The organism is Agromyces italicus DSM 16388 (assembly GCF_000421545.1).
GTDB lineage: Bacteria > Actinomycetota > Actinomycetes > Actinomycetales > Microbacteriaceae > Agromyces > Agromyces italicus.
Genome location: NZ_ATXF01000005.1, coordinates 339,185 through 452,048, shown reverse-complemented (window position 1 = coordinate 452,048; position 112,864 = coordinate 339,185). Strand labels below are relative to the sequence as shown.

Annotated in this window: 110 protein-coding genes (1 of these 110 only partly in view); 65 read left to right on the top strand and 45 right to left on the bottom strand. The window is 70.9% G+C overall.

Annotated elements, in window-relative coordinates; all coding sequences use genetic code 11:
- Positions 1-252: 252 nt before the first annotated feature.
- The 4 genes from H516_RS0106455 to H516_RS0106440 all read right to left on the bottom strand — a co-directional run bounded on the left by H516_RS0106455 (position 253) and on the right by H516_RS0106440 (position 4,008).
- Positions 253-750 (bottom strand): nucleoside/nucleotide kinase family protein, encoded by a 498-nt coding sequence (locus tag H516_RS0106455; protein ID WP_022888903.1) that lies wholly within the window; start codon positions 748-750, stop codon positions 253-255.
- Between the two features lie 209 nt (positions 751-959).
- Entirely contained in the window at positions 960-1,793 is an 834-nt protein-coding gene (locus H516_RS18735; RefSeq protein WP_022888902.1) for an ABC transporter ATP-binding protein, read from the bottom strand.
- The gene (locus H516_RS0106445) at positions 1,790-2,884 is read right to left on the bottom strand and encodes a putative F420-0 ABC transporter permease subunit (RefSeq protein ID WP_022888901.1); all 1,095 of its coding nucleotides are present in this window, start codon (positions 2,882-2,884) and stop codon (positions 1,790-1,792) included. Before H516_RS0106445 ends, H516_RS18735 begins: the two co-directional genes overlap by 4 nt.
- 110 nt (positions 2,885-2,994) lie before the next feature.
- On the bottom strand, positions 2,995-4,008 hold the full coding sequence (locus tag H516_RS0106440; protein ID WP_022888900.1) for a putative F420-0 ABC transporter substrate-binding protein: 1,014 nt from the start codon (positions 4,006-4,008) through the stop codon (positions 2,995-2,997).
- Between the two features lie 282 nt (positions 4,009-4,290).
- Here H516_RS0106440 and H516_RS18730 point away from each other — a divergent pair, with 282 nt between their 5' ends.
- The 8 genes from H516_RS18730 (at position 4,291) to H516_RS0106400 (ending at position 11,409) form a co-directional block, all read left to right on the top strand.
- Positions 4,291-5,268: an alpha/beta hydrolase gene (locus H516_RS18730; protein ID WP_022888899.1), complete on the top strand. Its 978-nt coding sequence runs from the start codon at positions 4,291-4,293 to the stop codon at positions 5,266-5,268.
- Entirely contained in the window at positions 5,265-6,707 is a 1,443-nt protein-coding gene (locus H516_RS18725; protein ID WP_022888898.1) for a dihydroorotase, read from the top strand. Before H516_RS18730 ends, H516_RS18725 begins: the two co-directional genes overlap by 4 nt.
- Before the next feature lies 1 nt (position 6,708).
- Entirely contained in the window at positions 6,709-7,701 is a 993-nt protein-coding gene (locus H516_RS0106425) for an LLM class flavin-dependent oxidoreductase (RefSeq protein ID WP_022888897.1), read from the top strand.
- Positions 7,702-7,836: 135 nt separating this feature from the next.
- A complete protein-coding gene (locus H516_RS0106420) occupies positions 7,837-8,673 on the top strand; it encodes an ABC transporter ATP-binding protein (RefSeq protein ID WP_051138732.1) in 837 nt (278 codons plus the stop codon).
- Positions 8,670-9,506, top strand: a complete 837-nt coding sequence (locus H516_RS0106415) for an ABC transporter permease (RefSeq protein WP_022888895.1) — start codon at positions 8,670-8,672, stop codon at positions 9,504-9,506. The genes H516_RS0106420 and H516_RS0106415 overlap by 4 nt, the downstream gene beginning before the upstream one ends.
- Positions 9,503-10,342 (top strand): ABC transporter permease, encoded by an 840-nt coding sequence (locus tag H516_RS0106410; RefSeq protein WP_026378502.1) that lies wholly within the window; start codon positions 9,503-9,505, stop codon positions 10,340-10,342. Before H516_RS0106415 ends, H516_RS0106410 begins: the two co-directional genes overlap by 4 nt.
- Positions 10,343-10,573: 231 nt before the next feature.
- Positions 10,574-11,071, top strand: a complete 498-nt coding sequence (locus H516_RS0106405; protein ID WP_022888893.1) for a helix-turn-helix domain-containing protein — start codon at positions 10,574-10,576, stop codon at positions 11,069-11,071.
- Positions 11,072-11,163: 92 nt separating this feature from the next.
- Positions 11,164-11,409 carry a HepT-like ribonuclease domain-containing protein gene (locus H516_RS0106400; RefSeq protein WP_245561737.1) on the top strand — a complete coding sequence of 82 codons (246 nt, stop codon included), beginning with the start codon at positions 11,164-11,166 and terminating at the stop codon, positions 11,407-11,409.
- Between the two features lie 150 nt (positions 11,410-11,559).
- Here H516_RS0106400 and H516_RS0106395 read toward each other — a convergent pair whose 3' ends face one another.
- Positions 11,560-12,642, bottom strand: coding sequence for an ABC transporter substrate-binding protein (locus H516_RS0106395; protein WP_022888891.1), 1,083 nt, complete (start codon positions 12,640-12,642; stop codon positions 11,560-11,562).
- Positions 12,643-12,894: 252 nt separating this feature from the next.
- Between H516_RS0106395 and H516_RS21220 the strand changes: the two genes are divergently transcribed.
- The 5 genes from H516_RS21220 to H516_RS21215 are packed head-to-tail and all read left to right on the top strand — an operon-like array spanning position 12,895 to position 17,141.
- On the top strand, positions 12,895-13,914 hold the full coding sequence (locus tag H516_RS21220) for an alcohol dehydrogenase catalytic domain-containing protein (protein ID WP_022888890.1): 1,020 nt from the start codon (positions 12,895-12,897) through the stop codon (positions 13,912-13,914).
- Positions 13,904-15,082, top strand: a complete 1,179-nt coding sequence (locus H516_RS0106385) for a CaiB/BaiF CoA transferase family protein (RefSeq protein WP_022888889.1) — start codon at positions 13,904-13,906, stop codon at positions 15,080-15,082. Before H516_RS21220 ends, H516_RS0106385 begins: the two co-directional genes overlap by 11 nt.
- On the top strand, positions 15,079-15,942 hold the full coding sequence (locus H516_RS0106380; protein WP_022888888.1) for an amidohydrolase family protein: 864 nt from the start codon (positions 15,079-15,081) through the stop codon (positions 15,940-15,942). Before H516_RS0106385 ends, H516_RS0106380 begins: the two co-directional genes overlap by 4 nt.
- A 9-nt stretch (positions 15,943-15,951) precedes the next feature.
- Entirely contained in the window at positions 15,952-16,797 is an 846-nt protein-coding gene (locus H516_RS18715; RefSeq protein WP_022888887.1) for a DODA-type extradiol aromatic ring-opening family dioxygenase, read from the top strand.
- Positions 16,794-17,141, top strand: coding sequence for a hypothetical protein (locus H516_RS21215; protein WP_022888886.1), 348 nt, complete (start codon positions 16,794-16,796; stop codon positions 17,139-17,141). The genes H516_RS18715 and H516_RS21215 overlap by 4 nt, the downstream gene beginning before the upstream one ends.
- Positions 17,142-17,324: 183 nt before the next feature.
- Here H516_RS21215 and H516_RS0106365 read toward each other — a convergent pair whose 3' ends face one another.
- Complete coding sequence (locus H516_RS0106365) at positions 17,325-18,068, bottom strand: TetR/AcrR family transcriptional regulator (protein ID WP_022888885.1); 744 nt, start codon at positions 18,066-18,068, stop codon at positions 17,325-17,327.
- 88 nt (positions 18,069-18,156) lie between these two features.
- On the opposite strand from H516_RS0106365, the gene H516_RS20910 reads away from it, so the two are divergent.
- Positions 18,157-18,468: a VOC family protein gene (locus H516_RS20910; RefSeq protein ID WP_245561736.1), complete on the top strand. Its 312-nt coding sequence runs from the start codon at positions 18,157-18,159 to the stop codon at positions 18,466-18,468.
- A gap of 553 nt (positions 18,469-19,021) precedes the next feature.
- Here H516_RS20910 and cofD read toward each other — a convergent pair.
- Positions 19,022-20,035 carry a 2-phospho-L-lactate transferase gene (gene cofD / locus H516_RS0106355; RefSeq protein ID WP_026378499.1) on the bottom strand — a complete coding sequence of 338 codons (1,014 nt, stop codon included), beginning with the start codon at positions 20,033-20,035 and terminating at the stop codon, positions 19,022-19,024.
- Between the two features lie 48 nt (positions 20,036-20,083).
- On the bottom strand, positions 20,084-21,169 hold the full coding sequence (locus H516_RS0106350) for a DNA polymerase IV (RefSeq protein ID WP_022888883.1): 1,086 nt from the start codon (positions 21,167-21,169) through the stop codon (positions 20,084-20,086).
- Between the two features lie 79 nt (positions 21,170-21,248).
- On the opposite strand from H516_RS0106350, the gene H516_RS0106345 reads away from it, so the two are divergent.
- Positions 21,249-21,731 carry a hypothetical protein gene (locus H516_RS0106345; protein ID WP_157432166.1) on the top strand — a complete coding sequence of 161 codons (483 nt, stop codon included), beginning with the start codon at positions 21,249-21,251 and terminating at the stop codon, positions 21,729-21,731.
- A gap of 67 nt (positions 21,732-21,798) precedes the next feature.
- Here the strand turns inward: H516_RS0106345 and H516_RS0106340 are convergent, their stop codons facing one another.
- Positions 21,799-22,530 (bottom strand): NYN domain-containing protein, encoded by a 732-nt coding sequence (locus H516_RS0106340; protein WP_022888881.1) that lies wholly within the window; start codon positions 22,528-22,530, stop codon positions 21,799-21,801.
- Between the two features lie 51 nt (positions 22,531-22,581).
- On the opposite strand from H516_RS0106340, the gene H516_RS0106335 reads away from it, so the two are divergent.
- Positions 22,582-23,055 carry a hypothetical protein gene (locus tag H516_RS0106335; RefSeq protein WP_022888880.1) on the top strand — a complete coding sequence of 158 codons (474 nt, stop codon included), beginning with the start codon at positions 22,582-22,584 and terminating at the stop codon, positions 23,053-23,055.
- Between the two features lie 21 nt (positions 23,056-23,076).
- On the opposite strand, the gene H516_RS0106330 is transcribed toward H516_RS0106335, so the two are convergent.
- Positions 23,077-23,466, bottom strand: coding sequence for an MmcQ/YjbR family DNA-binding protein (locus H516_RS0106330; protein WP_022888879.1), 390 nt, complete (start codon positions 23,464-23,466; stop codon positions 23,077-23,079).
- A gap of 93 nt (positions 23,467-23,559) precedes the next feature.
- On the opposite strand from H516_RS0106330, the gene H516_RS0106325 reads away from it, so the two are divergent.
- Positions 23,560-24,027: a DUF2510 domain-containing protein gene (locus H516_RS0106325; RefSeq protein WP_022888878.1), complete on the top strand. Its 468-nt coding sequence runs from the start codon at positions 23,560-23,562 to the stop codon at positions 24,025-24,027.
- A gap of 12 nt (positions 24,028-24,039) precedes the next feature.
- On the opposite strand, the gene H516_RS0106320 is transcribed toward H516_RS0106325, so the two are convergent.
- Positions 24,040-25,446, bottom strand: a complete 1,407-nt coding sequence (locus H516_RS0106320; RefSeq protein WP_245561735.1) for an aminotransferase-like domain-containing protein — start codon at positions 25,444-25,446, stop codon at positions 24,040-24,042.
- A gap of 248 nt (positions 25,447-25,694) precedes the next feature.
- On the opposite strand from H516_RS0106320, the gene H516_RS0106315 reads away from it, so the two are divergent.
- The 7 genes from H516_RS0106315 to H516_RS0106285 all read left to right on the top strand — a co-directional run bounded on the left by H516_RS0106315 (position 25,695) and on the right by H516_RS0106285 (position 32,873).
- Entirely contained in the window at positions 25,695-26,543 is an 849-nt protein-coding gene (locus H516_RS0106315; protein WP_022888876.1) for a nitrilase-related carbon-nitrogen hydrolase, read from the top strand.
- 41 nt (positions 26,544-26,584) lie between these two features.
- On the top strand, positions 26,585-28,027 hold the full coding sequence (hydA, locus tag H516_RS0106310; protein ID WP_022888875.1) for a dihydropyrimidinase: 1,443 nt from the start codon (positions 26,585-26,587) through the stop codon (positions 28,025-28,027).
- Between the two features lie 120 nt (positions 28,028-28,147).
- Positions 28,148-29,179 carry a TIGR03842 family LLM class F420-dependent oxidoreductase gene (locus tag H516_RS0106305; RefSeq protein WP_022888874.1) on the top strand — a complete coding sequence of 344 codons (1,032 nt, stop codon included), beginning with the start codon at positions 28,148-28,150 and terminating at the stop codon, positions 29,177-29,179.
- Positions 29,180-29,289: 110 nt separating this feature from the next.
- Positions 29,290-30,615, top strand: a complete 1,326-nt coding sequence (locus tag H516_RS0106300; protein WP_022888873.1) for an aspartate aminotransferase family protein — start codon at positions 29,290-29,292, stop codon at positions 30,613-30,615.
- A gap of 25 nt (positions 30,616-30,640) precedes the next feature.
- Positions 30,641-32,134 (top strand): CoA-acylating methylmalonate-semialdehyde dehydrogenase, encoded by a 1,494-nt coding sequence (locus tag H516_RS0106295; RefSeq protein ID WP_022888872.1) that lies wholly within the window; start codon positions 30,641-30,643, stop codon positions 32,132-32,134.
- A 71-nt stretch (positions 32,135-32,205) separates the two neighbouring features.
- Positions 32,206-32,451: a hypothetical protein gene (locus H516_RS0106290; RefSeq protein WP_022888871.1), complete on the top strand. Its 246-nt coding sequence runs from the start codon at positions 32,206-32,208 to the stop codon at positions 32,449-32,451.
- Positions 32,448-32,873, top strand: coding sequence for a TA system VapC family ribonuclease toxin (locus tag H516_RS0106285; protein ID WP_022888870.1), 426 nt, complete (start codon positions 32,448-32,450; stop codon positions 32,871-32,873). Before H516_RS0106290 ends, H516_RS0106285 begins: the two co-directional genes overlap by 4 nt.
- 9 nt (positions 32,874-32,882) lie before the next feature.
- On the opposite strand, the gene H516_RS0106280 is transcribed toward H516_RS0106285, so the two are convergent.
- Entirely contained in the window at positions 32,883-33,656 is a 774-nt protein-coding gene (locus tag H516_RS0106280) for an enoyl-CoA hydratase/isomerase family protein (protein WP_022888869.1), read from the bottom strand.
- A 145-nt stretch (positions 33,657-33,801) separates the two neighbouring features.
- Complete coding sequence (locus H516_RS18700) at positions 33,802-34,641, bottom strand: helix-turn-helix transcriptional regulator (RefSeq protein ID WP_022888868.1); 840 nt, start codon at positions 34,639-34,641, stop codon at positions 33,802-33,804.
- Between the two features lie 69 nt (positions 34,642-34,710).
- Between H516_RS18700 and H516_RS0106270 the strand changes: the two genes are divergently transcribed.
- The gene (locus H516_RS0106270) at positions 34,711-35,322 is read left to right on the top strand and encodes a dihydrofolate reductase family protein (RefSeq protein ID WP_022888867.1); all 612 of its coding nucleotides are present in this window, start codon (positions 34,711-34,713) and stop codon (positions 35,320-35,322) included.
- On the opposite strand, the gene H516_RS0106265 is transcribed toward H516_RS0106270, so the two are convergent.
- Positions 35,319-36,236 (bottom strand): LysR family transcriptional regulator, encoded by a 918-nt coding sequence (locus tag H516_RS0106265; protein ID WP_022888866.1) that lies wholly within the window; start codon positions 36,234-36,236, stop codon positions 35,319-35,321. The genes H516_RS0106270 and H516_RS0106265 overlap by 4 nt on opposite strands.
- 140 nt (positions 36,237-36,376) lie before the next feature.
- On the opposite strand from H516_RS0106265, the gene H516_RS22825 reads away from it, so the two are divergent.
- The 9 genes from H516_RS22825 (at position 36,377) to H516_RS0106220 (ending at position 46,635) form a co-directional block, all read left to right on the top strand.
- On the top strand, positions 36,377-36,499 hold the full coding sequence (locus H516_RS22825; protein ID WP_022888865.1) for a hypothetical protein: 123 nt from the start codon (positions 36,377-36,379) through the stop codon (positions 36,497-36,499).
- 276 nt (positions 36,500-36,775) lie between these two features.
- Entirely contained in the window at positions 36,776-37,516 is a 741-nt protein-coding gene (locus tag H516_RS0106255) for a Type 1 glutamine amidotransferase-like domain-containing protein (RefSeq protein ID WP_026378496.1), read from the top strand.
- The gene (locus H516_RS0106250) at positions 37,513-38,871 is read left to right on the top strand and encodes an anaerobic C4-dicarboxylate transporter family protein (protein ID WP_022888863.1); all 1,359 of its coding nucleotides are present in this window, start codon (positions 37,513-37,515) and stop codon (positions 38,869-38,871) included. Before H516_RS0106255 ends, H516_RS0106250 begins: the two co-directional genes overlap by 4 nt.
- A gap of 13 nt (positions 38,872-38,884) precedes the next feature.
- On the top strand, positions 38,885-40,309 hold the full coding sequence (locus H516_RS18695; protein ID WP_022888862.1) for a threonine/serine exporter family protein: 1,425 nt from the start codon (positions 38,885-38,887) through the stop codon (positions 40,307-40,309).
- A 9-nt stretch (positions 40,310-40,318) separates the two neighbouring features.
- A complete protein-coding gene (pyrE, locus tag H516_RS0106240) occupies positions 40,319-40,879 on the top strand; it encodes an orotate phosphoribosyltransferase (RefSeq protein ID WP_022888861.1) in 561 nt (186 codons plus the stop codon).
- On the top strand, positions 40,879-43,998 hold the full coding sequence (locus tag H516_RS21210) for a septum formation family protein (RefSeq protein WP_026378495.1): 3,120 nt from the start codon (positions 40,879-40,881) through the stop codon (positions 43,996-43,998). Before pyrE ends, H516_RS21210 begins: the two co-directional genes overlap by 1 nt.
- 1 nt (position 43,999) lies before the next feature.
- Entirely contained in the window at positions 44,000-44,959 is a 960-nt protein-coding gene (locus tag H516_RS0106230; RefSeq protein WP_022888860.1) for a ribokinase, read from the top strand.
- A complete protein-coding gene (locus H516_RS0106225) occupies positions 44,956-45,888 on the top strand; it encodes a nucleoside hydrolase (protein WP_022888859.1) in 933 nt (310 codons plus the stop codon). Before H516_RS0106230 ends, H516_RS0106225 begins: the two co-directional genes overlap by 4 nt.
- A gap of 48 nt (positions 45,889-45,936) precedes the next feature.
- Positions 45,937-46,635: an NUDIX hydrolase gene (locus H516_RS0106220; protein WP_022888858.1), complete on the top strand. Its 699-nt coding sequence runs from the start codon at positions 45,937-45,939 to the stop codon at positions 46,633-46,635.
- A 113-nt stretch (positions 46,636-46,748) separates the two neighbouring features.
- On the opposite strand, the gene pdxR is transcribed toward H516_RS0106220, so the two are convergent.
- Positions 46,749-48,188: a MocR-like pyridoxine biosynthesis transcription factor PdxR gene (gene pdxR, locus H516_RS0106215; protein WP_022888857.1), complete on the bottom strand. Its 1,440-nt coding sequence runs from the start codon at positions 48,186-48,188 to the stop codon at positions 46,749-46,751.
- A gap of 110 nt (positions 48,189-48,298) precedes the next feature.
- Between pdxR and H516_RS0106210 the strand changes: the two genes are divergently transcribed.
- The gene (locus tag H516_RS0106210; protein ID WP_022888856.1) at positions 48,299-49,306 is read left to right on the top strand and encodes an aldo/keto reductase; all 1,008 of its coding nucleotides are present in this window, start codon (positions 48,299-48,301) and stop codon (positions 49,304-49,306) included.
- A 35-nt stretch (positions 49,307-49,341) separates the two neighbouring features.
- Here the strand turns inward: H516_RS0106210 and H516_RS0106205 are convergent, their stop codons facing one another.
- The 8 genes from H516_RS0106205 to H516_RS0106165 all read right to left on the bottom strand — a co-directional run bounded on the left by H516_RS0106205 (position 49,342) and on the right by H516_RS0106165 (position 57,443).
- Positions 49,342-49,806 (bottom strand): hypothetical protein, encoded by a 465-nt coding sequence (locus H516_RS0106205; protein WP_022888855.1) that lies wholly within the window; start codon positions 49,804-49,806, stop codon positions 49,342-49,344.
- 45 nt (positions 49,807-49,851) lie between these two features.
- Positions 49,852-50,646, bottom strand: coding sequence for an HAD-IIA family hydrolase (locus H516_RS0106200; RefSeq protein WP_022888854.1), 795 nt, complete (start codon positions 50,644-50,646; stop codon positions 49,852-49,854).
- A gap of 92 nt (positions 50,647-50,738) precedes the next feature.
- Positions 50,739-52,100, bottom strand: a complete 1,362-nt coding sequence (locus H516_RS18685; RefSeq protein ID WP_022888853.1) for a serine hydrolase domain-containing protein — start codon at positions 52,098-52,100, stop codon at positions 50,739-50,741.
- Positions 52,101-52,478: 378 nt separating this feature from the next.
- Positions 52,479-52,886, bottom strand: coding sequence for a RidA family protein (locus H516_RS0106190; protein ID WP_022888852.1), 408 nt, complete (start codon positions 52,884-52,886; stop codon positions 52,479-52,481).
- Between the two features lie 49 nt (positions 52,887-52,935).
- Positions 52,936-54,120, bottom strand: coding sequence for an ATP-binding protein (locus H516_RS0106185; protein WP_245561734.1), 1,185 nt, complete (start codon positions 54,118-54,120; stop codon positions 52,936-52,938).
- 502 nt (positions 54,121-54,622) lie between these two features.
- Complete coding sequence (locus H516_RS22515) at positions 54,623-55,108, bottom strand: glycosyltransferase (protein WP_245561756.1); 486 nt, start codon at positions 55,106-55,108, stop codon at positions 54,623-54,625.
- 67 nt (positions 55,109-55,175) lie between these two features.
- A complete protein-coding gene (locus H516_RS0106170; protein WP_022888848.1) occupies positions 55,176-55,877 on the bottom strand; it encodes a metal-dependent transcriptional regulator in 702 nt (233 codons plus the stop codon).
- A 132-nt stretch (positions 55,878-56,009) separates the two neighbouring features.
- Positions 56,010-57,443: an Nramp family divalent metal transporter gene (locus H516_RS0106165; protein WP_022888847.1), complete on the bottom strand. Its 1,434-nt coding sequence runs from the start codon at positions 57,441-57,443 to the stop codon at positions 56,010-56,012.
- Positions 57,444-57,478: 35 nt separating this feature from the next.
- On the opposite strand from H516_RS0106165, the gene H516_RS0106160 reads away from it, so the two are divergent.
- From H516_RS0106160 to H516_RS0106140, 5 genes are all read left to right on the top strand, one after another.
- Positions 57,479-58,183, top strand: a complete 705-nt coding sequence (locus H516_RS0106160; protein WP_022888846.1) for a TrmH family RNA methyltransferase — start codon at positions 57,479-57,481, stop codon at positions 58,181-58,183.
- A gap of 45 nt (positions 58,184-58,228) precedes the next feature.
- Positions 58,229-58,864 (top strand): MSMEG_1061 family FMN-dependent PPOX-type flavoprotein, encoded by a 636-nt coding sequence (locus H516_RS0106155; protein WP_026378492.1) that lies wholly within the window; start codon positions 58,229-58,231, stop codon positions 58,862-58,864.
- A 4-nt stretch (positions 58,865-58,868) separates the two neighbouring features.
- Positions 58,869-59,870, top strand: coding sequence for a magnesium and cobalt transport protein CorA (locus tag H516_RS0106150; RefSeq protein WP_022888844.1), 1,002 nt, complete (start codon positions 58,869-58,871; stop codon positions 59,868-59,870).
- 43 nt (positions 59,871-59,913) lie between these two features.
- On the top strand, positions 59,914-60,282 hold the full coding sequence (locus tag H516_RS0106145; protein ID WP_022888843.1) for a nuclear transport factor 2 family protein: 369 nt from the start codon (positions 59,914-59,916) through the stop codon (positions 60,280-60,282).
- Positions 60,283-60,431: 149 nt separating this feature from the next.
- Entirely contained in the window at positions 60,432-60,776 is a 345-nt protein-coding gene (locus H516_RS0106140; protein WP_022888842.1) for a hypothetical protein, read from the top strand.
- A 71-nt stretch (positions 60,777-60,847) separates the two neighbouring features.
- Here H516_RS0106140 and argG read toward each other — a convergent pair whose 3' ends face one another.
- On the bottom strand, positions 60,848-62,278 hold the full coding sequence (gene argG / locus H516_RS0106135) for an argininosuccinate synthase (protein ID WP_022888841.1): 1,431 nt from the start codon (positions 62,276-62,278) through the stop codon (positions 60,848-60,850).
- An 87-nt stretch (positions 62,279-62,365) separates the two neighbouring features.
- On the opposite strand from argG, the gene H516_RS18680 reads away from it, so the two are divergent.
- The 3 genes from H516_RS18680 to H516_RS0106120 all read left to right on the top strand — a co-directional run bounded on the left by H516_RS18680 (position 62,366) and on the right by H516_RS0106120 (position 73,785).
- Positions 62,366-62,911: a DUF3151 family protein gene (locus H516_RS18680; RefSeq protein WP_022888840.1), complete on the top strand. Its 546-nt coding sequence runs from the start codon at positions 62,366-62,368 to the stop codon at positions 62,909-62,911.
- Between the two features lies 1 nt (position 62,912).
- Positions 62,913-64,199: an adenylosuccinate synthase gene (locus tag H516_RS0106125; RefSeq protein ID WP_022888839.1), complete on the top strand. Its 1,287-nt coding sequence runs from the start codon at positions 62,913-62,915 to the stop codon at positions 64,197-64,199.
- Positions 64,200-64,326: 127 nt separating this feature from the next.
- Positions 64,327-73,785, top strand: coding sequence for a DUF5979 domain-containing protein (locus H516_RS0106120; protein WP_157432162.1), 9,459 nt, complete (start codon positions 64,327-64,329; stop codon positions 73,783-73,785).
- A 93-nt stretch (positions 73,786-73,878) separates the two neighbouring features.
- Here the strand turns inward: H516_RS0106120 and H516_RS0106115 are convergent, their stop codons facing one another.
- Positions 73,879-74,097, bottom strand: coding sequence for an antitoxin (locus H516_RS0106115; protein WP_022888837.1), 219 nt, complete (start codon positions 74,095-74,097; stop codon positions 73,879-73,881).
- Positions 74,098-74,219: 122 nt separating this feature from the next.
- Between H516_RS0106115 and H516_RS0106110 the strand changes: the two genes are divergently transcribed.
- Positions 74,220-74,855: a GNAT family N-acetyltransferase gene (locus H516_RS0106110; RefSeq protein WP_022888836.1), complete on the top strand. Its 636-nt coding sequence runs from the start codon at positions 74,220-74,222 to the stop codon at positions 74,853-74,855.
- Between the two features lie 112 nt (positions 74,856-74,967).
- Here the strand turns inward: H516_RS0106110 and H516_RS0106105 are convergent, their stop codons facing one another.
- From H516_RS0106105 to H516_RS0106080, 6 genes are all read right to left on the bottom strand, one after another.
- The gene (locus H516_RS0106105) at positions 74,968-75,708 is read right to left on the bottom strand and encodes a sulfite exporter TauE/SafE family protein (RefSeq protein ID WP_022888835.1); all 741 of its coding nucleotides are present in this window, start codon (positions 75,706-75,708) and stop codon (positions 74,968-74,970) included.
- Positions 75,709-75,749: 41 nt separating this feature from the next.
- On the bottom strand, positions 75,750-77,708 hold the full coding sequence (locus H516_RS0106100) for an MSCRAMM family protein (protein ID WP_022888834.1): 1,959 nt from the start codon (positions 77,706-77,708) through the stop codon (positions 75,750-75,752).
- A gap of 61 nt (positions 77,709-77,769) precedes the next feature.
- Positions 77,770-79,236 (bottom strand): sodium/solute symporter, encoded by a 1,467-nt coding sequence (locus tag H516_RS0106095; RefSeq protein ID WP_022888833.1) that lies wholly within the window; start codon positions 79,234-79,236, stop codon positions 77,770-77,772.
- Complete coding sequence (locus H516_RS0106090) at positions 79,233-79,610, bottom strand: DUF485 domain-containing protein (RefSeq protein WP_022888832.1); 378 nt, start codon at positions 79,608-79,610, stop codon at positions 79,233-79,235. The genes H516_RS0106095 and H516_RS0106090 overlap by 4 nt, the downstream gene beginning before the upstream one ends.
- Positions 79,607-80,353 carry a LytR/AlgR family response regulator transcription factor gene (locus H516_RS0106085; RefSeq protein WP_022888831.1) on the bottom strand — a complete coding sequence of 249 codons (747 nt, stop codon included), beginning with the start codon at positions 80,351-80,353 and terminating at the stop codon, positions 79,607-79,609. Before H516_RS0106085 ends, H516_RS0106090 begins: the two co-directional genes overlap by 4 nt.
- Entirely contained in the window at positions 80,350-81,540 is a 1,191-nt protein-coding gene (locus H516_RS0106080; protein ID WP_022888830.1) for a sensor histidine kinase, read from the bottom strand. Before H516_RS0106080 ends, H516_RS0106085 begins: the two co-directional genes overlap by 4 nt.
- Before the next feature lie 209 nt (positions 81,541-81,749).
- On the opposite strand from H516_RS0106080, the gene H516_RS0106075 reads away from it, so the two are divergent.
- The gene (locus H516_RS0106075) at positions 81,750-82,121 is read left to right on the top strand and encodes a DUF485 domain-containing protein (protein WP_022888829.1); all 372 of its coding nucleotides are present in this window, start codon (positions 81,750-81,752) and stop codon (positions 82,119-82,121) included.
- Positions 82,118-83,749, top strand: coding sequence for a solute symporter family protein (locus H516_RS0106070; RefSeq protein ID WP_022888828.1), 1,632 nt, complete (start codon positions 82,118-82,120; stop codon positions 83,747-83,749). The genes H516_RS0106075 and H516_RS0106070 overlap by 4 nt, the downstream gene beginning before the upstream one ends.
- Positions 83,750-83,909: 160 nt before the next feature.
- Here the strand turns inward: H516_RS0106070 and H516_RS0106065 are convergent, their stop codons facing one another.
- Complete coding sequence (locus tag H516_RS0106065; RefSeq protein ID WP_022888827.1) at positions 83,910-84,101, bottom strand: hypothetical protein; 192 nt, start codon at positions 84,099-84,101, stop codon at positions 83,910-83,912.
- Positions 84,102-84,202: 101 nt separating this feature from the next.
- On the opposite strand from H516_RS0106065, the gene H516_RS0106060 reads away from it, so the two are divergent.
- From H516_RS0106060 to erm, 18 genes are all read left to right on the top strand, one after another.
- Positions 84,203-85,435: a P-loop NTPase family protein gene (locus H516_RS0106060; RefSeq protein ID WP_022888826.1), complete on the top strand. Its 1,233-nt coding sequence runs from the start codon at positions 84,203-84,205 to the stop codon at positions 85,433-85,435.
- Between the two features lie 154 nt (positions 85,436-85,589).
- Positions 85,590-86,570 (top strand): EamA family transporter, encoded by a 981-nt coding sequence (locus H516_RS0106055; RefSeq protein WP_022888825.1) that lies wholly within the window; start codon positions 85,590-85,592, stop codon positions 86,568-86,570.
- An 86-nt stretch (positions 86,571-86,656) separates the two neighbouring features.
- Complete coding sequence (locus H516_RS0106050) at positions 86,657-87,025, top strand: GntR family transcriptional regulator (RefSeq protein ID WP_022888824.1); 369 nt, start codon at positions 86,657-86,659, stop codon at positions 87,023-87,025.
- The gene (locus tag H516_RS0106045; RefSeq protein WP_022888823.1) at positions 87,022-87,927 is read left to right on the top strand and encodes an ABC transporter ATP-binding protein; all 906 of its coding nucleotides are present in this window, start codon (positions 87,022-87,024) and stop codon (positions 87,925-87,927) included. Before H516_RS0106050 ends, H516_RS0106045 begins: the two co-directional genes overlap by 4 nt.
- On the top strand, positions 87,924-88,715 hold the full coding sequence (locus H516_RS0106040) for a hypothetical protein (RefSeq protein ID WP_022888822.1): 792 nt from the start codon (positions 87,924-87,926) through the stop codon (positions 88,713-88,715). Before H516_RS0106045 ends, H516_RS0106040 begins: the two co-directional genes overlap by 4 nt.
- A gap of 129 nt (positions 88,716-88,844) precedes the next feature.
- Entirely contained in the window at positions 88,845-89,561 is a 717-nt protein-coding gene (locus H516_RS18675; protein WP_022888821.1) for an ABC transporter ATP-binding protein, read from the top strand.
- Positions 89,558-90,874 carry an FtsX-like permease family protein gene (locus H516_RS0106030; RefSeq protein WP_022888820.1) on the top strand — a complete coding sequence of 439 codons (1,317 nt, stop codon included), beginning with the start codon at positions 89,558-89,560 and terminating at the stop codon, positions 90,872-90,874. The genes H516_RS18675 and H516_RS0106030 overlap by 4 nt, the downstream gene beginning before the upstream one ends.
- A 119-nt stretch (positions 90,875-90,993) precedes the next feature.
- Complete coding sequence (locus H516_RS0106025) at positions 90,994-91,329, top strand: chorismate mutase (protein ID WP_022888819.1); 336 nt, start codon at positions 90,994-90,996, stop codon at positions 91,327-91,329.
- Positions 91,326-92,285 (top strand): SDR family NAD(P)-dependent oxidoreductase, encoded by a 960-nt coding sequence (locus H516_RS0106020; protein ID WP_245561732.1) that lies wholly within the window; start codon positions 91,326-91,328, stop codon positions 92,283-92,285. The genes H516_RS0106025 and H516_RS0106020 overlap by 4 nt, the downstream gene beginning before the upstream one ends.
- Positions 92,282-92,476, top strand: coding sequence for a hypothetical protein (locus H516_RS22005; protein WP_157432161.1), 195 nt, complete (start codon positions 92,282-92,284; stop codon positions 92,474-92,476). Before H516_RS0106020 ends, H516_RS22005 begins: the two co-directional genes overlap by 4 nt.
- Before the next feature lie 206 nt (positions 92,477-92,682).
- On the top strand, positions 92,683-93,609 hold the full coding sequence (locus tag H516_RS0106010; protein WP_022888817.1) for a phosphate/phosphite/phosphonate ABC transporter substrate-binding protein: 927 nt from the start codon (positions 92,683-92,685) through the stop codon (positions 93,607-93,609).
- Between the two features lie 61 nt (positions 93,610-93,670).
- Complete coding sequence (phnC, locus tag H516_RS18670) at positions 93,671-94,570, top strand: phosphonate ABC transporter ATP-binding protein (protein WP_022888816.1); 900 nt, start codon at positions 93,671-93,673, stop codon at positions 94,568-94,570.
- A complete protein-coding gene (gene phnE, locus H516_RS0106000; RefSeq protein ID WP_022888815.1) occupies positions 94,570-96,354 on the top strand; it encodes a phosphonate ABC transporter, permease protein PhnE in 1,785 nt (594 codons plus the stop codon). The genes phnC and phnE overlap by 1 nt, the downstream gene beginning before the upstream one ends.
- Positions 96,330-97,526 carry a TIGR03364 family FAD-dependent oxidoreductase gene (locus H516_RS0105995; protein WP_022888814.1) on the top strand — a complete coding sequence of 399 codons (1,197 nt, stop codon included), beginning with the start codon at positions 96,330-96,332 and terminating at the stop codon, positions 97,524-97,526. Before phnE ends, H516_RS0105995 begins: the two co-directional genes overlap by 25 nt.
- Positions 97,523-98,317: a phosphonatase-like hydrolase gene (locus H516_RS0105990; protein WP_022888813.1), complete on the top strand. Its 795-nt coding sequence runs from the start codon at positions 97,523-97,525 to the stop codon at positions 98,315-98,317. Before H516_RS0105995 ends, H516_RS0105990 begins: the two co-directional genes overlap by 4 nt.
- 7 nt (positions 98,318-98,324) lie before the next feature.
- Entirely contained in the window at positions 98,325-99,485 is a 1,161-nt protein-coding gene (locus tag H516_RS0105985; RefSeq protein ID WP_022888812.1) for an alcohol dehydrogenase catalytic domain-containing protein, read from the top strand.
- A 97-nt stretch (positions 99,486-99,582) separates the two neighbouring features.
- Positions 99,583-100,122 (top strand): hypothetical protein, encoded by a 540-nt coding sequence (locus H516_RS0105980; RefSeq protein ID WP_022888811.1) that lies wholly within the window; start codon positions 99,583-99,585, stop codon positions 100,120-100,122.
- Between the two features lie 194 nt (positions 100,123-100,316).
- Positions 100,317-101,126, top strand: coding sequence for a 23S ribosomal RNA methyltransferase Erm (gene erm / locus H516_RS0105975; protein WP_022888810.1), 810 nt, complete (start codon positions 100,317-100,319; stop codon positions 101,124-101,126).
- 33 nt (positions 101,127-101,159) lie between these two features.
- Here erm and H516_RS0105970 read toward each other — a convergent pair whose 3' ends face one another.
- The 12 genes from H516_RS0105970 to H516_RS18655 all read right to left on the bottom strand — a co-directional run bounded on the left by H516_RS0105970 (position 101,160) and on the right by H516_RS18655 (position 111,016).
- The gene (locus H516_RS0105970; RefSeq protein WP_022888809.1) at positions 101,160-101,378 is read right to left on the bottom strand and encodes a hypothetical protein; all 219 of its coding nucleotides are present in this window, start codon (positions 101,376-101,378) and stop codon (positions 101,160-101,162) included.
- Positions 101,379-101,445: 67 nt separating this feature from the next.
- Positions 101,446-101,634: a hypothetical protein gene (locus tag H516_RS0105965; protein ID WP_022888808.1), complete on the bottom strand. Its 189-nt coding sequence runs from the start codon at positions 101,632-101,634 to the stop codon at positions 101,446-101,448.
- Between the two features lie 40 nt (positions 101,635-101,674).
- Positions 101,675-102,169: an NUDIX hydrolase gene (locus tag H516_RS0105960; RefSeq protein ID WP_022888807.1), complete on the bottom strand. Its 495-nt coding sequence runs from the start codon at positions 102,167-102,169 to the stop codon at positions 101,675-101,677.
- Positions 102,170-102,239: 70 nt separating this feature from the next.
- Positions 102,240-104,528 carry a phosphoribosylformylglycinamidine synthase subunit PurL gene (purL, locus tag H516_RS18665; RefSeq protein ID WP_022888806.1) on the bottom strand — a complete coding sequence of 763 codons (2,289 nt, stop codon included), beginning with the start codon at positions 104,526-104,528 and terminating at the stop codon, positions 102,240-102,242.
- Positions 104,529-104,719: 191 nt separating this feature from the next.
- Positions 104,720-104,953 carry a hypothetical protein gene (locus H516_RS0105950; protein WP_022888805.1) on the bottom strand — a complete coding sequence of 78 codons (234 nt, stop codon included), beginning with the start codon at positions 104,951-104,953 and terminating at the stop codon, positions 104,720-104,722.
- A gap of 232 nt (positions 104,954-105,185) precedes the next feature.
- Positions 105,186-105,920: an amino acid ABC transporter ATP-binding protein gene (locus H516_RS0105945; protein WP_022888804.1), complete on the bottom strand. Its 735-nt coding sequence runs from the start codon at positions 105,918-105,920 to the stop codon at positions 105,186-105,188.
- Complete coding sequence (locus H516_RS0105940; RefSeq protein ID WP_022888803.1) at positions 105,917-106,783, bottom strand: amino acid ABC transporter permease; 867 nt, start codon at positions 106,781-106,783, stop codon at positions 105,917-105,919. The genes H516_RS0105945 and H516_RS0105940 overlap by 4 nt, the downstream gene beginning before the upstream one ends.
- A gap of 13 nt (positions 106,784-106,796) precedes the next feature.
- Positions 106,797-106,928: a type 2 periplasmic-binding domain-containing protein gene (locus tag H516_RS22870; protein ID WP_342663197.1), complete on the bottom strand. Its 132-nt coding sequence runs from the start codon at positions 106,926-106,928 to the stop codon at positions 106,797-106,799.
- On the bottom strand, positions 106,904-107,641 hold the full coding sequence (locus tag H516_RS20905; RefSeq protein ID WP_342663196.1) for an ABC transporter substrate-binding protein: 738 nt from the start codon (positions 107,639-107,641) through the stop codon (positions 106,904-106,906). The genes H516_RS22870 and H516_RS20905 overlap by 25 nt, the downstream gene beginning before the upstream one ends.
- A 60-nt stretch (positions 107,642-107,701) precedes the next feature.
- Entirely contained in the window at positions 107,702-108,145 is a 444-nt protein-coding gene (locus H516_RS0105930; RefSeq protein ID WP_022888802.1) for a cupin domain-containing protein, read from the bottom strand.
- Positions 108,138-109,484, bottom strand: coding sequence for an amidohydrolase family protein (locus tag H516_RS0105925; protein WP_022888801.1), 1,347 nt, complete (start codon positions 109,482-109,484; stop codon positions 108,138-108,140). The genes H516_RS0105930 and H516_RS0105925 overlap by 8 nt, the downstream gene beginning before the upstream one ends.
- Positions 109,481-111,016 carry an adenosylhomocysteinase gene (locus tag H516_RS18655; RefSeq protein WP_022888800.1) on the bottom strand — a complete coding sequence of 512 codons (1,536 nt, stop codon included), beginning with the start codon at positions 111,014-111,016 and terminating at the stop codon, positions 109,481-109,483. Before H516_RS18655 ends, H516_RS0105925 begins: the two co-directional genes overlap by 4 nt.
- 166 nt (positions 111,017-111,182) lie before the next feature.
- Between H516_RS18655 and H516_RS0105915 the strand changes: the two genes are divergently transcribed.
- A complete protein-coding gene (locus tag H516_RS0105915; RefSeq protein ID WP_022888799.1) occupies positions 111,183-112,382 on the top strand; it encodes an MFS transporter in 1,200 nt (399 codons plus the stop codon).
- A gap of 150 nt (positions 112,383-112,532) precedes the next feature.
- Here H516_RS0105915 and H516_RS0105910 read toward each other — a convergent pair whose 3' ends face one another.
- On the bottom strand, positions 112,533-112,864 hold the final stretch of the coding sequence (locus H516_RS0105910; RefSeq protein WP_022888798.1) for a shikimate 5-dehydrogenase. Its footprint extends 487 nt past the window's final position; 332 of the gene's 819 nt are visible here — the last part of the coding sequence; its start codon lies off the right edge, out of view; it ends in the stop codon at positions 112,533-112,535.

Sequence of the window (112,864 nt, the reverse complement as noted above, 5' to 3'; positions counted from 1 at the left end):
AACCGCATCCCGCCGTTGCGCGAACTGCTGCCGTCGCTTCGCGAGGAGGCCGCCGAGATGCACCTCGCCGACCGCGAGGAGAGAGCATCGTCGCGCGCTCACGGGCGTTGTTCGAGGCGTCGACCGCGTTGCAGCGCGCGATCGACCTCGGCCCGGCCGGAGGCGCTTCGGCGTGAGGGCGGGTTCGGTCGGCTCAACGCCGAGGCGACACCGGCGGGTAGTCCGGACGTCGAGGACTCGGCGCAGCGCGGCTCAGTGCAGCCCCGGCCGGTTCACGCTCGGCGGGATCGCGCAGAAGTCGTAGTAGGAGCGCGTCGGCATCGCCGGGTCGGTCACATCGACGATGACGGATGCCCCGGAGTGGGGCAGTTCGTCGCCCGCGAGTGTCCACACCGAGAAGTGCCAGACACCGCGCACCGCGTCGTCGAGCAGGTGCTGCCCGTCGACGACGAGCACGGTGTCGGGGTCCTCTGCGCCGGGCAACTCGCCCGCCCGGAACGGCTCGACGAGCTCGGTGCGCAGAGTCGCCTCGTCGACCCCGCCGAGGCTGCGGCGCACGACGCTCGTGCCGGTCTCGTCGCGTTCGCCGCGCGCGGCGATCACCTCGGCGAGTTCGTCGGCGACCCGGGCGGATGCCACGGGGTCACCGCCGTCGACCGCCACGAGACGCCGCCCGCGGCGGGCGTTGTGCAGGAACTCGGCGGCGATCCACTCGATCGTCGGCAGCGGGCCGGTCTGGATCGGTGACATGCCCCGATGCTACGCCCGGGCGGGCGCGCGCGCTGCCCCGCCACAACTTCGGCGTTCGCCACGGTTACGGGGGCGAGGGGGTGGTTCGATCCGAGATCGTGGTGATCCCCGAGGGAGTGGCGGCGCAGGCGGGGCGGGGCGTGCGCTCGGGCTCGGCTCGTGGCTCGTGGCTCGTGGCTCGTGGCTCTGGCTCGGGCTCGGGCTCGGGCTCAGGCCCGGGTCTGGGCGACGGCGGCGCCAGCGGCGGCCGTCGGTGCGAGCGACGAGGCCGCCGGTGCCGCGACCGCGATGAGCGGCCGCCCCGTCAGCGGGTGCTCGATGACCTCGGCCCGTACGCCGTAGACCCGCTCGACGAGTTCGGCCGTGAGCACCTCCCGGGGGTCGCCCGCGGCGACCACGCGTCCGGCCGCGAGCACGATCACGTGGTCGGCGTACGCCGCCGCGTGCGAAAGGTCGTGCAGCGCGGCGACGACGGTGAGCCCGTCGCGGGCGAGCCCGGCGAGCAGCTCGAGCGCGGTCAGCTGGGCCGAGAGGTCGAGGTGGTTGGTGGGCTCGTCGACGAGCAGCAGCTCGGGCTCCTGGGCGAGGGCGCGGGCGAGGGTGACCCGCTGCCGCTCGCCGCCCGAGAGCGAGCCGATCGGGCGCGGCGCGAACTCGAGGGCGCCGACCGCGGCGAGCGAGCGTTCGGCGACGGCATGGTCGTGCTCACCGGCCGCGGCGAAGGCGCCGAGGTGCGGGGTGCGTCCGATGAGCACCGCGGCGAGCACGCCGAGCTGCGGGTCGACCTCGGCCTGCTGCTCGGCGAGGGCGACGAGCCGGGCGCGGTCGCGGCGCCGCATCCGGGCGATCGGGCGGCCATCGAGGTCGAGCTCGCCCGCATCGGCGTGTTCGATCGCGGCGACGAGGTGCAGGAGAGTCGACTTGCCTGCCCCGTTCGGGCCGACGAGCGCCGTGAGGGCGCCGTTCGGCATGGTCGCGTCGACGCCGTCGATGATCGTGCGTCCGGCGCGGTCGAACCGCACCCGCGAGAGATCGAGGCTCATGCAAGGCTCCTTCGGCGCAGCAGCAGCCAGGCGAACACCGGGCCGCCGATGAGGGCGGTGAGGATGCCGACGGGCAGCTCACGCGGATCGAACAGCGTGCGGGCGCCCGTGTCGGCCCAGACGAGGAAGATCGCGCCCGCGAGCGTCGACAGCGGCAGCAGCGCCCGGTGGCCGGGCCCCGTCACGAGCCGCACGGCGTGGGGCAGCACGAGCCCGACGAAGCCGATCGAGCCGCTCACCGAGACGAGAGCGCCGGTGAGCAGCGCGGTGCCGCCGAGCAGCAGCACCCGACTGCGGGCGACGTTCACGCCGAGCGCTGCGGCCCCCGACTCGCCGACCGCGAAGGCGTCGAGGGTGCGGGCGCTCGCGAGCAGCGGCATCCCGACGACCAGGAACGCGCCGCCCGCGATCGCGACCGACACCCAGTCGGTGCCCGACAGCGAGCCGAGCAGCCAGTTGAGGATCTCGCGGTAGCTGTCGTTCGTCGCACTCCAGAAGATGACGAGGCTCGTGATCGCGCCGAACACGCTCGACACGGCGATGCCGGCGAGCACGGTCGCCGTCGGCGAGAGGCGAGCGCCGGTCGTGCCGGCAGCGCCGCCCGCCCGGCCCGCACCGAGCGCGAGCCCGAGCGTCGCGAGCAGGGCGACGATCGCACCCGCGAAGGCGGCGAGCGGCAGCACGAGCGACCACCCCAGCACCAGCACGACGACCGCCCCGACCGAGGCGCCCGACGAGAGGCCGAGCAGGTACGGGTCGGCGAGCGGGTTTCGGGTGACCGCCTGCAGTACCGCGCCGCAGAGCGCGAGGCCCGCGCCGACCGCCGCGGCGGTGAGCACCCGCGGCATGCGCAGTTGCCAGACGATGCCGTCGCGGAGCGGCGAGAGGGTGGCCTCGCCGAACCCGAGATGCGCGGCGACGCTCGCGAGCACGTCGGCCGGTGAAAGGGCCGCAGGCCCGATCGTGACGGCGACGACGACCGAGACCACGAGCGCCGCCCCGAGCCCGACGCCCCACAGGAGCGTGCGTGCGCCCGCGCCCCGCGCCCCCGCGCCCCCGCGCCCATCCGTTCCGGGGGTGCTTTCCCGCAAGTTCGACGGGTTCGAGCCCTCCGAAGTTGCGGGAATCGACCCCCGAAACGCTCCGGGGTGAGGAGCGGGGCCGGCCGGACCGGGGGGTGGGGAGGTGCGGGGTGAGGTCATCACGGCTCCAGTGCGTCCAGTTGGGCGACGATCGAGGCGACGGCGTCGACGTTGCGCACTCCCGCCTCGGTCGAGGGGAAGTCGACGACCACGTAGCGCTCGCCCTGCACGGCGGGCAGGCCGGCGGTCGCGGGGTTCGAGGAGAGCGCCTCGATCTTCGCCTCGGCGGTGTTCCACGGGGCGTCGACGAGCACGATCACGTCGGGGTCCGCCTCGACGACGGCCTCCCACGACATCGCCGTCCAGGTGTCGTGCACGTCGGCGGCGACGTTGTCGAGCCCCGCGGCATCCATGATCATCTGCGGTGCGCCGATGCCGGCGCCGACGAACGGCTGGTCGCTGCCCGAGGAATACCAGAGCGCGGTGTACCCGGCCTCCGAAGGTCGGACCGCCTCGAGTGCCTCGCGCTGCGCGGCGACGAGCTCGGCGGCCCGCTCGGGCACGCCGAAGATCGCTCCGGCCTCGTCGAACTCGCGGAACACCTCGTCGAAGGTCAGCGGGTCGGGCATGTAGCCCTCGCCCTTGCAGGCGGCGGGGGCGACATAGCTCGCGACGCCGAGCGCGGCGAGGGCGTCGCGCTCGCCGGCGCCCTCGGCCGAGAGATTCGACTCCCAGCCGGCGTAGATCAGCTCGGGCTCGACGGCGAGCGTCGCCTCCTGCGAAGGCACCTTGTCGCTCAGCACCTCGAGCTCGGTTGCGGCGTCGGCGTACTCCGACGGCACGGGGCCGTCGCTGAACGCGGTGCCGACGATCTTCTCCTCGAGGCCGAGCGCGAGCATGAGTTCGAGGGTCGACGACTTGACCGTCACGACGCGCTCGGGGGCGGCCTCGAAGGTCACCTCGGTGCCGCAGTTGTCGATCGTGAGCGGGTACGCGGATGCCTCGGCGTCGGCGCCGGTCGCGGCGGAATCCGCGGCGGGGTCGGCGCCCGTGGGGCTCGCGCAGCCGGCGAGCAGCGCGGCAGCGCCGAGGGCGGCGACGGCGAGCAGGGGACGGGTGGCGTGAGTGCGCATGGGCAGAGTTCCTCCGGGAATGGGTGCAGGGTGCAACTCCGACGAGGTCGGCGACTCGCGGCCCAATCCCGGGCCACCACGACCGGGCAAATCGTGCCCGGTGGTCGTCGCCAGCATAACGCCGCAACGAGTTTCGAATCAATACTGGATTCTGGATCCAGAATGGGTGATGATGGCCTCGCGGGTCCGAATCGCGTCATGCGAATCGGGTCGGGGCGACGGTTCGCCCGCCGTCCCGGGCCCGCGCGCAACGCCGCGTCGAGATCCGGGAGGACCCGCAGAATGAAGCACACCGAGGTCGAGTTCCACAGCGAGGGCGACCGCATCGCCGCCATCTGGCGCACGCCCGACACCCCAGGCCCGTACCGCGCCGTCGTGCAGGGCCCCGGCTGGCTGGGCCTGAAGGACGCGAAGCTCTACGTCCGCTACCACGAGGCGCTCACCGCCGCCGGCTTCGGCGTGCTCGTCTTCGACTACCGCGGCTTCGGCGATTCGGGCGGCGACCGGGGCATCCTCTCGCCGAACCGGCAGCTTCAGGACCTCGTGAACGCCGTCACCTACCTGACCACCCGCGACGACGTCGTCGCCGACGCGATCGGCGTCTTCGGCACCGGCGGCACGGGCGGCGGCAACGCCGTGCTCCTCGCCGACGCCGATCCGCGCGTGAAGGCGGCCGTGAGCCAGGTGCCCGTCGCCTGCGGCACCGACTGGCTGCACCGCATGCGCCAGGAGCACGAGTGGCTCGCCTTCCTTGCGGGCCTCGAGGACGACCGGCGCCTCCGCGTCACCACCGGGGCCGGCCGGCTCGTGCACCCCCGCGAGGAGATCATGGTGCCGACCCCCGAGCGCCGCGCCACGAACATCAAGGCCGACGTCGACGACAGGATCCCGAGCGCCATCCCGCTCTCGTGCGCCGAGGAGATCCTCGCGTACCGGCCGATCGACGCCGCCGCCCGCCTGGAGACCCCGCTCCTCGTGATCGGCGTCGAGGGCGACGCGACCACCCCCACCGACCACGCAGAGCAGCTCTACGCCGCGGCGAAGGGGCCGAAGCAGCTCATCATGCAGCGGCACACCACCCACTACGCGGCCTACGACCGCTACTGGACCGAGACCACCCCGCTGATCGTCGACTGGCTCGACCGCTACGTGCGGCCGAGCGACGTCGAGGTCCGCACCACCCGCTCGCCCGGTCAGGGCGAGACCGCAGAACGCCTGGAGGCACCCATGGAAGCAACGCGTCTGGAGGCCGTGCGATGAGCATCGACCTCAGAATCTCGGGCGGCATCGTCGTCACCCCGAGCGGCCCGGTCGCGGCCGACCTGCTCGTCGGCGACGACGGGCGCATCGCCGGCCTCGTCGCGCCGGGCGTCGAGGTCGCAGCATCTCGTGAGCTCGACGCATCCGGCCGTCTCGTGCTGCCCGGCATGGTCGACGTGCACGTGCACACCCGCGAACCCGGCTACGAGCACAAGGACGACATCCTCACGACCTCGCAGCAGGCCGCCGCCGGCGGTGTCACCACGATGTTCGGCATGCCGAACCTCAACCCGCCGACCGTCGACGTGACGACCCTGCGCGACGTGTTCGACCGCTACACCGCGAGCTCGATCGTCGACTGGAACCACAACCCGGCGCCGACGAAGTTCGACGACATCGTGCCGATGGCCGAGATGGGCATCTGCGCCTACAAGATCTACATGGTCGTCGACACTGGTCGCACCTACCCGCACCCGGCCGGCACCGGCATCCACGACCACGGCCACCTGCTGCAGATCATGGACCGCATCGCCACCACCGGCAAGCGCTTCATCGTGCACCCGCACGACCAGGCCCTCATGGACTACATCGAGGGCGAGGTGCTCGCCCGCGGCGAGAACACGCCGCAGGGCTACGCCTCGGCGTACGCGGCCCGCGAGGGCGTCATCTGGGACACGGCGATCGACGTCGTGCTGCGGCTGGCCGAGGCATCCGGATGCCCCGTGCACATCGCGCACATCCAGACCCGCCGTTCGATCGAGGCGGTGCGCCGCGCGAAGGCCGCCGGCGTCGACGTGACCTGCGAGGTGAACCACTGGGCGCCGTTCCTCTCCACCTGGCACGACGTCGAGACGCTCGGCCCGTACGCACTGAGCTACTGGGTGCCCGACGACAACCGCGCCGCGATCTGGGAGGGCATGCGCGACGGCACCATCGACATCGCGAGCTCCGACCACGCGCCGCACACGCGCGAGGAGAAGGAGATCGGCTGGACCGAGATGTGGAGCGCCCACACCGGCACCCCCGGCATCCAGTACTACTACGAGCTCATGCTCGACGCCGTGAACCGCGGAGAGCTCACCCTCGAGCGCGCGGTCGACATGGTCGCCCGCATCCCCGCCGAGAAGTTCGGGCTCGCGGGCGTCAAGGGATCGCTCGAGATCGGCGCCGACGCCGACATCGTGATCGCCGACCCGGCGCACGAATGGACCATCACGAACGACGACGTGCTGTCGAAGATCGGCTGGACCCCGTACGACGGCCGCACCATCTCCGCCCGGATCGAACGCACCCTCGTGCGTGGCCGGGAGGTCTATGCCGACGGCGTCGTCGTCGGCAAGCCCGGCGACGGGAAGCTCGCGGCCGCTCGGGCCGATGAATCGGCGGCTGCGGCCGCAGGCGTCGCGCTCGCCGTCGGCGGCGCGCAGGAAGGAAACTGACATGAAGTTCGGACTGCTGCTGCCCCACTTCGGTGAAGAGGCGAGTCGCGAGAAGCTGCTCGAGGGCTCGAAGCTCGCCGAGGAGAAGGGCTTCGACTCGGTCTGGGTGCGCGACCACCTGGTGTTCGAGCCGCACGGCGAGATGGAGAAGCCGAACCGCACCTTCTACGACGCGCTCACGACGCTCACCGCGATCGGCGCCGTCACCGAGAAGCTCGAGCTCGGCACGGGCTCGCTCATCCCGTTCCGCCACCCGCTCGTGACGGCGCTCATGGCCGGCACGATCACGCAGCTCGTCGGCCCGCGCCTCATCCTCGGCTTCGGCGCCGGCACCTTCGACCACGAGTTCGAGGCCGTCGGCTGGGGCGACCTCAACCGCGTCGAGATGGTGCGCTCGAATGCCGAGATCCTGAAGCGCGTGTTCACCGAGAACGACGTGACCTACGACGACGGCATCTTCTCGTTCGAGAACGTCACGATCGAGCCGAAGCCCGTCGGCGGGCGAATCCCGTTCTGGTACTGCGGCGCGACGCCGGCCTCGGCCCGCCTCGCGGCCGAGTACGCCGACGGCTGGATGCCCGGCCGCATCTCGCTGCGCACGATGGACAAGCGCATCGCGACGATGCGAGACATGACGGATGCCTCGGGCCGCCCCATGCCGACGGTCGCCGTGATTCCGCCCACCTCAATCGAGGACACCCGCGAGGAGGCGCTGAAGCACGTGAACATCCCCGGCCTGCTCGCCTGGGCGAACAAGGCGCGCTTCACGGTCAAGCCCGAGTCGGGCAGCTTCCAGACCGTCGAGGATCTCGAGGGCCAGCTCATCGTGGGCGACCCCGAGCAGGCCGTCGAGGAGATCCGCAAGTTCGAGGCGACGGGCGTCGAGCACCTCGTGTTCGACTTCCGGTTCAAGTTCGACCGGTTCTTCGAGCAGATCGAGCTGCTCGGCACCGAGGTGCTGCCGAAGTTCCGCCAGGGCCGGGCCGCGGCGTAAGCGAAGCCCGGTGGTCGAGTAGCGATCGCAGCGACCGTCTCGAAACCCGATCCTCACACGGTACGGGTTTCGAGACGCTCCTCCGTCGCTCCTCACCCGCGAATGATCGACATGAACCTCAATGAGGAGGAGCGAATGACGACGACGACCGAACCACGCCACCACGAGGCATCCCCACCCGCGCCGTTGATCTCGGTGCGCGACCTCTCGGTGACGTACGACGTGGCCCGCACCGGCAAGCGCCTCATCGCGATCGAGGGCGTCGACCTCGACGTGCACGAGGGCGAGTTCGTGACGGTGCTCGGGCCGTCGGGCTGCGGCAAGACGACGTTCATGAACGTCGTCGCGGGCCTCGTGAAGCCGACGACGGGCACCGTGCTCGTCGACGGCTCGCCCGTCACCGGGCCCGGCCCCGATCGCGCCGTCGTGTTCCAGGACTACGCGCTGCTGCCGTGGCGCACCGTCTTCGACAACGTGAAGTTCGGCCTCGAGATGCAGAAGGCGCTGAAGGGCGAGGGCTGGCGCGACCGGGTGCAGGAGGCGATCGAGATGGTCGGCCTCGCCGGCTTCGAGTCGTCGTACCCGCGTGAGCTCTCGGGCGGCATGCAGCAGCGCGTCGGGCTCGCCCGCGCGTTCGTCGCCGAACCGCGCATCCTGCTCATGGACGAGCCGCTCGGCGCCGTCGACGCCCTCACCCGCGAGGTGATGCGTGACGAGATCGACAAGCTCATCCAGAAGACCGGCAAGACCGTGCTCTTCATCACGCACTCGATCGAGGAGGCGATCCTGCTCGGCGACCGCATCGTCGTGTTCAAGAGCCACCCCGGTGCGATCAAGGAGGTCATCGAGACCGGGCTCGAGCGGCCGCGCTCCGAGCGCAGCGTGCAGCACGACCCGCGGTTCCTCGAACTGCGCGACCACCTGTGGGAGGCGCTCCAGGGCGAGGCGACGGCTGCGGCGGTCTCGAAATGAGCACCTTCCTCGCGAGCGGGCCGAACCTCGGCCGCAGCGGTGGCGTGGGCGCATGGCTGGCGGGCCTCAGCCCGGCGGGCAAGGCGGGCGTGCTCGCGGTCGAGGTCGTCGTCATGCTCGTCGTCTGGCAGCTCGTGGTCGGCGTGTTCGGGTGGATCAACCCGGTGTTCCTGCCGCCGCCCACGGCGATCTGGCAGGGCTTCGTCGAGCTCGTCTCGAGCGGGGTGCTCTGGCCGAACCTGCTCATCTCGCTGCAGGCCTGGCTCATCGGCTTCGTCGTCGCCGCGGTCATCGCGATCCCGGTGGGGCTGCTCATGGGCACCTCGCTGCCGGTCGACCGCGTGGTCGGGCCGATCGCGTGGACGATCTACGCGACCCCGTCGATCGCCTACCAGCCGCTCGCGAAGGCGTGGTTCGGCTTCGGCATCGGGCCGGTGGTCTTCCTCGTCGCGATCAGCGCGCTGTTCCCGATCCTGCTCAACGTCGCGGCGGGCATGCGCACGACGAACCCGTCGATCATCCGCGCGGGGCGCGTGTACGGGGCGAGCCGCACCCAGCTGTACCGATCGGTGTACCTGCCGTCGACGGTGCCGTTCCTCTTCGCGGGCCTCCGCCAGGCGGTCGTGCTCGCGACGATCGGCATGGTCGTCGCCGAGCTCTCGGGCTCGGCGATCGGCATGGGCGCCCTCATCATCAAGTCGGTCAACACGTACCAGACCGACCAGGCCTTCGCCGCGATCGCGATCATCGTCGCGTGGAGCGTCGGCATGGCCCAGCTCGTGACCCTCGTCGAACGATGGGTCGCCCCGTGGACGAGGACGGGACGGCGATGAGCGTCACCAGCGCGACCGGAACCATGCGCATCGTGCGGCCCCGCCGGGTCGTGCGTCGCGACGAGGCGAAGTGGACCTGGCTCCTCATCGGCGTCATCGCCGTCATCCTGCTCGTGTGGGAGGCCGCGGTCAGCTGGCTGCATCTCGTGCCCGAGGCGTTCCTGCCGCCGCCCACGGCGGTCGCGGCATCCTTCGCGCAGCTGATGGTCGACCCCGAGTTCTGGTCGGCGTTCGCCTACAGCCTGAGCAATGTCGTGATCGGCCTCGTGCTCGCCGTCGTGGTGGGCGTGGTCGTCGGCCTCGCGGTCGGCTGGTCGCCGGTGCTGCGGTTCACCGTCGCGCCGTTCCTCTGGCTGCTGTACTCGACGCCGAAGGTCGCGCTCGCGCCGCTGTTCATCCTCGGCCTCGGGCTCGGCAGCGAGTCGAAGATCGCACTGGTCTTCCTGCTCGCCGTGTTCCCGATCATCCTCAACACGATGGAGGGCGCCGTCACGGTGAGCCCCTCGCTCGTGAACGCGGGCCGGGTCTACGGGGTCAACGGCCTCGCGCTCGGGTGGAAGGTCATCTTCCCGGCGACGCTGCCGTACAGCCTCTCGGGCATCCAGCGCGGCGCCGCCCTCGGCTTCACGGGCGAGGTGCTCGGCGAGTTCCTCGGCGGCACCGGCGGTCTCGGCCACCTGCTCGAGTATGCGGCGTACCAGTTCGAGATGGCCGAGGCGATCGCCATGGTCATCGTGATGGTCATCATCGCGAACCTCACGCTGCTGCTCATCTCGACACTGCGGCGCCGGCTCGCGCCCTGGTACGACGATCGCAAAATTGCGGGAGCGCCGTAGGCGTAGGCGCAGGCGCGACCAGACCGCCGGCCCCCGTCTCATGCGCGATGGCGGGGGCCGGCTCTGTGTGTTCTCCAGGCCGGGCTTCCCTCCACGGAGGGCGACCACATGACCACACGACCACGTGAAGCACGACCACATGACCACATGACCACACCCGCTCGCGGAGGGAACCCCGCCTGCGGGAAATAGTCGATACGCGATATTGACGTTCCGCGATAGACTGGTGGTATGGATGTCTCCGCCGCAGCACTTCTCCGCGAGGCGCGTGTGAGCGCGGCGCTGACCCAGCTGCAGCTCGCCGCTCGCGCGGGTGTCGCACAGAGTGTGGTGAGCGCGTACGAGAACGGGCGTCGCGAACCGTCGTTCGCGACCCTCCGCCGATTGATCGCCGCGACCGGCCACCGTCTCGATGCCGCGATCATCGCCGAGCCGGAGACGAGCATGATCGAGGCAGTACGCAGGGCCGCGCCTGAGCTCAAGTCGAAGCTCGGCGCCCTCGGCGCGACCGATCTGCGGCTCTTCGGCAGCGTCGCCCGGGGCGACGAGGGCGAAGAGAGTGATATCGACCTGCTCGTCGACCTCGCGCCAGGTGTCGGTCTGTTCGGCCTCCTTCGCATGCAGACCGCGGCCGAGGCGATTCTCGGTCGGTCCGTCGACGTGGTGCCGGCAGATTCACTGAAGCCCGACATCGCCGAGAAAGTGCTGAGCGAGGTCGTCCCACTGTGAGCCGAGCCGAGCGCGAGCGCCTCCTCGACATCGTGGCCGCCTGCTCGGCCATCTCATCGCATGTTGTCCGCGGTGATGCCGACGCTGACCTCGTGTTCGATGCGATCCGAATCCGCCTCGTCGAGATCGGCGAAGCCGTGAAGGGCCTGCCGCCGAGTCTTCGAGATCGTGAGCCATCGGTGCCCTGGGAGGAGATCGCGCGGATGCGCGATGTCCTCACGCATCGCTACTTCGACACGACGCACGCGATCGTGCTCTCTACGGCGCGCAACGACATACCCCAACTCGCGGCGGCGGTGGGGCGCCTCCTCGCGGTGCTCGAGTCCGACGGCCGGTGAGGTCGGGCGCTCGGTATTGAAAGTGGTCTCGACCACTCAACCGCCAACCGACGCGAGAGCCCCCGCCGTCATGCGCTGCGGCGCGGGCTCTCGGTGCGAAGTGCGAAGTGCGAAGTGCGAGGTGCGGTGCGGGCGCGAGCCCGCCGGACCTCAGGGGTACGGCAGCGTCGCGGGCTCCTCGTTGGTGAGGCCGAGCAGCTCCTGCGCCTTCTCGAGGTACACGAGCTGCGACTCGTCGAACTCGATGGGCTCGAGCTCCTGGGTCTCGATCGTCGTGTCCCACGCCTCGGTGCCGAAGTACAGGTTCTGGCAGGCGAGATGCCCGTCGAGCACCCACACGCTGTCGGACCCGCGGAGCGCCGAGACGTCGAAGTCATTGGCCTCGTAGATGTCGAGCACCGAGTCGACGTTCTCGGGGAACTCGCCGGGCGCGGGCGCCGTCATGTAGTCGGTCGCCTTGAGCGTCGCGCGCAGGAACCGCACCATCGTGTTCGGGTTCTCGGCGGCGTACGCACTGCCCGACACCATCACGTCGTTCGCCCAGTTGCGCAGCGCCTCGACCGGGATCTCGGCGCCGTGCTCCTCGAGCGCTGGCCGGTCGTCGGCGTAGAACGGCTGCAGGCTGATCTTGTCGTTGACGAAGAACTCGGTCCACGACTCCGAGCCGGGGCCCGGGTAGACGACCTCGACATTCACCGTGTCCAGGTCCCAGCCCTCCTCCTTCAGCACGCGCTTGCGCTGGAACTCGGCGGGGTCGCCGGGAGTTCCGGCGAGCACGACCGAGGTGCCGTCGAGATCGGCGACCTCCTCGATGCCCTGCTGCACGGCGAAGTCGAAGTTCTGACGGCAGTAGTGGCCGCTGACGAGGTCGACCTCGACGCCCCCGCGGATCGCCTCGATGACGGTGCCGGTCGACTCGACGCCGATGTCGGCGCTGCCCGAGGCGACGGCCGCGGTGACGTTGTCGGCGGTGATGACCTCGACGGTGAGGCCCTCCTCCTCGTAGTAGCCGAGGTCGGTCGCGAGCACGTACATCGAGTACATCGTGACGTCGGGGAAGGGGATGGCGACCGTGATGTCGGTGTTCTCGGCCGCGCCGGGTTCGCCGTCGGCGAGTTCGACGGGCTCGGCCGACGGGTCGGCGCCGCTCGAGGCGGCACAGCCGGCGAGCAGTGCGAGGGCTGCCAGGCCGACGACCGCCGCCCGGCCCGATCGGGGGATGGATCTGCGCATGATGCTCCGTTCTTGGCGGGTGGTGCGCTGAGGCTCCCGCGGAGAACGAACGCCTCATCGCGAATATCATGGATACGGTATCCAAAATGGATCGGAGTGTCTATCGTTTTCTTGAGGAGCCCGCGCGGAAGAAGGCATGACCGCGACGCGATTGGGCATGGCAGATCGCTGGCTCGTTCGCGCAAGGCATGGATACCGTTTCCGCAGACCTCGCGGGAACGGCCGCGACTCGATGAGGAGACGGAGGCAGGGGTGCGCGCAGCGGTGCTCTCGAGCCACGGCCTCGACGGGATCTCCGTCATCGAACGCGATGAGCCGCGGCCGGCGCCGGGGGAGGTGCTCGTGCGCGTCGAGACCGTCGGGGTCAACCAGCTCGACCTCAACGTCATCGCCGGGCGCGGCCCCGGCACGGCCGCCAGGCTGCCCCGCGTGCTCGGGCTCGATCCGGCGGGCATCGTCGTCGCGCTCGGCGACGGCGTCGACCCCGCCCGCCTCGACGAGGCCGTCGTCGTGAAGCCGAACATCGCATGCGGCGCCTGCGCGGCATGTGCGCAGGAACGCGAAGCCGACTGCCCCGCGCAGACGGTGGTCGGCGTGCACCGCGACGGCGGTGCGGCCGAGATCGTCGCCGTGCCTGCGAAGAACGCGATCGCTCGCGGAGGCATCCCCGCCGAGATCGCGACCGCCGCCGTGCACAGCGTGCCCATCGTGCTCAACGCCTTCGAGACCGCGAGGGTCGCCGAAGGCGACCGCGTGCTCGTCACCGGAGCGGGCGGCACGCTCGGCCGGGCCGCCACCGCCCTCGCGGCGCACTTCGGTGCCGAGGTCGTCGCCGCGTCGCGCTCGGTGATCGCAGCGTCCGAACTGCCCGAAGGGGTCGTGGGCATCGCCGCGACGGATGCCGCCGCACTCCGCGCGCAGCTCTCGGAGCGCCACCCCGGCGGTTTCGACGTCGTCATCGACGTGAGCGGGCACGGTCCGACGCTCGGCGCCGGGGTCGCCGCGCTCGCGTGGAACGGCCGGGCCGTGTTCTGCGCCGCTGTCTCGGACCGCACGCTCGAACTCGACACCCTCGACTTCTACCTCCGCCGCAAGCGGCTCATCGGGGTCGCGAGCGCCGACTACGCCCAGGTGCGTCGCGCCCTCGACCTCGTGGCGGCAGGCGCCGTCACCCCCCGCATCGGCGCCCGGTACCCGCTCGACGAGATCGGGCGCGCCTACCGCGGCTTCGCCGGCTCGCCCCCAGGAAAGGTGATCATCGATGTCAGCTGAACACGCAGGTCCGCTCGCCGGCATCCGGGTCGTCGAACTCGGCCAGTACATCTCGGGGCCGTACGCCGCGAAGCTGCTCGCCGACCTCGGCGCCGACGTCGTCAAGGTCGAGTCTCCGGGCGGTGACCCCATGCGCCGCTGGGAGGGTCGCGGCACGATGAGCCCGCAGTTCGCGGCCTACAACCGCGGCAAGCGCGCCGTCGTGCTCGACCTCAAGAGCGACGGTGGCCTTGCCGAGCTGCTGCGGCTCGCGGGCGACGCCGACGTGCTCATCGAGAACTTCCGGCCGGGGGTCGCGCAGCGACTCGGCTTCGGTCCGGAGGTGCTGCACGAGCGCAACCCGCGTCTCGTGAGCTGCGCGATCACCGGCTTCGGCGCCGACGGCCCGTATGCCGCCCGCCCCGCCTACGACACCGTCATCTCGGCGGTCGGCGGCATGTACAGCCAGGTCGTGCCCGAACACATCCTGCGGCCGCTCGGCCCGGCGTTCTCCGACCTGCTCTCAGGCATGCAGGCCGCGCAGGCCGTGCTCGCGGCGCTGCACGCCCGCAACGCGACGGGCCACGGCGAGCACGTCGAGGTGTCGATGGTGGGATCGCTCATCGACTTCCTCACCGAGGCGGCGTCGACCTACCTCGAGACCGGTCAGGTCGCCGGCCCCGACTCCCGGCCCCGCCGCGCGCAGGCCTACGCCTGCCGCGGTTCCGACGGGCGCGCCTTCGTCATCCACATGTCGGTGCCCGAGAAGTTCTGGACGGGGCTGCTCGAGGTGCTCGAGCACCCCGAGCTCACCGAGGATCCTCGCTTCGCGAGCCGCGAGGCGCGGGTTGCGAACTACGACGCCCTCGATGCCGAGCTGAAGGCGATCACGGCGCGGATGCCACGGCAATTCTGGCTCGATCGGCTCGCCGCCCACGACATCCCCCACGGCCCCCTGAACACCGTCGCCGAACTCTTCGACGACCCGCAGATCGCGGCCATGGAGCTCGTCGAGGAGATCGTCGGCCACGACGGCGGCCCGCTGCGGGTGCCCGTTCCGAGCACCCGTTTCGGCCGCAGCGGCCGGCCCCCGCTGCGCGCCGCCCCCGGGCTCGGCGAGCACGACGGAGAGCTGCTCGGCGAAGCATCCGGACTCATCGAAACCATGACCGAAGGGAGCCGCGCATGACCCGCCCCGACGAGCTCGTCGCGATCGACGTGCACACCCACCCGCAGACCGAGGAGTTCCTCGCCGCGATGGGCAGGCGCCACCAGCAGATGGCGAAGCACTTCGGCCGCGAGCGCCCAGCCGTCTCGTTCGCCGAGCAGGCCGACCAGTACCGCGAGCGCAGGATGATGGCCGTCATCGTGAACTCCGACTCCGAGACGACCTCGGGCATCAAGGGCGCGCCGAACGACCTGCTCGGCCGGGCGCAGCTCGACCACCCCGACGCGTTCATCGCGTTCGCCGGCATCGACCCGTGGAAGGGCGAGGCCGCGATCGCCGAGATCCGCCGCATGCACGCCGAATACGGCATCAAGGGCGTCGGCGAGCTCAACGCCGCGCGGCAGAAGTTCCTGCCGAACGACCGCCGGTTCTTCCCGATCTGGGAGGCGTGCGCCGAACTCGGGCTCGTCGTGATGTTCCACTCGGGCTTCCCGGGCGCAGGGGCCGGCACGCCGGGCGGTGGCGGGTACCGGCTCGAGAACGCCCGGCCGATCCCGTACCTCGACGATGTCGCGGCCGAGTTCCCCGAGCTCAAGATCATCAGCGCGCACCCGGCCTGGCCGTGGCACCTCGAGAACCTCGCGATGGTGTGGCACAAGTCGAACGTCTACCTCGACCTCTCGGGGTGGGCGCCGAAGTACCTGCCGCCCGAGGTCGTGCGCTACGCCGACTCGCTCATCACCGACCGGGTGCTGTTCGGCTCGGACTGGCCGGTGATGACCGTCGACCGCTGGATGGACGAGTTCGCCGAGTTGCCGTTCAAACCCGAGTCGCGGCAGAAGATCCTGCTCGACAACGCCCGCAAGCTGTTCGGAATCTGAGAGGACGACATGGCCGAACTCGTGCTCGCGGCGGTGACGCCGCACAACCCCCTGCTCTGGCGCTCGATGCGCGACCCGATGCCCGACGATCTCGCGGGGGTGGCGGCGGGGTTCGCGCGGATCCGTCAGGCGTTCGCCGAGCACGAGCTCGACGCGATCGTCGTGATCGGCACCGACCACCTGCGACAGTTCTTCTACGACAACTCGCCCGCCTTCGTCGTCGGCAAGGCCGAGTCGTATCACGGCACCTGGGAGAACGAGGTGCGCACCTTCGGCATGGAGCACGTCGAGCTCGCCGGGCACCGCGAGCTCGCCGATGCGATCACCGGTCGCGCGGTGCTGCCCGAGACGGTCGACCTCTCGGTGAGTCTCGAGTGGCGGCTCGACCACAGTTTCGTCATCCCGCTGCAGTACGTCAGGCCCGAGCTCGACCTTCCCGTCGTGCCGATCCACACGAACGCGTCGATGCCGCCCGTGCCGTCGGTGCGCAGGTTCATCGCGCTCGGCGAGCACGTGCGGCGGGCGATCTCCTCCTGGGACTCGGACGCCCGCGTCGCCCTGCTGACCTCGGGCCACATGGCCAACGACGTGGGCGGGCCGCGCACCTTCGCGGGCTCGCCCGACCCCGCGTTCGACGAAGCCGCTGCCGGGTGGATGCGGGACGGCGACCTCGAGGGGGCCGTCCGCGTGTGCAGCGACTTCGAGCGCCTGCTCGACGCCGGATGCATGACCTACCAGTACCTCAACGCGATCACCGCGCTCGCCGCGATGGGCGGGCGGCCCGCCGACGTCGTCGACGTCGCCGAGTCGCGATTCGCGTCGAGCCCGTTCTTCCTGTGGGGGAGCAAACGATGACGAAGTACATGGTCGACAAGTTCCTTCGATGGGTCGAGCTGAGCGACGAGCGGGTCGCCGCCTACGTCGACGACCCGGCCGCGTACGTCGAGGGATGGCTCGGGGCCGCCCCCGGGCCGGAGGCCGCGACCGACGACCGCTCGCTGACCGATGCCGAGCGGGCGGCCTTCGTTGGGCGCGACTTCGCAGCGCTGTACGCGCTCGGGGCGCACCCGTACCTGCTGTGGCACTTCACCGAGGCGGTGCACGCGCACGAGTTCACGCCCGAGTCGGGATGGCGCGCACTCGTCGAGCGGTATCGCGCGGCGGTCGCGCCGCAGGGACTCGTCGACTACATCCCGTAGCTGTCCCGGCCATCCTTCGGGGCCGGCGGCCGGTCGCAGGCCCGCTCCGGCACGGCAGCGGGCTTGACAGCGGCCGGGTCGGGCCGAGCTTCGGCGGCCCTTCGCTACCCGCTCGGCTCGTCGGCCGGCCCCGGGTGGAGTCATCGGCGGTTCCTGGGTCAGGTCGATCCGGTTCCGACGAGGTCAGTCGACGAGCGGGGCCGGGTCGATGCCCTCGAGGTCGGCGAGCCCCGCGAGCACCCGCGCCAGGCCGAACTGCCACGCCCGCTCGGCGTCGTACGGGCCGCCCATCGCCTCGCCGGCGACACGGCCGACCCGCTGGGCGAGGGGGAGGTCGTCGCCGAGGTACGCGACCAGCCCCGCCACCGACTGCTCCCACAACTCGCCGAACTCGCCGGTCGCCGGCCGCACCACGATGCGCGCGGCGGTCGCGCGGGTGAAGTCGAGCACGAAGGTCAGTGCTGCGTCGCGCGCGACGTCGTCGAGCGAGGTGCCGTCGAAGGCGTGCAGTTCGCGGTCGTACTTCGCGATGGTGCCGGGCCCGAGGGCGGTTCGCGGGTCGTCGAGGTCGAGCAGCCACGGATGCTCCTTCAGGAGCGCGAGGTTGTCGTCGGCCACGCGGCGCACTCGGGTTCGCCATGCCGAACGCGCGAACGACGTCGGCGTCATGCGCGCGTGCGCCTGGTCGGCCATGAGCACGAGGAGGTCGTCTCGGCTGTTCACGTGCGTGTAGACCGACATCGGCGTCAATTCGAGCTTCTGCGCCAGCGCTCGGATCGTGACCGCGCCGAGCCCGTCTTCGTCGGCGAGGTCGATGGCGAGGGTGACGACATCGGTGGTCGAGTGGCGCGCCTTCGGGCCACGACGACGGATGACGGGTACGTCCGCGCGGTTGCGCCAAAGGAGGTCGAGCAGTGGTTCGGGCAATGCGGGCCTCCTCGGGAATATCTGCGCTATAACTGTACGTTGTACATTGAACTGTACAACGTACAGAGATTTACCGACGGGAGACTCCATGAACATCACCCAGACCGCCGTGTCGCTCAACGTGTCCGATGTCGAGGCCTCGGCCGGCTTCGCCATGATGCACTTCGGCTACGAGAAGGCGATGGCGGCCGACGGATTCGTCTCGCTCACGCACCCCGCGTCGAACTCGAACCTCATCTTCCTCGTGACCGGGCTGGCGACCTTCAAGCCGGCCGAGATCGCCGGGAGTGCGGGCCAGGGGCTCTTGCTCGTGTTCGTCGTCGAGCACCTCGACGACGAGTTCGCGCGCATCGAGGCCGCCGGTGCTCGAGTCGTGACGGCGCCGGAGACCGAGCCATAGGGGGAGCGCTACTGCCAGTTCGCCGACGCGAACGGACTCATCTGGCAGCTCGTGGAGTGGGTCGCCTGACGCGCTCGGTTCAGCCGCTGTTCGCGGCGTCGTGACGAATCGCAGGACGAACCGGGCGGCGCGCCGATGTGGCGTGCCGCCCGCGTCGTATGCTCCTGCGACCCGCCCGGCGAGGTTCCATCCCGCGAGCCCGGCCACATGGCCGCATGGCCACTCCGGGTCCGGCCACATGGCCACACGGCCACTCCGGGTCCGACCACACGGCCACTCCGGGTCCGGCCACATGGCCACATGGCCACTCCGGGTCCGGCCACATGGCCACACGGCCACACACCCGCGAACGCGAACCCCGCGCCCGAGTGCTGACGTGACCAGCTCAGTCGCTGTTCGACGGACCCGGCGGGCCGCCCCGTCTGGTGACCGATGCCGATCAGCACCTCGGATCCCGATGCGGACCGAGACCGAGGCCGAGGCTGAGACCGAGACCGAGGCCGAGACCGAGGCCGTGGTCCAGGTCCGGGGTCTCGCGCTGCGAGCGTGGGGACTACGCGACCGATGCGGCGAGGTCGAGCGCGGCGCCGGCGAGGGCGGCCGAGGTGTCGAGGTCGCGCATCCACAGCGGGGTCGCCGCCGCGATGAGGCCGGCGTCGGCGAGCGGGTCGAGCGCCGAGGCATCCGTCTCGTCGACGAGCCAGGCGTCGAGCAGGCTGCCGGCCGATCGCGCACCGTAGTGGAGACCGACTCCCTCGGCGGTCGTGTCGACGCCGATGACCGGCAGGCAGGCGTCGGCCATGCCGCGCACCACCTTTCCGCCGATGATGGGGGAGACGCCGACGACCGGGGCCGCGGTCGCCGCGAGCGCCTCGCGGATGCCCGGGATCGAGAGGATCGTACCGATCGAGACGACCGGGTTCGACGGCGCAACGAGCACGGCGTCGGCGTCGGCGATCGCCTCGGCGACGCCGGGTGCGGGTCGCGCCGCGTCGAGGTTGCGCTGCGTGAACGCGAGCGCCGGCAGGGCGGCGCGGTGGCGGGTCCACCACTCCTGGAAGTGCATCTCGCGCTCGCCGCCGGGAGCCTCGGGGTCGGCGACCCGCACCCACGTGTCGACCTCGGTGTCGGTCGCCGGGATGAGCCGAACCCCGAGCGGCCAGCGCCGCTGCAGGCGCTCGCCGATCTGCGACGGGGTGAGGCCGTCGCGCAGCCACGACGTGCGGGCGAGGTGGGTGCCGAGGTCGAGGTCGCCGAGGGTGAACCACGGCCAGCCGACGCCCCACTCGCGGAGCTCGGCCGCGACGCGCTCGGTCTCGCCGGCACGGCCCCATCCGCGCTCGGTGTCGTTCACGCCCGCGAGCGCGTAGAGCAGCGAATCGAAGTCGGGCATGAGCCGCACGCCGGCGAGCCACACGTCGTCGCCGGTGTTCACGATCACGGTGATCTCCGCGCTGGATGCCTCGGCGCTGCCGTCGGCACCGGGCCACCGCCGCGCGCACTCCTCGCGGACGCCCAGCACGAACTTCGAACCGCCGACTCCGCCGGCGAGCACCGTGATCTTCACGGATCCCACGCTAGCCGTGCGCTCAGCGCGTGAGCGACGCCCCGGCGTTCACCACCCGCTGCGGGTAGGCGTGTGCCCGTCGCGCGCCTCGTCGGGCATCCGCATCTCGGCGCGCAGGCCGAGCAGGCGCACCGGCCGATCGGGTTCGATGCGGCCGGCGAGCTCGAGCATGCGCGCGAGCACGACCTCGTGGTCGCCGGTCTCGGCGATCTTCTTGGTGAACGTCTTCGTGATGAACGGCGCGTACCGCACCTTGAGTGCGAGGCCGACGACCGGGCGGCCCTCGGCCGTGACATCCGCGAGCACCTGCGAGGCCAGTTCTCGGATCGCGCCCTCGATCTCGGACGCCTCGACGAGGTCGTGCTGATAGGTCGTCTCGCGGCTGTGGCCGCGCGCGACCCAGGGGGTGTCGTCGACGACGCGTGCGCCCTCGCCGCGCCCGAGCTGCGCGTACCAGGGGCCCATGCGCGGGCCGAACTCGGCGACGAGTCCGGCGGCCTCGGGGTCGGCCGCGGCGAGCTCGCCGATCGTCGTGATGCCGAGCGCGGCCAGGCGCCGCGAGATCTTCGTGCCGATGCCCCACATCTCCTTCGTGGGCCGGTCGCCCATGACCTCGAGCCAGTTCTCCGCGGTCAGCCGGAACACGCCCTGCGGCTTGCCGAACCCCGTCGCGACCTTGGCGCGTACGAGCGTGTCGCCGATGCCCACGCTGCAGTGCAGCCGGGTGCGCTCGAGCACCGCGCGCTGCAGGTCTCGCGCCGTCGACTCGGGCTCGTCGGTCTCGACGCCGACGAACGCCTCGTCCCAGCCGAGGACCTGCACCGTCGCCCCGGGCTGCGCGCGCAGCGTCGCCATCACCTCCTCGGATGCCGCGGTGTACGCCTCGTGGTCGACCGGCAGGATGATCGCCTCCGGCGCCTTGCGCGCCGCGATCCGCAACGGCATGCCCGATCCGACGCCGAACTCCCGCGCCTCGTACGACGCGGTCGACACGACCGCTCGCTCGGTCGGATCGCCCCGGCCGCCGACGATCACCGGCTTGCCCGCGAGCTCGGGGCGCCGCAGCACCTCGACCGCCGCGATGAACTGGTCGAGGTCGACGTGCAGCACCCATGCCCGGCTGCGCTGGCTCACGGGGTCAGTCTGCCGTGCGAGGCCGCGGCCGCATAGGATCGCGACGTGTATCCGGACATCGCTCGTTCGACTCCCGCCCGTGGGTCCGATGTCAGGTGACCGACGAGGCCGACAGGGCAGCGCACGTTCGCGCGCGGTTCGTGGCGTTCAACGGGTCGCCGTCTACGTGATGATCGGGGCGTTCGCGCTCATCTTTCTCGTACTGGCCGTCATCACAACCATCGACGCGCAGGAACCGGTCGTCTGGGGGACGTTCACCGAGGAGTACTGCCAGGAGACTCGCAAAGGGTGCAGCAGCATCGGTACCTGGGTGTCAGACGATCGGACCATCACCGAGACCGACATTCGCCTCGACGGCTGGGTCGAGCCGGGGGGCTCGGTCCGAGCCGGGTACCAGCCGACGGGGATCATCAGTGACACGGAAAATGACATCGTCCACGCAGCCGGCTGGATGAGCGTGGGACCGTTCGTCCCCTGGGCGCTCGCGCTCGGGATGATCATCTGGGGGCTGATGCAGGCCGCAGCGTGGGGGCATCTCAAGATTCGAGGGTTCGCCCGGTGAAGCGAAGTGCCCAGAGTTGCCTCGGGACCCCGACGTGGCGGCGAGCGCCGATCGGGCGTGGAGACTTTCAGACGCCGTTCTTCTTCCGGCTCTGCACTCGCACGCCGCCCGGGCGCGATTCGACCACGAAAAGCTCGGTCGCGCGAACGAGGTCCGAGAGCTTCGCATAGCCCCAGTTGCGCGGGTCGAAGTCGGGGTGCTGCTTGCGCATGAGCAGGCCGACCGGAGCGAGGTTCGCCCAGCCGTCTTCGCCCGATGCCGTGGACACGCTCGTCCGCAGACCGTGCACGAGCTTGGTGTCGCTGCGCAGCTTCGGGCCGGGAATGCGGGTCGAAACCGGCGCCGTGCTCTCCGCCGCGGGCTCGTCGAGCACCTCGAGGTAGGTGAACTGGTCACACGCGTTCCGGAACGCCTCGGGCGTCTTGCGCTCGCCGAAACCGTGGACGGTGACGCCCTCTTCGCGGATGCGCGACGCGAGCCGGGTGAAGTCGCTGTCGGACGACACGATGCAGAATCCGCGGAATCGCCCCGTATACAGCAGGTCCATCGCGTCGATGATGAGCGCGCTGTCGGTGGCGTTCTTACCGACGGTGTTCGCGAACTGCTGCATCGGCTGGATCACGTGCTCGCTCGCGACGGACTTCCAGCTGCCGAGGTTCGGCGTGGTCCAGTCGCCGTAGACGCGCTTGACCGAGGCGGTGCCGAAGCGTGCGACCTCGGTGAGGACGGCCCCGATCTTCGACGGCGGCACGTTGTCGGCGTCGATGAGGACGGCGAGAAGGTCGTTCGGCTGCGACATCCGACCAGCATGGCACCGCGCCACGTGCCAGAGGCGAATAGATTCTCGAACGTGACGATGAAGTGGCTCACTCGAGAATGGGCATTCGGCTCACTCGGCGACGATGAGGTGAGAGAGCGCTGGCAGGCGTACGAGGCCCAGCGTGCGCTCGTGCTGCCGGGTCTTACGTCGGGTGCCGAACGCTTGGCAGACGGAATCAACCTGCACGACGCGCAAGTTCATGTCTTCGACTTGCGACCGGGCGAGGCGTTGGTGCTCCGCGCGCTCATCGGCGATCTGCAGGTCGGCTACGAGTTCATCGAACTGACGTACATCGATCCGGAACTTCGCCTGGAGCCCGGGGCGACGATCGAATCCCTCCGGCTGTTCGACGCTGAGACCGAGATCGTCTACGACGAGATCGACCTCGAGCCGGACGGGCGGTTCGTTCATCGGGTGCTGCTCTGGCCGGACGGCGAGTACGAGGTCACCTTCACGGCACTCACCGAACGGCGTGAAGCGGCCGATCCGCGAGACCGCCGGTAGTCGTCGTCGGGGCGGCGACACCTACGCGTCGTCGAACCCGAACTCGCGCCGCAGATACCTCGGCGCCTGCACCCGCCACGCCTCGGTCACGAGCTCGTCGAGGTGGTCGTCGGCGATGCCTGCCATGCGGAACGCGACCTTCGGCTCGCCCCACCGGGTCGTCGCGCGCAGGAACACCTCGGGCTGCATCTCACGGAGAGCGAGCGCGTCGACCGGGTCGGCGACCTTCACCCCGACCACGAGCTCGGCGGCGATGACCTCGCGCATGTCGTCGGGGATGCTCGGCCACGGGTGGCACTCCCAGACGAAGAGCTTGTTGCGCACGAACCATGCGGCGCCGCCGGTCATCGCCCGCTCTTCGCTGCCCGGCAGCCCGGCCGCGATGCGGCGGATGTCGTCGAGGTCGGCCATGGGGCGAGCCTATTCGGCGGCGCCGACGCCGGATGAGCAGCGATCCGCCCCGCGGTTCATGCAGAATGGCCTTCGATCGAAGGAGGGTGCGCGTTGACTCATGGTCTCCAACCGTCGGCCACGCCGCCCGGGTGGTACGACGATCCCGAGGCACCTGATCTGCTCCGCTGGTGGGACGGTCGCGAATGGTCCGACGAGGACTTCCGGTCGAAGCCGGCCGATCGCGGAGTGAACACCGCCGCGCAGCGGGCGCGGGCGCTGTTCCTCTGGGCGTTGCCGATCGCCGTCCTCTTCTGGATCGTGCCGATCTGTCTGATGCTGCTGCCGAACTCCACGGTCAAGACGGTGGGCACCTTGGTGGCGTTGATCGGGTCGATACCCGTGACGGCCCTGACGGGGCTCGCGATCGTGTTCGGTGCGATCGGGCTGAGTCGTGCCGGTCGGCTCGACGGATCGGGCCGCAGGCCTGCGCTGACCGGTCTCATCGGAGGGATCGGCATCATGGCGGCGCCCGCAGTGCTCAGCAACGTCCTCGTCTTCGGCTTCGGGCTCGCGCCGTAACCGGCACCGCCCTCAGTAGCCTCCCGCCACGACGTGCTGCGCGGCCGTCGCGAGCGCGTCGGCCACCCCGTCGACGTCGTCGCGCACGAGGCCGACCGTGACGCGCACGAACTCGACCGGGCGTCGCGTCCGGCCCGCGCCCGTGGCATCCGTGCCGTTCGCGGCGAGGAAGGGGGAACCGGCGGCGACCCTGATGCCCGCGACCGCGAGTTGCACGAGCGCCGAGCGCTCGCCGAGCACCGGCATCCAGAGGTTGATGCCGTCGGCGTGCCGCACGGCGACGCCGCGCTCGCGGAGCGCGTCGCCGAGCATGCGCTGGCGCGTGAAGTACTGCCGTCGCGCCTCGGTGACGGCGTCGATCGAGGCGCCGTCGGTGAGCAGGTCGAGCAGGATCGTCTGCACCATGCGCGACGTCCAGCCGGGGCCGAGCATGCGACGCCCGGCGATGTGCTCGACGAGCTCGCGCGGCCCGCCGAGGGCGGCGATGCGCAGGTCGGGGCCGTGCGACTTCGAGAAGCTGCGCACATGCACGACGCGACCGGGCAGCCAGGTGCCGAGGGTCACGTCGCCCTCGATCGAGATGAGGCCCGAGTGGTCGTCTTCGATGACGACGAGGTCGTCGACGCGTTCGGCGTTCGCGATGGTGCGGGCGAGCGCTTCGGCGCGTTCGGCGGTCATGGATGCCCCGGTCGGGTTCTGTGCGCGCGGCTGCAGCAGCACGGCCGCCGGCCGTTTGCGCAGTGCGACGGCGAGCGCCTCGGGCACCATGCCGTGCTCGTCGAGCCGCACCGGCACCGCGACCGCGCCGAGCACGTCGAGCAGGTCGAGGAACGGCGGGAACCCGGGGCTCTCGACGACCACCCGATCGCCGAAGCGTACGAGCTCCTCGAGCGTGCGCGAGATCGCGTCGAGGGCGCCGTCGACGACCATGATCGACTCGGCGTCGCTCGGCCACGAGTCGCGCAGGGCGCGGGCGAGCGCGGGGATGACGGGTTCGGCCTGGTAGCTGCCGGTCTCGGCCCGCGTCGAGACGCGCGAGAGCGCGGGGCCGAGGGCGGGCAGCAGCAGCGGGTCGGGGGTGCCGCGCGAGAGGTCGAGCCGCACGGGGTCGTCGGGGGCGGCCATGCCGCGCATGCGCGGGGCGAGCCGGAGTGCTTCGGCACCGCGCACGAAGCTGCCGGCGCGGCCCCGGCTCTCGATGACGCCCGCGCGGGCGAGGGCCTGCCACGCCTGGCTGATCGTCGCGGGGCTGACGCTCAAGGCGGCGGCGAGCTCGCGCACGGTGGGCAGTCGGTCGCCCGCGGCGAGTTCGCCGCCGTTCACGAGCCGGGCGACGTCGCCGGCGATCGTGCGCGGCGAGGCATCGGTGAACTCGGCGAGTTCGATCAATCGCGAGGCATCCATTCGAATACCTGACACCACCATTGCCTCCGAACCGCGCAAGGGACAAGATATGTAACCACAGCGTCACAGAGTGAAACAGAAGAGAAATGTTCAAGCCGAACAATAACAGAACGGGCCACAAGCCCCTGGTTCGGCAGTTCCACCGGCAGTTCAATCGGTACATCTCGGCGTCGCAGCACCACCCGGCGAGCACCTGACACGAGCACCACGCCAGGCGATCCTCGAGTGAACGGCAATGGCGCCGCCCGACTCAGGAGACATTCATGACGATCGTCAGAGCGGCCATCACGCAGACCACGTGGACCGGCGACAAGGCCTCGATGCTCGACAAGCACGAGCAGTTCGCCCGCGATGCGAAGGCGCAGGGCGCCGAGGTCGTCTGCTTCCAAGAGCTGTTCTACGGCCCGTACTTCGGCATCACGCAGGACCAGAAGTACTACCGCTTCGCCGAGTCGGCCGAGGGGCCCATCGTGCAGCGCTTCGCCGACCTCGCGAAGGAGCTCGGGGTCGTCTGCGTGCTGCCGATCTACGAAGAGGCCGAGACGGGCGTCTACTACAACACCTCCGTGCTCGTCGACGCCGACGGAACCATCCTCGGCAAGTACCGCAAGCACCACCTGCCGCACCTCGACCGCTTCTGGGAGAAGTTCTACTTCCGTCCCGGCAACCTCGGCTACCCCGTCTTCGAGACCGCCGTCGGCCGCGTCGGCATGTACATCTGCTACGACCGCCACTTCCCCGAGGGCTGGCGCGAGCTCGGCCTGAACGACGCGCACCTGGTCTTCAATCCGAACGCGACGAAGCCCGGGCTCTCGAACCGCCTGTGGGAGGTCGAGGGGCCGTGCGCCGCCGTCGCGAACGGCTACTTCGTGCTGCAGCCCAACCGGGTCGGCCGCGAGGACAACGAGTACGGCGACCTCGCCGTCGACTTCTACGGCACGAGCCAGGTCATCGACCCGCGCGGCGACTTCGTCGGCGAGCGCGGCTCGAGCGAGCACGAGGAGCTGCTCGTGCGCGACCTCGACCTCGACATGGTGCAGCAGATGCGCGACGACTGGCAGTTCTACCGCGACCGCCGGCCCGACTCCTACGCGAGGATCGCGAAGCCGTAACCCCTGTTGATCGAGTAGCGACGAAGGAGCGTATCGAGATCATGACCACCACCCTCATCACCGGCGGCACCGTCGTCGGCGCCACCGGCCGCGCCGCGGCCGACGTGCTCATCGACGGCGAGACGATCCGCGCGGTGCTCGAACCCGGCAGCCGACTGCTCGGCACGGATGTCGCGGCATCCGTGGACCGCGTCATCGACGCCACCGGAAAGTACGTGATCCCCGGCGGCATCGACGCCCACACCCACATGCAGCTGCCGTTCGGCGGCACCGAGGCCTCCGACACCTTCGAGACCGGCACCCGTGCCGCGGCGCACGGCGGCACGACCTCGATCATCGACTTCGCCGTGCAGAGCTACGGCCAGCGCATCGAAGACGGGCTGGCCGCCTGGCACGAGAAGGCCTCGGGCAACTGCGCGATCGATTACGGATTCCACCAGATCGTCGGCGACGTCGACGCCGACTCGCTCGCCGCGATGAAGCGATTGCCCGACGAGGGCATCTCGAGCTTCAAGCTCTTCATGGCCTACCCCGGCGTCTTCTACTCGGACGACGCGCAGATCCTCAAGGCCATGCAGGTCTCGCGCGACACCGGCATGCTGACGATGATGCACGCCGAGAACGGCCCCGCCATCGACGTGCTCGCCCAGCAGCTCGTCGACGCGGGCAACACCGACCCGTACTACCACGGCATCGCCCGCGCCTGGGAGATGGAGGAGGAGGCGACGCACCGGGCGATCATGCTCGCGAAGCTCACCGGCGCCCCGCTCTACGTCGTGCACGTGTCGGCGAAGCAGGCCGTCGAGCAGCTCGCCTGGGCGCGCGACAAGGGGCAGAACGTCTTCGGCGAGACCTGCCCGCAGTACCTCTACCTCTCGCTCGAAGATCAGCTCGGGGCATCCAGCGATGAATGGGGCGCCTTCGAGGGCGCCAAGTGGGTGTGCTCGACCCCGCTGCGCTCGCGCGCCGAAGGCCACCAGCACTCGATGTGGCAGGCGCTGCGCACGAACGACCTCCAGATGGTCTCGACCGACCACTGCCCCTTCTGCATGAAGGACCAGAAGGAGCTCGGGCTCGGCGACTTCCGGAAGATCCCGAACGGCATCGGCGGGGTCGAGCACCGCATGGACCTCATGTACCAGGGCGTCGTCACGGGCGAGATCACCCTCGAACGCTGGGTCGAGCTCACGTCGACGACACCCGCGCGCATGTTCGGGGTCTACGGCACGAAGGGCGTCATCCAGCCCGGAGCCGACGCCGACCTCGTCGTCTACGACCCGAACGGGCACACCTCGATCGGGTACGGCGAGGGGCGCACGCACCATATGAACATGGACTACTCGGCCTGGGAGGGCTACGAGATCGACGGGCACGTCGACACCGTGCTCTCACGGGGCAAGGTCATCGTCGACGGCGACGAGTACCTCGGCGCCAAGGGCGACGGGAGGTTCCTGAAGCGGGGCCTCAGCCAGTACCTGCTGTGAACTTCGCCGCGGGTTGAGGAGGCGCGCCAGCGCCGTCTCGAAACCCCGGTACCTCGAACAACGGGTTTCGAGACGGCCGCAGGCGGCCTCCTCAACCCACAGAAGAGAAGGGAGCATCAGATGGATTTCGGCGTCGTCCTCCAGACCAACCCGCCCGCCTCACGCACCGTGCACCTCGCCAAGCTCGCCGAGCAGTTCGGCTTCAGCACCGCGTGGACGTTCGACTCGCACCTGCTCTGGCAGGAGCCGTACGTCATCCACAGCAAGATCCTCGCCGAGACCCACCGCATCAAGGTGGGCCCCTTCGTCACCAACCCGGCCACCCGGGACTGGACGGTCACGGCGTCGATCTTCGCCACCCTCAACGAGATGTACGGCAACCGCACGATCTGCGGCATCGGTCGCGGCGACTCGGCGGTGCGCGTCACGAACGGCAAGCCGGTCACGATCAGGGAGCTGCGGGAGTCGATCCACGTCATCCGCGAGCTCGCGAACTCGCGGCCGGTCGACTACAAGGGGTCGCAACTGCAGTTCCCGTGGTCGCGGGGCTCCGAGCTCGAGGTGTGGGTCGCCGCGTACGGACCGATGGCGTTGACGCTGGCGGGCGAGGTCGGCGACGGCTTCATCCTGCAGCTGGCCGACCTCGACATCGCCGCGTGGATGATCCAGCACGTGCGCGACGCCGCCGAGGCCGTCGGGCGCGACCCGCTGTCGATCAAGTTCTGCGTGGCGTCGCCCATGTACATCGGCGACGACTGGGGGCACATGCGCGAGCAGTGCCGCTGGTTCGGCGGCATGGTCGGCAACCACGTCGCCGACCTCGTCGCGAAGTACGGTTCGAGATCGGATGCCTCGGGGGGCGCCGTGCCGCGGGCGCTGACCGACTACATCACGGGCCGCGAGGGGTACGACTACAACGAGCACGGGCGGGCGGGCAACGTGCACACCGAGTTCGTTCCCGACGAGATCGTCGACCGGTTCTGCGTGCTCGGCACGGCCGAGGAGCACATCGCGAAGCTGAAGCAGCTGGCCGACCTCGGCGTCGACCAGTTCGCCGGCTACCTCCAGCACGACAACAAAGAGGAGACGTTGCGGGTCTACGGCGAGACCGTGATCCCGGCGCTCACCGAGCACGTGACCGCGAAGCGATGAACGGAGTACCGGTGGTCGAGTAGGGAGCGCAGCGACCGTATCGAGGCCCCTCACGAGATCTCGATACGCTTCGCTACTCGATCACCGGACGGAGACGAGAAGGGGACCCCATGACCGACAACCTCACCGACGGACTCGATGAGCTCGCCCGCGAACTCGACCGCGACCACGTCTTCCACTCCTGGTCGGCGCAGGCGCAGTCCTCCGGGCTCGTCGTCGCGAGCGGACGCGGCGCGCGCGTCTGGGATCACGCCGGCCGCGAGTACCTCGACTTCTCGAGCCAGCTCGTGAACGTCAACATCGGACACCAGCATCCGGCGGTCGTGGAGGCGATCCGCGAACAGGCCGAGCTGCTGACGACCGTCGCGCCGTCGACGGCGAACCTCGCCCGCGGCGAGGCGGCGAGGCGCATCGTCGCGCGCGCGCCGTCCGGTTTCAACAAGGTGTTCTTCACGAACGGCGGCGCGGATGCCAACGAGAACGCCATTCGCATGGCGCGTCTGCACACGGGGCGCGACAAGGTGCTCTCGACGTACCGCTCGTACCACGGCAACACGGGCGCCGCGATCGTCGCGACGGGCGATTGGCGGCGCGTGCCCAACGAGTTCGCCCGCGCGCACGTGCACTTCTTCGGCCCCTACCTCTACCGCTCGGAATTCTGGGCGTCGAACCCCGAGGAGGAGTCCGAGCGCGCCCAGCGCCACCTGCGCCGGGTCATCGAGGCCGAGGGGCCGTCGTCGATCGCGGCGGTGCTGCTCGAGACGATTCCCGGCACGGCGGGAGTGCTCGTGCCGCCCCCGGGTTATCTCGCCGGGGTGCGCGAGCTCTGCGATCGGCACGGCATCATGCTCATCCTCGACGAGGTGATGGCGGGCTTCGGCCGCACCGGTCGCTGGTTCGCATTCGACGGCTACGACGTGCGCCCCGATCTGATCACCTTCGCGAAGGGCGTGAACTCGGGCTACGTGCCGGCGGGCGGCGTCGTCATCTCCGACGAGATCGCGGCGACCTTCGACGAGCGGGTGTTCCCTGGCGGCCTGACCTACTCGGGACACCCGCTTGCGATGGCGTCGATCGTGGCGACCCTCGATGCGATGGCGTCCGAGGGCATCGTCGAGCACGCGCGCGAGATCGGGGCCGAGTCGATCGGGCCCGCGCTCGAGGATCTCGCAGAACGGCACCGGGTCATCGGCGAGGTGCGCGGCGAGGGCGTCTTCTGGGCGCTCGAGCTCGTCGCCGACCGGAAGACCCGCGAACCGTTGCCTGCCGTGGCGATGGGCCGCATCAAGGCCGCGCTCGTCGAGCGTGGGCTGCTGCCGTTCATCCAGGACAACCGCATCCACGTGGTGCCGCCGTGCGTGGTGACGGCCGAGGAGGTCGCCGACGCGATGGCGATCTACGACGACGTGCTGGCGACCGCCGAATCCGGCGACTGACGTCCGACGAGGAAACGAGGAGACCATGACCGACTTCATCGAGCACTGGATCGACGGGGCGTCCGTCGCGGGCGACGCCGCCCGCAGCGGCCCCGTCTACAACCCCGCACTCGGCGTCGAGCAGCGCCGCGTGCACTTCGCGTCGACCGACGACGTCGACGCCGCGGTCGAGGCCGCGGCGCGCGCGTTCCCCGGGTGGCGCGACACCTCGATCGCGAAGCGGCAGCAGGTGATGTTCAGATTCCGCGAACTGCTCGCCGGTCGCGCCGACGAGCTCGCCGCGATCCTCACCAGCGAGCACGGCAAGGTGCTCGGCGACGCCGCGGGCGAGATCGCCCGCGGCCTCGAGGTCGTCGAGCTCGCCTGCGCGATGCCCGGCTACACCAAGGGCGAGTACAGCGAGAACGTGTCGACGGGCATCGACGTCTACACGCTGCGGCAGCCGGTCGGCGTCGTCGGCATCATCTCGCCGTTCAACTTCCCGGCGATGGTGCCGCTGTGGTTCTTCCCGCTCGCGATCGCGACGGGCAACACCGTGGTGCTGAAGCCGTCCGAGAAGGATCCCTCGGCGGCCGTCTGGCTGGCGCGGCTCATGCAGGAGGCCGGGCTCCCCGACGGTGTGCTCAACGTCGTGCACGGCGACAAGGTCGCCGTCGATGCCCTGCTGCACCACCCGACCGTGCGATCGATCTCGTTCGTCGGCTCGACGCCGATCGCGCAGTACATCTACGCGACCGCGACGGCCAACGGCAAGCGCGTGCAGGCCCTCGGCGGTGCGAAGAACCACATGCTCGTGCTGCCCGACGCCGACCTCGACCTCGCCGCCGACGCCGCTGTCAACGCCGGCTTCGGCTCGGCGGGCGAGCGCTGCATGGCCATCTCGGCGGTGCTCGCGGTCGATTCGATCGCCGACGAGTTCGTCGCGAAGGTGGCCGAGCGGATGTCGCGCCTGACGACCGGCGACGGAACGCGGGGGTGCGACATGGGCCCCCTGATCACCCGCGAGCACCGCGACAAGGTCGCGGCGTACCTCGACGTCGCCTCGGCCGACGGAGCGAGTCTCGTGGTCGACGGTCGCGACCCGGTCGTCGACGGCGACTCGGCCGGATTCTGGCTCGGCCCGACCCTCGTCGACCGCGTGCCGACGTCGTCGGCCGTGTACCGCGACGAGATCTTCGGGCCGGTGCTCTCGGTGGTGCGCGTCGACGGGTACGAAGACGGGCTCGAGATCATCAACCGTTCGCCCTACGGCAACGGCACGGCGATCTTCACGAACGACGGCGGGGCGGCCAGGCGATTCCAGCGCGAGGTGACGGTCGGCATGGTCGGCATCAACGTGCCGATCCCGGTGCCGGTGGCCCACCACTCGTTCGGCGGCTGGAAGGACTCGTTCTTCGGCGATGCGAAGGCGTACGGGGCTCGCGGCTTCGACTTCTTCACGCAGGAGAAGGCGATCACCTCGCGCTGGCTCGACCCGAGCCATGGCGGCTTGAACCTGGGTTTCCCGCAGCACGAGTAATTCCAGAAAGGTGATGCGCTTGATGCAGGTGAGGTGATGCATGTGATGCGTCGTCTCGGTAGAATCGAAGCGTGCGGACCACGCTGAACATCGACGAACGGCTGCTCGCGGTCGCCAAGCGGCGTGCCGCAGAGCGACATCTGACGCTGGGCGAGTTCGTCGAAGAGGCGGTTCGCCGCGAACTCGTGAGCGAGATCGGTCGGAGCGCTCCGGTTTCGCTGCCCGTCTTCACTCGAGGCACGGGAATGCGGCCGGGGGTCGACGGGTCGAACCGCGGGCTCTACGACGCGCTCGACGCGAGCGGCGAGCGTGCATGATCGTCGTCGACGTCAACGTGCTGCTCGCCGCGTTCCGTCAGGACCACGCCCAGCACGAACTGGCCCGTCCGTGGCTCGAGCAGATGCTCTCGGGCGGTGACGAGGTCGTCGTTCCCGACGCCGTCTGGATCGGCTTCGTGCGGATCGCGACCAATCAGGCGATCTTCGAGGTCCCGGCGACCGCTGCCGAGGCTTTCGAATTCGTCACCAGCGTGACAGGATCGGCCGGGTACCGGGTGATGCCGGGGCTCGTCGACGGGCTGGCGCTGTTCGCCCGCGTCTGTCTCGAATCGCAGGCGGTCGGCAATCTGATCCCCGATGCGTACATCGCCTCGGTGGCGCGGGCGTACGCATGCCCGGTCGCGAGTTTCGACCGCGACTTTCGGCGGTTCGACGATCTCGAGATCGTCGTCCCCGCCTGAAGGAGCCCGTCAGCGGCGAGTGAACCTCGCGATGCGGGACTGAGCCTCGGGGGTGGCGAAGGCGGCGCCGATGGTGCGCGCCTCGTCGTCGAGCGCGTCCTGGAACGAACGCGCGAGACCCGACCGCACGAGCCGTTTGGCCTGGCCGAAGGCGCCGGTCGCACCGTCGAGCCACGACTGCGCGATCGCGCGTGCCCTGCCGGCGACCTCCTCGTGCGGCACGACCTCGGTGACGAGGCCCCAGTCGAGCGCCTCGGCGGCGGTGATCGTGCGCGGGGTGAGGGTGAGCTCGAGCGCGCGGCGCGTGCCGACCGCCTCGGGCAGCAGCGTGCTCACGCCGCAGTCGGGCGTCAGCCCGATGTCGCTGTAGCGGCTCGAGAACCTCGCCTGCTCGCTCGCCACGACGAGGTCGGCGACGAGCATGAAGCCGAGCCCTCCGCCCGCGACGGGCCCCTGCACCGCCGCGACGATCGGCTTCGCGCTCTCGCGCAGCGTCAGGTGGCCGTCGTGGATCCGATCGGCGAGCTCCGTGATGACGGTCGCCGCATCGCCGCCCGCGGCGGCGAGCTCCGACATCGCCACGACGTCGCCGCCCGCGCAGAACGCTCGCCCCGAGGCATCCAGCAGCACCGCGCCGATATCGTCGCGCTCGGCGACCTCGTGCGCGATCGCCTGCCAGCGGGCGATCGCGTCGGGGTCGACCGCGTTGAGTCGAGCGGGGCGGTTGAGGGTGACGCGGGCGAGCCCGTCGGTCACGTCGAGGAGGATCGCGTCATCGGCCATGGTGCCGGAGCCTACCGCGACGGTCGCGGCGCGGGGCGGGTCTTTGGCGACCCCCTCTCGCGGCCGCGGCGAGCTGCGGGCGCCGGTGGTGGCCGATCGCCAATCGCGTCGTCGGACCCTGTCGCCGGACCGGCTCGTCGCGTCGTCAACCGATCGCGGCCTGGGCGGTCGTGGGCTCGGTGCGGAGCAGCTCGGTTGGCGTCCATCCCGCGAACCTGCGGAACTCTCGCACGAGATGGCTCTGGTCGGCGAAGCCGACGGCGGCCGCGACCTCGGCGGCCGGGCGATCCCGCAGTTCCGCGAGGGCGTGCTCGAACCGCACGACGCTCGCCGCCGTCTTCGGCCGGATGCCGACCTCCTCGGTGAAGCGCGCGGTCGCGTGGCGCTGGCTCCACCCGGTCTGCTCGACCAGCTCGCCGATCCTGGCCCGGCCGCCCGAGCGTTCGATCTGCCGCCACATCCACGCGACGAAGGGCTCGACCGGGCGGCCGTGCCCGAGCAGGTCGAGCAGCACCCGATCGACCAGTTCGAAGCGGCGCGGCCAGGTACGGGCCTCGTGCAGCCGTTCCACGAGCCGGTCGTCGAACGCGGGCACCGCATCGGCGAGATCGACGACGCGCGCCGCGAGCTCGCGGCCCGGCAGGCCGAGCAAGCGCATGACGCCGAGTGGGGTGAGGTAGATCTGCAGGCAGTGCTGCTCGTGCTCGAACGAGGTGGTCGCATGGCCGGGCATGATGCCCGCGACGAACGAGGTGCGGCGACCGCGCTCCTCGCCTGCCGAGAGGTCGATCACGTCGAGCGGCGTGCCGAACGACAGCACCAGGGGGATCAGGCTTCCGGCGACCTGGCGGCGGACCACCGGCCGGTCGACGCGCTCGTGATGGCCGACGATGCCCGCCACGAGCCCGGCGAGCTCGGGGCGCACGGGGTGACGCACCAGCACGGGTCGGGGTGCGGATGCCTCGGGGCGTGCGTCGTTCGTCATCGTCGATCGATTTCCTTCAAGCACTGCGCCGCCCGGGCGGAGCAGCATGGAGTGTGAAAGGAGAAGCTGATGCGCAGATTGATCGCGATCGAGTTCCTCTCGGTCGACGGGGTCATGCAGGGACTGGGATCGCCCGACGAGGACCGCGAGGGCGGCTTCGAGCACGGCGGTTGGGGAGCACCCTACGCCGATGCGATCCACGCCTCCACCGTCGCCGGCGGGCTCGATGACACGACGGCCTATCTCTTCGGCCGGAAGACCTACGAGAAGTTGGCGGCCTTCTGGCCGTCGGTGCCCGACGAGAACCCGATGGCCGCGCACCTGAACGCCACCGAGAAGTACGTCGCCAGCCGCAGCCTCACCACGTTCGACTGGACGAACACGCGACCACTGGCCGGCGACGCGACCGACGGCGTGCGCGCGCTGAAGCGAACAGGAGAGGGCGACCTCGCGATCCTCGGCAGCGGCGTGCTCGTGCGGTCGCTCCTCGAGGCCGACCTGATCGACGGGTTCCGGTTGTTCGTGCACCCCCTGCTGCTCGGTTCGGGCAAGCGGCTCTTCGGCGAGCTCGAAGCACCGCGCCCGCTCGTGCTGACGGGGTTCGACACCACCTCGATGGGCAGCCTCGTGCTCGCCTACGACGTGGTGCGCGGCACGGAGCCGCGGTCGGGCGCCGCCTAGTCGGCCATGTGCTCGCGCTCGAGCCGCGCCGACTGCGAGACGAGCACGTCGAGCACGGTGCGCACGGCGAGGCGTTCGGCGACGTCGGGGCGTACGAGGGCGACGATCTGTCGGGCGGATGCCACGCCGCGGAGCGGCTTCAGCACGATCGATTCGGGAACGGCGCCGCTCGTGAACCGCGGCACGAACGCGATGCCGAGCCCCGCCTCGATGAAGGCCTCGATGATGCGCATGTCGCTGAAACGCTGACTCACCAGCGCCCGTCGGCCCGTCTGCTGTTCGATCGCGTGCAGGATCCGCTCGAAGGGGAATCCCGGCGGCACGCCGAGCCAGGTCTCATCGACGAGGTCGCTCGGCGTGAGGTGCGAACGGCCGGCCAGCCGATGGTCGGCCGGCAGGCCGATGTCGAGCGGCTCGGTGAGCAGCGGCACGGCCCGAAGCCCCCGGCCGCCCCACGGCAGCACGCCCGGCATGGTGTGGGCGAGCACGATGTCGTGGTCGCTCGTGAGGTCGGCGAACTCGGCGAGCTCGGGGTCGAGGTCGGTGGCGTGCACGACGAGGCCGGCGATCTGCGAGAGCTCGGTCATCACCGCGGGCAGCACCGTCGCGCCGATGGTCGGGAAGGTCATCAGCGTGACCTCGCCGCTCGGGTGGTTGCGGAACTCGTCCCACAGGGAGGTCGCGCGTTCGAGGGCGATCGCGACGTCGGTCGCGCTGCGGGCCAGCGCATGTCCCGCGCTCGTCAGCACGACGCCTCGCCCGCTGCGCTCGGTGAGCGGCATGCCGGCCTCGCGTTCGAGCACCTTGAGCTGCTGCGAGACGGCCGAGGGGGTCCGTCCCGTGGCCTCGGCGACCGCGGTCACCGAACCGCGCTCGGCGAGTTCGCGGAGCAGATCGAGGCGGCGGACATCCATGTAGAGATTCTACATCGTCATTGTAGAATTGTGAGCTTGTGCTGAAAGTTTCGACGCGGAAGAATAGTGCAGGTTCGAACACGTGCAACGGCGCAGAGTCGCTCGACCAGCCCGCACCGTCTTCGTCGAAGGGATCCATCGTGATCAGCGTCATCGTGCTTCTCGGCACCGTTTCCGTCGTCGCCGTCGTCGGCGCGATCGTCGTCACCGCTCGTGACGGCTACCGCCGCCAGCCGCGGGAGACGTTCGCGCGCACCGTCTGAGTGCCGCGAATCCCCGGAGGTCCGTTCTCCGGGACTGCAGGGCCGCCGCGCGGGGGAGGGACACCCTCCGATCGTGAGGCGCGGCCCTCTGAAAGGGCCGCCGCGCGGGGGAGGGACACCCCGCGGGGCGGCCCTTCCTCTGTGCCGTCGTGTTCGACCGCAGCGGATCGGGATGCGTTGGGGGGATCTCGATCCGCGCCCCTGCGCGCCTACTCGACCGACGAGGTCATCTCCCGATAGCGTGACCCGCAGGTGCATCGCGACGAGGGGGGACCGATGGCGCACGTGGTGGCGACCGGGGCAGGCAAGGCCATGATGGAGCGTCGGGCTGATCCGACGCACGACTACATCCTGCGATTGACGGGCAAGGAGCGACCGAGGGTGCTCTTCGTGGGCACGGCGACGGGCGACGAGGCGGCGTACGCGCTGAGCTTCTACAAGACCTACGACTCCGACCGCTGCGCGCCGCACCACCTCACGCTCTTCCATCGGGATCTCGACGACCTCGCGGGGTTCGTCAGGGGCTTCGACGTGATCCACGTCGGCGGGGGCAACACGGCGAACATGCTCGATGTGTGGAAGCGGCAGGGGCTCGACGAGATCATGCGCGAGATGTGGGAGGACCCGGGCTCGAACGTCGTCTTCACGGGCGGCTCGGCCGGCGGAATCTGCTGGTTCGAGGGCGGCACGACCGACAGTTACGGGCCGACCCTCCAGGTGCTGCCCGAGGGGCTCGGCTTCCTGCACGGCAGCTTCTGCCCCCACTACGACGCGGAGGACCAGCGGCAGCCGATCTTCCACGCCGCGCTCAAGGGCGGCGAGCTCGCGACGGGGTACGCCGTCGGCAACCTCCAGTCGCTGCACTTCGAGAATCAGGAGTTCGTCACGGCGATCAGCCCCGTCGACCCCGCGCTCGCCCTTCGCGTCGAGGCGATCGACGGCCGGATCGTCGAGACCCCGCTCCCGGTCGAGGTGCTCGAGGGTCGCGGACCGATCGTGAAGGGACCGAGCGCGTGAACGACAACGTCTGGATCCTCTTCGCCCAGCTGATCGTCGTCGTCCTGGCGATCTTCATGGGCACCCGCACGAGCGGGATCGGGCTCGGCGTCTGGGGCCTCGTCGGGGTCGCGGTGCTCGTCTTCGGGTTCCAGACCGCACCCGGCAACGCGCCCGTCGACGCCGTGTTCATCGTGCTCACGGTGATCGTGGCGGCTTCGGTGATGCAGGCGGCCGGCGGCATCGACTGGATGGTGTCGGTGGCGGCCAGGGCGATCAGGTCTCGTCCGAAGAGCGTCGTCTTCCTCGCCCCCGCGATGTCGTTCCTCTTCACCGTCGGTGCGGGCACGGGCAACATCTTCTACCCGCTGCTCCCGGTCATCTACGACGTCTCCTACCAGCAGAAGATCCGCCCGGAGCGGGCGCTGTCGGTCTCGGCCGTCGCCTCGCAGGTCGGCATCCTCTGCAGCCCGGTCTCGGCCGCGACCGCCTCGCTCGTCGTGCTCCTCGCGCCGAGCGGCGTCGACCTCGGGCAGGTCCTGCTCATCATGTGGCCGGCGTCGATCGTCGGTCTCTTCCTCGCCGCCCTCGTCATGGTTCGGCACGGCAAGAACCTCGAGGACGACCCCGAGTACCAGCGACGCCTCGCCGAGCACCTCATCAAGCCGCCGGTCGAAGACGCGAGAACGAAGAAGCTGCCCCGCACGGCGGTGCTGTCCGCATCGATCTTCCTCGCCGGTGTCGGGTTCATCGTCCTCATGGGGCTGTTCGAAGGACTCCGCCCTGTCATCGGCACCGATGACGCCGGCGATCCCGTGCGCGTCTCGGTGACGATCATCATCGAGGTCACCATGGGCGTCATCGCGGCGCTCATCTTCGTCTTCTGCAAGGTCAAGTCGGCCGACGTGCCGAAGCAGTCGACGTTCCCGGCCGGCATGGTCGGTGCCTTCGCGCTGTTCGGCATCGCCTGGCTCGCGAACACCTTCGTCGCGTACAACAACGACCTCATCGTCGCGGGTCTCGGCTCGATGGTCTCGGGGTCGTCGGCGTTCGTCGGCGCGCTGCTCTTCGCGCTCGCGCTGTTCCTCGTCGCCATGCTCACGACGAGCCAGTCGAGCGCGACGAACGCCATCGTGCCCATCGGCCTCGCGATCGGACTGCCGGCCTCGCTCATCGTCGGGCTCTGGCCCTCGGCGATGGGCATGTACACGCTGCCCGCCAACGGGTCGCAGGTGGCGACGGCCGCGTTCGACCAGACCGGAACGACGAAGCTCGGCAAGTTCGTGTTCGACCACTCGTTCCAGCTGCCGAACCTCGTGTACGTCGTCTCGGCGATGATCGTCGGCGTGCTGCTCTCCTTCGTGGTCGTCGCCTGACGAGTTCGCCTCGATGACCGTCGCCGCCGATCCCGCCCTTCTCCGCCGATTCCTCCTCGGGCTCGCGGAGGGCATGAACGCGGCCGCCGATTCCGTCGACCACATCCGCGACACCCTCGTGCGGGTCTCAAGGGCATACGGGAGCGACGGCACCGACTTCGTCGTGCTGCCGACGGTGATCATCGTGGAGACGGGCGCGGGCGAGGCGGGGCGCGTCGCGATCAGGTCCGCGGTGAACGCCTCGTTCCGCTTCGACCAGATCGCGGCGCTGTACACGCTTATCGGGCAGGCCGAGCGCGCCGAGATCGATCCGCTCGACGGAATCAAGCGGCTCAACGCGATCGGCGCGATGAAGCCGGGTCATGGATGGCTCGTCCGCACCTTCGGGCATGCCGTCCTGGTGACCGGCCTCGCGCTGCTGCTCACCCCGACCTGGCAGGGCGCGCTCATCGCGTTCGGCCTCGGCGCGTTCGTCGGGCTCGCGAAGCTCGTGCGGTCGCCCACCCTCCAGCTCGTCTTCCCGGTGTTCGCGGCGTTCGCGAGCGCGCTCGCCGTCTTCCTCATCGCGCCGTACGTCGAGATCGGCGACCCGATCAGGCTGCTCATCGCCCCGCTCGCGACCTTCCTGCCCGGTGGGGTGCTGACGACCGCCGTGGGCGAGCTCGCGGGCGGGCAGATGCTCGCGGGAGCGTCGCGGCTCGTCTTCGGTCTCGTGCAGCTGGCGCTCCTCGCGTTCGGCATCCTCGCCGCGGGCACCGTGGTCGGCGTCGAGAGTTCGAGCTACTCGCCGCTCGAGGCATCCGCGCCCTTCCCCTGGTGGGTCGCCCTCGTGGGTGTACTGCTGTTCGCGATCGGCAACTACCTGCATTTCTCGGCACCCCGGCGCACCTTCGGCTGGGTGCTGCTCGTGCTGCTCGTCGCGTACACCGGCCAGTCGGTCGGCGGGCTGCTGCTCGGCTCGACGGTCGGGGGATTCATCGGGGCACTCGCGATGACGCCGGTGGTGCTCTGGATCGCGACGCTGCGGAACGGGGCGCCGTCGCAACTGACGTTCCTGCCGGGATTCTGGCTGCTCGTGCCCGGTGCCGCCGGACTCGTCGGGCTGACCGAGGCCGTCGGCACGGCGCGCGGGCTCCAGGATTTCGCGGACGCGCTCACGTCGATCATGTCCATCGCGCTCGGCGTGCTCATCGGCACGGCGCTCTACCGGGTCGTGCACCATGGGGCCGAGGAGCTCGCTGACTTCCACATCGACGTGCCCGCCGCGCTCGCCGAGAAGGATGAGCCGCCGTTCTGGGCGCGGCTCGTTCCGGGAACGCCGCGATCGATCTGGGGTCGGCGCCGGGCACGGCCGTCGACGGGCACGCGCACGGATGCCTCGGGGCGTGCGTCGTCCGAGGAGGGACCCACTCCTTCCTCTCAGGCGCCCGCGCCGTAAAGTAGTCGGGTGACCCAGCACGATTCCGACGCTCGACGTCGACTCATCGACTTCATCTCCGCCGACGCCGTGTTCCACGGCGACTTCACGCTGACGAGTGGAAAGAAGGCGAGTTACTACGTCGACCTGCGCAAGGTCAGCCTCGACCACCGGGTCGCGCCGCTCATCGGGCAGGTCATGCTCGACCTCATCGCCGACGTCCCCGACGTGGCCGCGGTCGGCGGCATGACGATGGGGGCCGACCCGATCGCATCGGCGATCCTGCACCAGGGGGCCGCGCGCGGTCGTGCGTACGACGCTTTCGTGGTGCGCAAGGAGCCGAAGGACCACGGCCGCGGCAAGCAGGTCGAAGGCCCCGAGCTCGCCGGCAAGCGCGTCGTCGTGCTCGAGGACACCTCGACCACCGGCGGCTCGCCGATCAAGGCCATCGAAGCGCTGCGCAAGGTCGGCGCAGAGGTCGTGGCGGTCGCGGTCGTCGTCGATCGGGCCACCGGAGCCCGCGAGGTCATCGAAGCCGAGGGCGTGCCCTACCTGTACGCGATCGGGCTGGAAGACCTGGGCCTGGCCTGATGAACGAACGGCAGGGATTCGACGACGGCGCCGACTGGCTGCTCGCGCAGCTGGCGGGCGGCGGGGCCACGGGCTCCGCGCCGCAGGCGACCCCGCCGCAGTCCCCGCCGGCACCTTCGGTATTCGCCGCTCCCGCCTCTCCTGCCGCTCCGGCCTCGCCGCCGCTCGCCGCTCCGACGCGTCCGTCGCGGCACGAGGAGGTGCTCGACTGGTTCTCGCTCGCCGAGCCCGCGCGCGATGACTCGGCTACCCGGGCGCTCCCGGTCATCGGCGAGCCGTCGCCCGCCCAGCCGGCCGCGTCGCACGAATCGGCCCCGGCGGCGCCGTGGGGCGCCGCCGCGGGTGGAGCTGCGGTCGCGGGCGGTGCCTCCGCAGTGCCGCCCGTCCAGCCGGCCCTTCCGAGCTGGAGCCCGCCGTTCTCCGTCGCGCCGCCCGCGCCGACCGTTCGCCTGACTGAAGTCGAGCCGCCCGTCGGTGGTGCTCCGGCAGCTCCGGCATCCCCGCGGGTTGCAGCTCCGGAAGCATCTGCACCCCTCCAGACTCCCGCGCGGGTCTCGCCGTTCGCCGATCCGAACCCGATGCCGGCCGCCCAGCCTCCCGTGGCGTCGTGGCCGTCCGCCCAGGCGACGCCGACGCAGCCTGCCGCGCGCGTGGCGCCGGCCGCGCCCGTCGCGCCGGTCACGCCACCCGGCCCGGTCACGCCGCCCGCATCGTTCGCGCTCACGTGGGGCGACCAGGAGCTCGAATCCGAGGCCGCGCTCCGGGCGGCGTTCCAGCAGCTCTCGAACGGCTCCGCCTCGGTCGGACTCCAGGCGAGTGATACGACCCCTGCGGTCGCCCGGGCGACGCCCGTCGCCGAGCCCGCGCTCCCCGAGGCGCCCGTCGCCGAGCTCGCGCCGACGACCGACGGGCCCGTCGCCGAGCCCGCGCCGACGACCGATGACGGGCCCTTCGCCGGCTTCTCCCCGCCGCCCGTGGCGCGCAGCTCGTTCACTCCGGTGGGCGGCATCCCGCAGCAGCAGCATCCGACCGCGCCGCCCGAGGCGCCCGCGGGGTGGGGCGAGACGCCGGCACCGCGCGCGTCGAGCTACGACGACGAGCTGTGGGCCGCGCTCAACGAGCCCGACCCCGTGCCGTCGGCTCCCGCGACCGCCCGTGGAGTTCCGGTCTTCGATGCCGCCCCTGTCGCGCCGGTCGCACCCGTCGCGGGTGACGTCGCCCAGGCCGAGACCCCGTCGTGGTCGGCGGGTCGCGCATGGACCGACTTCGCCGCCGCGCCGGCCGTGCCCGAGCCTGTCGTGCCCGAGCCCGTCGTGCCCGAGCCCGTCGTGCCCGACCCGACGGAGGTCGTCCAGCCCGCCATCCGCCGCGCGAGCCGATTCGATGCGTTCGCCCAAGAGCTCGAGTCGGTTCCGCGCGCCGAGCCCCCGGTCGCCGATCCGGCCGGTGCGACGCAGGCGCCCCACGACGAGCGCCTCGAGACATCCGAACCGCCGACCGCTGCGCTTCCCGCGGCTGACGATCGACGCAACGCCTTCGAGGGAGCACTCGCGGCCCCGCGCGCGCCGTTCCCCGCGTTCGCCACCGCTCCGCCCCGTCCCGAGCCGGGCGCCTTCGGTGCCGTCCCGCCAGTCGATGACCTGCTCGCCGCACTCGGCGGAGGAGCCGCAGCGCCCGCGGCAGATGCGGCTCCCGCTGCGTTCGCCGGTATTGCCGCGGGTGCCGTCGCCGCGACCGCGGCCCGATCTGCGCCTGTTGACGACGACGGCCTCGATCGACTCGGTCTCGCCTTCGACCGCGGTGACGACGTCGCCGAGACCGACGCCGACGACTTCGACGACGAGCCAGGGGAGCCCGGGGAGCCCGGGTACCTCTGGAATCTTCAGCCCGACCCGAACGCCGAAGACCCGCGTGCCGAGTCGCCGGGTTCGGTGTCGACGATCCTCGCGGCCGGAGCTCCGGCGACCGGCGCGGTCGCCGCCGCCGACGATCAGCCCATGAGCAGCGGCCTCGGCTCGCTCGTGCGAGTCGCGACCGCGCCCGAGCCCGCGCCCGAGCCCGTGCTCGAGCCGGCACCCGACCCCACAGCTCGACACGCTGACGAGTTCGCAACCGAGGACGCGTTCTTCGACGCCATCGCCCAGCGCGCCGCGGTGTTCCCGGCTGAACCCGATCTCGGGTCGGTTGATCGCCCCGTCGCGGATGACCGGTTCGGCGCCGGAGCCGAGCCGGCCGCCGACGACGGCCTCGCGGCGCTGTTCGGCAGCGTCGCGGCCACAGGACCGCTCCGGCTCATCGATCCGTCGGTCGGCCGGCCGGCCGAGACGTACCCGGCGACGGCGCTCCTGCAGTCGGGCGCGACGGCGACACTCTTCACCGCAGGCGCAGGCGCAGGCGCAGGCGCAGGCGCAGCCGCCACGGGCATGGGCGGCGGCACCGGCGGCCAGGCCGGTCGAGGGTCGTCGGGTTCGAGCTCCGGCTCCAGCGCGAGCGGCTCCGGGCGGGGCTCCTCGGGCGGCGGCACGAGCGGTGGCGGCTCCGAGAGCGGCGGCGGCAAGCACGGCATCCGCCCGCTCGTCTGGATCGCGGGAGGACTCGTCGCCCTCCTCGTGCTCGTCGGCCTCTTCTTCCTCGGCACGATGTTCACGAAGGGCAGCAACGCCGATGCGCCGAGCGGCTCCCCCTCGGCGAGTGCGAGTGAGACGCCGGCGCCCGTGCCGACCGCGGCGCAGCCGGCGGGCGTGCATGCGTGGGACACGCTCTTCGGCGGCGAGTGCCTCGAGCCCTTCACCGACGCCTGGCAGGAGGAGTACACGGTCGTCGACTGCACCGCTCCGCATGCCGCGCAGCTGGTCTATCACGGCACGCTCCCGGGCGACGCGGCTGCGCCCTACCCGGGCGAGGCCGAACTCGCCACGCAGATGAACCTCCTGTGCACGGCCGCGGGCGTCATCGACGTGGCCGCGGTGTCGGGTGTGGACGACCTGCAGGTCCAGGCCTCCTACCCGGCCGAGGCCGCCCAGTGGGACGCGGGTGCACGCGACTACTACTGCTTCGCGAACCGTTCGGGCGGCGAGCCGTTGACGGCGAGCATCGCGGGCCCGGGTCCGGCGGCCTGAGTTGGCCCGCGGCGCCCGGGTCGTCGTCGTCGGTTCGCTGAACGTCGATGCGACGAGCTACGTCGAACGGTTTCCGGCCCCCGGCGAGACGGTGACGTCGCGCACGTTCCGCACCGCGGTCGGCGGCAAGGGCGCGAACCAGGCGGTCGCCGCGCACTTCGCCGGTGCCGAGGTCGACTTCGTCGCCCGGGTCGGTGACGACGCGAACGCCTCGCTCGCGCTCGGCGTGCTCGACGACCTCGGCCTCGCGACCGCGGGCATCGTTCAGGTGACGGATGCCCCGACCGGCGTCGCACAGATCACGGTCGCCGATTCGGGTGAGAACACGGTCATCGTCACGGGCGGGGCGAACCTCGCGCTCGGCCCCACGGCGCTCGACACCCAGCGCGAACGTCTCGCATCGGCGGCCCTCGTGCTGAGTCAGGGCGAACTCCCGATCGCGGCGATCGAGCGGCTCGCCGAGCTGTGCGCCGGGCTCGGTGTGCGCCTCGTCGTGAACCTCGCGCCGCCCGTCGCGGTCTCCGCCGCAGCGCTCGCGGTGTGCGATCCGCTCGTCGTCAACGAGCACGAGGCGCGGGCGATCGGCATCGGTGCGGATGTCCCGGCCGGCACCCCGCTCGACGAGTGGCGCTGGCACGCGGCATCCGCGGTCGGCTTGGTCGCGCGCTCGGTGGTCGTGACGCTCGGTGCGGCGGGTGCGGTCGGGGCATCTCCCGAGGGGGATTGGGCCGAGGCGGCCCCAGAGGTCGTCGCCGTCGACACGACGGGTGCCGGCGACTGCTTCACCGGAACGCTCGCGGCGTTCCTCGCCGAGGGGCGCAGCCTCGCCGAATCGATGCGCATCGCCGTCGTCGCCGGCGCGCTCGCCGTACAGTCGCGCGGCACGGTCGACTCCTACGCCTCCCGTGCGACGGTGCTCGCCGCCGCCGAACTCGACGACGAAGGAGCCCCGCTCGCATGACCCTGCCCGTGATCGTCGACTGCGACCCCGGACACGACGACGTCTTCGCCCTGTGGCTCGCCGCGGGGCATCCGGCCCTCGATCTTCGCGCCGTGACCACCGTGGGCGGCAACGTCGCCCTCGAGCACACGAGCTGCAACGCGCGCATCGCGCTGACCGTCGCCGGCGTCACCGGGGTGCCGGTCGCGGCGGGCGCCGAGGCGCCGCTCGTGCGCGAACTCGAGACCGCCGAGTGGATCCACGGCGAGAACGGGCTCGGCGGGCCCGAGCTGCCCGAGGCCACGGTGCCGCTCGACGCGCGCGGCGCGACCGAGCTCATCGCCGACACGCTGCTCGCCGCCGAGGAGCCGGTCGCGATCATCGCGACGGGGCCGCTCACGAACGTGGCGATCCTGCTGCGAGACCGCCCCGGGCTGGCGTCGCGCATCGCCCGGATCGTCTGGATGGGCGGCTCGACCGAGCGCGGCAACGCCACCCCGTACGCCGAGTTCAACGCCTGGGTCGACCCCGACGCGCTCGATCTCGTGGTGCGCAGCGGCGTCGACTTCACGATGGTCGGGCTGAACGTCACCCACCGGGCGCTCGTGACGCAGGCCGTGCGCGACCGCCTCTCGGCGACCGGGACCCGCACCGCCGCATTCGGCGAGGAGTTGTTCGAGTTCTTCTGCCGCACCAACGACGAGGTCTTCGGCATGCCGGAGGGCCCGCTGCACGACCCGGTCGCCGTCGCGGTGCTCGTCGCCCCCGAGGTCGTGACGCTCAGGCGCACCCGCCTCGACATCGAGTTGACGGGCACCGAGACGCTCGGTGCGACGAGCGTCGATTTCGACGGGATGCTCCGGCGCGAACCCAATGCGTACGTCGCCGTCGATCTCGACGTCGAGCGGTTCTGGCGCCTCGTCGAGACCGCCGTCGCGAATCTCGCCTGAGGTGGCGCACTGCCCGGGCCGGGCGACTCGCGGGGTAGCCTCGGGAGGGTGACTGCACCTGCCGGAGCCGCCCGCGACGAACTGGCCGAGCTCGCGCGAGACGCCGGGCTCTTCGCCGACTGGCCCGACGACGAACGCTTCGGCGACGTCGCGTTCCGCGATGCCGCTGTGCTGATCCTCTTCGGGGTGCTCGACGGGCTGCCGAGCGATCATGCGGCGCATGATCATGCGGTCTCCCGCGACCTCGACGTGCTGCTGCTCGCCCGTGCCGAGACCTTGCGGTCGCACGCCGGGCAGGTCGCCTTTCCGGGCGGGAGGGTCGATCCCGGTGATGGCGGTCCGGTCGACGCGGCGCTCCGCGAGGCGCGTGAGGAGACCGGGCTCGACACGACCGGGGTCGAGGTGCTCGGTGCGCTGCCGTCCATTCCGGTGCCGTACTCGGGTCACCTCGTGACGCCGGTGCTCGGGTGGTGGCGGGCGCCGTCGCCCGTCGGGGTGGTCGACGTCGCCGAGTCCTCGGCGGTGTTCCGCACACCGGTGGCCGACCTCGTCGACCCGGCGAACCGGGTCACGACGGTGGCCCGTCGAGCCGGGCAGGAGTGGCGCGGGCCGGGCTTTCTGCCGACGGTCGGCGGCCGGCAGCATCTCGTCTGGGGGTTCACCGGGCTCGTGCTCGACCGCATGCTCGACCGGCTCGGCTGGGCCGAGCCGTGGGACGGGGCCCACGAGTACGAGCTCATTCCCTGAACGTCGCCGTTCCTGCCCGCGATGTCGCGCAAACCGTCGTGATGCGGCTGCCGAAGCGACGATCTGGGCGACATCGCGGGCCGGGCCGGGGCGCCGGGGGCGCCGGGCCGCCGTCAGGCGCGCGAGCGGATGATCTCGGCGAGCCGTGCCACGGCCTCGTCGACAACCGCGTCCGAGAGGTTGCCGTAGCCGACGACGAGCGCCTCGGGGAGCGGTTGTGCACTCGTCGCGCGGTAGCGCGTGAGGTCCGAGACTGCGACACCGCGGCCCGCTGCCGCCGCCGCGACCTCGACGGCGCGCACCCCCGGCGGCATGGCGAGCACTGCGTGCATGCCCGCGGCGATGCCGGTGAGCTCGAGCTCGGGCAGCTCGCGCGAGAAGGCGGCGAGCAGTGCGGCGCGGCGCCGCTTGAACCGCCCGCGCGACGCACGCAGATGCCGTTCGAGATCGCCCGACTCGATGAACCGCGCGAGCGTCGCCTGCTCGAGCGTCGAGGGGCGCGCCCGTTCGCCGAGCCGTACCCGCTCGCGCAGCGGCGCGGGCGCGAGGGTCCAGCCGAGTCCGTACGCCGGGGCCAATGACTTCGAGAGCGAGCCGACGAGCACGACGTGCTCGGGCGCGAGGCTCTGCAGTGCGGCGATCGGGCGCCGGTCGTAGCGGAACTCGGCGTCGTAGTCGTCTTCGATGAGCACGCCGTCGACCTCGCGCACCCAGCGTACGATCGCGTCGCGTCGCGTCGGTGACAGCGCCGCGCCGAGCGGAAACTGGTGGGCGGGCGTGATGAGCGCAGCGCGCGAGCCAGTGCGGGCAGCGGCCGCGACGAGGCGATCGACATCGATGCCGTTGTGATCGACGGGCACCGGTACGGGTGTGAGCCCTGCCCCGGCCGCGATGTCGCGCAGGCGCGGCCAACTCGGGTCCTCCACGATGATCGATCGGTGCCCGACGGCGCGAAGTCCCGCGACGACCGCGGCCATGCCGTCGCTCGCACCGTGCATGATCACGACGTCGTCGGGTGCGGCGACGGCGCGACGTGAACGCGCGAGATAGTCGGCGACCGCGGTGCGGGCACTCGGATGCCCCAGACGATCGACGACCGAGAGCTCGGCATCGGGCAGCACCTCGAGCGTCTGCCGCACCGCGGCCGCCCATCGAGCGCGCGGCGCGTGCCGCAGGTCGGCGACGCCCGGCCCGAGGTCGTACGGCGGGCGTCGGTACTCGGAGCGCAGCCCGGATTCCTGTGCGGCGTCGGCAGGAGAACGGGCGCGATGGTCTGCTGCCGGCACGCGGGTGGCTGAGCCGACCGTCGCCTCGAGGAAGCCCTCGGCGACGAGCTGCCCGTAGGCCTCGGTGACCACCCACCGCGAGACGCCGAGCGTCTCGGCGAGGCCGCGGCTCGGCGGCAGCGCCGCCCCGGCGGAGGCTCGCCCGCTCGTGACGGCGTCGCGGATGGCGCGCTCGAGCCGATCGCGCAGCGGCTCGGGCCCCGAGCCGAGGTCGAGGAGGGTCTCCCAGGCGAGGGAGGGGCCCGGCGCGGGGCGGGAGCGAGGCATCCGGTCGTCCCTCGATTGGTCTGGTGAACGGTGTCCTGATTGGAGTGTATGCCCGAACCGATCGATTCCTACGCTGGACGACGTCACCCACACCAACGGAGGAACATCCCATGCGATACCGCACGATCGGCAACGGCCGCACGAGCCTCGACGTCTCGACGATCTGCCTCGGCACCATGCAGATGGGCACCAAGATCGACGAGGAGACCTCGTTCGCGATCCTCGACCGCTTCGTCGAGGCCGGCGGCACGTTCATCGACACCGCCAACAACTACAGCTTCTGGGACGGCGGCCACGGCCGCGACAGCGAAGACCTCCTCGGCCGCTGGCTGCGCTCGCGCGGTGTGCGCGACCGGCTGCGCATCGCAACGAAGCTCGGCGCCGCCAAGGCCGACCCGGCACTGCCGCTCTCGAACACGCCGCCGACGAACTTCCAGGGGCTCGGCGCGGTGACCATCGACCGCGAGGCCCGCGAGAGCGCGAAGCACCTCGGGGTCGACCACCTCGACGTCGTCTACGGGCACGTCGACGACCTCGAGACCCCGCTCGCCGAGACCGTCGGCGCCTTCGGCGCCCTTCAGGACGAGGGGCTCATCGGCGTCGCCGGCATCTCGAACGTCGCCCTCTGGCGCGTCGTCGAGGCCCGCGAGGAGGCGATCCGCCAGGGCATCGCGCCCTACGGGCTCGTGCAGCAGCAGTACAGCTACGTCTACCCCGCGCCGAAGCTCGACCGGCAGAACTTCGTGACGCCCGAACTGCTCTCGTACGCGGCATCCACCGGGGTCGACGGCCGACCGCCGCTCGCGGTGACCGCCTACTCGCCGCTGCACCAGGGCGCGTTCACCCGCAGCGACAAGACCCTGTGGGGCGGCGTGAACCACCCCACCACGCACTCGCGCATCGCGCTGCTGCGCGAGGTCGCCCGCGACCTCGGCGCGACGCCGAACCAGGTCGCGCTCGCGTGGCTGCTCGGCCGCGAGGTGCCCGTGATCCCGGTGGCCGGGCCGTCGAGCGTCGCCCAGCTCGAGGAGGTGCTCGGCGCCGCCGAGCTCGATCTCGCCCCCGAGGTGCGGGCGCGGCTCGACGCCGACCCCGAGGAGGCGCCGCTCGCGGCGTAGACGCGCGATGAAGAGGTCGGGCGGGCGGGCTCGCCCTACTCGACCTCTTCTTCGGCGCTGTCGTCGTCGAGCTCGTCATCGGTGTCGGCGACGCTCAGCACCTCGATCTCGAGGCCTTCGTCGAGCTGCGCGTAGATCACGAGGCCCGCGTACTGCGTCGGCGCCTCGTAGACGAGCACGAGGGTCGCGTCGCTCGACACGATCGCGCCCTGCAGCTCAAGCTCGTCGGCGAGCTCGGTGTAGTCGTCGTCGCTCGCCTCGTCGTCGCCCTCGAACTCCGAGTCGACGAGCTCGCGCACGATCTCGGCCTCGAGGCGGTCGAGCGGCTCGGCCGTGAGCGGGGTGAGCGCGCGCTGCGCGGTGGCGAGCATCTCGGTGGTCTCGAGCGCTTCGCCGTCGTCGAGGGCGAACAGCACGGCGACCTGCCGGTCGCCCGGCAGCGAGACGACGGCGCTGAGTTCGCCGTCGTCGTCGAGGTCGATGTCGGTGAGTTCGATCATGGTGCCAACCCTTTCAGAGTCGCGACGTGCGGGCGGCGGTCGTGGTCAGAGCTCGGTCTCGGCGGGCTCGCCGACGAGATCGGCGACGCCCGACAGGATCTCGTCGGGCCGGAACGGGTACTTCTCGATCTCGGCCTGGTCGCTGATGCCCGTCATCACGAGGATCGTGTGCAGCCCCGCCTCGATGCCCGCGACGATGTCGGTGTCCATGCGGTCGCCGATCATCGCGGTGTTCTCGGAGTGGGCGCCGATCTTGTTCAGCGCCGAGCGGAACATCATCGGGTTCGGCTTGCCGACCACATACGGCTCCATGCCGGTCGCCTTCGTGATGAGCGCCGCGATCGCCCCGGTCGCGGGCAGCGGACCGTCGGCGCTCGGCCCCGTGGCATCGGGGTTCGTGACGATGAACCGAGCGCCGGCGCCGATCAACCTGATCGCCTTGGTGATCGCCTCGAACGAGTAGTTTCGCGTCTCGCCGACGACGACGTAGTCGGGGTTCGTCTCGGTCATGATGAAGCCGGCCTCGTGCAGCGCCGTGGTGATGCCGGCCTCGCCGATCACGAACGCCGATCCGCCGGGCAGCTGCGACTTGAGGAAGTCGGCAGTCGCGAGCGCCGAGGTCCAGATGCGGTCCTCGGGCACGTTGAGGCCGCTCGCGCGGAGCCGCGCCGAGAGGTCGCGTGCGGTGAAGATCGAGTTGTTCGTGAGCACGAGGTACGGGGTACCCGCGTTCTCCCACTGCGCCAGCAGCTCGGCGGCGCCCGGCAGGGGGTGGTTCTCGTGCACGAGCACGCCGTCCATATCGGTCAGCCAGCACTCGACTTCGTCACGTCGTCCCATGGGTCAAGCCTAGAGCGCGGGCGTCACCCGCCGATGACGGCGAAGTGACGATCGGATGCCGCGGGGCGGGCGTTACCCGACCGCCGGGGGCGCTACCCGACCGACGGTTCGCCCAGCGCTGCGATCACGTCGGCGACGAGCTGCACCTCGCTCGGCTCGTCGTCGGCCTCCGGCGTGAAGCCCATGCGCACGACCACGAGGTCCTCCGACGGCACGACGATGACCTTCTGGCCGTCGTGGCCCGAGGCGTAGAAGGTGTCCTCGGGCAGTTCGGGCCAGCGCAGGCTGCCGTCGGCGAGCACGTTGACGCGCCAGCCCATGCCGTAGCCGGGGTCGTCGGTCGACTCGACCGGCGCCACCTCGAGTGACCGCGCCATCCAGTCGGCGGGCAGCAGCTGCTCACCGTTCCACTCGCCGTTCTGCAGGGCGAACTGGCCGATCGCGGCCCAGTCGCGCGGAGTCGCCCAGAGGTACGAGGAGCACACCGGCGTGCCGGCCGCGTCGGGCTCGAACGTCGCCGACGAGAGGCCGAGCGCGCCGAGCAGCGTCTGCCGCGGCAGGTCGGCGCCGAGACCGGTGCGCTCGGCCAGGATCGAGCAGAGCAGCGTCGTCGAGCCGCTCGAATACTCCTGCACCGTGCCGGGCGCGCTCTCGAGCGGAAGGCCCGCGACGTACCCGGCCATGTCGCCCTCGTTGTAGAGCATCTGCGTGATCGGGGTGCCGAGGTCGTAGGTCTCGTCCCATTCGAGGCCGCTCGTCATGCGCAGCAGCTGCTCGACGGTGATGTCGGCGCGCTCGTCGCTCCACTCGGGGCGGAGGCCGGCGTCGTCGAGCGCGAGCTCGCCCTGCTGCGCGAGCATGCCCGTGATGAGGCTCGTCGCGCTCTTCGACATCGACCAGCCGAGCTGCGGGGTCTCGGCGTCGAAGCCGTGGGCGTAGCGCTCGGCGACGAGCTCGCCGCCCTTGGCGACGACCACGCCGCGGGTGCCGAGCGCTGCGGCATCGGCTTCGGAGAGCTCGTCGCCGAACGCGGCCGCGAGTGCGGCAGTGAGTTCGTCGGACGGCGCCGGCGCCGCGGCATCCGTGAAGGGGTTGCCCTCGGCGGTGACCGCCGACGCCTCGCCGAGCTCGGGGCGGTCGCCCGCGAGCGTGCAGCCGAAGCCCGGCGTGTACCAGGCCTTCTGAGCGGCCAGCGCCCCGAGCAGCGAACCGGTGGTGACGCCCGCGTCGCGATCGACGTCGACCTGGAGGTACGGCACGAGCGGGTTCGACGGCAGATCGCTCTCGGGGCCTTCGCGGTGCGCGACCTCGGTCACGGCGCAGGCGTTGTGCGCCGCGTAGCCGGTGCCGGTGCGCAGCATCGGCCGCTGCCACCAGTAGACGGCGACGGCACCCGCCACGAGAACCAGCACGATGACGAGGAGGACGACCAGTGTCCTGCGGAGAATGCGCACCGCGGGATGTTAGCAGCAGGGCGGCCGCTCGCCGTCATCGCTTGAGGATTCCACAGCCCAGAGGGCCGGGGCGAGGGCCGCAATAGTATGGCGCGATGGGGAAGAAGAAGGTGCCGACCAGCGAGTGGTTGCCGCCTGACAGCGCGCTCTGGCGCACTGCCACATCGTGCACGACATCTCGAACCGCCGCGTTCCCGAATATCGGGTTCCGACGCTCTTCCCGGTGGCGCCGAACGAGGTCGCTTTCATCGGGGCACCGGTGGCGACGGCACCTGGCTGCCGTCGGGCTGGGCCGAATGGTCGGAGGCGCAGGGCTACCCGGCCCATCTCCGCACGGGCGCCGCGCTGCCCGGCAGCCAGCCCGAGTCCCGCGTCGCGTCAGTCGCGCACCGCGGCCACGGCCTCGAGCTCGACGAGCTGATGCTCGTAGCCGAGCACGGTGACGCCAAGCAGCGTGCTCGGAACGTCGTGCTCGCCGAACGCGTCATGCACGACGTTCCACGCCGTGCCGAGGTCGGCGCGGTAGGCGGAGGCGACGAGCACGCGCGTGCTGATGACGTCAGTCAGGGCGGCGCCTGCGTCGGCGAGCGCGATACGCAGGTTCTCGACGCACTTCGCGGCCTGCTCTGCGATGTCGCCGACCCCGGCGGTGGTGCCATCGGGGTTCAGCGGGCAGGCGCCGGCGAGGAACACGAGCCGCGCGTCGGTGGGCGCCGTCGCCGCGTACGCATACGGGGCTCCGGCGAAGAGCGAGTCGGAGCGGATGAGGGTGACGGCGGTCGTCATGAGCAGCGTTCCTTCAAGATTCGTGCGGAGGGAGGAGGGACCAATGGCGTTAGGGCCCGAATGCGGTGATCGGGATCACCTGGACGCCGTCGGGGCGTCGGTAGGCGTACCCGGTGCTCGTGATCACGCCGAGCACGGACGGTGCGCCGTGCCGTTCGGCGTCGATCGTCGACGCGAAGCGTTTCAGATTCGCCGCAGCCGTGTCGATCGCGGTCGGGTTCAGTTTGACCTCGAACGCGCCCCAGCGACCGTCGTTCAGCGTGACGACCGCGTCGACCTCGTTGCCGTTCGAGTCGCGCCATGACGAAATCACGCCGCCGATCGGCTGCGCGTAGACGCGGAGGTCGCGCAGTGCAAGCGACTCGAAATGGAAGCCGGCCGCGTTCAGGTCGCGGAGGAGATCGCGGCTCCCGATGCCGAGGGCGGCGGCGGCGATCGAAGGGTCGACGAAGTAGCGGACCGGTGCCACCCGCAGCCGGGCGCGCGAGCGCATGTGCGGTTGCCACGCTTCGGAATCGTCGGTCAAACCGAGCCGCTCGAGTGCCTCGAGGTACCTGAGCAGGGTTTCGTGTGCGATCGGGCCGGCCTCCCCGCCGACGTCTGCCGCGAGCTCACTCAGTTTCACCGCTTGGCCGGTCGAACGACCGAGTGCGGTGAGGAGGCGACGCAGATTTCGCGGGTCACGTCGCGAACCCAGCAGGGGAATATCGACATCGACGATCTGAGTCAGGTAGTCCGTGAGGTAATCGCGAGCATCGGCCTCGGTCGCGTCCAACAGCGCCGGCCAGCCGCCGACGATGATGCGTTCCATGAGCACGGGCACGTCGGTATCCACTCCGCCTGCGCTCGGTGCTGCTTCGTCGAAGAGATCGGTCAGTGAGATCCGTCCGCTCGAGTGCCCGGACTCGTAGAGGCTCATCGGACGCATGCGGACGACGCCGATGCGGCCGGCGCCGGAATGTCGATCACTCGACGGCCTCGGAGTGGAGGATCCCGTCAGTAGGACGAGACCCTTCGCTTGCCGATCATCGACTTCACGTCGCACCCGGTTCCAGATCGCCGGCTCCAACTGCCACTCGTCGAAGAGGATCGGTGTCGGGTTCTCGAAGAGCGTCTGCGGTGCGACGGAGACCGCGGCGCGGGCGTCGGGATCCTCATCGAATCGGATGATCGTTCGTGCGAGTCGCGAGGCCGTGGCGGTCTTGCCGCATGCACGCGGACCCTCGACGAGCATGGCTCCGATGCTCCGCATACGACGCGCGAGAACTGCATCGAGGATCCGGGGACGATAGGCGACCATAGGGGCAGCCTACCGGCACTTGAACTTTTGCATACAACCCATCTGCGCTTTTGCATCCAACTCGTATGTATTCATGCATACCGAACGTCTGCATGCGATTGATCCGCACTTCTGCATGCGGCTGCCTCGGTCGACGGGCGCCGCCGCTGCCCGGCAGCTAGCCGGAGTCCCGCGTCGCCTCAGTCGCGTACTGCGGCCGGTCCAACGCGAGCGCGAGCTCGTACGCCTTCCCGGCCCACTCGACCCCGTAGCGCGGTGGTTCGGGCCGGGCGACGGAGTCCCTCGACGAGGAGGCGGGCGCCGTCGCCGTCCGCGCGGAGGAAACCACGGCGAGGGCGCCGCACCGGTGCGGTCAACCGCCGGAGCACCGACCCAGGTCGGCGACGGGCCCACGCGGGGCGCGGCCGGATCACCACGACCGGCACCTCGCCGCCCGTCATGGGGAGTCCTCTGACGAGGTACCTCGCACGCCGGCGACGTCCGCGCCCGTCCGCGCCCGCGAACTCGAGCGCCAGTCCCGCGGCGAACCCGCCCGTCGTGTCGCCCACGTCGAGGCGACCGTGCCCTGGCTGGTGGCGTAGGCCCTGACCGGGCGGCCGTGGACGACCGCCGAGGCTGTCCAGCCCTTCGGCGTCTGCACCCGGCGGTGGTTGCGCCCCCAGAGGAACGCGTCGTGGGCGCCGAGGTCCCAGACGCCGCCGTGCAGAGGTCCGCCCATGCGCGCGGCGCGGACGTAGATGTCGGTCGAGGCCAGGATCTCGAGACGGCTCTCACCGGGGCCGTCGCGGTCGTCGTGGAACGTCGCGTCGGGTGAACCGTCGTCGATCAGGAGGACCTCGAGTTCGCCGGGCGGCAGCGACTGCACGTCGAGCGATGCGACGGCGTCGTCGAGCTGCGGCCCCGAGCGGTACGTGGGGACGATGACCGTGCCTTGGGTGGGGACGAGGTCGCACCCGCCTCGTGCCGAGATTCGTCACGCCGTTCCATCGTCAGCCGGTCACCCAGATCTCCGCGGCTGCCTCGGCCGCCAGTTCGATCGGGGATGCCTCGACCCGCGCCGCGCTCGAAGCGCCGTCGCCGACCGGCGTCACCCTGACGTGCACGTGTTCGCCGGAGGCATCCGGGGTCTCGACCGTCACGACCACGCCGGGGGCGACCCCCGCCGCGGCGAGCGCGCGCAGCACCTCGGGGTCGCGGTCGCTGATGCGCAGCACCCGGCCCGTGTGGCCGGCGGGCGCGCCGTCGAGCCGCAGGAACGACTCGACCGCGATCGACCCGTCGGCCGCGGGGATCGCGTCCCCGTGGGGATCACGCGAAGGACGACCGAGGCGGGCGTCGATCGTCTCGAGGAGCCGGTCGCTGAGGCCGTGCTCGAGCACTTCGGCCTCGTCGTGCACCTCGTCCCAGCCGTAGCCCATCTCGCGCACGAGCCAGGTCTCGATGAGCCGGTGCCTGCGCACGACCGCGAGGGCGCGTTCGCGACCCGCGTCGGTGAGTCGCAGCGGACCGTACGGGACGTGGGCGATGAGCCCCTGCGCGGCCATCTTCTTCACCATCTCGGTGACGCTCGACGGGGCGACGCCGAGTTTGTCGGCGAGCACCTTCGGCGTGATGGGGTCGGGCTGCCACTCGGTGTGCGCGTACACCGTCTTGAGGTAGTCCTCGAGCGCGGGATTCTTGCTGGCAGGCATCGCGCCCAGCCTAGCCGCGCCCGCCCCGTCTCCCCTCGCCCGCCTCCCTCCAAGTCGTGATGTCGCGCAAGTGGTCGGTACTCGCGACGGATGGCGACCGTTTGCGCGACATCACGCGCGGGCCGGGCGGGGTTAGGCCCCGGTGAACACCAGCCAGAGCAGCACGCCGTTCAGCGCGATGAGGAACACCGACGCCGCCACCCCCGCCGTTGTCGTCGCCCAGTGGTTGCGCCAGCGCCCGAGCACGCCGGCCTTCGCCGTCAGTGCGACGAGCGGCACGAGTGCGAAGGGGATTCCGAACGACAGCACCACCTGGCTGAGCACGAGCGAGAGCGTGGGGTCGAACCCGAGCCAGAGGATGACGAGCGCGGGCACGAGCGTGACGAGCCGGCGCAGGATGAGCGGCACGCGGACGTGGAGCAGGCCGTACATGATCTCGGCGCCGGCGTACGCGCCGACCGAGGTCGAGGCGAGCCCCGAGGCGAGCAGGCCCACCGCGAAAAGGGTCGCGATCACCGGGCCGAGCGCGGTGCCGAGCGCGGCGTAGGCGCCCTCGAGGCTGTCGGTGCCCTCGACGCCCGCGAGGTTCACGGCGGCGAGCAGCAGGATGCAGAGGTTCACCGTGCCGGCGATCGCCATCGCGATCGACACGTCCCAGCGGGTGGCGCGAACGAGCACGTCGGTCGGCACGGCGGTCGCGGTGCCGGGTGCGAGTTCGGGTGCCGCGTCGGTGCCGCGACGGATGCCGAAGCCGTGCCAGGCGGCCGGTCGTGCAGTGCGGGCGTCGCCGAGCGGCGCGGCCGCACGCCCCGCCTGCTCGCCGCGTCGCGTTGCGAAGCGGTCGCGCGAGAGCGCCGAGTGCGCGTAGATCGCGTGCGGCATGATCGTCGCCCCGAGAATGGATGCCGCGAGCAGCACCGAGTTCGTGTCGGCGAAGCGCGGCACGAGCCCGCCGAGGAGCCCCGCCGGGTCGGGAGGTGCGACGAACACGCCGACGGTGAAGCCGATCGCGATGATCGCGAGGAGGCCCATGATGACGAACTCGAAGGTGCGCGGCCCGCGCCGCGACTGCAGCACGAGCAGCACGATCGACACGGTCCCGGTGATGAGGCCGCCCCAGATGAGCGGCACCCCGAACAGGAGGTTGAGGGCGACGGCACCGCCGATGACCTCGGCCAGGTCGGTCGCCATGGCGACGAGTTCGGCCTGGAGCCAGTAGGCGCGACGGCCCCAGCGGTTGCGGATGCGCCCGCCGAGCACCTCGGGGAGGCTGCGGCCGGTGACGATGCCGAGCTTCGCCGACAGGTACTGGATGAGCCATGCCAGCACGTTGCCGAGCACGACGACCCAGACGAGCAGGTACCCGTACTGGGCGCCCGCGGTCATGTTGCTCGCGACGTTGCCGGGGTCGAGGTAGGCGACGCCGGCGACGAGGGCGGGGCCGATCAGCCAGGCGACGCGGGGCACGGAGGCGTCGCGCGGGCGCCGCCCGTCGGCCGCGGGGGGCGACCCGTCGGGTGCGGCGGTGTCGGGGGCGTCGGTCTCGTCGTCGAGCGTTTTCGGCATACCGAAACCCTAGCAATATTTCGGCATACCGAAACATGCTCGGCGGGCTCGGTGCGGGTAGCGTTGCGGAGGTGAGTGACGAGGTCGGCCCCGAGGCATCCGAACCCGAGGCGACCCTGCCGCAGCACGGTGTCGGACCGTGGCCGGGCGGAGAGGCCGAGTGGCCCGGCGACCCCCGCTTCGACCCCGAGCTGCTCGCCGCAGGCGACACCCGCAACGTCATCGACCGCTACCGGTACTGGCGCATGGAGGCGATCGTCGCCGATCTCGACGAGCGCCGGCACGGATTCCACGTCGCGATCGAGAACTGGCAGCACGACATGAACATCGGTTCGATCGTGCGCAGCGCCAACGCGTTCGCCGCCGACACGGTGCACATCATCGGGCGGCGCCGCTGGAACAAGCGCGGCGCGATGGTCACCGACCGCTACCAGCACGTGCAGTACCACGAGGATGTCGCGGGGTTCGCCCGCTGGGCGCACGAGGCATCCCTGCCCGTGATCGCCCTCGACAACCTCGAGGGCGCGGTGCCCATCGAGGCGTTCGCGTGGCCTGAGCGCTGCGTGCTGCTCTTCGGGCAGGAGGGGCCGGGGCTCTCGCCCGAGGCCGCCGAGGCCGCCGACGCCCTCGTCGAGATCACCCAGTACGGCTCGACGCGCTCGCTCAACGCGAGCGCCGCCGCGGCGATCGCGATGCACTCGTGGATCCTCAGCCACGCGGCCACCCCGTCGGTCGAGTAGCCACGAAGGAGCATATCGAGACCACCGGCCGGTAGCGTGGCCGTCATGGCCGAAGCCCACGGACGGGGGATTCCCGTCACCACCGCAGCCGAACTCGAAGCGATCGTCGGCGCGCCGCTGCCGACCGCCGCGAACAAGACGCGCGACCGCCTGCACGAGGTCGACCTCGCGTGGCTCGCCGCTTCTCCGCTCGCCTTCGTCGCGACGAGCGACGAGGAGGGCAACCTCGACGTCTCGCCGAAGGGCGACCCCGCCGGCTTCGCCGTCGTGCTCGACGACCGCACGATCGCCGTGCCCGAGCGCACGGGCAACCGCAGGGTCGACGGGTTCCGCAACCTGCTGCGCAACCCGCACGTCGGCCTGATCTTCGTGATCCCGGGTCGCGGCGACACGCTGCGGATCAACGGCCGGGCGACGATCGTGCGCGACGCCCCGTTCCTCGACGACCGGGTGGTGCGCGGCAACCGGCCGCCGCTCGCGATCGTGGTCGACATCGACGAGGTCTTCTTCCACTGCTCGAAGGCGTTCCTGCGTTCGCAGGCCTGGCTGCCCGAGTCGTGGGCTCCCGACGCCGCACCGCGGCGCGCCGTCATCTCGAAGGCCGTCGAGCGGCAGGGCGACTCGCTCGACGAGCTCGACGCGTACTACGGCCCGAGCTACGCCGAACGCATCTACGGTTGACGTCATGGCCGTCATCGACAACGCGATCTACGTCGGCGGCAGGCGCGCCGCTTCGCCCGTCGCGCTCGCCGACACCTTCGACGCCCTCAGGCAGCACGGCGGTTTCGCCTGGATCGGCCTCTACCGCCCCGATGCCGCCGAGCTCGGAGTCGTCGCCGAGGAGTTCGGTCTGCACGAGCTCGCCGTCGAAGACGCGCTCGTCGGTCACCAGCGCGCCAAGCTCGAGCGCTACGGCGACACCCGCTTCGTGGTGCTGCGGCCCGCCCGCTACCTCGACGACGAGGAGCGGGTCGAGTTCGGCGAGGTGCACCTCTTCGTGGGCGGGGACTTCGTGGTCGCGATCCGCCACGCCGAGAGGCCCGACCTCGGGCGGGTTCGCGCACGGCTCGAGCAGGAGCCCGAGCTCCTCGCACGCGGCCCGGTCGGCGTGCTCTACGCCGTCGTCGACCAGATCGTCGACGAGTACGCGCCCGTCGTCGCCGGGCTCGAGAACGACATCGACGAGATCGAGGAGCAGCTCTTCAGCGGCGACACCGCGGTCGCGAAGCGCATCTACGACCTCTCGGGCGAGGTCACGGAGTTCCAGCGCGGGGTGAAGCCGCTGCGCGAGATGATCGCGACGATCCGCGACGAACTGCACGACGACCAGGGCGAACCCGAGCTCGAGCTCCGCCGCGGTTTCCGCGACGTGCTCGACCATGTCATCCGCATCACCGAGCGCGTCGACGAGTACCGGCAGACCCTGCAGAATGCGCTGGGCGTCCACGCGACGCTCGTGGCACAGCGGCAGAACGAGGCGAGCATCGCGCAGAGCGAGCAGACGAAGAAGATCTCCAGCTGGGCGGCGATCTTCTTCGCCCCGTCGCTCGTCGCCGGCATCTACGGCATGAACTTCGACCACATGCCCGAGCTGCACTGGGCGTTCGGCTATCCCTTCGCGATCCTGCTCATGCTCGTCTCGGGCTTCGTGCTCTACCGGATCTTCAAGTCCAGGCACTGGTTGTGATCGGACTCTTCCCGAGGCATCCGATCGCGGTTAGCGTTGGGTCATGACCGAGATCACCGACGATCTGCCCGCCCGTCTGCTGCATGAAGAGCACGCCGGGTGGCGTGCGATCGTCGAGGGCCGCGGGGGCGAGCACTACCAGCGTGCGATGACCCGCGATGCGCTCATGGTCGTCGAGGGCGCGGTGCTCGGCCGCGACGAGATCCTCGCGGCGTTCCGCTCGACGCCCCCATGGGACGGATACGAGCTGCACGAGCCCGCCGTCATCCGGCTCGGCGACCGCGCCGGTGTGGTCGTCTACCGGGCGGTCGCACGACGCGGCGACGACACGGTGAATCTCCGCATGTCGACGACGTACCTCTACGACGACGGCGCCTGGCACGTCGCGGCGCACCAGCAGACGCCCGCCTGAGTCGTCCCCTGTTTCGGGGTCGTCGCTCGCGTCCGCGCCGCCGATTCATCAGGATGCCGCGTGGGCGCTGTACCCCGTTCTCGGGATTGCCGCTCGCGGCCGGGCGGAGTTGGCTTGGCGTCGAATCGAGTCAGAGGGGAGACTCCGTCATGTCAACCGCACTTTCGCGCCGGCTCGTCGCCGGCGCAGCCGCCCTGCCATTCCTCGCCGTGAGCGTGCTCGGCGCCGGCGTCGCGGCGAACGCGAGCGCGCCCGTCGGCGGTGACCACCGCGTGCCGTACTGCCACGCCACGCACAGCGTCAAGAATCCGTTCGTCTACATCGAGACCGACAAGCTCGCCGTCGTCAAGGCGCACGCGAAGCATCAGGACGAGGAGGACGTGTACCCGGGGTTCTGGTACGACGACCACGGCACGCCCACCTGGTTCGAGGGCCGCGGCGACCCCGACTTCGCCGAGAACGGCTGCGTCGAGGACGAACGCCCGCCGCAGTGAGACGACGACGGCCGGCCGGGATGACCCGGCCGGCCGTCGTGCGGTCCGGGGTGCTGCTCAGGCGGTGCTGCTCAGTCAGTGCCGAGGTCGAACGCCGCGGCCTCGTTCGCCGCGTCGGTCGCGGCTTCGAGGTCGCTCTCGGTCGGGCCCGCGAGGATCTCGGCGGCGGCCCCGCCCGCAGCGAGGTCGCCGACGAGGGCCGCCGTGGCACCGCCCACGAGGTTGAGGTGGGCGTACTGCTCGAGACGTGCACGCGAGTCGGCGATGTCGAGGTTGCGCATCGTGAGTTGCCCGATGCGGTCTTCGGGGCCGAACGCCTGGTCGCCGACGCGCTCCATCGAGAGCTTCTCGGCCTGGTAGCTGAGCGCCGGGCCCGTCGTGTTCATGATCGTGTAGTCGTCGCCGCGGCGGAGGCGCACGGTGACCTCGCCGGTGACGGCCGAGGCGACCCATCGCACGATCGACTCGCGCAGCATGAGCGACTGGGGGTCGAGCCAGCGGCCCTCGTACATGAGGCGGCCGAGGCGGCGACCCTCGTTGTGGTAGTTCGCGATCGTGTCTTCGTTGTGGATCGCGTTGACGAGGCGCTCGTAGGCCAGATGAAGCAGGGCCATGCCCGGCGCCTCGTAGATGCCGCGCGACTTCGCCTCGATGATGCGGTTCTCGATCTGGTCGCTCATGCCGAGCCCGTGACGGCCGCCGATGGCGTTCGCCTCGAGCACGAGGGCGACGGCGTCGTCGAAGTGCTCGCCGTTGAGCGCGACCGGGCGGCCCTGCTCGAACGTGACGGTGACGTCTTCGGTCGCGATCTCGACCGACTCGTCCCAGAACTTGACGCCCATGATCGGCTCGACCGTGGTGATCCCTTCAGAGAGCTCTTCGAGCACCTTGGCCTCGTGCGTCGCGCCCCAGATGTTCGCGTCGGTCGAGTACGCCTTCTCGGCGGAGGCGCGGTACGGCAGGTCGCGCTGCTGCAGCCACTCGCTCATCTCGGCGCGGCCGCCGAGTTCGGTGACGAAGTCGGCGTCGAGCCACGGCTTGTAGATGCGCAGGCGCGGGTTGGCCATCAGGCCGTAGCGGTAGAACCGCTCGATGTCGTTGCCCTTGTAGGTCGAACCGTCGCCCCAGATGTCGACGCCGTCTTCGAGCATGGCGCGCACGAGCAGCGTGCCCGTGACCGCGCGGCCGAGCGGGGTCGTGTTGAAGTAGGCCTTGCCGCCTGAGCGGATGTGGAACGCGCCGCACTGCAGGGCCACGAGGCCCTCTTCGACGAGCGCAGCACGGCAGTCGACGAGTCGCGAGATCTCGGCGCCGTACTCGATGGCCCGGCCGGGAACCGCCTCGACGTCGGGCTCGTCGGGCTGGCCGAGGTCGGCCGTGTACGTGCAGGGCACGGCGCCCTTCTCACGCATCCACGCGACCGCGACCGAGGTGTCGAGGCCGCCGGAGAAGGCGATGCCGACGCGTTCGCCGACGGGGAGGCTGGAGAGGACTTTCGACATGCCCTCCAGCCTACTTGGCGCGTGGGTTTCGAGACGCTCGCTGCGCTCGCCCCTCAACCCGCGAAAGGGCCCACGATAAGGTGGAGTGTGACTCCAGAAGAATCAGCCCCCGGGCCCGAGGCGTCGCTCGCCGACGAACCCGAGGTTCGCCAGGCGCTGGCCGAGGCCGATCGGGCGTCCGTCGCGGCGGTCGTCGCGGAGCATCCGTCGTCGCCCCTCGCCTGGACCGAACTCGCCGACCTCGCCGACTCCGAAGGCCGCGCCATCGAGGCCTACGCGTTCGCGGCCGTCGCCGCCGAGCTCGCCCGCGAGCAGCTGAGCGCGTCGGGCTGGCGGCCGGGCAGTGCGGTCCCCTGGGCCGACGAGCCCAACCGCGCATACCTCCGTGCCCTCGACACGCAGCGCCGTGCCGCCGCCGGTCTCGGGCTCGACGAGCGCGCCGGGCGCCTCGCCGACGAGCTCGCCGACGCCGATGCCGAGGCGCCCGCACGCATCGCGAGCGAGTTCACGCCGACGCAGCTGATGCCGATCGTCTCGGCGGCCGCACTGTTCGCGCCGACGGCCGAGGCCGCACCGCCCCCCGCAGACCCGATCGAAGAACCCGCCGTGTCAGCCACGGCAGGAGAGGACTGACATGCCCGCCGCCGTACTCATCGGTGCACAGTGGGGCGACGAGGGCAAGGGCAAGGCGACCGACCTGCTCGGCTCGCGCCTCGACTACGTCGTCAAGTTCAACGGCGGCAACAACGCGGGTCACACCGTCGTCGTCGGCGACGAGAAGTACGCGCTGCACCTGCTGCCGTCCGGCATCCTGACGCCGGGCGTCACGCCGGTCATCGCGAACGGGGTCGTCGTCGACATCGAGGTGCTCTTCGAAGAGCTCGAGGGGCTCGAGGCCCGCGGGGTGGATGTCTCGAAGCTCAAAGTCTCGGCCAACGCCCACCTCATCACGCAGTACCACCGCACCCTCGACAAGGTGACCGAGCGCTTCCTCGGCAAGCGTCAGATCGGCACGACCGGGCGCGGTATCGGGCCGTCGTACGCCGACAAGATCAACCGTGTCGGCATCCGCATGCAAGACCTCTTCGACGAGAACATCCTGCGGCAGAAGGTCGAGGGCGCCCTCGACCAGAAGAACCACCTGCTCGTGAAGGTCTACAACCGTCGCGCCATCGGCGTCGACGAGGTCGTCGACGAACTGCTGTCGTACGTCGACCGGCTGCGCCCGATGGTCACCGACACCGCGCTGCTGCTGCACGAGGCGCTCGAGCGCGACGAGACCGTGCTCTTCGAGGGCGGCCAGGCCACGATGCTCGACGTCGACCACGGCACCTACCCGTTCGTGACCTCGTCGAACGCGACGTCGGGCGGCGCCGTCACGGGGTCGGGCATCGCGCCGAACAAGATCGACCGGGTCATCGCGGTGGTCAAGGCGTACACGACGCGGGTCGGCGCCGGTCCCTTCCCGACCGAGCTGTTCGACGAGTGGGGTGACTTCCTCACCGAGCAGGGGCACGAGTTCGGCACCACTACGGGGCGCAAGCGTCGCACCGGCTGGTACGACGCCCCGATCGCCCGCTACGCGGCCCGCATCAACGGCGTCACCGACTTCGTGCTCACCAAGCTCGACGTGCTCACCGGCATCGAGAAGATCCCGGTCGCGGTGGCGTACGACGTCGACGGTCGGCGCTTCGACGAGATCCCCGTTTCGCAGAGCGACTTCCACCATGCGAAGCCGATCTACGAGGAGTTCCCCGGCTGGACGGAGGACATCTCGGGTGCCCGGTCGTTCGACGAGCTGCCCGCGAACGCGCAGTCCTACGTGCGCGCGCTCGAGGCGATGAGCGGGTCGCGCATCTCGGCGATCGGGGTCGGCCCGGGGCGCGACGAGATCGTGCAGTTGCACGACCTGCTCGGCTGAGTCGCCTGCGGGCTTCCGCCGCGAGCCCTCTTTCGAAAGCGCTGCCGACCCCGCTAGTCTCGGTTTCGGGTGCGTTCCCTGCGCGCACCTGAGACGGTCGGAGAGGCCGTCGGGGTAGGGGGAGTAGATGTCGCTGGTTCGTCGCACACTCGCTGGAGTCGCCGCGGTATTGATGGCGGTCGGGTTGGCGGCACCAGCCGCGGCGCCCGCCTTCGCGGCCGAAGACGATGCCGTCTTCATCCTCGAGAAGTCGGTCGACCCGAACACCTCGCCGTACGACCCCGGCGAACAGTTCAGCTACACGATCGAACTCACCTGCAACAGCAACCTCGTCGACACCTGCATCAACGCCGAACTCGCCGACACGCTGCCCGAGCCACTGATCTTCGACCCGAGCGTCGACCCCGCGGTCTCGGTCTCGGGCGGCGGCGACTCGACGGTCGCGATCGACGGCACGAGCTTCACCGTCGACTTCACGACCACCGGGTCGGCCGGCACCGGGCAGCCCGCGGGCACGAAGGCCACCATCACGGTCTTCGTGCAGATCCCCGACGACATCAGCGCCGATTACAACGGCGTCGACGTGACGAACACCGCGACGGTCAGCGGCGACAACGCACTTCCTCAAACCGCCAGCGAGACCATCACGATCGAAGTGCCGGAGGTGCTCGACTCGACCGTCACGAAGTCGGTCGACGACCACCAGCCCGACGGCACCCCCGGCGTGCCCGCGCTGCCCGACCAGCCGGTCGACTACTCGATCGGCGGCGGCAACGCCTCGAACCGATCGGTCGACGAGATCGTCGTGCAAGACCCCGCAGACGGCGTCGCGAGCCCGTTCGACAGCTACTTCGATTTCACCGGGATCACCTCGATCACCCCGCCCGCGGGCGCCGACCAGGTCGAGATCGAGTGGGTCGACGCCGACGGCAACTGGACCTCGGCGTACGGACCGGGCCCCATTCCCGCCGACCCCTCCGGCATTCCGGCTGGCGTCCCCCAGGAGGACGTGAAGGGCCTGAGATTCACGTTCAGCTCCTCGACGGGCGACCAACTGCCGCCGTCGGGCGACGAACCGGCCGAGATCGGCATCGGCGCCGAGACCAACGGCGAGGTCCTCGACATTCCCATCGAAGAGTCGGTGACGGTGCCCAACACGGCGTCGTCGAACATCGTCGTGCACGACACCCCGAGCACCCCGAAGACTGCACCGGGCGACGTGGTCATCTCGAACACCGGTCCGTTCGTCGAGGTGACGAAGGAGTTCGCCGACCCGAACCTGCTGGCCGGCGAGCAGACTACGGCGACGATCGTCGCGACGAACGGGTTCCGCCCCGTGACCGAGATGGTCATCCAGGAGCCGACCCCAGACCAGCCCGACCTCGCCGACCAGGGCCTCACTTTCGTGGGCTTCACGGACGGCGTCGTCTGGCCGCCGAACGCGACCGACGCGTCGATCGAGTACGTCTACGCCGACGGCGAGACCGAGACGCTCACGGCCGACACCCCGAACACCCTTCCCGACCCCACCCTCGAAGACGCGAGCGAGGTCGTCGGCTTCACGGTGACGTTCACCGGACCGATCATCCAGAACGGCGCGGCGACCCTTCCGTTCACGGTCGAGGCGCAGGCCGTCGAGGGCGAAGATGTCACGAGCACCAACGAGACGACCTCGATCGTCACCGACGAGACCGGCAAGACCGGTACCGACACCGCGAGCGACGACGTCACCCGGCAGCCGGGGCGCGTCTCGACGACGATCGAGAAGAACATCGCCCGCGACTCGCAATGGGCGGTGCCCGGTTCGACGACCGACGTGAGCTTCCTCGCCCAGGTCAACGACGAGGGCCCCAACGCCTCGACCATCGGCTCCGACGTGCTCGTCGTGAGCGACCCGGCCGACCCGCAGGCCGGCACGGTCGACCCGTTCTGGAACACGTTCGACCTCAGCCAGGTCGTGGCGGGTGTGCCGGCCGATGCCGACCTGCAGGTGAACTACTGGGACGGCGACTCGTGGGAGCCGTTGCCGGGCGGTCAGCTCGACGGCGAGGGCACCCTCGTGCTCGCAGTGCCGGGCGGCACCGCGCCCGTCACGCAGGACCAGATCCAGGGCATCCAGTTCGTCTACACGCCGAAGGAGGGCGAGCAGCTGCCGCCCGGCTTCCAGGTCGCTCCGTCGATCAGGGTCGAGACGCGCGACCAGTTCCGCGACGGTTCCGGTTCGGTGGCGGAGGCGGCTGCTGAGGCCGACCCGCTGACGGTGCCGAACGAGGCGCGTTCCGATGTCGACAACCCCGATGACGTGACGCCCGACGACAACACCGCGACCGACGACGACGCGATCGACCTCAACCCGATCGACGGCGACGGCCCCGGCCCAGATCTCTTCGAGAAGCACTGGATCGTCGATGCGGCCGACCCGCTCTTCGCGTTCAGCGGTGACCAGCGCACCGCGCGCATCTCGTGGTCGACCGAGGGCGTGCCGTTCGACACCGTCGCGATCACCGATGACTCGACCGCCGGCCCCGACTACGACGACGCCGCGATCGCGAGCTCGGCGTTCGACGCGTGGAACCTCGTCGAGATCGCGCCGATCGATGCGAGCGTCGATGCCTCGATGCAGTTCGACCGGGTGTCGAAGGTCGAGCTGTTCGAGTTCGACGACGTCGCCGGAACGGGCGAGTGGGTCGACATCACCACCACGGTATGCGGCGACGGCACCGCCTGCGACGGGGCGTTCCCCGGCTACGTGCTCGACGCGGGGGAGGCGGCCTCGACCCGTGCCGTGCGGCTCACCTACGCCGAGGGCTCCCATCGCGGGGGCGGCTCGGGGCCCGCGCCGGGCTCGGGCGTCGCAGCCTCGTACGATCACGACCGCGACCTCGACCTCGTCTTCGAGCTGCGTGACTTCAAGCGCAGCGACGGCGGCGCGGTCACGGGTACCCTCCACGACGAGACGTTCAACAGCGGCCAGGCCGGCGTCGTGAACAACACCGCCGAGATCGACGGTGAGGGCTCGACCGACATCACCCAGACCGACAACGACCTGATCACGATCCTCGACTCGCTGGTCAACACCTCGGTCACGAAGAGCTTCGACCAAGACGAGCTGCCGATCCCGCCGGCGACGACACCGGCCGCCGATTACCCGCTGGTGAAGGCGACGATCACCGCGAAGAACGAGACCGAGGCCTCGGTGCAGACGCTCGAGATCACCGACCCGGCTCCGGGCTCGGCGACCGACGTCTACGAGTTCTTGAACCTCTACGCCATCGACTCGATCTCGGTGCCGGCTGAGGCGACCGAGTCGACCGTCACGCTGACCCGTGAGGGCGGCGCGGTCGACGCCCCCATCTCGATCGAAGATGCGCTCGCGCTCTCGCCGACCGACCTCGCGGACGTCATCGGCATCGAGGTGCTGCACACCGACCCCGACGGGGTCTCGATTCTCACCACCGAGACGTCGAGCGTCGTGCTCACCTACCAGTCACGCGCGACGCAGCGCACCTCGGGCGCCCCGGTCACGACCGCCGACACCGCGACGAACGTTGCGGGGAGTGAGGTCACCCGCCCCGGCGGCGATCCCGACCTCGACGTCGCCGACGCGACCGCGACCGACACGGTTGGTTTCGCCGACGCCCAGTACGGCGTCGAGGCGATGAAGGACATCGAGACGCCGTCGACCTCGGCCGACCCGAACAACCGGGTCGAGAACGAGCCGCGCGAGGGCTACACGGTCACGCTGACCGGCCAGCCGACCGGCAACGTCCGCACGACGGTGCTCACCATCACCGACGACGACCCCACCTTCTGGAACCAGTTCGAGTTCGCGTCGTTCCCCCAGGCGACCCTGCCGACTCCGGTCCGCCAGGTGCGGGTCTCTGCACTCACCGGCGTCGACTACGCCTTCGACGGCGGCACGAACGTGCTGAGCCAGAGCTGCGACGGCTCCGACGACCTGACCGATTGCTGGAGCGTCGGCGAGTGGCAGGATGCCGATTCGAGCGGTCTCGTCGACCCCGCTCTGCCGTCGGGCGTCGCCGAGGGCGACGTGCTGGGACTCCGGTTCGAGTTCCGCGTCGACGACGACGAATCGAACTGGGAGAACCCGATCAACCCGGTCGTGCCGATCGCCTTCACGGCGAACCAGCTCGTCGACCTCCGATACGGGCCGAACGGCGAGACCGATGTTCCGGTGCCGACGACGCAGCCGGGCATCGACGTGCCGGTCGCTCCTGGTGAGACCGCACCCGGCACCACGACCGACGTGGTCGACGTGCACGGCGAAGGTTCCTGGGCCGACGGCGAGACCAACTTCACAGCCGACGACGACGCAACCGACTCGACGGTGCTCGAGCACCTCTCGAACGGCATCAAGGTCGTGAAGACGCCCGGCAACGGCCAAGACGGCTCCGCCTCGCAGAAGTTCCCGCCGTCGGGCGGCATCCCGTACAAGATGACGATCACGAACACGGGCGAGTGGCCGATCACGGGGCTCGAGCTCACCGACCAGGTGGCGACCGACGCGAGCGGATCGCTGCTGATTCCTCGCCCCAATGTCGACCCGACGTTCTCGTTCACGCTGACCGCGAGTGACGGCACCGTGCTGGACGCCTCCGGCTTCGCCGGCGAGCTCGACACGACGACGGGGCTTGTCACCATCACCGTGCCCGACGGGTTCGTGTTCGAACCGGGCGACGTGCTCGTGATCAGCGCTGCGCTGCAGTTCCGCCCGGGGCTCGCACCGGGCACGCCCGTCGGCAACACGATCACGGCGACGAGCGACCGCACCTTCGACACCTGCGACTCGTCGAGCCTCGGCACGATCACGAACCCGCAGGAGGCGAACGTCGAAGACTGCGCCGCGAACACCACGGTGAGCCCGAGCGCGGCCGCACCGATCACCCTTGTCAAGGGCGTGAAGGGAGCGGCGGCGGGCGTGCCCGGCGCCGCGCCCGACGACCCGAACTACGATGACCTCGGCGTGCTGAGCACCACGGGCGACCCCGCGTTCTGCGCCGAGCCGAACTCGGTCATCCCCGGCTTCTACCGCAACGAGTGCGTGCCGATCACACGGCCGGGCGGAGTCGAGAGGTGGGCCATCCAGTTCACCAACCTCGGCAACGTGCCCGCGCGGTCGATCGCGGGCATCGACGTGCTCCCCGCCGTCGGCGACACCGGCGTCACGGTCGGCACGAACCGCGGGTCGCAGTGGTCGCCGATCTTCCTCGGCAATGTGTTGCCCGGCGGCGACCTGGGCTCCGGGGTGCCGACGACCTACTACATGACGAGCGTGCCGGCACTCGCCTGCAACGCGACCGACATCGAGTTCAGCGCGCGCGGCGAGGCCGTTCCCGCAGACGATCCGTGCTTCGCCGACGTGAGCACGCGCGAGTGGATCGAGTTCGACGACTCGACCCCGGTCGCCGAGCTCGCGCAGGCGAAGGCGCTCAAATCGGTTGTCGAGTGGCCTGTGGGCAGCGGCCTCCAGCCCGGCGCCACGGGAACCTTCACGTTCGACACGCAGACCCCGTACCAGGTTCCCGACGCCTACGACGGCGGCCTGCCGATCGCGTGGAACGCGGTCGCGGCCGGCTCACGAGCCGACTTCAACGGCCAGGAGATCTACCAGGGCCCGGTCGAGCCCGTGCGCTCAGGCGTCGCCGTACCGACGGGTGAGATCGCCCTCCAGAAGGAGGTCGTGACCCCCGACGGATGGACGGCACCGCTGCCCGATGCGTACGACTTCGGGGTGCAGTGCATGTCGGGCGGCGAAGAGGTCGCGCTCGTCGATGCGGGCGGTGCCGGTCCGACTCCCGTGACGGTGCCGGCTGACGGCACAGTCGTGCCGTTCGGTGAGGGCACGAACCTGCCGATGTACTCCGACTGCACGGTTCAGGAGGTTCCGTCGCAGGGCTCGACGGTCACGTACGACCCCGCCGGGGCCGACGAGACGACCTCGGGCGAGGTGACCGCGCGGCGCGACCTCACCGAGAACGCCGCCGTCCACCACCCCGCGCCCGATGAGGGCGAACTCGAACAGGTGACCGTGACGAACACCTACGAGCTCGGCGGCTTCTCGGTCGAGAAGACGGTCGTCGACGGTGGCGCCGTCGACCAGAACGGCGACCCGATCGCGTACGACCCCGAGTTCGCGTTCACCGCGAGCTGCACCTTCCTCGGCGAAGAGGTCGTGCCCGAGGCCGACCGCACGTTCACGCTGCCCGACGGCGGCGAGAAGGTGTTCGATGATCTGCCCGTCGGCGCCGACTGCACGGTCATCGAGACCGACGCGGGCGGAGCGACCTCGACCGAGATCGTCGTCACCGAGAACGGCGTCGCCGGCGAGCCGACGACCGACCACCGTGCCGAGTTCACCGTGCTGCCCGACGATGAGAACGAGCAGCATGTCACTGCGGTGGCCGTGACGAACACCTACACGGTGGGCTCGATCGCGATCGAGAAGAGCGTCACCGGCGCCGGCGCCGAGGACTGGGCGGCCGACTCGTTCGAGGTGCAGCTCACCTGCGAATGGGACCAGGCCACCACGAACCCGGTGTACGACGAGACGCACACCATCGCCGACGGCGAGGTCTGGACGGTCGACAACCTGCCGACCGGCGCCGAGTGCACGGTGACCGAGCCCGACGACGGAGGCGCCACCCAGGTGCTCATCACCCCGACTCAGCCCGTCGTGATCGGTGTCGACGGCGACGAGGACGACCCGATCGAGGTCACCGTCACGAACGACTACCGCGTCGGAGGATTCGACATCGAGAAGACGGTGTCGGGCCCCGGCACGGGATTCAGCGACGACGTCGACTTCGAGTTCGCGTACGTCTGCACCTACGAGGGCGAGACCGTCGGCGAGGGCACCCTCACGATCACGGGTGACGGTACGGCGGGCCCGCTCACGAGCGATCTCGTCACCGGGCTTCCCGTGCGCACCGAGTGCACCGTCACCGAGACCGACGCGGGCGGCGCCGACGCGCTGCCCGACCCGGTCGACGTGACGATCCCCGATGAGATCGACGGCGTCGCCCAGGTGGTGACGGCCGAGCTCGACAACCACTTCTCGGCCGGCACGGTCGCGGTGACGAAGGAGCTCGCCGGCGAGGCATCCGAGAACCCCGACTTCGCCGAGCCGATCGCCGACGCCACCTACACGGTGCACGTGACCTGCTCGCTCGCCGACGGCGGCGACCCGCTGTTCGACGGCGACGTCGAGGTGACCGGCGACGGCGAGGCCGTCACGGTCACCGACCCGGCGACGGGCGACCCCCTGCTGCTGCCGATCGGCACGCACTGCTGGGGCGAGGAGACCGACGACGCCGGCGCGACCGATTCGAGCGTCGACTTCGATTCGTTCGACAACGCGGTGATCGTGGTCGCCGACGAGGGCGGCGAGGTGCAGGAGCTCGCGATCGCGGCGACGAACACGTTCGACCTCGCCGACCTCGTGATCGAGAAGGTGCTCGACGGCGACGCGGCCGAGTTCGCCGAGGACAAGACCTTCGAGATCCTCGTCACCTGCACGCTCGACCGCGGGCCGGCGAACGACCCGATCGTGAGCTACGACCAGGAGCCGGTCGAACTTCAGGGCGGCGAGCAGGCGACGCTCGCCGACATCCCGATCGGATCCGACTGCTACGCCGAGGAGCCCGACGGTCAGGGCGCGTGGAGCATCGAGATCAGCGCCACGGCCGATGACCCGGTGGTCGTCGACGGCGGCGAGACGCCCATCACGATCACGGTGACGAACGTGTTCCCCGCAGCCGGGTTCACCGTCACGAAGTCGGTCGACAACGGCGGTGCCGAGAACGAGAGCGGCGAGCCGATCGAGTACGAGTCGATCTACCGCTTCGCCGCCGAGTGCGTGTTCGAGGGCGAGACGGTGCTCGACGAGGAGTTCGAGCTGAGCGACGGTGAGGAGCAGAGCTACACCGGCCTGCCCGCGGGCGCCGACTGCACGGTCGAGGAGACCGAGCAGCGCGACGCCGCCTCGACGACGATCGTCGTGACGCACAACGGCGTCGACGACGACCTCGGCGAGGCGACGAGTGCCGAGTTCACGCTGCAGCCCGATGTCGACGACGAGGTCGTGAACATCGTCGCGGTCACCAACCACTACACGATCGGTTCGGCCGAGATCGTCAAGGCGGTCACCGGCACGGGTGCGGATGCCTGGGGCGGGACGTTCGGCGACTTCGAGGTCGAGCTCGTCTGCACCCTGCCGGCAGCCGACCCCGACACCGTCTTCGACGACACCCACACGCTCACGAAGGATGCCCCGGGCGATGTCTGGCTCGTCGAGAACCTGCCGACCGGCGCCGAGTGCCGCGTGACCGAGCTCGACAAGGGCGGTGCGACCGAGTCGACGGTGGATCCGGAGACGTTCGTCGTCGGCGACGACTCGGCTGAGGGTGCCGAGCCCGTCCAGGTCGACATCGTGAACGACTTCCGCACGGGCGCGCTCGACGTGCTGAAGCACGTCGCCGGTCCCGGCGCACCGGCATTCTCCGAGGGCGAGTACGACTTCCAGGTCGTGTGCACCTATGAGGGCGAGACGGTCGTCGATCAGGAGCTCGTCGTGGTCAGCGACGGCGGCGAAGGTCCGTTCCGCAGTGAGACGATCACGGGTATCCCGGTCGGCGCCGAGTGCGTCGTGACCGAGACCGACCCGGGCCACGCCGACGAACCGGCGGCGCCGGTCACGGTGACCATCCCCGATCAGGCCGAGGAAGGCGTCGAGACCGTCGTCACCGCCGGCTTCGTCAACGAGTTCTCGCTCGGCACCGTCGAGCTGACGAAGCAGGTCGACGGCGAGGCGGCCGACGCCGAGTGGGTGACCGACGCGGTGTTCACCGTGCAGGTGACCTGCCAAGTCGAGGTCGAAGGTGAACTCGTGACGCTCTACGACGCACCGGTCGAGCTCACCGGCGGTGAGACGGTCGAGATCGTCGACGCCGAGGGCGTCGCGGTGCAGTTGCCGCTCGGCACGCACTGCTTCGGCGTCGAGACCGACGCCGCCGGCGCGACCGCTTCGACGGTCGACTTCGACTCGTACGAGAACGCGGCGATCGTCGTCGAGGCGCCGCAGGCGCAGCGCTTGACGCTCACCGCGACGAACACCTTCGAGTACGGCACCCTCGTGCTCGAGAAGACGGTGTCGGGTGCGACGGCGGAGGCCGACGGCAAGACGTTCGAGATCGAGTTGACCTGCACGCTCGACCGTGGCGGCAACGAGCCCTTCACGGTGCTCGACGCCGAGTCGGTCACGATCACCGCGGGCGAGACGGTCGAGTTCGACGAACTGCCCGTCGGCGCCGAGTGCTGGGCCGAAGAGACCGACGCGGGCGGCGCGGTCGAGGTGACGGTGAGCGCCACGGCGGCGAACCCGGTCGTCGTCGGCCAGGACGCCGATGTCACGATCACGGTCGACAACCGCTTCGACCCGCCGATCGCCGAGACCGGCGTCGACGGCGATGCGCTCGCGGCGCGACTCACCTGGGCGCTGCTGCTCATCGGCGGCGGTCTCGCCGTGATCGCGGTCCTCGCCGTTCGACGCCGACGCCGGGAGGTGTGATGACGGAGGCCGGAGCGGACGCCGGACGGCCCGCTCCGGCCTGACATGACGAAGGGGGGATGCCACCGGCATCCCCCCTTCGTCATGACGCGGCTACTCGTTGCCGATGGCCCCATCGGCCGCTTCGCGCGCACCGTCGATGTGCTCGTCGAACTTGCCGCCGGTGACCTTCTTCGCGAGGTCGGCGACGCTGTCGAGCACGTTGTCGCTCACGCCCTCGGCCTGCTCGCTCTTCAGCGCGTCGCCGATCTTGTCTTTGTTCTCTTCGATGAAGTCCTGTGCGGCCTTCGTGACATCGTCGATGGAACCCATCGCCCCCACCTTCCGTTCGATTTGGTCGTGCTCTCGTATCGTGGCACGCACTCGCCTCCGAGGGAAGACCCGGACCCGTATCGGGCGTGTGCGATCCGCCCGCTCGTGGCAGACTCGATCGGGTGACCGCCACCGTGCCCGAGCCGGGCGAACTCCGCGGGCGCTTCGTGCGCCTCACCCCGCTCGCCGAGAGCGACCTCCCCGAGCTGCACGAGGCGCTCGCCCGGCCAGAGGTCTTCGCCGGGGGCTTCGGCGGAGGCTCGGCCGGTCGGCCGGAGGGGCGGGCCGCGTTCGACCGTTGGGCGCGCGCGTACTACTTCGGTCGCGGTGGCGACACCGCCCGGCCCTTCTCCGTGCGTATCGTGGGCGGCCCCGACGACGACCGGGTCGTCGGTGCGACGAAACTCGGTGACTTCGACCCGGCCAATGAGTCGACGCACATCGGCTGGACGGGGTACCACCCTGCGGTCTGGGGCACTGCGGTGAATCCCGAGACGAAGCTGCTGCTGCTCTCGCTCGCCTTCGACCACGGGTTCGGGCGGGTGAAGATCCAGGCCGACGCCGCGAATGCGCGCTCGCGGGGGGCGATCGAGAAGCTCGGGGCGAAGCTCGACGGGGTGATGCGCCGTGACAAGCGCCGGGCCGACGGCACCTGGCGCGACAGCGCCGTCTACTCGGTCATCGTCGACGAGTGGCCCGAGGTGCGGGCCGGGCTCGAGGCGCGGCTGGACCGTTTCGCCCGTGACGGGCGCCCGTAGCTCGGCACCTTCGGCCACGACCCCCGTTTCCGCGCGTGAATCCCGCTTCCGCGTGTGAACTCCGTTCGTGTCGGGTTCAGTCGCAGAAATCCGATTCAGAGCGGGCGGGATCTCACGACAACAGGTCCAGCGCGCCGTCGATGAGGGCGGCGGTGCCGCCGAGGTAGGCGATGACGATGACCGCGATCCGGGCGGTACGGTGACCGACCCGCGGGGCGAGCCACTCACCGGCGACGAGTCCGACGAGCAGGGCCCCGACGATGAACGGCCAGGCGCCGGGGTCGAGCGCGGGCCACGCCCAGCCCGTCGCCGCGAGCTTGCCGGTGAGGGCGGCGGCACCGATCGCGATGAAGTACGCCTGCGCGGTCGCCGCGAACGCCGTCTGCGGCCAGCGGGTCGCGACGGCGTAGACGCTGAGCGCCGGGCCGCCGACACCGGCCGAGGCGTTCATGAAGCCCGACGCGGTGCCGGCGACGATCGCGGGGGTCGGGCCGCTCGCCGCCTGCGCGGTGCGGGTGACCAGGAGCGTCACCGTGAGCGCGACGATCACGAGCACGCCGACGCCGAGCTGGAGCGCCGGTCCGGGCACCACGGTCGCGACGAGGGCGCCGGCGACCGTGCCCACGAGGGCCGGCACGACGAGCCAGGCGAAGCGCCGCCACTCGACGTCGCGCCAGACCCGCGGCAGGATCAGCATCGACGACAGCACCGCGCAGAGATTCACGACGATGACGCCGTCGAACGGACCGAGCAGCACCACGAGCGCGGGTGAGGCGATGAGTGCGAAGCCCATGCCGGTGACCCGCTGCGCCGCCGCGCCCACGAACACGGAGAGGGCGATGGCGACGAGCACCGAGACAGCCTACCCGGCGGGTGCCGCCGGCTCGGCGAGGCTCAGCGCGTGCGCCGCCGGCCGCCTCGCGCGAACGCGACGGCCCCGAGGCCGACGCCGAGCGCCAGGACTCCGGCGATCGCGGGGGCGGCGGCCGAGACGCCGGTCGCCGGCAGTGCGCCGCTCGGAGTCGAGCCGCCGTCACCGGGCGACGGCGAGGGCGAGGGCGTCGGCGTCGGCGAGGGCGACGGGGTCGGGGCGACCACCGGGGCGAGGACGAAGTCCTGCTCGGTGAACACCTCGCCGGCTGCGGTGATCGTCACGGTGCGGGTCACCTCGCCCGAGGCCGTGTAGCCCTGGGGCACCTCGATCGTCACCGTGTACGTTCCGGGCGGCAGGTCGCCGAGCGAGTATTCGCCCGCGCCGCCGGTCGGGAGTTCGACCGGGCCGTCGGGGCCCTCGACGGTCACGACGACGCCGCCGATCGGGGCACCATCGGTGTCGGAGACGACCCCCTCGATGGCGCCCGTGCGGGCCAACTCGAAGTCGACGTTCTCGAGGTCAGCGCCGGCGACCGTCTCGGTGCGGGTCGGCGTGCCGACGACGAGGTAGCCGTCGGGGGTGGTCATGGTGATCTCGTACACGCCGGGGGGAAGGGTCGGGAAGGTGTAGTCGCCCGCGGCGTTCGTCACCGCGGAGACGGTGCCGTCGGGACCGGCCGCGGTGACCGTGACGCCGGCGACGCCGACACCCGCGGCAGTCACGGTGCCGGAGAGGCTCGGCAGGGCGTCCACCACGAAGTCGATTCCCGTGATCGGGGTCTCACTGTTCTCGGGCACTGTGAACGGCGGCGGACTCGTCGTGAGCGTGTAGCCGTCGGGGGTGGTGATCGTGGCCGTGTGGGTGCCGGCGGGAACCGTGTCGAACCGGTATTCGCCGTTCGAGTCGGTCGTCGTCGTACGCCCGTCGATCGTGACGTCGACCCCCGGCACCGGGTCGCCGGCATCGTCGGTGACGCGGCCCGAGACGGCGACGGGCACGATGTCGCGCACGCTGAAGTCGACCACGGCGTCGGCGTCAGCGAGGTCGGCCGGCTTGCGGTTCGCCTCCGTGGCGATCTTGCCCGACGGCGACGTGATCTCGACCGTGTACCCGTCGGTCGCGATGAAGCCGGGGAACGAGTATCGGCCGCCGTCGGCGGTGGTGGTGTTCGCGACGACGTCGCCGTTGCGGTCGACCAGGGTGACCTCGACACCGTCGAGCGGGCCGTCGGCGACGTCGGTCACGGTGCCCGTGATGTCGCGTGCGAGGGAGGCGAACCAGGTCTGGTAGACGGGGAACCCGGCACGCCGGGTGAACACGAACGAGAGCGAGCTGATGGGCGCCGACGGTTCGAACCACGCGGCCGAACCGCTGGTGTCGGCCGCGGCCGCGTTGCCGGTCAACGTGAGCGTCGTGGCATCCCAGCTCGGAACGTCGCTCGCGTCGCCCGTACATACGGGCTTGCCGACGATGCCGGGGGCGCAGTAGTTGAAGCCGCCCCGGAACCCGAGTTCGGCGGACGTCAGGGCGACGCCGTCTGCGCCGATCGCATGGATTCGCACCTGGTCGGCGTCGATGTCGCCGAGCACGAAGGTCCAGCCCGACGGCGGCGTGGGTGTCGCGAAGGAATAGCTCGTCGTCGAGGGGGATGCCGCGTTGTCGGCCTTCGGACGGAGATTGAGGTACTGCTGCCCCGAACTCGAACCGTACTTCGCGCCGACGGCCGTGCCTTCGGCGAGCCAGTTCGACGCACCCGAGATCACGCCCACCTGGCCCGAACGCGAGTTGCTCGTGATGTCGGCGGTGAGCGCCGGCTGCCCCGCGAGGGTCACGGCGGAGGTGAAGGCGCCGCTCGTACCGGTCAGTGGCGTCCATGCCGCCCAGCTCGCGGTGGTCGCCGCCGAGGCGGGTGAGGCGACCACGAGTGCGGTGAGTGCGGCGAGCGCGACGATGGCGAATGAATGAGTCCCCCGAATCATGGGCGCAAGCGTACCCGACACAGGCGGTCGGTGGAACCGTGGGTGAGGGTACGGCCTTCGCTCAGTTGCGCTCGGGCACGTGCAACCGGGTGAGGTAGGCCTCGGTGCCGGGCGGAGCGCCGCGGCGGTCGAATCGCGAGGCGACGACCGTGACGAGCATCGCAATGGGCGCGGTCCACGCCGCCGGCTGCTCCAGGAACGGACGCAGGCCGGGCGCCGCCGCGCCGAGCGCGCCGCCGCCGAGGATCGCCGCCGCCGACAGCACCGCCCCGGTGAGCATGCCCGAGATCGCGCCGCGCGCGGTCAGCCCGCGCCACCAGATGCCGAGGATGAGCATCGGGCAGAGCGTCGACGCCGTGAACGCGAACACGAGCCCGACACTGCCGGCGAGCCCGGCCGACTCGGTGGCGAGCGCGACGACGAGCGGTACGACGGTCGACACGATGGCGGCGATGCGGAAGCCGCGCACGCTGCCGCCCAGCAGATCCTGGCTGATGACGCCCGCGAGCGAGACGACGAGCCCCGAGGAGGTCGAGAGGAACGCGGCGAACGCACCGGCGATCACGAGGGCCGTCAGGAGATCGCCGAGCGGGCCCGGCACCAGACGATCGGGCAGCAGCAGGATGAGCGCGTCGGCGTCGCCCGGTGCCGCGAGGTCGGGCGCGAAGGCACGGCCGAGGAAGCCGAACACGGTCGGGAAGAGGTAGAAGACGCTGAGCAGCACGAGCACGATGACCGTCGTACGCCGCGCCGCGGCCCCGTCGGGGTTCGTGTAGAAGCGCACCAGCACGTGAGGGAGCCCGAGCGTGCCGAAGAGCAGGGCGACCATGAGCGAGACGGTGCGGTACACGTCGAGGTCGCCGGGGCCCGCCGCGGGCGGAAACGCCGCGACCGGCGGCAGCTCGGCCGTGGCATCCCCAGCGCCGACGACGAGCAGCAGCGCGACCACCGGCACCGCGAGCGCGGTGAGCTTGAGCCAGAACTGGAACGCCTGCACGAAGGTGATCGCGCGCATGCCGCCCGCGGCGACGACGACGGCCACGATGACCGCGACCGCGAGCGAGCCGGCCCACGACGGCAGCCCTGTCGTGATCCGCACCGTGAGGGCGGCCCCTTGCAGCTGCGGCACGATGTAGAACCAGCCGACCACGATCACGAGCAGGCTCGTCACCCGCCGGGCCGTCAGCGATTCGAGGCGCGCCTCGGTGAAATCGGGGATCGTGTACGCGCCGCTTCGCCGCAGCGGTGCCGCGACGAAGAGCAGCAGCATGAGATACCCGGCCGTGTAGCCGATCGGGAACCACAGCGCTGACGCTCCCGTGAGCAGGATGAGCCCCGCGATGCCGAGGAACGAGGCCGCCGAGAGGTACTCGCCGCCGATCGCGGAGGCGTTCCACCACGGGCGCACCGTGCGGCTCGCGACGTAGAAGTCGCTCGTCGTGCGCGAGACCCGCAGGCCGTAGAACCCGATCACCGCCGAGACGAGCGCGACCGCGACGATCGCGATGTAGCCGATCGCCGGGTTCACGAGTCCTCCGAGAGGGCGCGGTAGCGTGCCTCGTTGCGGGATGCCGCCCGCAGATAGAGCACGCCCACCGTGATCGCGAGCGGGTAGACGCCGAAGCCGAGCAGGAGCCACGACACCGGCACGCCCACGACGAGGGTGCGATCGAGGTCGGGCACGAGGGCGATCGCGATGACGAACAGCACCGTCGCGACGATGAAGCCGGCGGCGACGGTGAGCGCCAGCCGCAGCTGCGAGCGGATGAGCGAGCGCACGTAGACGCCCTGGACGTCGTCGGGCTCGCGACGGTCGGCGCGCCCGCTCGGCGGCTCGGATGCCGCGCCCGCATCCCTACGCGGAGCGGTGACGCGCACCCGCCGCGGTTGCTCCTCGCTCACGGGCGTGCCCGCAGTTTCGCCTGCTCGAGCCGGTCGCGCAGGCCCGGCAGGAGTCGGCGGCTCACCGGCAGCTCGGCCTGGCCGACGGTCACGCTCGGGTGGTCGGCGCCGAGTCTCACGCGCCCGACGTGCGCGAGCGCGACGAGGTACGAGCGGTGCACCCGCACGAACCCGGCGTCGGCCCACTGCCGCTCGAGGTCGGCCATCGGCACGCGCACGAGGTAGCTCGCCTCCTCGGTGTGCAGCCGGGCGTAGTCGCCCTGCGCCTGCACGTAACGCACGTCGTCGCGGCGGATCATCCGCGTCGTTCCGCCGAGGGTGACCGCGATCATCTCGGGCGGTGCGGATGCCTCGAGCAGGACCCTCCCCGCAGCGCCCGACTTGATCGCCTCGACCACGCGCCCGATCGAGCGGTGCAGGCGCTCGGTGCGCACGGGCTTCAGCAGGTAGTCGACGGCTTCGAGGTCGAACGCCTCGAGCGCACCCTCCTCGTCGGCCGTGACGAACACGAGCACCGGCCGGTGCTCGAACCGGGCAAGCGCCCTGGCGAGGTCGAATCCGGTGAGGCCCGGCATGTGGATGTCGAGGAACGCCGCGTCGACCGGCTCACGGGTGAGCAGCCGGATCGCCTCGGCGCCCGACGAGGCCTGATGGATGACGCCGATGCGGGGATCCTGACCGAGCAGGAACGCCAGCTCGTCGATCGCGGGCTGCTCGTCGTCGGCGATGAGCACGGAGATCATGGGGTGATCCTCCCATCACGGCGGGGGCCCGCCTTCGGCACGCGCATGCGCACGAGGGTGCCGGCGCCGAGGTTCGTCTCGACGACGAGGCCGTACTCCTCGCCGTAGACCTGCCGGAGCCGCGCATCGACGTTGCGGAGCCCCACGTGCTCGCCGCCGGCGGGCGCACCCGCAAGCACTCCGGCGAGCACTTCGGGGTCGATGCCGACGCCGTCGTCCTCGACGCTGAGTTCGGCGTAGGCGCCCGAGTCGGCGGCCTCGATCGTGATGCGCCCGCCACCCTCCTTCGACTCGAGCCCGTGGCGCACGGCATTCTCGACGAGCGGCTGGATCGACAGGAACGGCACGACCGTCGACAGCACCTCGGGGGCGATCTGCAGCGTCACCTTGAGCCGCTCGCCGAAGCGGGCACGTTCGAGTCGCAGGTAGCTGTCGATCGAACGCAGCTCTTCGGCGACGGTCGTGAAGTCGCCGTGCCGTCGGAACGAGTACCTCGTGAAGTCGGCGAACTCGAGCACGAGCTCGCGGGCCTTCTGCGGGTCGGTGTTGATGAACGAGGCGATCGCGTTGAGCGAGTTGTAGATGAAGTGCGGGCTGATCTGGGCGCGGAGCGCACGCACCTCGGCTTCGGCGAGGGCCGCGCGCGAGGCATCCAGCTCGCCCAGCTCGACCTGCGCGGCCACCCAGTCGGCGACCTCGCCGGTCGCGCGCACGAGGCCCGCCCGAACGGGCGAGGCGAACGCGACGATCGCACCGACCGGACCGGTGCGGCCGACGATGGGCGCGGCGACCGCGTCGGTCTCCCACGCGCCGACCGGGATCCGGCGCTGCACCTGCGCACGACCGCCGGCGAGCACCTCGCCGACGAGCCGTTCGGCGAGTTGGCGCACGGCATCGTCGCCGTCGATCGCGATCGTGCCCGCACGGTCGGCGATCGCGAGACTGTCGGCGCCGAGCAGCGCGCGCAGGTGCTTGCCGGCGCGCTGCGCGTCGGGGCCGTCGATGCCGCCGCGCAGGTGCTTCGCCGCCCGTGAGGCGAGGTGCAGCGTCTGGTAGGTGGCCTGCTCGGCGTCGGTGCCGAGTTCTTTCGAGGCGAGCACGAGTCGCCGCAGGAACAGCACGAGCCCGACCGCGAGCGCCCCGCCGAGTGCGCCGAGTGCGGCGGCGAGCAGCATCGACTCGGGCATGCAGGCCAGCGTAACCGTTCACCCGCCCCCACGGTCGTCGCTCGTCGGCGCCGCTGCGCCGTTCGTCGCACCGTCGACGCCGTTCGGCGACGACGAACGGCACGGGCCCCACGCCGCCTGCGGTGCACGCCAGAGTGGGGCGCACGCAGCGCAGCGGTGGCGACCCCGCCGCCGCTCCTGAAGAACACGACCCCGATGAAGGAGACGCCATGGGCAACGACGCCCTGAGCGCGGAGAACGAGACGGCCCCGCCCGTCGACTTCCGCGCGGTGCAACAATCCCCCGAGTTCCAGCAGTTGCGTTCGAGGCACCGGAGGTTCGTCTTCCCGGTGCTCGCCGCCTGCCTGGTCTGGTATCTCGCCTACGTGCTGCTCGCGAGCTACGCGCACGACTTCATGTCGACGCCCGTCTGGGGCAACGTGAACGTCGCGATGCTGCTCGGCCTTGCGCAGGTCGTCACGACCTTCGCGGTCACCACCTGGTACGTCAGCTACGCCAACCGCCGCCTCGACCCGATCGCCGAAGAGATCCGCGACGAGATCGAGACCGCGCAGTTCGCCCCCGAGGAGGCCGCCCGATGAGCGTTTCCACCGTCCTCCGCGCCGCCGAGACCGCCCCCGCGTCGCCCGGTGAGCCGTGGCTCAACATCGCGATCTTCGGCGCCTTCGTCGCGATCACGATGATCATCGTGTTCCGTGCGAGCCGCAACAACAAGACCGCCGCCGACTACTACGCGGCAGGTCGCTCGTTCACGGGCGGGCAGAACGGCTCGGCGATCGCCGGCGACTACCTCTCGGCGGCGTCGTTCCTCGGCATCGTCGGGGCGATCGCGATCACCGGCTACGACGGGTTCCTGTACTCGATCGGCTTCCTCGTGGCGTGGCTCGTCGCGTTGCTGCTCGTCGCCGAACTGCTGCGCAACACCGGCAAGTTCACGATGGCCGACGTGCTCTCGTTCCGGTTGAAGCAGAAGCCGGTGCGCATCGCCGCCGCGACCACGACGCTCGTCGTCTGCTTCTTCTACCTGCTCGCGCAGATGGCCGGCGCCGGCGGGCTCGTCTCGCTGCTGCTCGGCGTCGGCGACCAGCTCGGGCAGGCCCTCGTCATCACCGTGGTCGGTGCACTCATGATCCTCTACGTGCTCATCGGCGGCATGAAGGGCACCACCTGGGTGCAGATCATCAAGGCGATCCTGCTGATCGCGGGCGCCGGCGTGATGACGGTCTGGGTGCTCGCGATCAACGGCTTCAACTTCTCGACCCTGCTCGAGAACGCGGTCGCGACGGCGGGCAACCCCGAGATCCTGAACCCGGGCCTGAAGTACGGCGTCTCCGACGTCTCGAAGATCGACTTCCTCTCGCTCGGCCTCGCCCTCGTGCTCGGCACCGCGGCACTGCCGCACGTGCTCATGCGCTTCTACACGGTGCCCACCGCGAAGGAGGCCCGCAAGTCGGTCGTGTGGGCGATCTGGCTCATCGGCATCTTCTACGTGTTCACGCTCGTGCTCGGCTACGGCGCGGCCGCCCTCGTGGGTGCCGACGTCATCGCCGCGGCCCCCGGCGGCGCGAACTCGGCGGCCCCGCTGCTCGCGTTCGAGCTCGGCGGCCCGCTGCTGCTCGGCCTGATCTCGGCGATCGCCTTCGCGACGATCCTCGCGGTCGTCGCCGGCCTCACGATCACGGCCGCGGCGTCGTTCGCGCACGACATCTACGCCTCGGTCGTGAAGAAGGGCAAGCCCGAGCCGGGCGCCGAGGTCAAGGTCGCGCGTCGCACCGTCGTCATCATCGGCGTCGTCGCGATCATCGGCGGCATCGGCGCGAACGGCCAGAACGTCGCCTTCCTCGTGGCGCTCGCGTTCGCGGTGGCCGCCTCGGCGAACCTGCCGACGATCGTGTACTCCCTCTTCTGGAAGCGCTTCACGACCAAGGGCGCACTCTGGAGCATGTACGGCGGTCTCGCCTCGGCGATCCTGCTCATCATCTTCTCTCCGGTGGTCTCTGGCTCCGAGACGTCGATGCTGAAGACGGAGGCGATCGACTTCGCGATCTTCCCGCTGTCGAACCCCGGAATCGTCTCGATCCCGCTGGCGTTCTTCCTCGGCTGGCTCGGCACGGTCCTGGACAAGGGCACAGAAGACCCCGCCAAGCAGTCCGAGATGGAGGTGCGCTCGCTCACCGGCGTCGGCGCCGAGAAGGCGACGCAGCACTAGGGTTCCGGCGGCGGGTGGGGGCCCGCCGCCGGACGGCACTCGGCACGGCGGCACCGCCTGCCCCACCGTGCCGAAACCGATCGGGCGGATGCCCCGGGGTCAGCCCCGTGGCATCCGCCCGCCTCGTGGTCTCGTTGCGCTTCGCTGCTCGACCGACGAATCAGCCGCGTCGCCGTCTCGCGATACCCCAGCTGAGCAGGGCGACGCCGACGACCGCGACGATCGGCCCGACGATCGCCCAGAGGGTCACGCCGCTCATGGCCGAGCCGGGCAGCGCTCCCACGCCCTGCAGTGTCCAGACGATCCCGGACAGAGCCAGCAGGACTCCGCCGATGATGAGCACCCAGTTCATGAGCTCCGCCCTTCGTCGGCGCCAGCCTATTCTTGGGCCGGGTCGCCGTCGAGGGTGTTGATAACTTTATCGGCGGGATGGGCAGTGATAAACTTATCAGCATGCGCGACGCTCTCGACAACCCGTTCAGCCCCGGCTCCGACACCATCCCCGAGGTGTGGGCCGGGCGCACCGAACAGCTGAGCGATTGGCGGGACGTGGTTCGCCCACGCCGCCTTGCCGGTCTTCCAGAACGTGGCAGAACGATTCTCGGTGAGCCCGGGCTCGGCAAGTCGACGCTGGTTCGTCGCATCGCGCAAGAGGCGACGCGCTCTGGCGACTGGGTCACCCCGCAACTCCGCATCCCCGCGGGCGCCGACCCCCTCAAACTCGTCGCAGATGCCGTGCTGAAACTCGCTGCCGACGCGGGGCTGCCGGCTTCGCGCGAGAAGCGGATCTCCGACACGATCGCACGGGTGCAGGCGGTCGCCGTCTCCGGCATCTCGCTCACGATTCGCGGAGCAGACGGACTCGAGCCCTACTCGGCGCTCACGCAGCTGCTGATCGAGGTTGGGCGCGCGGCGATCGCGCGTCGGGACGTCATTGCGCTGATCCACATCGACGAGATTCAGAACATCACGGACGAACGGGCGCTCTCGCAGCTGCTCATCGCGCTCGGTGATGCGCTCACGCACGAGGTCGAGGTCGACGTGCCCGGGGGCGCCCGCGTGAATCGCTCCCTGCCGATCGCCGTGTACCTGACCGGTCTGCCCGACTTCGAAGACATGGCCGGGGCTCGGAAGGGTGCGACTTTCGCGCGACGATTCAAGACCACCACGCTCTCAGCGATCGACGACGAAGATCTTGCCGAGGCGCTGCAGGTCTTCGTCCTCGAGGGCTGGGAGGTCTCCGACGGCAACGGTGGCACCGCGCGCATCCGTATGGAACCCGACGCGGCCGCCCGCGTCGTCGACATCTGCCGTGGTGAGCCGTTCCTATTCCAGCTCGCCGGTGAACAGGCGTGGTACGCCGGGGTGGGCGCAACGATCACCGCAGAAGAGGTTCTCCGCGGTTGGCGCGGGGCGCAACGCGAAGCGACCGCGCATGTCGAACGCATCCTCGAGCGACTGCCGGCGCGCGAGCGGCTGTTGCTGCAGGCGATGGCCGAGCTTCCCGCGGAGGCGCGCACGCTCACCCGCATCGCGGAGGGGATGGGCCTCGCCAAGGTCACCGATGCGGGGCCGACCTCGCAGCGGCTCGACACCGTCCGCGGCATCATCGATCGCGGCAAGCCGTACTCCTTCCGGCATCGTGCCGTCGAGGCATACCTGAGCAGCGACTGGCCGAAGGTCTGACGCGGGAGGTCTCGAGACGCTCGCTCCTCGACCGCCGAGGTCGGTCGGCCTTTTCGAGCGGCCGGATGCCACGGGGCTGCCGTTCTTCGGCGGATTCCGGACACGGAGTTCGGGAGGCATTCCGGCGGGTGTCCCGCCGCCGTAGCCTCGGTGGGTGAGCAGCACCGAATCGATCGAAGCCCCCGCTGAAGCATCCGTCTCGGCGCCGCCGAAGCGGCTGTCGACGTGGGTGCAGTTCCTCGCGATGGGGCTCGTGTGGGGCGCGAGCTTCCTCTTCATGAAGGTCGCGCTCGACGGGGTGTCGTTCGGGCAGGTCGCGTGGTCGCGAACCGTGCTGGGCGGCCTCGCCCTCGGGGTCATCGTGCTCGTGACGCGGCCGCGCGTGACCGCACCAGACGGTGCGCCCGGCCCGGTGCTGCCGCGAGAACCGGCCGTGTGGGGGCACTTCCTGGTCGTCTCGCTCACGACCTGCGTCATCCCGTACCTGTGCTTCGCGTGGGCCGAGCAGTACGTCTCGTCGAGCCTCGCCTCGATCTACAACGCGACGACGCCGATCATGACGGCGCTCATGGCGACGCTCGTGTTCCGTGTCGAGAAGCTGGGGCTCAGCCGCTGGGCGGGCGTCGGCGTCGGCATCCTCGGGGTGCTCGTCGTGATTGGTCCGTGGCAGATCACGGCGCTCACGGGCAGCGTCGCGGGACAGCTCGCCTGCCTCGTCGCGACGGCCTGCTACGGCTTCACCTTCGGCTACCAGCGCAAGTTCCTGAGCGGCCGGCCGATCGCGCCGGCGACGTTCGCCTTCCTCTCGATCGGGGTGTCGGCGGTCGTCATGCTCGTGTTGACGCCCGTCGTGGCGATCGGGCCGGTCGAGCTCGACTTGCCCGTCGTGCTCTCGCTGGTCGCGCTCGGCCTGCTCGGAACGGGGCTCGCCTACATCTGGAACATCAACGTGCTGCGCGCGTGGGGCCCGACCGGCACCTCGACGGTCACCTACGTGACGCCGGTCGTCGGGGTCGCCCTCGGCGTGATGCTGCTCGGCGAACGCTTCTCGTGGCACGAGCCGCTCGGTGCCGCGCTCGTGCTCGTGGGCATCCTGCTCACCCAGGGGCGGTTGCGACTTTCACGAAAGGGTTGACATCCTCGCCCAAGGGTGGTTGGTTAGTTGCTGAAGTAACTAACCAACATGCGAGGTGAACGCCTCGCCGCACCAGATGGGCGGGCATGGACGACTCGCGACCGATCTTCATCCAGATCGCGGAACAGCTCGAGAACGACATCATCGACGGAACGCTGCCCGAGGGCTCGCAGATCCCGTCGATCAACGAGTTCGCGGCATTCCTCAGGGTGAACCCGGCCACCGCACTGAAGGGGGTGGGTCGTCTTGTCGACGACGGATTCGTGGAGAAGCGACGGGGGATCGGCATGTTCGTGACCGTCGGCGCCCGTGATCGCCTCATCCAGCGGCGACGGGCCGAATTCAGCGCCCAGTACCTTCGACCCCTCCTCGTCGAGGCCGACAAGCTCGGTATCGACGTCGACGACCTGGCGGGCATGCTCGCCGCACTCCGATCCGAGAGGACCGCATCATGACCACCACCGTGGCCCGGGTATCCGGACTCACGAAGCGCTACGGCGACTTCACCGCCGTCGACGGCGTCGACTTCACGCTCGAGGAGAACCGCATCTACGGGCTCCTCGGCCGCAACGGCGCCGGCAAGACGACCATCATGCAGCTGCTCACCGGGCAGCTCTTCCCGAACGGCGGTGAGATCGAGGTCTTCGGGCGGACCCCGGCCGAGCACGCCGACGTGCTGCGACGTCTCTGCTTCATCGCCGAGTCGCAGCGCTACCCCGAAGACTTCGCCCCGCGGCACGTCTTCACGGCCGCGCCGTGGTTCTTCGAGAACTGGGACCAGGAGTTCGCCGACCGGCTCATCGCCGACTTCCGTTTGCCGCTCAAGCGTCCCATCAAGAAGCTCAGCCGGGGTCAGCTCTCTGCCGTCGGCGTGATCGTCGGACTCGCCTCCCGGGCGCCGCTCACCTTCTTCGACGAGCCGTACCTCGGGCTCGACGCGGTCGCGCGCCACATCTTCTACGATCGGCTGCTCGAGGACTTCGCCGCGCACCCCCGCACGATCGTGCTCTCGACGCACCTGATCGACGAGGTCGCGAACCTGCTCGAGCACATCATCCTGATCGACCAGGGGCGGATCCTCCTCGACCGCGACGCCGAGGAGGTGCGCGGCTCGGCGACGACGATCGCGGGTGCCCGCGCCGCCGTCGAGCAGTTCGTCGCCGATCGGCCGGTCATCGGCCGCGAGGGCCTCGGCGGGCTCGCCTCCGTCACCATCGACGGGCGGCTCGACCACGCCGAGCGCGTGCGCGCCGCCGAGCTCGGCCTCGAGCTCGCGCCCGTTTCGCTCCAGCAGCTCATCGTCCACCTCACCGGCGCCGACCTCGCCGCTTCGATCGAACAGGAGGCCGCAGCATGACCGCCGTCACCACGACCGCCGCCACCGCCGAACGGGAGGCGTCGATGTCCAGCCGAGTCCGTCCGGGCGAGATCTGGCGCATCGTCCGCCTGCTCGCCGTGAACCCCACGATCTTCTTCGGTGTGCCCTGGCTCATCCTCGGCGGCGCCTGGGCCGTCACGATGATCGTGGCGCTCATCATCCAGGGGGCCGGCGGGGCCGCGGTCGACGCGAGCGACATCCAGGAGGGCTTCCGCTACAGCTGGGCCGTGCTCTCACCCCAGTGGTACCTCGTCGCGGTCGGCGTGCAGGCCGTCGCGTTCACCTTCTCGTTCGCGCTCGGCTTCGGCTCGACGCGACGCGACTACTGGCTCGGCCTCAGCGCGATGTTCGTGTTCGTCGCGGCCGAGATGGCCGTCGCCATCGCGACCCTCGTGCAGATCGAGAAGGCGACCGGCGGCTGGTGGATCGGGGCCGGCATGTTCGACACACTCTGGTACGGGCAGTCGGGGTGGACGTTCGACTTCTTCACGACGTTCTCGCTCCAGCTGTTCGTGCTCTTCGTCGGCGCCGGAGTGACGACCGTGTACATGCGGTGGCGGGTGCGCGGAATGATGACCCTGTTCTTCAGCTTCGTCGCCCTCGTGCTCGCGCTCATCGCCGGCTTCACCTTCACGAACACCTGGCCTGCCGTGCTGAGCTGGTTCGCCTCGATCGGTCTGCTCGGGGTGTTCACCCTCACGCTCGTCGCCGCGGTCGTCGCGGCCGTTGCGGGATTCCTGGTCATCCGGAAGGCCACACCGCGCTGAGGTTTCGAGACGGTCGCTCCGTTTCCACCTCGACCAGCGGACGGGGTCATCCGGGGGGATGACCCCGTCGGGCGGGAGATACCTCTCCCGCCCGACGCGTGTTCCCCGCCGCCCGGGCAGGCTCGAAGCATGAGTTCCTTCGTGCTCGAGGCATCCGGCCTCGTGAAGTCCTTCGGTCAGACGCACGCGCTCGCGGGCGTCGACCTCCGTGTGCGCACCGGCGAGTCGCTCGCCATCATGGGAGCCTCCGGCTCGGGCAAGACGACGCTGCTGCACTGCCTCGCCGGCATCGTCGCACCCGACACCGGCACGGTGGCGTTCCAGTCGGGCGCCGGGCGGGTCGAGGTCACGGCGCTCGGCGAGCGGGAGCGCTCGCGCCTGCGTCGCGAAGCGTTCGGCTTCGTGTTCCAGCAGGGCCTGCTGATTCCCGAGCTCACTGCGGTCGAGAACGTCGCACTCGCACTCATGCTGAACGGGATGCCTCGCGCCCGCGCCGAGGAATACGGTGGCGGCTGGCTCGCCGCCCTGGGGCTCGCCGGCATGGAGGACCGCCGCATCGGCCAGCTCTCGGGCGGACAGGCGCAGCGCGTCGCCATCGCGCGAGCGCAGGTCACGGGGGCGGCCGTGGTGTTCGCCGACGAGCCGACCGGCGCACTCGACTCGGCCACCTCCGCCGAGGTGATGCGGGCGCTGCTCGACTCCACGACCGGGCAGGGCCGCACGCTCGTCGTCGTCACCCACGACGCAGACGTCGCGGGGCGCTGTTCGCGCATCGTCGACATGCGCGACGGGCGCATCGTCGGCGAGCGGGTGCCCGCGGGCGCGAGCGCGGAGGCCGGCGCATGATCGGCCGCGTCGCCTGGCTGCTCGCCCGGCCCGGAACGGGCGGCCTCGCCCCGCTCGCGCTGCCCGCCACCGCGTTCGCGATCGTCACCGCGCTGCTGCTCACCGTGCTCGGCGGCGCCCAGTCGTTCTGGAGCTGGACCGACGACATGGGGGTCACGTATCAGGCGCTCGCCGTGGTCGCCCTCGTGCTGCTGGTGGTGCCGCTGTCCTCGCTCGGCGGCGCCGCGGCCCGTCTCTCGGCCCGACGCCGCGACGACCGGCTCGCGACCCTGCGACTGCTCGGCGCGACGCCCGCCACAGTGTCGGCACTCGCCGTGCTCGAATCGGTGGTGCTCGCGGTCGTCGGCGCCGTCGCCGGGGTCGTGCTCTACTTCCTCCTCGTGCCGCTCATCGCGCTCATCCCGTTCCGCGGCGAGCCGCTCGGCCTCGACGGCGTGCTGCTCGGGCTGCCCGCACTCGTCGGCGTCGTCGGCGGCGTCGCGCTGCTCGCCGCCGCGAGTGCGGTGCTCGGGCTCCGCCAGGTCGTCATCTCGCCGCTCGGCGTGCGCACGAGGCAGGACGCCCCGAAGCTGCACTGGCTGCGCATCGTCGTGGGCCTCGCAGTCATCGCGGTCGCGTTCGGCATGATGGCCGTGCTTCAGGTGGCCGGCTCGGCGATGGTCATCCTCGCGATGCTCGGTGCGGCGTTCGGCGGCACGATCGCCGTGCTGAACCTGATCGGGCCGTGGGTGATCCGCCTCGTCGCGCGGTCGCAGGCGCGGCGCGCGAAGACCCCCCAGCGACTCCTGGCCGCACGCGCCGTGCTCGAGTCGCCCAAGGCGGCCTGGCGGCAGGTCTCCGGCGTCGCCATGACGAGCTTCATGGCCGTGTTCGCGGGCACCGGCATCGCCCTGCTCGGCTCGTTCGGGGAGGCCGCCGACACCGAGTCGATGCTGCTGTTCGCCGACATCCGCACCGGCATCCTGATCACCGTCGTCGGCTCGTTCCTCATGGTCGCCTGCTCGGTCGGCGTGAACCAGGCCGCCTCCATCCTCGACCGGGCCGACCTCTCCCGCTCGCTCGGCATGCTCGGCATGCCGACGGCGACGATGGAGGCCGCACGGCGCCGCTCGGTGATGTCGCCGCTGCGCATCACCGCGATCGGTTCGGCCGTGACGGCGGCGGTCGTGATGCTGCCGCTCACGGGGATCACGATCATCGTCGCCCCGCTCTCGCTCGCGGTCATCGCCGCCGTGCTCGCAGCGGGCATCGGGGTCGTCTGGCTCGGCCTCGTCGCCACGAAGCCGATGCTCGAGCGGTCGGCATCCGTGTGAGTCTCGTGGGTTGAGGAGGCGCACCAGCGCCGTCTCGAGGCCCGGTCGCGGTCGAGGGTTTCGAGACGCTCGCTTCGCTCGCTCCTCAACCCGCCGAAGCGGGCGGGTACGCTCGAACCATGACCAATGCGCCCGCCTTCGACGACCGGGACGCCGCGATGAGCGAACTGCTCGGCATCCGCTCGAGCATCGACAACATCGACGCGGCGCTCATCCACCTGCTCGCCGAACGGTTCAAGTTCACGCAGCAGGTCGGTCGGCTGAAGGCCGCGCACGGGTTGCCGCCGAGCGACCCCGGTCGCGAGCAGCGCCAGATCGCCCGGTTGCGGGCGCTCGCCGTCGACGCGCACCTCGACCCCGCCTTCGCCGAGAAGTGGTTCAACTTCGTCGTCGCCGAGGTGATCCAGCACCACGAGGAGCTCGCGAACGGCGGCGGCACCCCCGGCGAACTGTGAGCCGGGCCGCCCGTCGGGGCTGGTACCCGCTCGAGCTGCCCGCGCTGGCCGGCCGGCGGTACCTCGTCACCGGCGCGAACGCCGGGCTCGGATTCTTCACCGCGGCCCGGCTCGCCGGTGCCGGCGCCCAGGTCGTGCTCAGCGGGCGCAGCCCTGAGCGCCTCGAGGCGGCGATGGCGGCGATCCGCGGCGCGATGGCGGCTCGGTCCCTGAGCCCCGTCGAAGGGGCCGTCGAACCGATCGTGATCGACCAGGCCTCGATCGACTCGGTGCGCGCCGGAGTCGCCCGTCTGCGGCATCGCCCGGCGTTCGACGGCATCGTGACCAATGCGGGCATGGTGCACACGCCCGGCGATCGTCTCGAGTCGCCCGACGGCAACGAGCTCGTGCTCGCGACGAACGTGCTCGGCCACTTCGCGCTCGTCGCCGGGCTGCTGCCGCACCTCGCGCCGGGCGCACGCATCGTCGCGCTCGGCTCGCTATCGAGCCGGCTGTCGACGTTCCGCATCAACGAGCTTCAGCTCGAGCGCCGCTACGACTTCTGGCGCGCCTACGCCCAGTCGAAGATCGCGGCGCAGGTCTTCGCCTTCGAGCTCGACCGGCGGCTGCGGGCGGCGGGCAGCAGCGTGTCGAGCCTCGTCGCGCACCCGGGCTACTCGATCAGCGGTCGCACCCCGCGCGTGCCCGGCGTCAACGAGCCGAGCGCGGGCGGCCGCTTCGCCGACGCGTTGCAGGCGGCCTGGGCGCAGGGCAAGCACCGCGGCGCCGAGGTCACCCTGCACGCGCTCACCGCGCCCGAGGCGCACGGCGGCGAGTTCTGGGGGCCGCGGTGGTCGACCAAGGGCGCCCCGACGTTGCACACGCCGACCCGCACCTCCACCGACCCCGCGATCGGCACCGCCTTCTGGGCGTTCGCCGAAGATGCCACGGGCACGACGTTCACCGTCGGCGTATGAGCCGACCGCCCGGGCGTCCGATGCGCTTCTCGCGGCCGGCGTTCCGGCGCGTCCTCTCGCGGGTCGTGGTCGTGATCGGCATCGTGCTCGCCCTGATCGGTGTCGTCTCGGGCCGCTACGGCTGGCTCTTCGCCGGCATCATCGTCACCGGTCTCGGCGCGGCCTACGGCCCCTGGCGCCTCCGTCGCTGACTCGATCCGGGCGACCCGGGCGACCCGGGCGACCCGGGCGACCCGGGCGACCCGGGCGACCCGGGCGACCCGCGCGCACGCGCCGTACGGGGTTCACCTCCCGGTAACCGCGCCGCCGCCGGGTGTTGGCGACCGCTGCGTACGTTGAGCCATCGGAACACACAGCATGCGCCTGCACCGGGCGCAGCGGTCACGAAAGGTTTCCGATGAAGCTCAACACCACGGCCTGGCCCGCGCTCGCCGCGGCCGCCCTGCTCACCTTCGGCCTGGCGGCCTGCGCGTCGCCCTCATCGGCCGACGACTCGGCGGCGGGCGGCTCGGGCGCGAAGTTCGCGGTCGACGAGAACACCCTCGTCTTCGGCGTCGTGCCCGACTCGGTCGACACCGAGACGAATTACCAGCCGCTCATGGACTACCTCGCCGCCGAGACCGGCAAGACGGTCGAGTACCACGAGTCGACCGACTACGCCGCCCTCATCGAGGCCGCCGTCGCGGGCAAGATCGACGTCGCGAGCTTCTCGGGTTTCACCTACGTGACCGCGACGAACAACGGCGCCGCGATCACCCCGATCTCCTCGATCATCACCGAGGAGGGCCAGGAACCCGGCTACTACTCGCAGGCGATCGTGCCCAAGGGCAGCGACATCACGGAGCTCGCGGACTTCGCCGGCAAGAAGGTCTGCTTCGTCGACCCGTCGTCGACCTCGGGCTACCTCTTCCCGAGCTACAACCTCCTGAACGAGGACGTCGACCCGAAGACCGACGTCACCCCGGTGTTCGCCGGAAAGCACGACGTCTCGGTCACCAAGACCGGCGAGGGCGTCGAGTGCGAGGCGGGCTTCGCCGAGGACAGCGAGGTCGTCAAGAGCGACAAGGTCGAGGTCATCGCCGAGACCATGGTGCCCGGCGCGCCGATCGTCGTCTCCGACACCCTTCCCGAGGAGCTCAAGACCCAGCTGACCGAGATCCTCGGCGAGGTCACGATCGACGAGATCATCGAGTCAGGCGTCGAGTCGGCCGACAGCGAGGGTTTCCGCAGCGTGTTCTTCGCGACGCTGCCGGTCGACGACGAGTACTACGACACCATCCGCGACATCTGCGAGAAGACCGAAGCGGAGCAGTGCCAGGGCTGACGCCAAGCACTGAGCACCGGTCGGAGCGCACGGAACACGGAAACGGAAGACGGAGCATCGGATGAGCAGCCCAGTCGGCAACGAGGATTCGGTCGTCATCGACGTCGAGAGGCTCACGAAGTCGTTCGGTTCGACGGTCGCACTGCGGGATGCCGCGCTGCGGGTCGAGCGGGGAGAGATCGTCGTGCTGCTCGGCCTCTCGGGCTCGGGCAAGTCGACGCTGCTCCGGCACCTCGACGGCCTCGAGACCCCGACCGCAGGTTCCGTGCGTGTGCTCGGCCAGGAGGTGCCGCGCCTCACCGGCCGGCGCCTCCGGGCCCTGCGCAGCCGGATCGGCTTCGTCTTCCAGCAGTTCGAGCTGGTGCCCTCGCTCACCGTGCTCGAGAACGTGCTCACGGGAGCACTCGCCGAGCTTCGCGGCCCGCGGCTCGGGCTCTGGAGCTACCCGAGGCGCCTGAAGCTCACCGCCCTCGGCCACCTCGACCGGGTCGGCCTGCTCGACCGCGCGTACCAGCGCGCCGACACCCTCTCAGGCGGTCAGCAGCAGCGCGTCGCGATCGCCCGCGCCCTCATGCAGGACCCCGAGATCCTCCTCGCCGACGAGCCCGTCGCCTCGCTCGACCCCGAGTCGAGCGAGCAGGTCATGGCACTCATCCGAGAGATCGCCATGGACGCCGGGCTCACCGTCGTCTGCAGCCTGCACCAGGTCGACCTCGCCCTCTCGTGGGGCGACCGCATCGTCGGGCTCCGCCACGGCGAGGTCGTGCTCGACACCCCGGCGGAGGGGCTCTCGAAAGTCGAGGTCATGGAGATCTACGGTCGCGTCGCGACGGCGACCGCCGAACTCGAGGCCATCGAACGCGAGCTCGTCGACGAGCTCGGCGCCGCGGATGCCGCGGCGCCCGAGCGCTCCGCCGCGCCCGCGCCGCTCGTGGCCGCAGGCGAGAACCGGGCGGGCTGATGTCGACCCTCGTCGCACCGTCACGGCGGCCCGCCGAGGCATCCGATGCCCGTTCGGTGGCCGAGCGCGCGCCGAAACGCGGCCGCTCGCCCGAGCGGATCGCCGCCTCACTCACGCTCGTGGCGATCGTGGTCGCGTCGATCATCGCGCTCGCCGACTCGGGCATCTCGATCCCGCACATGATCGAGAGTTGGGGCAACGCCGAGCGCTTCTTCGCCCGGGTGGGTCCGATCAGCTTCCCCGAGCCGGCGCAGCTGCTCTACCTGACCGCACTCACGATCGGGCTCGTGCTCTGCGGCACCCTGCTCGCCGCCGTGATCTCGGTGCCGGTCGCCTACCTCGCCGCGTCGAATACGACGCCCGGGGGCGGCCTGCAGGCGTTCGGGCGCTTCGTCACGGTGCTGACCCGCGCGATCCCCGACGTCGTGCTCGCCATGGTCTTCGTGCTCATGTTCTCGCTCGGCTCGCTGCCGGGCATCCTCGCCATCGGCATCCACTCGATCGGCATGATCTCGAAGCTCTTCGCCGACGCCATCGAGCAGATCGACGAGGGGCCCAGGCGTGCGATCCGTGCAGCTGGCGGATCGACGTGGCAGGAGTTCACCAGCGGGATCCTGCCGCAGGTGCTGCCCTCCTGGGTCGCAACGGTGCTGCACCGCAACGACATCAACCTGCGCGGCTCGGTCGTGCTCGGCTACGTCGGCGTGGTCGGACTCGGCATGGAGATGTCGTTCGCGTTCAAATCGCTGAACTACTCGCTCGGGCTCGGCATCGCCCTCGTCATGTTCGCGCTCTGCATCGTGATGGAGATCGTCTCGAGCATCGTGCGCTCGGCGATGCTGGGCGTGGCGCCGACCGGGCGCAGCCTCGGGGCGCGGCTCGCTCGGCGCGTGGGGCGTGCCTCCGCCGGTCGAGGAGCGCAGCGTCTCGAGACCTCGCGACCCGGTCTCGAGACGCCTCCATCGTCGGCTCCTCGACCGGCGGGAACTTCGCTCGAGGCGGCCCTCCGCCGCCCGTGGGATGCGGTGCGGATCCGCAACACCGCCTGGGGCTGGGCCGCGCTCGCGGTCGTCGTGGGCAGCGTGCTCATCTGCGACATCCAGTGGGGCGACCTCATCACCTTCTGGGCGAAGGTGCCCGCGATCGCCGTGCAGTTCTGGCCTCCGGACTTCGGCAACTACGACGCCGCGACGATGTTCGGTGCGATGGGCCAGACGATCGGCATCGCGCTCGCCGCGACCCTGCTCGCGCTCGTCGTGTCCGTGTTCGTCGGCTCGCTCGCCGCGCGCAACGTCGCGCCGAACGGAACCACGCGCACCTCGATGAGACTGCTCCTCGTCGTCATCCGCGGCATCCCCGAGGTGATCCTCGCGATCGTGCTCATCGTCATCACCGGGCTCGGCGCGCAGGCCGGCACGCTCGCGCTCGCTTTCGGCGGCATCGGCCTCGCGGGCAAGCTCATCGCGGACTCCTTCGAGGAGGTGAAGGCGGGGCCCGAGCGCGCGCTCCGGGCGACCGGCGCGAGCCGGGCGCAGGTGTACGCCTCGGCGACCGTGCCGCAGGGCACCCGGGCGCTCATCGGCCACAGCTTCTACCTGCTCGACACGAACATCCGGGCGGCGACCATCCTCGGCATCGTCGGCGGCGGCGGCATCGGCTACTACCTGCTGAACGCCGGCCAGGGCTCGAACTACCAGGTCGTCACCGCGATCGTGCTGATGATCCTCGCGACGGTGCTCGTCGTCGAGAGCCTCGCGATGTGGATGCGGCGGGTGTTCCGGTGAGCGGCGCGGCCGGCCGGGGCGTGCGCGACATCGCCGGCTACGACGTCGCCGTCGTCGGCTCGGGCATCGTCGGTCTCGGGGCGGCGCTCGCCGCGCACAGGCGGGGCCTGCGGGTCGTCGTGATCGAGCGCGGCAGCGAGCCGAGCGGAGCCTCGATCCGCAACTTCGGCCACCTCTGCTTCACCCCGCAGCACGGCGCCGCCCGCGAGTTCGCGCTCGACTCGCGCGAGCTCTGGCTGGGGCTCGCCCGCGACGCGGGGGTCTGGCTGCGCGAGTCCGGCACCCTCGTCGCGGCCCGTCACGACGACGAGTTCGCGGTGCTCGCCGAACTCGCCGCGCTGCGCGGCGACGACGAGGTGGTGCTGCTCGACGCGCCGGAGGCCGAGGCGCGCATCCCGCTCGCACCTGGCACAGCGGTCGGCGGGGCGCTCCTGCCGCGCGACCTGCAGGCGAACCCGCGGGAGGCGATCGCGACGATCGCCGCGCACCTCGAACGCGGCGGCGTCGAATTCCGTCGCCGCACCGCGGTCGGCCGGGTGGGCACCGGACGGGTCGAGACGAGCCGCGGGCCGATCGACGCCGGCGAGATCGTCGTCGCGGTGAACCACGACCTCGACCTGCTGTTCCCCGAGCTCGCGGAGGAGCGCGGCATCGTGCGCTGCGGGCTCGACATGCTGCGCGTCGATGCGGGCCTTGCGGCGCCCCTCGCCGCGCCGGTGCTCACCGGCTGGTCGCTCGTGCGCTACGGCGCGTTCGCGGCGACCCCGGCGGCTCAACGGTTGCGCGAGCGGCTGCATGCCGAACGCCCAGACCTCGCCGCCCTCGACCTCAACCAGATGTACACGCAGTTGCCCGACGGATCGCTCATCGTCGGCGACACCCACTCCCGGGGCGCCACGGTCGCGCCGTTCCAGAGCGAGGCCGCCTTCGAGGCGCTGCTCGAGATCACCGGCACGTTCTTCGGCGTCTCGCGCCCCCGCGTGCTCGAACGCTGGCAGGGCGTCTACGCGAGCGGGCCCGAGGAGTTCCTCGTCGAGCAGCCCGAACCCGGCGTGCACCTCGCCGCCGCGACGACCGGCGTCGGCATGACGTGCGGGCTCGGCCTCGCCGAACACGTCGTCGGCCTCGCGCTCGGCTCACCGCAGACCACCTCCGAGAAAGGCCGATCATGACCACCGACACCGACCTCTCCGCAGACCCCGCCGAGGGGCTCTCCGCAGACGAATCGGCCGAGTTCGACGAGCTCGCCGAACTCGGCGATCCCGATGACGTCGACGTGGAGGGCGAGATCGAGCTCATCGTGCTCGACATGGCCGGCACCACGGTCGCCGACGACGGCGTGGTCGAGCGGGCGTTCGCGCTCGCCGCCGAACGCAGCGGCATCGCCTCGGGTGACGACTTCGCCGAGGCGATCGACTACGTGCGCGACACCATGGGGCAGTCGAAGATCGAGGTGTTCCGCGTGCTCGCGAACGGCGACGAGGCGGCCGCGCAGCGTGCGAACGCCGAGTTCGAGGGCGCCTACGCCGAGCTCGTGGCGAGCGAGGGCGTCGCCGAGATCCCGGGCGCAGCACGCGTCATCGAGCGCCTGCGCGAGGCCGGGGCATCCGTCGTGCTCACCACCGGATTCTCGCCCGTCACCCGCGACGCCATTCTCGACGCACTCGACTGGCACGGCCTCGCCGACCTCGCGCTCTCGCCCGCCGATGCCGGCCGGGGCCGCCCGTACCCCGACCTGCCCCTCACGGCGCTGCTCCGCACCGAGGCGCGGGCGGTCGAGGCGATGGTCGTCGTCGGCGACACGGTGAGCGACGTCGAATCGGGGGTCGCCGCGGGCGCGGGCCTCGTCGTCGGCGTGCTGACCGGTGCGCACGATCGTGACGCGCTCGAGGCCGCCGGCGCCGACGCCGTCATCGACGGTATCGCCGAGCTGCCCGCGCTGCTCGGCCTGCACGGCGAGTAGGGCCGGGATGCACACGGTGGTGCGAGTCGCCGGTCCCGACCTGATCCTCAGGCCGTCGCCCATCGCGATGGTCTGGAACGAGCCGGGCCGAGCGCACGAGGCGCTCGCGGCGCCGGGGGTGCACCTCTCGGCGGGGGAGGCGCTCGTCGAGGTCGAGCTCGCCACGGTCTGCGGTTCGGACGTGCACACCGTGCGCGGAGACCGGCCGGCGCAGGCGCCCCTCGTGCTCGGACACGAGCAGGTCGGACGGGTCGTCGCCGTGGGCGACGGAGCGGTCCGTGCCGACGGTGCCCCGCTCGAACTCGGCGACCGCGTCGTCTGGTCGGTCGCGGTCAGTTGCGGTGACTGCGACCGGTGCCGCCGCGGCCTCGTCCAGAAGTGCCGCACGCTCGCGAAGTACGGGCACGAGCGGGTGCATCGCGGCTGGGAGCTCTCGGGCGGCTTCGCCACGCACGTGCAGCTCAGAGCGGGCACGGCCGTCGTTCGCGTGAGCGAGGAGCTGCCGGCGCTCGTCGCCGCGCCCGCCTCGTGCGCGACGGCGACGGCGGTGGCCGCGCTCGACGCGGCCGCAGCGCACGTGCCGCTCGCCGGGGCGCCGCTGCTCGTCACCGGCGGCGGCATGGTCGGCCTCAGCGTCGCCGCGATCGCGCGCGAGGCGGGCGCCGAGGTCGTCGTCTCCGATCCGGATGCCTCGCGGCGGGTGCTCGCCCGCCGATTCGGCGCGCGAACGGTCGACCCCTCGGCGGTGCCCGGCGACGGAGAGCATCTCGACTCGGTGCTCGCCGAGTTCGCCGCGCAGGGGCGACCCGAGCTGCTGATCGCCGTCGAAGCCTCTGGAGCGGCGTCCGCCGTGCGCACCGCCATCGCCGCGCTGGGCGTCGGCGGGGTCGCGGTGCTCGTCGGCAGCGTCTCGCCCGGCACCGAGGTGCGGCTCGATCCCGAGACCGTCGTGCGACGCCTCGTCGCCGTGACCGGCGTGCACAACTCCGCGCCCGAGCAGCTCGCCCGCGCGGTCGCGTTCCTCGAGCGCTCCTGGCGCTCGACGCCCCTCGATGAACTCGTCGGTGCGACGTACCCCCTCGACGAGCTCGATCTCGCCCTCGCCGCGGCGGCGACGGGCGAGCACGTGCGCATCGGGGTCGCGCCGGGGCGCCGCCCGCACCACTGAACCGGTGGAGATTTCCACCCGGGCGGCGATCGCGGGAATATGGGAGCATGACGGCCCGTGCTCTCGCGATCACGCCGGCACCGCGAGGCGGTGCACGATGACGGATGCCACGGGGCCGACGCCGAGCGATCCGATCGATCGACTCCGTGCGTCGCTCGCCGACGCAGCCGCCCGCCTCGCCGCCGCGCGGGCCCGCGACGAGGTGCTCGCCGAACTGGTGCAGCCGAAGCCCGTGCTGGGCGTCGCCCGTGCCGCGCGCATGGCTCATCGGGGGCGCGTCTGGCGGCTCGGGGTGCTGCTGCTCGCCCCCGACGGGGCACTGCACGCGACCGGGCATGTGGTGCGTGCCGAGCGGCCCGCCCGGCGCAGCGTGCTCGCGGCGAGCGTCGCCGAGCACCGGGGCTGGCAGGCAGCCGCGGTGAAGGGCGGCATCGCCGAGGGCGAGACCGTCAACTTCGATGCGCCGGGGGTCGACCTCGACGAGCTCGCGCGCACCGGGGCATCCGGACCGATCGTGTTCGACGGCGAGACCGTGCGCGTGCGCTGGAACCCCGGCCAGACGGGCGCGCTCGCCGAGCTCGGGCGCTATCTCGACGACCGCGTCGGGCTGCTGGTCGACCCGCCAGGCGGCAGCTGAACGCCGAACGCGCGCGAAGTTCTGCTACCGTCGATGCTCGTGTGTAGCCAATTCGCCACGATGATGATCGCGCGGCCCCGCACCGCCTGAGGCGGAGCGACCCGATCATCCACGTCTCTCCGCCTCGGCCATGACCATGGCCGCGGTGCGATCACGCGTACCCGGCCGACCATCTTCGGCAGCGGAGCAGAACCTTGCGCACACGCGAACACCCGTCCACCCGTCATCCCGTCCCGACCGGCCACGGCGGCCGGCAGGAGCTCGGGCAGAACTTCCTCGTCGATCGCGGCGCGATCGATCGCCTCGTCGGTCTCGTCGACGAGACACGGGGCCCGATCATCGAGTTGGGCGCCGGCGGCGGCGCCCTCACCGATCCGCTGGCGCGCCTCGGCCGTCCGCTCACGGCACTCGAACTCGACCCCGGTCGCGTCGCCTCGCTGCGGCGCCGGTTCGGCGCCCGTGTCACCGTCGAGCAGGCCGATGTGCTGCGCTGGCGGTATCCGAGTGCGCCGCACGTGGTCGTCGGCAACGTGCCGTTCCACCTCACGACCGCGATCCTGCGTTCGCTCCTCGATCGCCCCGGCTGGACGAACGCCGTGCTGCTCACGCAGTGGGAGGTCGCGCGGCGGCGGTGCGGCGTCGGCGGCTCGAGCCTGCTCACCGCGCAGTCGGCGCCGTGGTTCGAATTCGCGCTCGACGGGCGGGTGCCGGCGCGGGCCTTCCGGCCGGTGCCCGCGGTCGACGGCGGGCTCTTCAGTGTGCGGCGCCGTGCGGAGCCGCTCGTCGAGGCGGCCGAGCGGCGCGGCTACTGCGGATTCGTGGCGGCGGCGTTCCGCGGGCGCGGGCGCGGCATGGCGCAGATCCTCACCCGGACGCCGAGGCCGATGGGCGCGGCGCAGGCGAAGTCGTGGCTGGCCCGGCGAGGCCTCGCACGCGACGTGCTGCCCGGACGGCTCAGCGCCGAGGACTGGGCCTCGCTCTGGCAGGAGGTGCGGCGGGGTTGAGGCGAGCCGAGTCGCGGTGTGCGCGGCCCGGGCTCAGCGCAGCTCGCGGCTGAGCCGGATGCCGAACGGGTGCGGGCCGAGGATGAACCAGACGAGGGCCGCGGGCAGCGTGAAGCAGACGAGCGCGATGACCCACACCCACTTCTCGAGCTCGTTGAGCCGGGCGTTGCCGAAGATCTGCGTGGCGACGTAGACGAGCGCGCCGAGCCAGAGCACGGCGACGACGACGACGAGGAGCGTCCACAGTTCCATGGGATGAATCTACCGCGACCGGCGCGCATCCCGTTCGGCGCGATGCTCGAGCGCGTTGCGCTGAGACTCAGCTGCGGGGGTCGGACCGGTCGTCCTCGTCCTCGTCGTCGACCGGGGGGCGCAGCCGGAACGCCTCGCGCATGCGCTCGCCCGGGGGTGCCTTGATCGCGCGGATCACGACGCCGATGAAGATGATGACGGCGAAGAGGACGAGTGCGCCGGCGAAGAGGATGCCGTAGAAGGCGAAGTCGTTCATGTCGGTGTGCTTCCTGTCGTTCGTCGTCTGGCGGTTGCGCTCAGTACCCGAAGAGGGTGACGGGCTCGAGGAGCCCGTCGCGCAGGGCTTCGAGCACCCGGAGCTCGTGCGGGACGACGGGCTCGGGCAGCGCGTCGAGGGCGAACCACTCGAGCGCCGCCGCCTTCTGGGTCTCGAGGAGCCGCGGCTCGCCCGTCCACTCGCCGACCTCGAAGAACACGTCGAAGCGCTGCTCGATCGGGCGGCCGCTGCCGTCGGTGCGGTGCATGAGGGTCAGCAGTTCGAGCGCGCCGGGTTCGACCGAGACACCGAGCTCCTCGCTCGCCTCGCGCGCCGCGCCCGCGAGCAGCGACTCGCCGGCCTCGACGTGGCCCGCGGCGCCGGACGCCCAGTGCTCGTCGTAGTACCCGGTGCCCCGGCGCAGCTGCAGCAGCACCTCGTCACCGCGGCGCAGCAGCACGTAGGCCGCGGGCACCACCGTGAATCGTCCGTGGGTCGACGCGTACGCGTCGGTGTACCGCTCGGGTTCGGTCATCGGGCCTCAATCCTCCGGTTGTCGAGTAGGCGCGCCAGCGCCGTATCGAGGCACATGACTCGACCGCCGGTCAGTACCCGACGACCGGCCCGAACGCGTCGGCGAGCGGGGCGCGGTTGACGGTGCGGAGCTCGTCGATCGAGACGGTGAACGCATCCTGCACTTCGAGGGTGCCGGAGGCGGCGTCGGTCACGCCGATGCGACGGACCGGGTAGCCCCGGCCCTCGCAGAGCCCGCGGAACTTGACGTCGTCTTCACGGGGGACCGTGACGATGACCCGACCGGTCGACTCGCTGAAGAGCGCGGTCGCGAGGTCGATCTCCGCGTCGGCCAGCACTTCGCCCAGGAACACGCGGGCGCCGACGCCGAAGCGCGACACCGCCTCGGCGAGGGCGATCGCGAGACCGCCGTCGGAGAGGTCGTGCGCCGAGTCGATGAGGCCCTCGACGGCCGCCGCGCTGAGCAACTCGGCGAGGGTCTTCTCGGCGGCGAGGTCGACGGCCGGCGGGCGCCCGCCGAGGTGCCGGTGCACGACGCCCGCCCAGGCGGAGCCGTCGAGCTCGGCCGCGGTGTCGCCGAGCAGGTAGATGTTGTGGCCGTCGTCCTGCCAACCGCTCGGGATGCGGCGGGCGACGTCGTCGATGACGCCGAGCACGGCGATGACGGGCGTCGGGTGGATCGGCACGTCACCGGTCTGGTTGTAGAAGCTGACATTGCCGCCGGTGACGGGAATGCCGAGCTCGAGGCATCCGTCACTCAAACCCTCGACCGTCTCGGAGAACTGCCACATGACCTCGGGGTTCTCTGGGGAGCCGAAGTTGAGGCAGTCGCTGACGCCCATCGGCACGGCGCCCGTCACGGCCACGTTGCGGTACGCCTCGGCGAGCGCGAGCTTCGCGCCCTGGCGCGGGTCGAGCTGCGAGTAGCGGCCGTTCGCGTCGGTCGCGACCGAGACGCCGAGGCCCGACTCCTCGTCGACGCGGACCATGCCGGCGTCGTCGGGCGCGCCGAGCGCGGTGTTGCCGAGCACGTAGGAGTCGTACTGGTTCGTGACCCACGCGGCGTCGGCCTGGTTCGCCGAGCCCACGAGTTGCAGGAACTGCGCGCGGATCTCGTCGGGCGTCGCGGGGCGATCGAGCTTCGCGGCGGTGTCGGCCTGCAGCGCGTCGATCCACGTCGGGTAGGCGACGGGGCGCTCGTAGACCGGGCCGTCGACGGCGACGGTGCGCGGGTCGACGTTCACGATCTCCTGGCCGTGCCACATGATGCTCAGCCGGCCGGTGTCGGTGACCTCGCCGAGCACGCTCGTCTCGACGTCCCACTTCTCGACGACTTTCAGGAAGCCCTCGAGCTTCTCGGGCTTCACGATCGCCATCATGCGCTCCTGGCTCTCGCTCATCAGGATCTCTTCGGGCGTGAGCGTGGGGTCGCGCAGCAGCACGTCGTCGAGCACGATCGACATGCCGCCGTCGCCGTTCGAGGCCAGCTCGCTGGTCGCGCACGAGATGCCGGCGGCGCCGAGGTCTTGGATGCCCTCGACGAGGTCGCCCGCGAAGAGTTCGAGGCAGCACTCGATGAGCACCTTCTCGGCGAAGGGGTCGCCGACCTGCACTGCGGGGCGCTTGGTCGGGCCGCCTTCGGCGAACGTGTCGGACGCGAGGATCGACGCGCCGCCGATGCCGTCGCCGCCGGTGCGGGCGCCGAAGAGCACGACCTTGTTGCCCGCGCCCTTGGCGTTCGCGAGGTGCAGGTCTTCGTGACGCAGCACGCCGACCGCGAGGGCGTTCACCAGCGGGTTGGCCTGGTAGACCCCGTCGAACCAGGTCTCGCCGCCGATGTTCGGAAGGCCCAGGCAGTTGCCGTAGAAGCTGATGCCGCTCACCACTCCGTGCACGACGCGGGCGGTGTCGGGGTGGCTGATGTCGCCGAAGCGCAGCGCGTCCATGACGGCGACCGGGCGCGCGCCCATCGAGATGATGTCGCGCACGATGCCGCCGACGCCGGTCGCGGCGCCCTGGAACGGCTCGATGTACGAGGGGTGGTTGTGCGACTCGATCTTGAAGGTGACGGCCCAGCCCTCACCGATGTCGAGCACTCCGGCGTTCTCGCCCATGCCCACCATCAGGTGCTTCTTCATGTCGGGCGTGACCTTCTTGCCGAACTGCTTCAGGTAGATCTTCGACGACTTGTACGAGCAGTGCTCGCTCCACATGACCGAGTACATCGCGAGCTCGGCGCTCGTCGGGCGGCGCCCGAGGATGTTGCGGATGCGCTCGTACTCGTCGGGCTTCAGACCCAGCGCAGCGTACGGCTGCTCCTTCTCGGGAGTCGTGGCCGCGACCTCGACGGTGTCGAGCACCGGGGCGGCGGCGTTCGCTGAGCTTGTCGAAGCGGCAGCGATGTTGGAAGGGGTATTGATGGTCACGAGTGGCGAGCTCCAGAAGACGGCGGCGAGGCGGATGCCGCGGGGCGAATGCCTGACCGTGCCAGTCTACTTGCCCACCGTCGGTCGAGTAGCGACGCAGGAGCGTATCGAGACTCGCGTAGCGCTCAGCCGCGGTCGATGCCGAAGGTGTGCTTCACGAGCGCCTGCACGTCGCGGTCGAGGGCGTCGATGCGTCGGCTGACGACCCCGATCTCTGCGAGGATCTCGCCGCGGAGGCCGCCGATCTCGCTGCGGATCACCCGCACGAACATCGTCGTGACGAGGGTGATCACCCCGAAGAGTGCGGCCGCGAACACCCCGATGAGGGTCCACACCTGCGGTTCGTTCAACTCGATCACTCCTTCATCTTGCGCCTGTCAGGTCGAGGATGCCAGCGATGAGGGAGCCGAACACGGGATTCGTTCGAGAAGTGGTGGGAGCCGACCGTGGGTCCAGCCTGTGGAGGAGGATCCCTGCGAGCCCAATCCGCGCAGAGCTTCGGCGACGCAGCTTGCGGGGTCTGCGTCGTCGCTCCGGGCGCGTCGTCGCGTGGAGGGCCCGGGCCGTGCGTACGCGCCGCGCCCCGTCACCTCAATGGTGTCGAACGCGGGCGAGGAACTCGGCGGTCGCCGGCTCGACCGGGGCGTCGAAGAGTTGCTCGGGCGGGCCCGACTCCACGATGCGGCCACCCTGCATGAAGACCACGCGGTCGGCGACCTCGCGGGCGAAGGACATCTCGTGCGTGGCCATGAGGATCGTCGATCCGGTCGACTTCAGCTGCCGCACGAGGTCGAGCACCTCACCGATCAACTGGGGGTCGAGTGCGCTCGTGATCTCGTCGAGCAGCAGCAGTTCGGGATCGGTCATGATCGCGCGGACGATCGCGACCCGCTGCTGCTGGCCGCCCGACAGCCGGTCGGGGTAGTCGAGCGCCTTCGCGCCGAGCCCGAGCGAGCCGAGCAGCTCGAGGCCGCGTGCATGAGCAGTGTCCTTCGGCATGCCGTGCACGCGTCGCGCCGCGAGCGTGACGTTGTCGATGATGCGGAGGTGGGGGAAGAGGTTGAAATGCTGGAACACGACGCCGATACGGGCGCGCACACGGTCGGCGTCGACGCCCGGATCGGTGATGTCGTCTCCGCCGAGCAGGATCTGCCCGTCGTCGACGCGCTCGAGCAGGTTGATCGTGCGAAGCAGCGTCGACTTGCCCGATCCGGACGCTCCGATGAGCACGACCACCTCGTGGGCGTCGAGTTCGAGATCGACGCCTTGCAGCACATCGTGGTCGCCGAAGCGCTTGCGCACTCCCCGTACCTCGAGCACGGTCATACGACCCCTCCGCTCTGCTCACGTGCCGCCAGTCGCGCCGAAGCCCAGTCGGTGAGACGGATCATCGGCCAGCTGATCGCCACGAACAGCAGGCCCGCCACGACGTACGGCGTGAAGTTGAAGCTCTGCGCGACCTCGATCTGCGCCGCGCGGACGGCATCGACCGCGCCGAGCACCGAGATGAGGCCGACGTCCTTCTGCATCGAGACGAAGTCGTTCATGAGCGCAGGCACGACCTTCCGGATCCCCTGCGGGATGACGACGATCCGCAGGGTCTGCGCGTGCGTGAGGCCGAGTGAGCGCGCGGCCATGCGCTGGGACGGGTGCACCGCCTCCATCCCCGCCCGAAGCACCTCGGCGACGTACGCCGAGTAGGTGAGGATGATCGCGATCGTGCCCCAGACGACGGCGGGCAGGCGGGGGAAGATGTCGAGCACCGGGATGCCGAAGCCGACGAGATAGAGCACGATCAGCAGCGGCATTCCGCGGAACAGGTCGGTGTAGCCCGTCGCGAGTGCGCGCAACGGGAAGAACACGGGCCCGCGGAGCGACCGCAGCACGGCGAGCAGCGTGCCGAAGACGGCGACGCCGATGGCCGCGACGACGAGCACCTGGATGTTCACCCAGAGTCCGGCGAGGATCGCGGGGAAGCTCTCGATGCCGATCTCGAGGTTGAAGAAGGTCTGCTGCACCACCGCCCAGCCGGGCGAACCGACGAGCGCGAGCCCGATCACCCCCGCGAAGACGACGGTGCTGATCAGTGCGATGACCACCGAGCGGGTGGAGGCACGCCGACGGACGGACCGTCGCGAGAGCTCGAGCTCGCTCGGCTGCCACGCGGCCTCCGCCGCTCCGGTGCTCATCGGGTGAGCCTGATCAGTCGAGGACCGGAACGTCGACCGCGTCGCTCAGCCACTCCGCCTGGATCTCGGCGAGTTCGCCCGACTCGCGAAGCGCGTCGACGGCCGCACTGACCGGGTCGGTCAGCGCGGAGTCCTTCGGCAGCACGAAGGCGAACTCGTCGCCACCGGCCGCATCGGCGAACTGGCCGACGACGACACCGCCTCGATCTCGGCCGACGTGAGGTAGAAGGCGCTCGGCAGGTCGATGACGAACGCATCGATCTGGCCGCTCGTCAGCGCGAGCACGGCGTCTTCGTTCGAGTTGAAGACCGACAGCTCGGTGTCGAGGGCCGCATCGGCGACCGTGAAGCTCGTCGTTCCGCTCGCGACACCCACGTTCACGTCGTTCAGCTCGTCGAGCGAGGTGGCGGATGCGGCAGGCGAATCGGCCGTCGCGATCACCGCCTGCGTCGTGGTGTAGTAGGGGCTCGAGAAGTCCACCGCCTGCTTGCGCTCGTCGGTGATCGAGAACTGCTGGATGTTGAGGTCCCAGTCTTTCGGGCCGGGCGCGATCGCGCTGTCGAAGGTCGAGCGCACCCAGACGACGTCGTCGGGGGCGAAGCCGAGCTCCGCTGCGACGGCGTACGTCACGGCGGACTCGAAGCCTTCGCCGTTGGCGGGGTCGTTGTCGACGGCCCACGGCTCGAACGCGGGATCGCCGGTCGCGACGGTGAGCTTGCCGGCGGTGAGGGTCTGCAACCCGCCATCGTCGGTGGAGGGGGCATCGGACCCGCCGGCGGCACAGCCGGCGAGCGCGAGGGCCGCGGCGGTTGCGGTCGCGGCGACCGCCGCGCGGCGAAGTGCTCGCGAAAGAGTCATGGGGCGTCTCCTGATGCTGTGACGGGGTGAGTGAGCGACTGGTCGCCGGTCAAGCCTAAGTCAGTCGGCGAGTCGCCAGTCGGCGAAATCGAAACCGGGCGACACAAGGCAACTCGCGAGCACCTCGTCATGCCCCGCGAGGCGGGCCGACTGCCAGGTGCCGGCGTGCACGACGCACTGCGCGACGTGGCCGGCGGCGGGGTCCGGTCCGAGCAGCACCGTGCGGGCGACGGCAGGGGGCGCGACCGGCCGCTCGCCGGTTCCGCCGAGTGAGAGTTCGAGCGCCCCCGGCCCGTGCCAGAGCCAGACCTCGTCGCTCGAGACCACGTGCCAGGCGCTGTGCTCGCCGGGGGTCAGGAGGTAGTGGATGAGCGTCGCCGCGGGTCGCGCACCGCCGTCGGTGTCGACGGGCGTTCGGCCCGTCCACGTTCGGCGGAACCACCCGCCTTCGGGGTGGGCGGCGAGGTCGAGCCGCCTCGCGGTCGCGGGTCGGTCGTCAGTCATCGGTGACCACTCCGGTCGCTCGGGTGAATCGGTCGGTCGTCGCGCGCACGCGCCCGGCGATCACCGTGGCGGCTGCGCGGCCGGCGCCCGATTCGACGAGGTCGGTCACCGTCTCTGCGACATCCGTGACCGGAAGGTCGAAGAACGCGAGGTCCGCGAGGGCGCCGACGGCGAGGTACCCGGTGCGGTTCGCCCCGACGTCCAACCCCATCGCGTGGGCGCCGCCGATCGTGGCGGCGGCGATCAGGCGTTCGGCGAGGTCGCGGGTGTGATAGCCCTGGGCGCGGGCGAGCCGGGCGAGCTCGGCCACGTCGGCCATGAGATCGAGGGACGGGCTCGACGACAGCGAGTCCGTGCCCACCGCGATCGGATTCCCCTCCGCAAGGTAGGCGGCGACCGGCGGTTCGTCGAGCCCGATCACCGCGTTCGATCGCGGGCAGAGCGCCACGCTCGTCCCGCGCGCGCGGAGGATCGCCCGATCGCGCGCGGTCATGTACACACCGTGCGCGATGTGGCAGTCGGGCCCGAGCACGCCGAGCTGGTCGACGAACTCGGTCGCGCCCGTGCCGAATCCGGCGTCGCGCAGCTCGCGGAAGCTTCCGAGCTCGCGCCCGTGCCACGGATCGTCGTGCTCGTGGTCGAACTCGCGCTCGAACGCCGCCTCTCCGAGGTGCAGGTGCAGGCGGCTGCCCCGCTCGCGCACGATGTCGGGGATCTCGAGCAGGGGGACGATCTCGAGCGAGTAGGGGGCGTGCGGCGACAACCCGGTGCCGGGAGGAGCGGGCAGCGCATCGAGCGCCGCCTCGACCTGTGCGCGTCCCGTGCGAGCCCACTCGGCGTTGGTCCAGCTCATCACCTCCCAGTAGGTGATGCCGTGCAACCCGGCATCGTGCAGCACACCCGCCGCCGCGGCATCCGTCACGATGTCGGCGACCGCGGTCGTTCCGTGCTCGAGGAGCAGCCGTGCGCCCGCCGCGGCATCGGCGGGCCAGTCGCGGCCCGCCTCGTAGACCGGGTTGAATGCGTTCGCCCAGTCGTCGAACCCGTCGTAGCGACCCTGCCCCACCGAAGCCATGCCGGTGTACTGCAGATGCGAGTGCGCGTTGACGAGGCCGGGCATGAGGATGCCGGGCCAATGCACCTCGTGCGCGGCGATGCCCCGCTCGGCGAGCGACCGGAGCACCCACCTCCGCTCGCCGACGTGCAGCAGACGGTCGCCGCGCACGGCGATGGCGCCGTCGAGGATCGGCGGTGCGGTGACGGGCAGCACCAGGCGAGCCGAATACAGCGTGACCGCGTCGGATGTCGCGCCGGCCGGTTGCGCGGGCGCGCCGATCACCGCTCGCCTCCCATGCGGTCGTAACGACGCGACCGCCAGTCGTGCCCGGCCTCGACCTGGGCGACGCCGGGTTCATCGACGGCGAGGCCGGCAGCGGCGAGCGCAGTGCGCGCGACCCGGTCGTCGATCGAGGCCGGCAGCGGGTGCACGCCCGCGCCGGGTCTCGTGACGACGAGGTGCTCGACCGCGGCGAGCTGCACGGCGAAGGAGTAGTCCATGATCTCGATGGGGTTGCCCTCGGCGGCGGTGATGTTGATGCAGCCACCACGGTCGAGCACGAGTGCGCCGCCCGGACGCAGCACCTCGAGGTGGGGCAGCGCCTCACCGTCACGGAGCATCGGCTCGAGGAGCGCTTCGGCGAGGTCCACCTCGTGCGGCACCCCGCCGGCGACCGCCACGACTCGCGCGTTCCGTGCGAGCGCGCCCGACACCGTGTGCGCGGCGCCGGTTGCCGAGACGATCAGCGCGTCGGCGCCGAGCTCGTCGGCGCGGCCGACCGCATAGCCGTCGTGCACCGCGACGAGCGCTCGCACCGGGTCGGTCTCGGTGACCCGCACCTCGGCACCGAGCGCGGAGAGGTGCGCGGCGACGCCCTGCCCCACCGGCCCGTAGCCGATGACGAGGGCAGGCTGGTCCCGCACGGTCACGCCAGCTTCATCGAGCACGTCGGCGATGGCGAACACGCAGGACTGGCCTGTGCCGTAGCGGTTGTCGAACCGGGTCTTCATCCGTGCGTCGTTCACCGCGAGCACCCCCGTGCGAAGGACGCCGCCGGACTGCATGAGGCGCAGTGGCGTGAGTCCGCTCGTGGTCTCCTCGTTCGCGCCGATCCAGCCGTCGACGAGGTGGGGGGCGAGCTCGTGGGCGAGCCGGATGAGGTGCGACCCGTCGTCGATGACCACGTCGAACCCCCGTGCGAGGAAGGCGAGTGCCGCGTCGCGTTCGGCGGCGCCCGCGAGCGTCGGGTCGGCGTCGACCGGGATTCCGCGCTCCCGCAGCGCCGCCGCCACGTCGGGGTCGGTCTCGTCGGGGTGGGCGTACACGGCGACGTCTGCGCCCGCGCCCGCGAGCATGAGCGCGAGTTGCGCCGTCTTGGGCTCGAGCACCATCGCGATGCCGATCCGCATCCCCCGTACCGTGCCGCGAGTGGCGAGCTCGTCGGCGAGCCGTCGTGAGACCGGCATGTGCGCACCCGCGAAATCGATGCGGCCGGCAGCATCGCCACGGGAGCCGAGGTGACGGCCGCCGAGCCTGAACGATGCCGCGGCCGGGTCGTCGACGGGATGGCCGAGTTCGATCTCGAGAAGTTTCGTGCGTTCGGCGTCGGAGAGCCCGGCGACCTCGGCGGTCGGGATCGGACGGGCGCCGAGGGCCGCCAGCATCCGAACGAGCGCGTCGGCGACGGCACCGGCGGCGGCATCTGCGGGTTCCGTCGCACCGGTCACGTGCACCGGGCGCGCGCCGACGAGCAGATTGGTCTCGCGGGCGAATCGGCGGATGATCCGCTCGGCCGAACGTGTTGCGTCGTTCACAGCTCAACCCTATTCGCCGCGCACGCCCGTCGTAAGATGGTCTCGGTCGTCGCATTCTCGGTGACCCTGGGCGCGCACATCAGCGCGCAGTCGACCCGCCGCCGGCACTCGCGAAGCCTCGCACGCCGCCGCCCTCGCGGGGCGCCATCCGCTGCTGGATTCTCCAATGACCTCGTCGATCCCCACGGTGCACCCTGCGCCGCCGTTCCCGTGGCTCGGGCTCATCGTGCTCGCCTCGGCCGTGTTCCTCTCGGTCACGATCGAGATGCTGCCGACCGGCCTCCTCCCCGACATGAGCCGTGAACTCGGTGTGGGGGAGCCGCTGATCGGCCTCCTCGTCACCGTGTTCGCGGCGACCGTCGTCGTGCTGACGGTGCCGCTCGCGGCGCTCACCCGCAGGGTCGGCCGTCGGCGGCTCATCGTCATCACCCTCGTGCTGCTCGCCGCGAGCTGCGTGCTCAGCGCGCTCGCACCGAACTACCCGACGGTGGTCGCCACGCGCGTGCTCGGCGGTGCGGCGCACGGACTCTTCTGGGCGGTCGTCGGCGCGTACGCCGGCCATCTCGTGCCGAAGGAGCAGCTCGCCCGCGCCGTCTCGATCTCGGTCGCGGGCGGCTCGATGGCCTTCGTACTGGGCGTTCCGCTCGGCACGGCGCTCGGGCAGGCGCTCGGCTGGCGGTTCGCGTTCGCCGCCATGGGCGGCCTGACGCTGCTCGGCGCAGCGCTCGTCTGGCGCTTCCTGCCACCGGTGCGTCACCACGCGGGCGAGGCGGATGCCGCGCCGGTACGCGTGCGCCGGGACCCGACCTTCGTGCCCGTGATCGTGGTGTGCCTCATCACGGCCGTGACCATGATCGGCATGTACACCTTCTACACGTACATCACGCCCTACCTGACCGACGTGATGGGTCTGCCGACGAGTGCCATCAGCCCGATGCTGTTCGCCTACGGCATCGCCGGCGCGGTGGGGCTCGTGCTCGCCGGCGCCGTCCTCGGGCGGCGGCCGACGGTCGGCCTCGTCGTCGCGATGGTCGCCACCGGGCTCGGCGCCGCCGGACTCGCGGCGTTCCCCGAGGAGCCGGTGGTGTCGCTCGCGAGTTTCCTGCTGTTCGGCACGGCGTTCGGCGCGCTGCCGACGATGCTCAACACTCGGCTCCTGCACTCGGCGTCGGCGAAGATCCGCGACGCCGCCGCCTCGATCTACACGACGGCGTTCAACACGGGCATCGGCGGCGGTGCGCTGCTGGGCGCCGCGCTCTACGAGGTGATCGGCCTTGCGGCGCTGCCCTGGGTGTTCGTGGCGCTGCTCGCGTGCGCGACCGCGGCGCTCGTCTGGACGGCCCTGGTCAACCGCGTGCACCGCTGACGCACTCCCGCTGGTTGAGGAGCGCCGACGCGGAGCGGCGACGCGTCTCGAAACCATGTCGTGAGGGTCGCCGGGTTTCGAGACGCGTGCTCCTGCGTCGCGCGTTCCTCAACCAGCGAGTGCCGGTCGGGCGCTCTTCGACCAACGGGACTATTCGGCACGCGAGAACGCGGCCGCGCGGGCGATCTGCTCGGGCGTGATCGACGCGCCCGTGTAGCGCTCGAACTGCCGGGCCGCCTGCAGCGCGTGCACCTCGGCGCCCGTGATCACGGTCTTTCCGGCGGCGCGCGCGGCGAGCACGAGCGGCGTCTCGGCGGGGAAGGCGACCACGTCGAAGACCACGGATGCCGCGGCGATGTGTTCGTCCGAGAAGGCGAGCGCCGTGGCATCCGCCCCCTGCATGCCGAGCGGGGTGACGTTCACGACGAGGTCGGCCGTGCCGGGCGCCGGGTCGTCGGCGATCCAGCGGTAACCGTACTGCG

What these genes read in the sequence shown, in the direction of transcription:
- H516_RS0106455 (WP_022888903.1), bottom strand. Translation starts at nt 750, where the DNA reads ATGTCACCGATCCAGACCGGCCCGCTGCCGACGATCGAGTGGATCGCC.
- H516_RS18735 (WP_022888902.1), bottom strand. Translation starts at nt 1,793, where the DNA reads ATGAGCCTCGATCTCTCGCGGGTGCGGTTCGACCGCGCCGGACGCACG.
- H516_RS0106440 (WP_022888900.1), bottom strand. Translation starts at nt 4,008, where the DNA reads ATGCGCACTCACGCCACCCGTCCCCTGCTCGCCGTCGCCGCCCTCGGC.
- H516_RS18730 (WP_022888899.1), top strand. Translation starts at nt 4,291, where the DNA reads ATGAAGCACACCGAGGTCGAGTTCCACAGCGAGGGCGACCGCATCGCC.
- H516_RS18725 (WP_022888898.1), top strand. Translation starts at nt 5,265, where the DNA reads ATGAGCATCGACCTCAGAATCTCGGGCGGCATCGTCGTCACCCCGAGC.
- H516_RS0106425 (WP_022888897.1), top strand. Translation starts at nt 6,709, where the DNA reads ATGAAGTTCGGACTGCTGCTGCCCCACTTCGGTGAAGAGGCGAGTCGC.
- H516_RS0106420 (WP_051138732.1), top strand. Translation starts at nt 7,837, where the DNA reads ATGACGACGACGACCGAACCACGCCACCACGAGGCATCCCCACCCGCG.
- H516_RS0106415 (WP_022888895.1), top strand. Translation starts at nt 8,670, where the DNA reads ATGAGCACCTTCCTCGCGAGCGGGCCGAACCTCGGCCGCAGCGGTGGC.
- H516_RS0106410 (WP_026378502.1), top strand. Translation starts at nt 9,503, where the DNA reads ATGAGCGTCACCAGCGCGACCGGAACCATGCGCATCGTGCGGCCCCGC.
- H516_RS0106405 (WP_022888893.1), top strand. Translation starts at nt 10,574, where the DNA reads ATGGATGTCTCCGCCGCAGCACTTCTCCGCGAGGCGCGTGTGAGCGCG.
- H516_RS0106395 (WP_022888891.1), bottom strand. Translation starts at nt 12,642, where the DNA reads ATGCGCAGATCCATCCCCCGATCGGGCCGGGCGGCGGTCGTCGGCCTG.
- H516_RS0106385 (WP_022888889.1), top strand. Translation starts at nt 13,904, where the DNA reads ATGTCAGCTGAACACGCAGGTCCGCTCGCCGGCATCCGGGTCGTCGAA.
- H516_RS0106380 (WP_022888888.1), top strand. Translation starts at nt 15,079, where the DNA reads ATGACCCGCCCCGACGAGCTCGTCGCGATCGACGTGCACACCCACCCG.
- H516_RS18715 (WP_022888887.1), top strand. Translation starts at nt 15,952, where the DNA reads ATGGCCGAACTCGTGCTCGCGGCGGTGACGCCGCACAACCCCCTGCTC.
- H516_RS21215 (WP_022888886.1), top strand. Translation starts at nt 16,794, where the DNA reads ATGACGAAGTACATGGTCGACAAGTTCCTTCGATGGGTCGAGCTGAGC.
- H516_RS20910 (WP_245561736.1), top strand. Translation starts at nt 18,157, where the DNA reads ATGAACATCACCCAGACCGCCGTGTCGCTCAACGTGTCCGATGTCGAG.
- H516_RS0106340 (WP_022888881.1), bottom strand. Translation starts at nt 22,530, where the DNA reads ATGTCGCAGCCGAACGACCTTCTCGCCGTCCTCATCGACGCCGACAAC.
- H516_RS0106330 (WP_022888879.1), bottom strand. Translation starts at nt 23,466, where the DNA reads ATGGCCGACCTCGACGACATCCGCCGCATCGCGGCCGGGCTGCCGGGC.
- H516_RS0106315 (WP_022888876.1), top strand. Translation starts at nt 25,695, where the DNA reads ATGACGATCGTCAGAGCGGCCATCACGCAGACCACGTGGACCGGCGAC.
- hydA (WP_022888875.1), top strand. Translation starts at nt 26,585, where the DNA reads ATGACCACCACCCTCATCACCGGCGGCACCGTCGTCGGCGCCACCGGC.
- H516_RS0106305 (WP_022888874.1), top strand. Translation starts at nt 28,148, where the DNA reads ATGGATTTCGGCGTCGTCCTCCAGACCAACCCGCCCGCCTCACGCACC.
- H516_RS0106300 (WP_022888873.1), top strand. Translation starts at nt 29,290, where the DNA reads ATGACCGACAACCTCACCGACGGACTCGATGAGCTCGCCCGCGAACTC.
- H516_RS0106295 (WP_022888872.1), top strand. Translation starts at nt 30,641, where the DNA reads ATGACCGACTTCATCGAGCACTGGATCGACGGGGCGTCCGTCGCGGGC.
- H516_RS0106285 (WP_022888870.1), top strand. Translation starts at nt 32,448, where the DNA reads ATGATCGTCGTCGACGTCAACGTGCTGCTCGCCGCGTTCCGTCAGGAC.
- H516_RS0106280 (WP_022888869.1), bottom strand. Translation starts at nt 33,656, where the DNA reads ATGGCCGATGACGCGATCCTCCTCGACGTGACCGACGGGCTCGCCCGC.
- H516_RS18700 (WP_022888868.1), bottom strand. Translation starts at nt 34,641, where the DNA reads ATGACGAACGACGCACGCCCCGAGGCATCCGCACCCCGACCCGTGCTG.
- H516_RS0106270 (WP_022888867.1), top strand. Translation starts at nt 34,711, where the DNA reads ATGCGCAGATTGATCGCGATCGAGTTCCTCTCGGTCGACGGGGTCATG.
- H516_RS0106265 (WP_022888866.1), bottom strand. Translation starts at nt 36,236, where the DNA reads ATGGATGTCCGCCGCCTCGATCTGCTCCGCGAACTCGCCGAGCGCGGT.
- H516_RS0106255 (WP_026378496.1), top strand. Translation starts at nt 36,776, where the DNA reads ATGGCGCACGTGGTGGCGACCGGGGCAGGCAAGGCCATGATGGAGCGT.
- H516_RS18695 (WP_022888862.1), top strand. Translation starts at nt 38,885, where the DNA reads ATGACCGTCGCCGCCGATCCCGCCCTTCTCCGCCGATTCCTCCTCGGG.
- H516_RS21210 (WP_026378495.1), top strand. Translation starts at nt 40,879, where the DNA reads ATGAACGAACGGCAGGGATTCGACGACGGCGCCGACTGGCTGCTCGCG.
- H516_RS0106225 (WP_022888859.1), top strand. Translation starts at nt 44,956, where the DNA reads ATGACCCTGCCCGTGATCGTCGACTGCGACCCCGGACACGACGACGTC.
- pdxR (WP_022888857.1), bottom strand. Translation starts at nt 48,188, where the DNA reads ATGCCTCGCTCCCGCCCCGCGCCGGGCCCCTCCCTCGCCTGGGAGACC.
- H516_RS0106210 (WP_022888856.1), top strand. Translation starts at nt 48,299, where the DNA reads ATGCGATACCGCACGATCGGCAACGGCCGCACGAGCCTCGACGTCTCG.
- H516_RS0106205 (WP_022888855.1), bottom strand. Translation starts at nt 49,806, where the DNA reads ATGATCGAACTCACCGACATCGACCTCGACGACGACGGCGAACTCAGC.
- H516_RS0106200 (WP_022888854.1), bottom strand. Translation starts at nt 50,646, where the DNA reads ATGGGACGACGTGACGAAGTCGAGTGCTGGCTGACCGATATGGACGGC.
- H516_RS0106190 (WP_022888852.1), bottom strand. Translation starts at nt 52,886, where the DNA reads ATGACGACCGCCGTCACCCTCATCCGCTCCGACTCGCTCTTCGCCGGA.
- H516_RS0106185 (WP_245561734.1), bottom strand. Translation starts at nt 54,120, where the DNA reads ATGCTCGTCGAGGGTCCGCGTGCATGCGGCAAGACCGCCACGGCCTCG.
- H516_RS0106170 (WP_022888848.1), bottom strand. Translation starts at nt 55,877, where the DNA reads ATGCCTGCCAGCAAGAATCCCGCGCTCGAGGACTACCTCAAGACGGTG.
- H516_RS0106165 (WP_022888847.1), bottom strand. Translation starts at nt 57,443, where the DNA reads ATGCCGAAAACGCTCGACGACGAGACCGACGCCCCCGACACCGCCGCA.
- H516_RS0106160 (WP_022888846.1), top strand. Translation starts at nt 57,479, where the DNA reads ATGCTCGGCGGGCTCGGTGCGGGTAGCGTTGCGGAGGTGAGTGACGAG.
- H516_RS0106155 (WP_026378492.1), top strand. Translation starts at nt 58,229, where the DNA reads ATGGCCGAAGCCCACGGACGGGGGATTCCCGTCACCACCGCAGCCGAA.
- H516_RS0106150 (WP_022888844.1), top strand. Translation starts at nt 58,869, where the DNA reads ATGGCCGTCATCGACAACGCGATCTACGTCGGCGGCAGGCGCGCCGCT.
- H516_RS0106145 (WP_022888843.1), top strand. Translation starts at nt 59,914, where the DNA reads ATGACCGAGATCACCGACGATCTGCCCGCCCGTCTGCTGCATGAAGAG.
- H516_RS0106140 (WP_022888842.1), top strand. Translation starts at nt 60,432, where the DNA reads ATGTCAACCGCACTTTCGCGCCGGCTCGTCGCCGGCGCAGCCGCCCTG.
- argG (WP_022888841.1), bottom strand. Translation starts at nt 62,278, where the DNA reads ATGTCGAAAGTCCTCTCCAGCCTCCCCGTCGGCGAACGCGTCGGCATC.
- H516_RS0106125 (WP_022888839.1), top strand. Translation starts at nt 62,913, where the DNA reads ATGCCCGCCGCCGTACTCATCGGTGCACAGTGGGGCGACGAGGGCAAG.
- H516_RS0106120 (WP_157432162.1), top strand. Translation starts at nt 64,327, where the DNA reads ATGTCGCTGGTTCGTCGCACACTCGCTGGAGTCGCCGCGGTATTGATG.
- H516_RS0106115 (WP_022888837.1), bottom strand. Translation starts at nt 74,097, where the DNA reads ATGGGTTCCATCGACGATGTCACGAAGGCCGCACAGGACTTCATCGAA.
- H516_RS0106100 (WP_022888834.1), bottom strand. Translation starts at nt 77,708, where the DNA reads ATGATTCGGGGGACTCATTCATTCGCCATCGTCGCGCTCGCCGCACTC.
- H516_RS0106085 (WP_022888831.1), bottom strand. Translation starts at nt 80,353, where the DNA reads ATGATCTCCGTGCTCATCGCCGACGACGAGCAGCCCGCGATCGACGAG.
- H516_RS0106080 (WP_022888830.1), bottom strand. Translation starts at nt 81,540, where the DNA reads ATGCCCGAGTCGATGCTGCTCGCCGCCGCACTCGGCGCACTCGGCGGG.
- H516_RS0106075 (WP_022888829.1), top strand. Translation starts at nt 81,750, where the DNA reads ATGGGCAACGACGCCCTGAGCGCGGAGAACGAGACGGCCCCGCCCGTC.
- H516_RS0106070 (WP_022888828.1), top strand. Translation starts at nt 82,118, where the DNA reads ATGAGCGTTTCCACCGTCCTCCGCGCCGCCGAGACCGCCCCCGCGTCG.
- H516_RS0106065 (WP_022888827.1), bottom strand. Translation starts at nt 84,101, where the DNA reads ATGAACTGGGTGCTCATCATCGGCGGAGTCCTGCTGGCTCTGTCCGGG.
- H516_RS0106060 (WP_022888826.1), top strand. Translation starts at nt 84,203, where the DNA reads ATGCGCGACGCTCTCGACAACCCGTTCAGCCCCGGCTCCGACACCATC.
- H516_RS0106050 (WP_022888824.1), top strand. Translation starts at nt 86,657, where the DNA reads ATGGACGACTCGCGACCGATCTTCATCCAGATCGCGGAACAGCTCGAG.
- H516_RS0106045 (WP_022888823.1), top strand. Translation starts at nt 87,022, where the DNA reads ATGACCACCACCGTGGCCCGGGTATCCGGACTCACGAAGCGCTACGGC.
- H516_RS0106040 (WP_022888822.1), top strand. Translation starts at nt 87,924, where the DNA reads ATGACCGCCGTCACCACGACCGCCGCCACCGCCGAACGGGAGGCGTCG.
- H516_RS18675 (WP_022888821.1), top strand. Translation starts at nt 88,845, where the DNA reads ATGAGTTCCTTCGTGCTCGAGGCATCCGGCCTCGTGAAGTCCTTCGGT.
- H516_RS0106030 (WP_022888820.1), top strand. Translation starts at nt 89,558, where the DNA reads ATGATCGGCCGCGTCGCCTGGCTGCTCGCCCGGCCCGGAACGGGCGGC.
- H516_RS0106025 (WP_022888819.1), top strand. Translation starts at nt 90,994, where the DNA reads ATGACCAATGCGCCCGCCTTCGACGACCGGGACGCCGCGATGAGCGAA.
- H516_RS22005 (WP_157432161.1), top strand. Translation starts at nt 92,282, where the DNA reads ATGAGCCGACCGCCCGGGCGTCCGATGCGCTTCTCGCGGCCGGCGTTC.
- H516_RS0106010 (WP_022888817.1), top strand. Translation starts at nt 92,683, where the DNA reads ATGAAGCTCAACACCACGGCCTGGCCCGCGCTCGCCGCGGCCGCCCTG.
- phnC (WP_022888816.1), top strand. Translation starts at nt 93,671, where the DNA reads ATGAGCAGCCCAGTCGGCAACGAGGATTCGGTCGTCATCGACGTCGAG.
- phnE (WP_022888815.1), top strand. Translation starts at nt 94,570, where the DNA reads ATGTCGACCCTCGTCGCACCGTCACGGCGGCCCGCCGAGGCATCCGAT.
- H516_RS0105990 (WP_022888813.1), top strand. Translation starts at nt 97,523, where the DNA reads ATGACCACCGACACCGACCTCTCCGCAGACCCCGCCGAGGGGCTCTCC.
- H516_RS0105985 (WP_022888812.1), top strand. Translation starts at nt 98,325, where the DNA reads ATGCACACGGTGGTGCGAGTCGCCGGTCCCGACCTGATCCTCAGGCCG.
- H516_RS0105980 (WP_022888811.1), top strand. Translation starts at nt 99,583, where the DNA reads ATGACGGATGCCACGGGGCCGACGCCGAGCGATCCGATCGATCGACTC.
- H516_RS0105970 (WP_022888809.1), bottom strand. Translation starts at nt 101,378, where the DNA reads ATGGAACTGTGGACGCTCCTCGTCGTCGTCGTCGCCGTGCTCTGGCTC.
- H516_RS0105965 (WP_022888808.1), bottom strand. Translation starts at nt 101,634, where the DNA reads ATGAACGACTTCGCCTTCTACGGCATCCTCTTCGCCGGCGCACTCGTC.
- H516_RS0105960 (WP_022888807.1), bottom strand. Translation starts at nt 102,169, where the DNA reads ATGACCGAACCCGAGCGGTACACCGACGCGTACGCGTCGACCCACGGA.
- H516_RS0105945 (WP_022888804.1), bottom strand. Translation starts at nt 105,920, where the DNA reads ATGACCGTGCTCGAGGTACGGGGAGTGCGCAAGCGCTTCGGCGACCAC.
- H516_RS0105940 (WP_022888803.1), bottom strand. Translation starts at nt 106,783, where the DNA reads ATGAGCACCGGAGCGGCGGAGGCCGCGTGGCAGCCGAGCGAGCTCGAG.
- H516_RS20905 (WP_342663196.1), bottom strand. Translation starts at nt 107,641, where the DNA reads ATGACTCTTTCGCGAGCACTTCGCCGCGCGGCGGTCGCCGCGACCGCA.
- H516_RS0105930 (WP_022888802.1), bottom strand. Translation starts at nt 108,145, where the DNA reads ATGACTGACGACCGACCCGCGACCGCGAGGCGGCTCGACCTCGCCGCC.
- H516_RS0105915 (WP_022888799.1), top strand. Translation starts at nt 111,183, where the DNA reads ATGACCTCGTCGATCCCCACGGTGCACCCTGCGCCGCCGTTCCCGTGG.